106 protein-coding genes, 1 tRNA gene, 1 pseudogene and 1 riboswitch are annotated in these 112,286 nt (G+C 67.1%); of the genes and pseudogenes, 64 read left to right on the forward strand and 44 right to left on the reverse strand.

Going from position 1 to position 112,286, the window contains the following annotated elements; all coding sequences use genetic code 11:
- From DBZ45_RS11520 to DBZ45_RS11540, 5 genes are all read right to left on the reverse strand, one after another.
- Positions 1 to 1,270, reverse strand: a 1,270-nt coding sequence (locus DBZ45_RS11520) for an ABC transporter permease (RefSeq protein ID WP_111904137.1), incomplete at its 3' end; no start/stop codon positions are given.
- Positions 1,271 to 1,581: 311 nt separating this feature from the next.
- Positions 1,582 to 2,682 carry a substrate-binding domain-containing protein gene (locus DBZ45_RS11525; RefSeq protein WP_111904045.1) on the reverse strand — a complete coding sequence of 367 codons (1,101 nt, stop codon included), beginning with the start codon at positions 2,680 to 2,682 and terminating at the stop codon, positions 1,582 to 1,584.
- A 55-nt stretch (positions 2,683 to 2,737) separates the two neighbouring features.
- Positions 2,738 to 4,015: a multiple monosaccharide ABC transporter permease gene (gene mmsB / locus DBZ45_RS11530; RefSeq protein WP_111904046.1), complete on the reverse strand. Its 1,278-nt coding sequence runs from the start codon at positions 4,013 to 4,015 to the stop codon at positions 2,738 to 2,740.
- Positions 4,016 to 4,059: 44 nt separating this feature from the next.
- Complete coding sequence (gene mmsA, locus DBZ45_RS11535) at positions 4,060 to 5,616, reverse strand: multiple monosaccharide ABC transporter ATP-binding protein (protein ID WP_111904047.1); 1,557 nt, start codon at positions 5,614 to 5,616, stop codon at positions 4,060 to 4,062.
- A 129-nt stretch (positions 5,617 to 5,745) separates the two neighbouring features.
- Positions 5,746 to 6,936, reverse strand: coding sequence for an ROK family transcriptional regulator (locus tag DBZ45_RS11540; protein WP_111904048.1), 1,191 nt, complete (start codon positions 6,934 to 6,936; stop codon positions 5,746 to 5,748).
- A 225-nt stretch (positions 6,937 to 7,161) separates the two neighbouring features.
- On the opposite strand from DBZ45_RS11540, the gene DBZ45_RS11545 reads away from it, so the two are divergent.
- Entirely contained in the window at positions 7,162 to 7,953 is a 792-nt protein-coding gene (locus tag DBZ45_RS11545; protein WP_190243104.1) for a nitrilase-related carbon-nitrogen hydrolase, read from the forward strand.
- On the opposite strand, the gene DBZ45_RS11550 is transcribed toward DBZ45_RS11545, so the two are convergent.
- Together DBZ45_RS11550 and alr are read right to left on the reverse strand one after the other, a co-directional pair.
- Entirely contained in the window at positions 7,950 to 9,569 is a 1,620-nt protein-coding gene (locus tag DBZ45_RS11550) for a PucR family transcriptional regulator (RefSeq protein ID WP_111904138.1), read from the reverse strand. The genes DBZ45_RS11545 and DBZ45_RS11550 overlap by 4 nt on opposite strands.
- The gene (gene alr / locus DBZ45_RS11555) at positions 9,559 to 10,791 is read right to left on the reverse strand and encodes an alanine racemase (RefSeq protein WP_111904050.1); all 1,233 of its coding nucleotides are present in this window, start codon (positions 10,789 to 10,791) and stop codon (positions 9,559 to 9,561) included. Before alr ends, DBZ45_RS11550 begins: the two co-directional genes overlap by 11 nt.
- 101 nt (positions 10,792 to 10,892) lie before the next feature.
- Between alr and DBZ45_RS11560 the strand changes: the two genes are divergently transcribed.
- Positions 10,893 to 12,431, forward strand: coding sequence for an amino acid permease (locus tag DBZ45_RS11560; RefSeq protein ID WP_111904139.1), 1,539 nt, complete (start codon positions 10,893 to 10,895; stop codon positions 12,429 to 12,431).
- A gap of 33 nt (positions 12,432 to 12,464) precedes the next feature.
- On the forward strand, positions 12,465 to 14,192 hold the full coding sequence (locus DBZ45_RS11565; protein ID WP_190243100.1) for a flavin monoamine oxidase family protein: 1,728 nt from the start codon (positions 12,465 to 12,467) through the stop codon (positions 14,190 to 14,192).
- Between the two features lie 48 nt (positions 14,193 to 14,240).
- On the opposite strand, the gene DBZ45_RS11570 is transcribed toward DBZ45_RS11565, so the two are convergent.
- Together DBZ45_RS11570 and DBZ45_RS11575 are read right to left on the reverse strand one after the other, a co-directional pair.
- On the reverse strand, positions 14,241 to 14,768 hold the full coding sequence (locus tag DBZ45_RS11570; RefSeq protein WP_111904051.1) for a gamma carbonic anhydrase family protein: 528 nt from the start codon (positions 14,766 to 14,768) through the stop codon (positions 14,241 to 14,243).
- A 51-nt stretch (positions 14,769 to 14,819) separates the two neighbouring features.
- Positions 14,820 to 15,140, reverse strand: coding sequence for a DMT family transporter (locus DBZ45_RS11575; protein WP_111904052.1), 321 nt, complete (start codon positions 15,138 to 15,140; stop codon positions 14,820 to 14,822).
- 89 nt (positions 15,141 to 15,229) lie between these two features.
- On the opposite strand from DBZ45_RS11575, the pseudogene DBZ45_RS11580 reads away from it, so the two are divergent.
- A pseudogene (locus tag DBZ45_RS11580) lies at positions 15,230 to 15,397 on the forward strand (EamA family transporter); the annotation flags it as partial.
- On the opposite strand, the gene DBZ45_RS11585 reads toward DBZ45_RS11580, so the two are convergent.
- Positions 15,394 to 15,753 carry a class I SAM-dependent methyltransferase gene (locus DBZ45_RS11585; protein WP_111904053.1) on the reverse strand — a complete coding sequence of 120 codons (360 nt, stop codon included), beginning with the start codon at positions 15,751 to 15,753 and terminating at the stop codon, positions 15,394 to 15,396. The pseudogene DBZ45_RS11580 and the gene DBZ45_RS11585 sit on opposite strands and share 4 nt — an antisense overlap.
- 66 nt (positions 15,754 to 15,819) lie before the next feature.
- On the reverse strand, positions 15,820 to 16,680 hold the full coding sequence (gene purU / locus DBZ45_RS11590) for a formyltetrahydrofolate deformylase (RefSeq protein ID WP_111904054.1): 861 nt from the start codon (positions 16,678 to 16,680) through the stop codon (positions 15,820 to 15,822).
- A 42-nt stretch (positions 16,681 to 16,722) separates the two neighbouring features.
- Positions 16,723 to 16,809: riboswitch (ZMP/ZTP riboswitch) on the forward strand.
- Positions 16,810 to 16,983: 174 nt separating this feature from the next.
- On the opposite strand from purU, the gene glyA reads away from it, so the two are divergent.
- From glyA to DBZ45_RS11655, 13 genes are all read left to right on the forward strand, one after another.
- Positions 16,984 to 18,288 (forward strand): serine hydroxymethyltransferase, encoded by a 1,305-nt coding sequence (gene glyA, locus DBZ45_RS11595; protein ID WP_111904055.1) that lies wholly within the window; start codon positions 16,984 to 16,986, stop codon positions 18,286 to 18,288.
- Positions 18,289 to 18,291: 3 nt separating this feature from the next.
- Complete coding sequence (locus tag DBZ45_RS11600; RefSeq protein ID WP_111904056.1) at positions 18,292 to 19,191, forward strand: bifunctional methylenetetrahydrofolate dehydrogenase/methenyltetrahydrofolate cyclohydrolase; 900 nt, start codon at positions 18,292 to 18,294, stop codon at positions 19,189 to 19,191.
- Between the two features lie 95 nt (positions 19,192 to 19,286).
- Complete coding sequence (locus DBZ45_RS11605; protein ID WP_111904057.1) at positions 19,287 to 20,480, forward strand: sensor histidine kinase; 1,194 nt, start codon at positions 19,287 to 19,289, stop codon at positions 20,478 to 20,480.
- Entirely contained in the window at positions 20,477 to 21,142 is a 666-nt protein-coding gene (locus DBZ45_RS11610; RefSeq protein ID WP_111904058.1) for a response regulator, read from the forward strand. Before DBZ45_RS11605 ends, DBZ45_RS11610 begins: the two co-directional genes overlap by 4 nt.
- A gap of 446 nt (positions 21,143 to 21,588) precedes the next feature.
- Positions 21,589 to 21,897, forward strand: a complete 309-nt coding sequence (locus DBZ45_RS11615; RefSeq protein ID WP_223257033.1) for an SHOCT domain-containing protein — start codon at positions 21,589 to 21,591, stop codon at positions 21,895 to 21,897.
- A 174-nt stretch (positions 21,898 to 22,071) separates the two neighbouring features.
- Positions 22,072 to 23,043: an ABC transporter ATP-binding protein gene (locus DBZ45_RS11620; protein WP_190243107.1), complete on the forward strand. Its 972-nt coding sequence runs from the start codon at positions 22,072 to 22,074 to the stop codon at positions 23,041 to 23,043.
- The gene (locus DBZ45_RS11625; RefSeq protein WP_223257034.1) at positions 23,036 to 23,902 is read left to right on the forward strand and encodes an ABC transporter permease; all 867 of its coding nucleotides are present in this window, start codon (positions 23,036 to 23,038) and stop codon (positions 23,900 to 23,902) included. Before DBZ45_RS11620 ends, DBZ45_RS11625 begins: the two co-directional genes overlap by 8 nt.
- The gene (locus tag DBZ45_RS11630; RefSeq protein ID WP_111904060.1) at positions 23,899 to 24,732 is read left to right on the forward strand and encodes an ABC transporter permease; all 834 of its coding nucleotides are present in this window, start codon (positions 23,899 to 23,901) and stop codon (positions 24,730 to 24,732) included. Before DBZ45_RS11625 ends, DBZ45_RS11630 begins: the two co-directional genes overlap by 4 nt.
- 87 nt (positions 24,733 to 24,819) lie before the next feature.
- Positions 24,820 to 25,383 (forward strand): hypothetical protein, encoded by a 564-nt coding sequence (locus DBZ45_RS11635; RefSeq protein ID WP_111904061.1) that lies wholly within the window; start codon positions 24,820 to 24,822, stop codon positions 25,381 to 25,383.
- Positions 25,384 to 25,393: 10 nt separating this feature from the next.
- On the forward strand, positions 25,394 to 26,227 hold the full coding sequence (locus DBZ45_RS11640; RefSeq protein WP_111904143.1) for an exodeoxyribonuclease III: 834 nt from the start codon (positions 25,394 to 25,396) through the stop codon (positions 26,225 to 26,227).
- Positions 26,228 to 26,245: 18 nt separating this feature from the next.
- Entirely contained in the window at positions 26,246 to 27,334 is a 1,089-nt protein-coding gene (gene trpS / locus DBZ45_RS11645; protein ID WP_111904062.1) for a tryptophan--tRNA ligase, read from the forward strand.
- Positions 27,335 to 27,350: 16 nt separating this feature from the next.
- Positions 27,351 to 27,947 (forward strand): 2'-5' RNA ligase family protein, encoded by a 597-nt coding sequence (locus DBZ45_RS11650; RefSeq protein WP_223257035.1) that lies wholly within the window; start codon positions 27,351 to 27,353, stop codon positions 27,945 to 27,947.
- Positions 27,948 to 27,984: 37 nt separating this feature from the next.
- Positions 27,985 to 29,049: a YihY/virulence factor BrkB family protein gene (locus DBZ45_RS11655; protein ID WP_190243108.1), complete on the forward strand. Its 1,065-nt coding sequence runs from the start codon at positions 27,985 to 27,987 to the stop codon at positions 29,047 to 29,049.
- Here the strand turns inward: DBZ45_RS11655 and DBZ45_RS11660 are convergent.
- The 5 genes from DBZ45_RS11660 to sdhC form a co-directional block, all read right to left on the reverse strand.
- On the reverse strand, positions 29,006 to 29,776 hold the full coding sequence (locus DBZ45_RS11660; protein WP_111904065.1) for an alpha/beta hydrolase family protein: 771 nt from the start codon (positions 29,774 to 29,776) through the stop codon (positions 29,006 to 29,008). The genes DBZ45_RS11655 and DBZ45_RS11660 overlap by 44 nt on opposite strands.
- A 220-nt stretch (positions 29,777 to 29,996) precedes the next feature.
- Positions 29,997 to 30,779, reverse strand: coding sequence for a succinate dehydrogenase iron-sulfur subunit (locus tag DBZ45_RS11670; protein WP_111904067.1), 783 nt, complete (start codon positions 30,777 to 30,779; stop codon positions 29,997 to 29,999).
- A gap of 1 nt (position 30,780) precedes the next feature.
- Complete coding sequence (gene sdhA, locus DBZ45_RS11675; protein WP_111904068.1) at positions 30,781 to 32,583, reverse strand: succinate dehydrogenase flavoprotein subunit; 1,803 nt, start codon at positions 32,581 to 32,583, stop codon at positions 30,781 to 30,783.
- A 106-nt stretch (positions 32,584 to 32,689) separates the two neighbouring features.
- Positions 32,690 to 33,181, reverse strand: a complete 492-nt coding sequence (locus tag DBZ45_RS11680) for a succinate dehydrogenase hydrophobic membrane anchor subunit (protein ID WP_111904069.1) — start codon at positions 33,179 to 33,181, stop codon at positions 32,690 to 32,692.
- A gap of 3 nt (positions 33,182 to 33,184) precedes the next feature.
- Complete coding sequence (gene sdhC, locus DBZ45_RS11685; RefSeq protein WP_076798412.1) at positions 33,185 to 33,565, reverse strand: succinate dehydrogenase, cytochrome b556 subunit; 381 nt, start codon at positions 33,563 to 33,565, stop codon at positions 33,185 to 33,187.
- Between the two features lie 257 nt (positions 33,566 to 33,822).
- On the opposite strand from sdhC, the gene DBZ45_RS11690 reads away from it, so the two are divergent.
- From DBZ45_RS11690 to DBZ45_RS11785, 20 genes are all read left to right on the forward strand, one after another.
- Positions 33,823 to 34,956, forward strand: coding sequence for a mannose-1-phosphate guanylyltransferase (locus DBZ45_RS11690; RefSeq protein WP_111904070.1), 1,134 nt, complete (start codon positions 33,823 to 33,825; stop codon positions 34,954 to 34,956).
- Between the two features lie 158 nt (positions 34,957 to 35,114).
- A complete protein-coding gene (locus DBZ45_RS11695; RefSeq protein ID WP_111904071.1) occupies positions 35,115 to 36,314 on the forward strand; it encodes an amidohydrolase in 1,200 nt (399 codons plus the stop codon).
- 130 nt (positions 36,315 to 36,444) lie between these two features.
- Positions 36,445 to 36,879, forward strand: a complete 435-nt coding sequence (locus DBZ45_RS11700) for a MarR family winged helix-turn-helix transcriptional regulator (RefSeq protein ID WP_111904072.1) — start codon at positions 36,445 to 36,447, stop codon at positions 36,877 to 36,879.
- A gap of 56 nt (positions 36,880 to 36,935) precedes the next feature.
- On the forward strand, positions 36,936 to 37,367 hold the full coding sequence (locus DBZ45_RS11705; RefSeq protein ID WP_111904073.1) for an organic hydroperoxide resistance protein: 432 nt from the start codon (positions 36,936 to 36,938) through the stop codon (positions 37,365 to 37,367).
- On the forward strand, positions 37,364 to 38,392 hold the full coding sequence (locus DBZ45_RS11710) for an NADP-dependent oxidoreductase (protein WP_111904074.1): 1,029 nt from the start codon (positions 37,364 to 37,366) through the stop codon (positions 38,390 to 38,392). The genes DBZ45_RS11705 and DBZ45_RS11710 overlap by 4 nt, the downstream gene beginning before the upstream one ends.
- Positions 38,393 to 38,592: 200 nt before the next feature.
- Positions 38,593 to 39,024 (forward strand): cytidine deaminase, encoded by a 432-nt coding sequence (locus tag DBZ45_RS11715; protein ID WP_111904075.1) that lies wholly within the window; start codon positions 38,593 to 38,595, stop codon positions 39,022 to 39,024.
- The gene (locus tag DBZ45_RS11720; RefSeq protein ID WP_111904076.1) at positions 39,021 to 40,334 is read left to right on the forward strand and encodes a thymidine phosphorylase; all 1,314 of its coding nucleotides are present in this window, start codon (positions 39,021 to 39,023) and stop codon (positions 40,332 to 40,334) included. Before DBZ45_RS11715 ends, DBZ45_RS11720 begins: the two co-directional genes overlap by 4 nt.
- Before the next feature lie 2 nt (positions 40,335 to 40,336).
- A complete protein-coding gene (locus tag DBZ45_RS11725; RefSeq protein ID WP_111904077.1) occupies positions 40,337 to 40,954 on the forward strand; it encodes a DedA family protein in 618 nt (205 codons plus the stop codon).
- A 102-nt stretch (positions 40,955 to 41,056) separates the two neighbouring features.
- The gene (locus DBZ45_RS11730) at positions 41,057 to 41,743 is read left to right on the forward strand and encodes a DedA family protein (RefSeq protein WP_111904078.1); all 687 of its coding nucleotides are present in this window, start codon (positions 41,057 to 41,059) and stop codon (positions 41,741 to 41,743) included.
- A gap of 117 nt (positions 41,744 to 41,860) precedes the next feature.
- Positions 41,861 to 43,006, forward strand: coding sequence for an adenosine deaminase (locus DBZ45_RS11735; RefSeq protein ID WP_111904079.1), 1,146 nt, complete (start codon positions 41,861 to 41,863; stop codon positions 43,004 to 43,006).
- Positions 43,007 to 43,088: 82 nt separating this feature from the next.
- Positions 43,089 to 43,700: a MazG nucleotide pyrophosphohydrolase domain-containing protein gene (locus tag DBZ45_RS11740; RefSeq protein WP_111904144.1), complete on the forward strand. Its 612-nt coding sequence runs from the start codon at positions 43,089 to 43,091 to the stop codon at positions 43,698 to 43,700.
- A 120-nt stretch (positions 43,701 to 43,820) separates the two neighbouring features.
- Positions 43,821 to 45,101, forward strand: coding sequence for a phosphopyruvate hydratase (gene eno / locus DBZ45_RS11745; RefSeq protein WP_111904080.1), 1,281 nt, complete (start codon positions 43,821 to 43,823; stop codon positions 45,099 to 45,101).
- Positions 45,102 to 45,189: 88 nt separating this feature from the next.
- Positions 45,190 to 46,005, forward strand: a complete 816-nt coding sequence (locus DBZ45_RS11750) for an FtsB family cell division protein (protein WP_111904081.1) — start codon at positions 45,190 to 45,192, stop codon at positions 46,003 to 46,005.
- 75 nt (positions 46,006 to 46,080) lie between these two features.
- Positions 46,081 to 46,788 (forward strand): DUF501 domain-containing protein, encoded by a 708-nt coding sequence (locus DBZ45_RS11755; RefSeq protein WP_190243101.1) that lies wholly within the window; start codon positions 46,081 to 46,083, stop codon positions 46,786 to 46,788.
- Positions 46,785 to 47,741 (forward strand): Ppx/GppA phosphatase family protein, encoded by a 957-nt coding sequence (locus DBZ45_RS11760; protein WP_111904083.1) that lies wholly within the window; start codon positions 46,785 to 46,787, stop codon positions 47,739 to 47,741. The genes DBZ45_RS11755 and DBZ45_RS11760 overlap by 4 nt, the downstream gene beginning before the upstream one ends.
- Before the next feature lie 18 nt (positions 47,742 to 47,759).
- Positions 47,760 to 49,157, forward strand: a complete 1,398-nt coding sequence (locus DBZ45_RS11765; RefSeq protein WP_111904084.1) for a S8 family serine peptidase — start codon at positions 47,760 to 47,762, stop codon at positions 49,155 to 49,157.
- Positions 49,158 to 49,191: 34 nt separating this feature from the next.
- Positions 49,192 to 50,658 (forward strand): NAD(P)/FAD-dependent oxidoreductase, encoded by a 1,467-nt coding sequence (locus DBZ45_RS11770; RefSeq protein WP_111904085.1) that lies wholly within the window; start codon positions 49,192 to 49,194, stop codon positions 50,656 to 50,658.
- Positions 50,659 to 50,787: 129 nt separating this feature from the next.
- Positions 50,788 to 51,738 (forward strand): N-acetyltransferase, encoded by a 951-nt coding sequence (locus tag DBZ45_RS11775; protein ID WP_111904086.1) that lies wholly within the window; start codon positions 50,788 to 50,790, stop codon positions 51,736 to 51,738.
- 20 nt (positions 51,739 to 51,758) lie between these two features.
- A tRNA-Leu gene (locus DBZ45_RS11780) sits at positions 51,759 to 51,832 on the forward strand.
- 173 nt (positions 51,833 to 52,005) lie between these two features.
- The gene (locus DBZ45_RS11785; RefSeq protein WP_111904087.1) at positions 52,006 to 53,352 is read left to right on the forward strand and encodes an ABC transporter substrate-binding protein; all 1,347 of its coding nucleotides are present in this window, start codon (positions 52,006 to 52,008) and stop codon (positions 53,350 to 53,352) included.
- 67 nt (positions 53,353 to 53,419) lie between these two features.
- Here DBZ45_RS11785 and DBZ45_RS11790 read toward each other — a convergent pair whose 3' ends face one another.
- Genes DBZ45_RS11790 through DBZ45_RS11805 form a run of 4 tightly spaced genes read right to left on the reverse strand, consistent with a single transcriptional unit; the run spans position 53,420 to position 57,533 of the window.
- Positions 53,420 to 54,190 (reverse strand): ABC transporter ATP-binding protein, encoded by a 771-nt coding sequence (locus tag DBZ45_RS11790; protein ID WP_111904088.1) that lies wholly within the window; start codon positions 54,188 to 54,190, stop codon positions 53,420 to 53,422.
- On the reverse strand, positions 54,187 to 55,263 hold the full coding sequence (locus tag DBZ45_RS11795; protein ID WP_111904089.1) for an ABC transporter ATP-binding protein: 1,077 nt from the start codon (positions 55,261 to 55,263) through the stop codon (positions 54,187 to 54,189). The genes DBZ45_RS11790 and DBZ45_RS11795 overlap by 4 nt, the downstream gene beginning before the upstream one ends.
- Positions 55,260 to 56,228: a branched-chain amino acid ABC transporter permease gene (locus DBZ45_RS11800; protein WP_111904090.1), complete on the reverse strand. Its 969-nt coding sequence runs from the start codon at positions 56,226 to 56,228 to the stop codon at positions 55,260 to 55,262. Before DBZ45_RS11800 ends, DBZ45_RS11795 begins: the two co-directional genes overlap by 4 nt.
- A 9-nt stretch (positions 56,229 to 56,237) precedes the next feature.
- Positions 56,238 to 57,533, reverse strand: coding sequence for a branched-chain amino acid ABC transporter permease (locus DBZ45_RS11805; protein ID WP_190243109.1), 1,296 nt, complete (start codon positions 57,531 to 57,533; stop codon positions 56,238 to 56,240).
- Positions 57,534 to 57,880: 347 nt separating this feature from the next.
- Here DBZ45_RS11805 and DBZ45_RS11810 point away from each other — a divergent pair, with 347 nt between their 5' ends.
- The gene (locus DBZ45_RS11810) at positions 57,881 to 58,759 is read left to right on the forward strand and encodes a Bax inhibitor-1/YccA family protein (protein WP_111904092.1); all 879 of its coding nucleotides are present in this window, start codon (positions 57,881 to 57,883) and stop codon (positions 58,757 to 58,759) included.
- A gap of 102 nt (positions 58,760 to 58,861) precedes the next feature.
- Here the strand turns inward: DBZ45_RS11810 and DBZ45_RS11815 are convergent, their stop codons facing one another.
- Genes DBZ45_RS11815 through DBZ45_RS11830 form a run of 4 tightly spaced genes read right to left on the reverse strand, consistent with a single transcriptional unit; the run spans position 58,862 to position 63,408 of the window.
- The gene (locus tag DBZ45_RS11815; RefSeq protein WP_111904093.1) at positions 58,862 to 60,100 is read right to left on the reverse strand and encodes an acetyl-CoA C-acetyltransferase; all 1,239 of its coding nucleotides are present in this window, start codon (positions 60,098 to 60,100) and stop codon (positions 58,862 to 58,864) included.
- A gap of 49 nt (positions 60,101 to 60,149) precedes the next feature.
- Positions 60,150 to 61,310, reverse strand: coding sequence for a galactokinase (galK, locus tag DBZ45_RS11820; RefSeq protein ID WP_111904094.1), 1,161 nt, complete (start codon positions 61,308 to 61,310; stop codon positions 60,150 to 60,152).
- Entirely contained in the window at positions 61,307 to 62,515 is a 1,209-nt protein-coding gene (gene galT, locus DBZ45_RS11825) for a galactose-1-phosphate uridylyltransferase (RefSeq protein ID WP_111904095.1), read from the reverse strand. The genes galK and galT overlap by 4 nt, the downstream gene beginning before the upstream one ends.
- Complete coding sequence (locus DBZ45_RS11830; protein ID WP_111904096.1) at positions 62,512 to 63,408, reverse strand: DeoR/GlpR family DNA-binding transcription regulator; 897 nt, start codon at positions 63,406 to 63,408, stop codon at positions 62,512 to 62,514. The genes galT and DBZ45_RS11830 overlap by 4 nt, the downstream gene beginning before the upstream one ends.
- A 171-nt stretch (positions 63,409 to 63,579) precedes the next feature.
- On the opposite strand from DBZ45_RS11830, the gene DBZ45_RS11835 reads away from it, so the two are divergent.
- The 4 genes from DBZ45_RS11835 (at position 63,580) to DBZ45_RS11850 (ending at position 67,925) form a co-directional block, all read left to right on the forward strand.
- A complete protein-coding gene (locus DBZ45_RS11835; protein WP_111904097.1) occupies positions 63,580 to 64,554 on the forward strand; it encodes an aldose 1-epimerase family protein in 975 nt (324 codons plus the stop codon).
- 144 nt (positions 64,555 to 64,698) lie between these two features.
- Entirely contained in the window at positions 64,699 to 66,069 is a 1,371-nt protein-coding gene (locus DBZ45_RS11840; RefSeq protein WP_111904098.1) for an AI-2E family transporter, read from the forward strand.
- Between the two features lie 3 nt (positions 66,070 to 66,072).
- The gene (gene ilvA / locus DBZ45_RS11845; protein WP_111904099.1) at positions 66,073 to 67,311 is read left to right on the forward strand and encodes a threonine ammonia-lyase; all 1,239 of its coding nucleotides are present in this window, start codon (positions 66,073 to 66,075) and stop codon (positions 67,309 to 67,311) included.
- An 8-nt stretch (positions 67,312 to 67,319) separates the two neighbouring features.
- Entirely contained in the window at positions 67,320 to 67,925 is a 606-nt protein-coding gene (locus DBZ45_RS11850; protein WP_111904100.1) for a rhomboid family intramembrane serine protease, read from the forward strand.
- A gap of 96 nt (positions 67,926 to 68,021) precedes the next feature.
- On the opposite strand, the gene greA is transcribed toward DBZ45_RS11850, so the two are convergent.
- Both greA and DBZ45_RS11860 read right to left on the reverse strand, forming a co-directional pair.
- On the reverse strand, positions 68,022 to 68,516 hold the full coding sequence (gene greA / locus DBZ45_RS11855; protein WP_111904101.1) for a transcription elongation factor GreA: 495 nt from the start codon (positions 68,514 to 68,516) through the stop codon (positions 68,022 to 68,024).
- Positions 68,517 to 68,721: 205 nt separating this feature from the next.
- Positions 68,722 to 69,192, reverse strand: coding sequence for a DUF4307 domain-containing protein (locus DBZ45_RS11860; RefSeq protein ID WP_111904102.1), 471 nt, complete (start codon positions 69,190 to 69,192; stop codon positions 68,722 to 68,724).
- 85 nt (positions 69,193 to 69,277) lie between these two features.
- On the opposite strand from DBZ45_RS11860, the gene mca reads away from it, so the two are divergent.
- The 3 genes from mca to DBZ45_RS11875 all read left to right on the forward strand — a co-directional run bounded on the left by mca (position 69,278) and on the right by DBZ45_RS11875 (position 72,825).
- Positions 69,278 to 70,183 carry a mycothiol conjugate amidase Mca gene (gene mca / locus DBZ45_RS11865; RefSeq protein WP_111904103.1) on the forward strand — a complete coding sequence of 302 codons (906 nt, stop codon included), beginning with the start codon at positions 69,278 to 69,280 and terminating at the stop codon, positions 70,181 to 70,183.
- Between the two features lie 172 nt (positions 70,184 to 70,355).
- On the forward strand, positions 70,356 to 70,634 hold the full coding sequence (locus tag DBZ45_RS11870) for a hypothetical protein (RefSeq protein WP_111904104.1): 279 nt from the start codon (positions 70,356 to 70,358) through the stop codon (positions 70,632 to 70,634).
- Positions 70,612 to 72,825 carry a thioredoxin domain-containing protein gene (locus DBZ45_RS11875; protein ID WP_111904105.1) on the forward strand — a complete coding sequence of 738 codons (2,214 nt, stop codon included), beginning with the start codon at positions 70,612 to 70,614 and terminating at the stop codon, positions 72,823 to 72,825. The genes DBZ45_RS11870 and DBZ45_RS11875 overlap by 23 nt, the downstream gene beginning before the upstream one ends.
- Here the strand turns inward: DBZ45_RS11875 and trhA are convergent.
- Complete coding sequence (gene trhA, locus DBZ45_RS11880) at positions 72,806 to 73,525, reverse strand: PAQR family membrane homeostasis protein TrhA (RefSeq protein ID WP_223257036.1); 720 nt, start codon at positions 73,523 to 73,525, stop codon at positions 72,806 to 72,808. The genes DBZ45_RS11875 and trhA overlap by 20 nt on opposite strands.
- Positions 73,526 to 73,699: 174 nt before the next feature.
- On the opposite strand from trhA, the gene DBZ45_RS11885 reads away from it, so the two are divergent.
- Both DBZ45_RS11885 and DBZ45_RS11890 read left to right on the forward strand, forming a co-directional pair.
- Positions 73,700 to 74,461, forward strand: coding sequence for an isoprenyl transferase (locus DBZ45_RS11885; protein ID WP_111904106.1), 762 nt, complete (start codon positions 73,700 to 73,702; stop codon positions 74,459 to 74,461).
- Positions 74,462 to 74,765: 304 nt separating this feature from the next.
- Positions 74,766 to 76,202, forward strand: a complete 1,437-nt coding sequence (locus tag DBZ45_RS11890; RefSeq protein ID WP_111904107.1) for a PhoH family protein — start codon at positions 74,766 to 74,768, stop codon at positions 76,200 to 76,202.
- A gap of 360 nt (positions 76,203 to 76,562) precedes the next feature.
- Here the strand turns inward: DBZ45_RS11890 and DBZ45_RS11900 are convergent, their stop codons facing one another.
- Together DBZ45_RS11900 and DBZ45_RS11905 are read right to left on the reverse strand one after the other, a co-directional pair.
- On the reverse strand, positions 76,563 to 77,117 hold the full coding sequence (locus DBZ45_RS11900) for a hypothetical protein (protein WP_223257037.1): 555 nt from the start codon (positions 77,115 to 77,117) through the stop codon (positions 76,563 to 76,565).
- 93 nt (positions 77,118 to 77,210) lie between these two features.
- A complete protein-coding gene (locus DBZ45_RS11905) occupies positions 77,211 to 77,993 on the reverse strand; it encodes a hypothetical protein (RefSeq protein ID WP_111904108.1) in 783 nt (260 codons plus the stop codon).
- A 58-nt stretch (positions 77,994 to 78,051) separates the two neighbouring features.
- On the opposite strand from DBZ45_RS11905, the gene DBZ45_RS11910 reads away from it, so the two are divergent.
- Both DBZ45_RS11910 and DBZ45_RS11915 read left to right on the forward strand, forming a co-directional pair.
- Positions 78,052 to 78,606: a prepilin peptidase gene (locus tag DBZ45_RS11910; protein WP_111904109.1), complete on the forward strand. Its 555-nt coding sequence runs from the start codon at positions 78,052 to 78,054 to the stop codon at positions 78,604 to 78,606.
- A 59-nt stretch (positions 78,607 to 78,665) separates the two neighbouring features.
- The gene (locus DBZ45_RS11915; protein WP_111904110.1) at positions 78,666 to 79,136 is read left to right on the forward strand and encodes an NUDIX hydrolase; all 471 of its coding nucleotides are present in this window, start codon (positions 78,666 to 78,668) and stop codon (positions 79,134 to 79,136) included.
- Positions 79,137 to 79,152: 16 nt separating this feature from the next.
- On the opposite strand, the gene DBZ45_RS11920 is transcribed toward DBZ45_RS11915, so the two are convergent.
- The 5 genes from DBZ45_RS11920 to DBZ45_RS11940 all read right to left on the reverse strand — a co-directional run bounded on the left by DBZ45_RS11920 (position 79,153) and on the right by DBZ45_RS11940 (position 84,478).
- A complete protein-coding gene (locus tag DBZ45_RS11920; protein ID WP_111904111.1) occupies positions 79,153 to 80,769 on the reverse strand; it encodes an MDR family MFS transporter in 1,617 nt (538 codons plus the stop codon).
- Positions 80,766 to 81,449 (reverse strand): TetR/AcrR family transcriptional regulator, encoded by a 684-nt coding sequence (locus DBZ45_RS11925; protein WP_111904112.1) that lies wholly within the window; start codon positions 81,447 to 81,449, stop codon positions 80,766 to 80,768. The genes DBZ45_RS11920 and DBZ45_RS11925 overlap by 4 nt, the downstream gene beginning before the upstream one ends.
- Before the next feature lie 221 nt (positions 81,450 to 81,670).
- Positions 81,671 to 83,098: a class II fumarate hydratase gene (locus tag DBZ45_RS11930; RefSeq protein ID WP_111904113.1), complete on the reverse strand. Its 1,428-nt coding sequence runs from the start codon at positions 83,096 to 83,098 to the stop codon at positions 81,671 to 81,673.
- Between the two features lie 87 nt (positions 83,099 to 83,185).
- Positions 83,186 to 83,800 carry a carbonic anhydrase gene (locus DBZ45_RS11935; protein ID WP_111904114.1) on the reverse strand — a complete coding sequence of 205 codons (615 nt, stop codon included), beginning with the start codon at positions 83,798 to 83,800 and terminating at the stop codon, positions 83,186 to 83,188.
- A gap of 9 nt (positions 83,801 to 83,809) precedes the next feature.
- The gene (locus tag DBZ45_RS11940; protein WP_223257038.1) at positions 83,810 to 84,478 is read right to left on the reverse strand and encodes a DUF4245 domain-containing protein; all 669 of its coding nucleotides are present in this window, start codon (positions 84,476 to 84,478) and stop codon (positions 83,810 to 83,812) included.
- A gap of 219 nt (positions 84,479 to 84,697) precedes the next feature.
- On the opposite strand from DBZ45_RS11940, the gene glpX reads away from it, so the two are divergent.
- The 3 genes from glpX to DBZ45_RS11955 all read left to right on the forward strand — a co-directional run bounded on the left by glpX (position 84,698) and on the right by DBZ45_RS11955 (position 86,818).
- Positions 84,698 to 85,720 carry a class II fructose-bisphosphatase gene (gene glpX / locus DBZ45_RS11945; RefSeq protein WP_190243102.1) on the forward strand — a complete coding sequence of 341 codons (1,023 nt, stop codon included), beginning with the start codon at positions 84,698 to 84,700 and terminating at the stop codon, positions 85,718 to 85,720.
- Positions 85,721 to 85,874: 154 nt separating this feature from the next.
- Positions 85,875 to 86,456, forward strand: coding sequence for a hypothetical protein (locus tag DBZ45_RS11950; RefSeq protein ID WP_146617509.1), 582 nt, complete (start codon positions 85,875 to 85,877; stop codon positions 86,454 to 86,456).
- Positions 86,417 to 86,818 carry an endonuclease domain-containing protein gene (locus DBZ45_RS11955; protein WP_111904118.1) on the forward strand — a complete coding sequence of 134 codons (402 nt, stop codon included), beginning with the start codon at positions 86,417 to 86,419 and terminating at the stop codon, positions 86,816 to 86,818. Before DBZ45_RS11950 ends, DBZ45_RS11955 begins: the two co-directional genes overlap by 40 nt.
- A 45-nt stretch (positions 86,819 to 86,863) precedes the next feature.
- On the opposite strand, the gene DBZ45_RS11960 is transcribed toward DBZ45_RS11955, so the two are convergent.
- The 5 genes from DBZ45_RS11960 to DBZ45_RS11980 are packed head-to-tail and all read right to left on the reverse strand — an operon-like array spanning position 86,864 to position 92,573.
- Entirely contained in the window at positions 86,864 to 87,823 is a 960-nt protein-coding gene (locus tag DBZ45_RS11960; protein ID WP_111904119.1) for a lipid II:glycine glycyltransferase FemX, read from the reverse strand.
- A 5-nt stretch (positions 87,824 to 87,828) separates the two neighbouring features.
- A complete protein-coding gene (gene manA, locus DBZ45_RS11965) occupies positions 87,829 to 89,079 on the reverse strand; it encodes a mannose-6-phosphate isomerase, class I (protein ID WP_111904120.1) in 1,251 nt (416 codons plus the stop codon).
- Positions 89,080 to 89,121: 42 nt separating this feature from the next.
- Positions 89,122 to 90,786: an LCP family protein gene (locus DBZ45_RS11970; protein ID WP_111904121.1), complete on the reverse strand. Its 1,665-nt coding sequence runs from the start codon at positions 90,784 to 90,786 to the stop codon at positions 89,122 to 89,124.
- Positions 90,787 to 90,795: 9 nt separating this feature from the next.
- Positions 90,796 to 91,383 (reverse strand): 5-(carboxyamino)imidazole ribonucleotide mutase, encoded by a 588-nt coding sequence (gene purE / locus DBZ45_RS11975; RefSeq protein WP_111904122.1) that lies wholly within the window; start codon positions 91,381 to 91,383, stop codon positions 90,796 to 90,798.
- A complete protein-coding gene (locus DBZ45_RS11980) occupies positions 91,380 to 92,573 on the reverse strand; it encodes a 5-(carboxyamino)imidazole ribonucleotide synthase (protein WP_111904123.1) in 1,194 nt (397 codons plus the stop codon). Before DBZ45_RS11980 ends, purE begins: the two co-directional genes overlap by 4 nt.
- A 195-nt stretch (positions 92,574 to 92,768) precedes the next feature.
- Between DBZ45_RS11980 and DBZ45_RS11985 the strand changes: the two genes are divergently transcribed.
- Entirely contained in the window at positions 92,769 to 93,335 is a 567-nt protein-coding gene (locus DBZ45_RS11985; RefSeq protein ID WP_111904124.1) for a GtrA family protein, read from the forward strand.
- A gap of 52 nt (positions 93,336 to 93,387) precedes the next feature.
- Here the strand turns inward: DBZ45_RS11985 and DBZ45_RS11990 are convergent, their stop codons facing one another.
- Both DBZ45_RS11990 and DBZ45_RS22705 read right to left on the reverse strand, forming a co-directional pair.
- Positions 93,388 to 94,086 carry a TIGR03089 family protein gene (locus DBZ45_RS11990; RefSeq protein ID WP_111904125.1) on the reverse strand — a complete coding sequence of 233 codons (699 nt, stop codon included), beginning with the start codon at positions 94,084 to 94,086 and terminating at the stop codon, positions 93,388 to 93,390.
- Positions 94,087 to 94,090: 4 nt separating this feature from the next.
- Positions 94,091 to 94,294 carry a hypothetical protein gene (locus DBZ45_RS22705; protein ID WP_146617510.1) on the reverse strand — a complete coding sequence of 68 codons (204 nt, stop codon included), beginning with the start codon at positions 94,292 to 94,294 and terminating at the stop codon, positions 94,091 to 94,093.
- A 142-nt stretch (positions 94,295 to 94,436) separates the two neighbouring features.
- Between DBZ45_RS22705 and DBZ45_RS23390 the strand changes: the two genes are divergently transcribed.
- From DBZ45_RS23390 to DBZ45_RS12005, 3 genes are read left to right on the forward strand one after another with little or no spacing between them, the layout of a single operon-like run.
- Positions 94,437 to 94,997 carry a WhiB family transcriptional regulator gene (locus tag DBZ45_RS23390; RefSeq protein WP_111904126.1) on the forward strand — a complete coding sequence of 187 codons (561 nt, stop codon included), beginning with the start codon at positions 94,437 to 94,439 and terminating at the stop codon, positions 94,995 to 94,997.
- 29 nt (positions 94,998 to 95,026) lie between these two features.
- On the forward strand, positions 95,027 to 98,374 hold the full coding sequence (locus DBZ45_RS12000) for a glycosyltransferase family 2 protein (RefSeq protein ID WP_111904127.1): 3,348 nt from the start codon (positions 95,027 to 95,029) through the stop codon (positions 98,372 to 98,374).
- Positions 98,367 to 100,109 (forward strand): DUF5719 family protein, encoded by a 1,743-nt coding sequence (locus tag DBZ45_RS12005; protein ID WP_111904128.1) that lies wholly within the window; start codon positions 98,367 to 98,369, stop codon positions 100,107 to 100,109. The genes DBZ45_RS12000 and DBZ45_RS12005 overlap by 8 nt, the downstream gene beginning before the upstream one ends.
- Positions 100,110 to 100,169: 60 nt before the next feature.
- Here DBZ45_RS12005 and DBZ45_RS12010 read toward each other — a convergent pair whose 3' ends face one another.
- Positions 100,170 to 100,682, reverse strand: a complete 513-nt coding sequence (locus tag DBZ45_RS12010; protein WP_111904129.1) for a metallopeptidase family protein — start codon at positions 100,680 to 100,682, stop codon at positions 100,170 to 100,172.
- A gap of 121 nt (positions 100,683 to 100,803) precedes the next feature.
- Here DBZ45_RS12010 and DBZ45_RS12015 point away from each other — a divergent pair, with 121 nt between their 5' ends.
- From DBZ45_RS12015 to DBZ45_RS12030, 4 genes are all read left to right on the forward strand, one after another.
- Positions 100,804 to 101,187: a DUF3499 domain-containing protein gene (locus tag DBZ45_RS12015; protein WP_102970687.1), complete on the forward strand. Its 384-nt coding sequence runs from the start codon at positions 100,804 to 100,806 to the stop codon at positions 101,185 to 101,187.
- Positions 101,188 to 101,279: 92 nt separating this feature from the next.
- On the forward strand, positions 101,280 to 101,519 hold the full coding sequence (locus DBZ45_RS12020; protein WP_111904130.1) for a Trm112 family protein: 240 nt from the start codon (positions 101,280 to 101,282) through the stop codon (positions 101,517 to 101,519).
- Positions 101,520 to 101,571: 52 nt separating this feature from the next.
- Positions 101,572 to 103,053, forward strand: coding sequence for an adenosylhomocysteinase (gene ahcY / locus DBZ45_RS12025; RefSeq protein ID WP_111904131.1), 1,482 nt, complete (start codon positions 101,572 to 101,574; stop codon positions 103,051 to 103,053).
- Between the two features lie 187 nt (positions 103,054 to 103,240).
- The gene (locus DBZ45_RS12030) at positions 103,241 to 104,473 is read left to right on the forward strand and encodes a L,D-transpeptidase (protein WP_111904132.1); all 1,233 of its coding nucleotides are present in this window, start codon (positions 103,241 to 103,243) and stop codon (positions 104,471 to 104,473) included.
- 15 nt (positions 104,474 to 104,488) lie between these two features.
- Here the strand turns inward: DBZ45_RS12030 and DBZ45_RS12035 are convergent, their stop codons facing one another.
- On the reverse strand, positions 104,489 to 105,301 hold the full coding sequence (locus DBZ45_RS12035; protein ID WP_111904133.1) for an RDD family protein: 813 nt from the start codon (positions 105,299 to 105,301) through the stop codon (positions 104,489 to 104,491).
- Positions 105,302 to 105,372: 71 nt separating this feature from the next.
- On the opposite strand from DBZ45_RS12035, the gene DBZ45_RS12040 reads away from it, so the two are divergent.
- Both DBZ45_RS12040 and DBZ45_RS12045 read left to right on the forward strand, forming a co-directional pair.
- Complete coding sequence (locus DBZ45_RS12040) at positions 105,373 to 106,365, forward strand: stage II sporulation protein M (protein ID WP_190243103.1); 993 nt, start codon at positions 105,373 to 105,375, stop codon at positions 106,363 to 106,365.
- Positions 106,366 to 106,520: 155 nt separating this feature from the next.
- Positions 106,521 to 107,759 (forward strand): TIGR01906 family membrane protein, encoded by a 1,239-nt coding sequence (locus tag DBZ45_RS12045; RefSeq protein ID WP_111904135.1) that lies wholly within the window; start codon positions 106,521 to 106,523, stop codon positions 107,757 to 107,759.
- Positions 107,760 to 107,920: 161 nt separating this feature from the next.
- Here the strand turns inward: DBZ45_RS12045 and DBZ45_RS12050 are convergent, their stop codons facing one another.
- The gene (locus DBZ45_RS12050; RefSeq protein ID WP_111904136.1) at positions 107,921 to 109,627 is read right to left on the reverse strand and encodes a dolichyl-phosphate-mannose--protein mannosyltransferase; all 1,707 of its coding nucleotides are present in this window, start codon (positions 109,625 to 109,627) and stop codon (positions 107,921 to 107,923) included.
- A gap of 194 nt (positions 109,628 to 109,821) precedes the next feature.
- Between DBZ45_RS12050 and rsmI the strand changes: the two genes are divergently transcribed.
- A complete protein-coding gene (rsmI, locus tag DBZ45_RS12055) occupies positions 109,822 to 110,643 on the forward strand; it encodes a 16S rRNA (cytidine(1402)-2'-O)-methyltransferase (RefSeq protein WP_111904147.1) in 822 nt (273 codons plus the stop codon).
- 210 nt (positions 110,644 to 110,853) lie between these two features.
- Positions 110,854 to 112,286: NAD-dependent succinate-semialdehyde dehydrogenase (locus DBZ45_RS12060; protein ID WP_111904148.1), on the forward strand; the 1,433-nt coding region annotated here is incomplete at its 3' end.

The following is a 112,286-nucleotide window of genomic DNA, read 5'->3' on the forward strand; positions in this document are numbered from 1 at the left end:
CGGCCGCCCCGGCGAACCCGCCGCCGCGCTGGCCGGCGGGGGCCGCCGTCGTGCTGGTGCTGGAGCTGACCAGCGCGGAGGCGATGCCGCCGCTGGCGAAGGAGGCGATGACGGCGCCCGCCACGCTCCCGAGGGCCACCAGGACCAGGGCCTCCAGCACGAACTGCAGCCCGATGGTGCGGTGCGGTGCGCCGATGGCCTTGAGGACACCGATCTCGCGGCGGCGCTCACGGACCAGCATGACCATGATCAGCAGGATGATCAGCCCCGCGGTACCGAGTGCGGCGATGAACGCCACCATAGAAATGTTCTTGACGCTGTCCAGGGAGGTGACGGCGGTTTCGAGGTTGCGCTGGCCCTGCGTGACGTCGGCCTTGTCGGTGCCGAGCGCGTCCTGCAGTGCGGTCTTGGCGGCGTCGACGTTCTCCATGCTGTCTACCGTGACGATCATCGTAGATAGTTCGCCGGGCAGCTCGGCCAGGTTCTGGGCAGTGGGCAGCGTGACGTAGAGGGCGTTGTTGCCGAACGCGGTGCCGGCGTCGAACAGGCCGGCGACGGTGAAGGTCTTGCTGTTGATGGTGAAGGTGGAGCCCACCTTGAGGTTGTTCTTTTCGGCGAGGGTGGTGCCCAGCAGCGCCTTGCTGGACGTGGCTGTGTAGTCACCCAGACCGGTACCCGAGGTCAGTTCCAGCGCCTTGCCGGTGCTGTCCACCTCTGCGCCGGTGCCGGTGGCCGTAATGGGAAGGGACCGCGCCGGCTGGGTGGTCGCGGTGCTGCCGGTGGTTCCCGTGGTTGCGGTAGTTCCGGTCGTTCCGGAGCTGTCCTGGTTGCGGGCGCCGAGCGTTCCGGCGTCGACTGCGGCGGTGAGGCTGGTGGTCAGCGTGGTGGGCTGGCCGCCGGGGCCGCCCTGTCCGCCGCCCGGGCCGGCCTGGGTGCCGGCTGCAGTCTGGGCTGCGGCCTCCGTTGCGTTGCGCAGCCTGAGCGCTTTGGTTCCGACGACGGCGGTCACGTTCGGGACGTCCGACGCCGTCGCCGCCTGCTCGGCGGTGAGTGGCTCGCCGCCGCCTTCGAAGCCCTGGCCGCCAGCCGGGTTCACCGTCAGCGCGGTCCCCACCGAAGCATTCAGCTCCTGGACCTTGGCTCCGACGGCCTGGTTGGCCACCAGCATGGCCAAAGCCAGGCCTATGGCCACCGCCAGCACGGCCACAACCGCCGTTGTTCGGACCTTGTTTCTAAACGCATTGCCTACACTTCGGGCGAGGACGCTCACTGCACTCCTTGGGATCAGATGCCGGGGGATTGGCCGGCTTCGGATCCCACACTGGTGCCCGCTGCTGTGCGCGAAACGGGCCGAACCTATGTTTGCGCTGTGAAGCCGGGACAAGCGAAAAGTGAGAGAGCGTCGGGTGAGGGGTTGCGGGAAGTGAGAGAGCGTCGGGTGAGGGGTTGCGGGAAGTGAGAGAGCGTCGGGTGAGGGGTTGCGGGAAGTGAGAGAGCGTTGCGTGGCAAGGCAAGAGCCCCGGCCCTCCCTGGTGAACTGGTCACGTGCGGGGGAGCCGGGGCTCTGCGGTGTCTGTGGTGTTACTTGGTGATCGGGCCGAGAACCGGATCGTCCACGTAGGCCGTCTTGACGTTTTCCTTGGTCACGATGACCGGCTCCAGGAGGTAGGCCGGAACAGTCTTGACCTTGTTGTTGTAGGACTTGTCATCGTTGATCTCAGGCTTCTTGCCGGCCTGGATGTCCTTGACCATGACGATCGAGTGCTCAACGAGCTTGCGGGTGTCCTTGTTGATGGTGGAGTACTGCTCGCCGGCCATGATGGACTTGACGGACTCCTTTTCGGAGTCCTGGCCGGTGACCACCGGAAGCGGCTTGCCGGCAGCCTTGACGGCGGTCAGCACGGCGCGGGCGAGGGTGTCGTTCGGGGACAGGACGCCGTCCAGCGACGCGGAAGTGTAGCTGCCGGTCAGGAGCGTGTCCGCACGGCGCTGGGCGTTTTCTGCCTTCCAGCCCTGGGTCACTGCCTGCTCGAAGGACTTCTGCCCGGAAAGCACCTTCAGCGTGCCGTCGTCGATCTTCGGCTGCAGGACGCTCATGGCGCCGTCGAAGAAGACCTTGGCGTTGGCATCGTCAGGGGAACCGGCGAAGAGCTCGACGTTGTACGGGCCGTCGGGCTTCTTGGCCTTCATGCCGTCCAGCAGCGCCTTGCCCTGCAGCTCGCCCACCTTGAAGTTGTCGTAGGCCACGTAGTAGTCCACGTTCTCGGTGTTCAGCAGCAGACGGTCGTAGGCGATGATGGTGGCGCCGGCGTCCTTGGCCTGCTTCAGCTGGGTGCCCAGCTGGGCGCCGTCGATTGCGCCGACGATGATGACCTTGGCGCCCTTGGTGATCATGGCGCTGATCTGGTTCTGCTGCTCCGAGACACCGCCGTTGGCGAACTGTACGTCCGGCTTGAAGCCTGCCTGGCTGAGGCCGTCGTTGAACAGCTTCTCCGCCAGGACCCAGTTCTCACTGGTCTTCTGGGGGAGCGCGACGCCGATCGAGGAGTCCTTGGGGAACGCCTCGCCACCGGCGGTGCCGCCGCCCGTCGTGCCTGTGTCGGAACGGCCGCAGGCTGTCAGCGCCAGTGCCGCGATGGCAGCGATTGCTGCCGCCTTTCCTGCCTTACCAATCATTCGCATTTGCTCGATTCACTTTCTATAGGGGTGGGAAATGCATCCGGGGAGCGGGCGGTGCTCAGGCTTCCCGGGAGATGGTTTCCTTGGTGGAAGTCACTTCGTCGGGCTGGAGCGCGGTGCCGCCGCTGGGGCGGTTGAAGCCCTGGGTCAGCATGCCGATGATGGAGCGCTTGCCCTGGCTCTTGTTGTAGACGTCGAACGCAACGGCGATCAGCAGGACCAGGCCCTTGATGATCTGGGTCAGGTCGGCGCCGACGCCGAGGAGCTGCAGGCCGTTGTTCAGCACGGCCATGACCAGGCCACCGACGATCGAGCCGATCACGGTGCCGACGCCGCCGGTGACCGCTGCGCCGCCGATGAACACAGCGGCGATGGCATCAAGTTCCCAGCCGACGCCGTCGAACGGGCCGGATGCGGTGGAGCGGCCGACGAAGATCATGCCGGCGAGGCCGGCCAGGATGGCCATGTTCATCATGACCAGGAAGTTGACCTTCTTGGACTGGACACCGGAGAGTTCGGCGGCGTGGCGGTTGCCACCCACCGCGTAGATGTGGCGCCCGACGACGGTCTTGGAGGCGATGAAGCCGTAGATCAAGACCAGGACGGCGAGGATGAGGCCGGGGATGGGGAAGGATGTGCCCGGGCGGCCGGTGGCGAACAGGTAGGTGGCGTAGAGGATCGCGCCGCAGACCAGGATGAGCTTGGTGGCCACCACCCAGCCCTCGGGGACTTCAGCGCCGAGGGCCTTCGCGGTGCGGCGGCTGCGGAGTTCGCTGAAGACCACGAACGCAACGGCGAGCAGGCCCAGCAGCAGGGTCAGGTTGTTGAAGCCGGTGTTCGGGCCGACCTCCGGGAGGTAGCCGGAGCCGATGTACTGGAAGTCGGAAGGGACGGGGATGGTGTTGGACTTGCCGACGAACTGGTTGAAGCCGCGGAAGAGGAGCATGCCGGCCAGCGTGACGATGAAGGCGGGGATGCCCACGTAAGCGGTCCAGAACCCTTGCCACGCCCCGATCAGGGCACCGAGGGCGAGGCCCAGCAGAACGCCGGCGTACCAGGGGATGCCCCAGTCCCGGATGGCCAGCGCCACCGTGACGCCGACGAAGGCCGCCACGGATCCGACTGACAGGTCGATGTGGCCGGCGATGATCACCAGCACCATGCCGATGGCGAGGATCAGGATGTAGGAGTTGCCATTGAAGAGGTTGATCACGTTGCCCGGCGTCAGCGTGCGGCCCTGGGTAGCGAATTGGAAGAAAACGATCAGTGCCACCAAGGCGAAGATCATGCCGAATTGGCGGGTGTTGCCGCCAAAGAGCTTCTTGAGCGCGTTCATTTTGTCAGTCCTTGTTCTGGAAGGTTCTGGAGGGTTCCAGAGGGTCAGGCGGTTTTTCGGGCGGAGGTCATGAGTTTCATGAGGCTTTCCTGGCTGGCGTCGTCCTTGTTCAGGACGCCGGTGATGGAACCTTCGAAGATGGTGTAGATGCGGTCGGAGAGTCCCAGCAGTTCGGGGAGTTCGGAGGAGATCACGATGACGCCCTTGCCCTGGTTGGCCAGTTGCTGGATGATCCCGTAGATCTCGTACTTGGCCCCGACGTCGATGCCGCGGGTGGGCTCATCCAGGATCAGCAGGTCCGGGTCCGTGAACATCCACTTCGCCAGGACCACCTTCTGCTGGTTCCCGCCGGACAGTTTGGCGACGCCCTCCTCCACGGACGGCGTCTTGGTGCGCAGGGACTTGCGGTACTGCTCGGCCACCGTGAATTCCTTGTTCGCATCGACCACCAGGCCCTTGGTGATCTTCTTCAGCGCCGCCGAGACGGTGGTGGTCTTGATGTCGTCCAGCAGGTTCAGGCCCAGCGACTTCCGGTCCTCCGTGACGTAGCCCAGTCCGGCGTCGATGGCCTGCTTGACGTTCTTCAGGTGGAGTTCCTTGCCGTTCTTGTAGATCTGGCCGCTGATGTAGCGGCCGTAGGAACGGCCGAACACCGACCGTGCCAGTTCGGTGCGGCCGGCGCCCATCAGTCCGGCGAAACCGACGATCTCGCCGCGGCGGACGAAGAAGTTCGAACCCTTGCAGACCAGGCGGTCCTGCACCTGCGGGTGCCCGACCGTCCAGCCCTTGACCTCGAACAGGACCTCCCCGATCTTGGGTTCGTGGTCCGGGAACCGTGATTCCAGGGTGCGCCCCACCATGCCTTTGATGATGCGGTCCTCGTCGACGCCGTCGGCCTTCACGTTGAGCGTCTCGATGGACTTGCCGTCACGGATGATGGTGATGGAGTCGGCGATCTGTTCGATCTCGTTGAGCTTGTGGGAAATGATGATGGACGTGATGCCGCGGCCCTTCAGGCCGAGGATCAGGTCCAGCAGGTGCTGGGAGTCGGATTCGTTCAGTGCGGCAGTCGGCTCGTCCAGGATGAGGAGCTTCACGGACTTGTTCAGCGCCTTGGCGATCTCCACCAGCTGCTGCTTGCCGACGCCGATTTCCTTGATCGGGGTGTCCGGGTCCTCGCGCAGGCCCACCCGGGCGAGCAGCTCACGGGAGCGGGTGCGGGCCTCGGCCCAGTCGATCACGCCGCGCTTGACCGGTTCGTTGCCCAGGAAGATGTTCTCGGTGATGGACAGCTCCGGGATGAGCGCCAGTTCCTGGTGGATGATCACGATGCCGGCGTGTTCGCTGGCCCGGATGTCCTTGAACTGCTGGACCTCGTTCTGGTACACGATGTCGCCGTTGTAGCTGCCGTAGGGATACACGCCGGAGAGGACCTTCATAAGGGTGGACTTTCCGGCGCCGTTTTCCCCGCAGATCGCGTGGATCTCCCCGGCCTTCACCACCAGGTTCACATCGGACAAGGCTTTAACGCCCGGGAATTCCTTGGTGATGGAGCGCATCTCCAGAAGAACCGGCTCGCTCTGCGTGTTGAGGGACGTCATGTGCCCTTACGCCTCCAATGCATTGACTTCGTTGTCTTCCCTGCAATCTGCAGGGCCGTCTGATGAAAAAAGTAGATGGAGCATGCCCTTGTCGTCAAGTCTTTAACGCAACGGCGGCATAACGAAACGCTACGTGCGCCGGATTCCGGCGTGCTGGAAGACCAAGGATGCGGCGCCCAGGGCCTCCGCGCGGTCGTTCAGGGACGACATGGTCAGGATGGTGGTTTCGCCAATCACCGGGACGGCGTGCCGCACCAAACCTCGCCGGATGGGATCCAGCAGGATGTCGCCCAAGCCCGCCAGAGGGCCGCCCACCACGATCACCTCGGGGTTGATCAGGTTGGCCACGTTCCCCAGCGCCCTGCCCACCGCAAGACCCGCGTCGTCCACCACGCGCAGGGTGGCTGCATCCCTCGCCAGCGCCTTGCGAACGATGTCCTCGGGTGTCAGCGGACGCTCCTCGCCCCGGCTCAGCAGTTCGATCATGGTGGTGGTGGATGCGATGGTCTCCAGGCACCCCCTGTTGCCGCAGCGGCAGATCAGCCCGTGTTCGTGGATGGTCGCGTGGCCGATTTCGCCGGTGATCCCGACGTTGCCGTAGTACGGGTTGCCGTTGAGGATCAGGCCCGCGCCGATGCCTGACCCGATCTTCATGAACAACAGGTTGCTGATGCCGCTGTGCGGCCCCCACGTGACCTCGGACAGAGCACCGAGATTCGAGTCATTGTCTACGAATATGGGGAACTGGAACGCCTCTTCGAGGCGTTCCAGGATATCGATGCCCACCCATTCGGGCAGGATCGCCCCCTGCGCGACGGTGCTGGTGCGGCGGTCAATCGGGCCGGGAATTCCGACGCCGGCACCCACCACGGCGCTGCGCTCCACGCCGCTGTCCGCCAGCAATTTTTCGAGCAGGGCGACGGCGGCCTGGATGCCCTGCTCCGCCTGGTGTCCGAGGGGCAGTAGTACCGATTCCTCGGCGATGATGTGGTAACTGAGCGAGGCCAGAACCACCCGCAGGTGCCGCCGGCCAAAGTCGATGCCCACCGCCACGGCACCGTTGCTGTTGAGTCGGACGTTAAGTGCGCGCCGGCCGGAACTGGTGGTCGGCTCGGTGGACGCCAGCCCGGAGTCCTGCATGATCTTGACGATGTTGGACACTGTCGCGGTGGACAGTCCCGTCTGCCGCGCCAGTTCCGCCTGGGTGGAAGGGCCATTGAGCAGGCATTCAATGATCCGCTGCTGGTTCAGGTGCCTGAGGGCGGATTGCGACCCGGGGTTTTTGGTTCGGCTCCTCGTTGAGCGCGCTGGTGAGGGCATGAAATGAACATTGCACCATCGGCGGCCTTGTAGTCAAGAAGTTAACGCAAGGACACGGCATCTGGAATAGTGAAAGTGCCGGGCAATCTGTCCCATGGGCGGTGCGGTGCGGTGCAAATGGGCCCTGATGGGATGCCTCCGCCGCGGATACGCTGAGTGAAACGGCGTCCGGTGTTGGGCGGGCGTCCACGAAGACTTGAGGTGATCACGGTGAAGCTGGCGCTGATGCAGGCGAACTCCAGTGTTTTGGACATCGAACGGAACTGCGCAGCCATCGACCGCGCGGCTCAGACGGCCGCGGAGGCAGGCGCCGCGGTGCTCCTGACCCCCGAGCTTTTCCCGGTGGGCTACGCCCCGCTGCGGGTCAGGGCGGAGCTGGACCCCCGGACGCTGCCCGACATCCGGCGCACCCTTGCCGGCATCGCTGCCACCCACCGGATCGCCCTGGTCTACAGCCTGCCTGCCGTCACGGCCGATGGGCAGTGGCAGATCACCGCGACGCTCCTGGACTGTGCCGGAGAAGAGCTCCTGACGTACGCCAAGGTCCACCTCTTTGGCCCGGAGGAGCGCAAGGCGTTCAGCCCCGCGGAAGCAGCCCCCGCCGTCGTCGATCTGGGTGGCGTCAAAACCTCGTTGGCCATCTGCTACGACGTGGAGTTTCCCGAAACCGTGCGCGCCGCTGCAACGGAGGGGGCCGACCTGCTCCTGGTTCCCACGGCGCTGGCGCACGGCTTCGAATCGGTGCCGCAGGTGCTGCTGCGGGCCCGCGCGCTGGAGAGCCAGCTGACCGTGGCTTATGCCAATCACTCCGGGGACGAGGACGGCTGCACTTTCCTGGGCGGAAGCGTCATTGCCGGCCCGGACGGCGAACTGCTCGCCGCCGCCGGTCCGGGCCCGGAACTGCTGTTCGCCGAGGTTAGCGCCGAGGCGGCCCGGCTGGCGCGGGATGCTGTGCCCTATCTGCGCGAACGGCGGCCGGATGTTTACCGCACCTGGGACGGGACCGGACGGCCTTAGTCGGGGCCGGCCGGCAGTTCGTCCACGTACTGCAGTGCAATCCAGAGTTCGGCCCGGACCTGCGCCTGGTTCAGGTCGGTGTCCAGCAGTTCGGCCACAGCATTGACCTGCCGCCGGACGCTGTTGCGGTGCAGTCCCAGCGTTTTGGCGGTGGCATCCCAGTTCCCGTTCTCGCCGAGCCATGCCCTCAGTACGGACAAATGCGCGGTGCGGCGTTCGCTGTCCTGGCTGAGCAGGGGCTCCAACAACCGGCCGGCCAGCATGGTTCCGGCCTCCTGGCCCAGCAGACCAGCGACTGTCCACGTCACTTCACCCACCCGGGCGCTCTTGCCCGTGCTCTGGACTCTTTGCCGCAGAGCGGTCACCCGCTGGTAGGCGCTGCTCAGGTCCGTGAGCTCGGTGGCATCGCCGATGACCAGCCGCCAGCCGAGCTTCTCCACTTCAGCCAGCAGCGCGTCGTCCACTTTGAGCCGGGTGATGGCGGCGAAACCGTAGTCCGTGAGCTCCACGAGCTTGGTGTCGAACAGGCGGCGCCACTGCAGCAGCTCCCGTACCGGGCTTTCCGCGGTCCGTCCGGCGGCCGGCCCCACCCTGTTTCCCTGCACGACGCGCAAGGGGCCGGAGCGCGTGGAGGAAGTGCTCTGGGCCAGCAGGTCCCGGAGGCCGTTGATGTGCCGAGCTCCGCCGGAAGCGAGGCTGTCCGGGTGAAGCAGGAGGGACGTGGCCAGCTGGCTCGGTGCCAGGGAACCGCTGGTCCGTTGCCGGACCAGCAGCTCAAGGAGTCCGACGGCGGAGGAGACAACGCTGTTCTGCGCCGGAGTCAGGGGCGCATCAGTGCCCAGCACCAGCGCGCCAAGGTTGGCGTCGCGGGTGCTGCGCAGCGGGTGCCCGAAGACGAGCGCTGAGCCAGGGACATTGAAGGTATCCATCTCCACCCGCGGCCCGCTGCCACCCAGCAGCCTGTCGAGCAGCGGCTGCAGGGTGGCGGCATCGACGCCCGAGCCAGCCCGGGCGCGCACCCGCCCGTCCGCGCCGACCAGCATTGCCCAGACCGGGACCCGCTGGACCAGGGCGGCCAGGAGCTCATGTTCGGGCCGGGCGGACAGGACTGCGCGCATCAGCTGCCGGTTCGTATCCGCGAGGTGGCGGAACACCTTCGCGTTCTCCGACTCCAGCAGCTGTGAGAACTCGAGCCCAATGGCAGCGAACGGGACCGTGCTGGGCACTCTCACCAGGGTCAGGTTGTGCCGGACACAGGCGTCCACCACAGTGTCCGGCACGGCGCTGAAGTACGGTTCCAGGCCAAAGCCCAGGGCCCCCACCCTGGCCTTCACCAGGCGCCCAACGTAGGCGTCAACCCGGGCGGCGTCACCCGCGTCGCCAACGAAGGGCAAACCTGCCGTGAGGAGGAATTCTCCGTCGAGCAGGTAGGGCGTGGGGTCCTCCAGCTCACTCGGCTCAACCCACCGCAGCAGTCCCGGACCGTTGCCGCCGTCGTGAAGAACGGTGAGCTCCGGCGGCAGCTTCGCCAGGAACTGTTCCAGGGTGACGACGCTCAGCCGCTCCGCCGCCGCCCTGGCTGCCGGCGCCGTCCGCGTCCCCGCCTCAGGCGACATCCGGTGCACCGTCCCCTGGCTCCTCGTAATCCGGGCACTCGTGTGCCTGCGGGAGGCGGTAAGCGCGGGGTAGACGCGGTGCGATCCTGTTGATGATCTCGTCGCCGTGGCTTCCGATCGCGGCACCCCACTCGTCGGCGCTCGCGGCCCCGTTCCGGGGATCGCCGAACAGGACGGCCGTGTCACCAACGCTGACACCGCCGGGCTCAGGACCCAGATCCACCATGAACTGGTCCATGCACACCTTGCCGATCACGGAAACCCGCCTGCCGCCCAACTGCACCACACTCCGGCCGGAAATGCCCTTCGGGATACCGTCGGCGTAACCCAGCGGTATCAATGCCAGGGACCTCGGCTCGTGGGTGATGGCCTGGTGCTCGTAGCTCACGCCGGTGCCGGCCGGAACCTTCTTGACTAGCACCACGGGGGCGGTCACTGACAGGGCCGGGCGGAGACCATAGTCGGCCGGGTTAAGGTGGTCCGCCGGGGCAAGTCCATAGATGGCCAGCCCCGCGCGCACCATGTCGAAGGCGAATTCCGGCCGGTCCAGGATATTTGCCGAACTCGAGACGTGACGCAGTTCCGGATCCAGTCCTGCCTCACGGGCCTGCCGGACGGCCGTCTCAAAGGCATCTACCGCATCGGCATTTCCAGGGTGGGCGGGAACGTCCGCCCACGCCAGATGGGTCCAGATGCCCCTCACCGTAAGATGCCCGGCGAGTTCCGCTTTCCGTGCTGCCGCCACCAGATCAGCCCAGTCCTCCGCGCGGGCGCCGCCACGGCTTAGGCCGGTGTCCAACTCGAGATGGACGGCGGCTGGCTGTCCAAGGGAGCGGGCTATGCCCGCAACGATGTCCAGTTGGGTGACACCTCCCAGGGAGATGTCGACATCGTGGCTGATTGCCTCACGGATCGTTTCGCTCGACGCGGAGGCGAGGTACAGCCACGACAGCACAGGTGCCGTGATGCCCGCCTCGCGCAGGGCCAGGGCCTCGGTGAGCTGCGCGGTACCCAGCCAGTCGGCGCCGGCGGCGAGGGCTGCGCGGGCCACGTCGATTAGGCCGTGGCCATAGCCGTTTCCCTTCACTACGGCCATGAAATGGGAGGCCGGGGTGAGCGCCCGGAGGGCCCGGACATTGTCTGAAATGGCGGAAAGATCAACGCTGACCTGCCCGGAAAGCACCGCCTCTGGCGTGCTTGTCTGTTGTGCATTACGTCTCATGCCAAAACACTATAGGTCATTTTGCACAACGGTGAGACGCGGCTCACACGCCTAGGCTGGAGGGACGGAAAGCCCCAACTACCAATGAACGGACGTCAATGATGACTGTGCCCACCCAAGCAGGACAGCGGCCTCCCGTGCAGGCCGGCCGCCCCGGACTGGCAGCCCAGCTGCTCCGCCGCAAGCCGATCTGGCAAATGGTCCAGGAAGCCGAGACAGGCCACGGCGGAACCCGTCTGGTCCGCAGCTTCGGGGTCCTGCAGCTGACGATGATCAGCGTGGGGGCCACCCTCGGCACCGGCATCCTCGTGATCCTGGGCGAATCCGTGCCGCTGGCGGGACCGGCCATCTGGATCTCGTTCGCCATCGCCGGCCTGGCCGCGCTGCTGTCCGCCGTGTCCTACGCCGAAATGGCTGGCCTGGTGCCGGCGGCGGGCTCCAGCTACTCGTACACGTACGCCACCATGGGCGAGGGCATGGCCTGGATCTGCGGCTGGTGCCTAGTGCTCGAGTATGCGGTTTCCGTGGCAGCGGTGGCAGTGGGCGCAGGCCAGTACGTCAACGAGACGCTGGCAGTCTTCGGACAGGTCCTGCCCGATGCGGTCTCGCAGCCGCCGGGCGACGGCGGTCTGGTCAATATCCCGGCCATGCTGATCGTGGTGCTGGCCATGATCCTGCTGGTGCGCGGCGCCAAGGAGAGCGCGTGGATCAACACGGTGATCGTGCTGGTCAAGGTGGGCATCCTGGTCTTCTTCTGCGCGGTGGCCTTCACCGCTTTCAACGGCGGCCACTTCGAGCCGCTCCTGCCCATGGGCGCCGCCGGCGTTTCGGCTGCCGCCTCCCGGGTGTTCTTCTCCTACATCGGCTTTGACGCCGCCTCCACCGCCGGCGAGGAAGCCCGCAATCCCAAGCGCGACCTGCCCCGGGCCATCATGCTCTCCATGCTGATCGTCACCACTATCTACGTGCTGGTTGCCGTTGCCGCCATCGGTGCCCGCCCGTGGGGCTGGTTCGACGGCACCGAAGCCGCACTGGTGAAGATCCTGGAGGAAACCACCGGCCAGCCGTGGATCGCACTGGTGTTCGCCGTCGGCGCTGTGCTCGCCATCGCCAGCATTGTACTGACCGTCCTCTACGGACAGACCCGCATCCTTCTTTCCATGTCCCGCGACGGACTGGTTCCCCGCGTCTTTGGCCGCGTTTCCCACCGCACCGGCACGCCCGTTGCCGGAACGCTGATCGTGGGAACCGCCGTCGCCCTCACCGCCGGGCTGGTCCCGCTCGGGGCGCTCGCAGACGCCACCAGCATCGGTACCCTGTTCGCCTTCGCCCTGGTGAACGTGGCCGTCATTTACCTTCGCCGCAGCCGGCCGGAACTCACCCGGACCTTCCGGGTTCCCCTGTTCCCACTGACACCGATCCTGGGCGCGCTGATGTGCGTCTACCTGATGGCCAACCTGGGTGCAGAAACGTGGGTGACCTTCGGGATCTGGATGCTCGTGGGACTGGCCGCCTACTTCGGCTACGGCAGGCGGCACTCGCGGGTGGCCGCGCTGGGGCAGGAGGAATACCGTGAACTATCCGGCCGTGATTCTTCCCCAGCTCCCGTATCCGCTGCACAGACAACTTCCCACCAGTAAGACAAAACACGAGACCACGGAGACAGACCTTCCATGACAACCGCTACCGAACTGCCGGCCTCCGACCCGTCCAGCGCCACCACCACTGTTCCCGGCCTGCCGGGGGAACCGGGCCAGGCTCCGGTGACCATGCTGAACCCGGACTTCCCGTTCAGCTACGACCACTACCTGTCCCACCCGGACGGACTGGGTTCGGTCCCGCCGGAACTGCACGGCACCGAAGTCGCCGTGGTGGGTGCCGGGCTGTCCGGGCTGGTGACCGCATATGAGCTCATGAAGCTTGGGCTGCGTCCGGTGCTCTACGAAGCGGACCAGCTCGGCGGGCGGCTGCGTACCGCCAGCTTCCCGGCGGCCCCCGATGTGGTGGCAGACCTTGGTGGCATGCGGTTCCCGGTTTCCGGCAAGGCGTTCTACCACTACGTGGACCTGCTGGGACTGGAGACGCAGGACTTTCCCAACCCGCTGGCCCCGGCCACCTCCAGCACCGTGATTGAGCTGGCGGGGCAGAAGCACTACGCCACAACCTCGGCGGACTTACCGCCGTTCTTCCGCGAAGTGGCCGACGCCTGGAAGGCCGCCGTGAACGACGGCGCGCAGTTCACCCAGATGCAGGAAGCCATCCGGGCGCGGGACACAGCCAGGATCAAGGAACTGTGGAACGAGCTTCTTCCGGAGCTCGACGAGGAGACCTTTTACGGCTTCATCGCCGGCAGCCAGGCGTTCCGGAAGGCGGGCTTCGCACACCGCGAGGCGTTCGGCCAAGTCGGCTTCGGCACCGGCGGCTGGGACACCGACTTCCCCAACTCCATCCTCGAAATCCTCCGCGTCGTCTACACCGACGCCGACGACCAGCACCGCCTCATCGCCGGGGGAGCGCAAAGGCTCCCCGAGGCACTCTGGCGCCACGCGCCGTCGGGCATGGTGCACTGGCCGGAAGGGACGTCCCTGGCATCCCTGCACTCCGGCTCCCCGCGCGGAGCAGTGGAGCGGATCAGCCGTGACGCCGACGGCAACCTCCGCATCCGGGAGCGCTGGGGGAGGGAAGCCTCCTACCCTGCGGTGGTCACCACCTGCCAGTCGTGGCTGCTGTCCACCAGGATCCACACCGAGGAGGCCCTGTTCCCGGCTGCGCTGTGGACGGCGATAGAGCGCTCGCACTACATGCAGTCGTCCAAGACCTTCGTGATGGTGGACCGGCCATTCTGGAAGGACATCGATCCGAAAACCGGCAGGGAAGTGCTGTCCATGACGCTCACGGACCGGCTCAACCGGGCCACCTACCTGCTTGACAACGGCCCGGACCAGCCTGCCGTGATCCTGCTGTCCTACACCTGGAACGACGACGCGCTGAAGTGGCTGGCGCTCGACGCCGACGAACGCGTGGAGCTGATGCTGCACTCGCTCGAGCAGATCTACCCCGGCGTGGACATTGCCAGCCACATCGTGGGCCAGCCCATCACCGTCTCCTGGGAGGCCGACCCCAACTTCATGGGCGCGTTCAAGGCCAACCTGCCCGGCCACTACCGCTACCAGCAGCGGCTCTTCACGCACTTCAAGCAGGACCAGCTGCCGGAAAGCCAGCGCGGCATCTTCCTCGCCGGCGACGACGTTTCCTTCACCGCCGGCTGGGCAGAGGGCGCCGTGACCACCGGCCTGAACGCGGTGTGGGGCGTGGTGAACCACCTCGGCGGCTCATCTGCACTCGGCAATCCCGGCCCCGGCGACCTGCTGGACGAACTGGGCCCGATCAGCCTGGACTGAGGCGCGGCCCGCTGGTTGAGTTAGGGGGCGGTTGGGGAGCGAAACCGGTCAGCGGCCGCTTGCGTGGAGTTCGCGGTGCGCCTGGGCGAGCTCGCGGTAGTGCGCTGCGTTGCGCTTCACGCCGTCGAACTCCTCATCGGTGAGTTCGCGGCGGACCTTGGCCGGGACCCCGGCCACCAGCGAGCGGGGCGGGACTACCGTCCCTTCCAGCACGACGGCGCCGGCCGCCACGAGCGAGCCGGCGCCGATCACCGCCCCGTTGAGGATGGTGGCGCTCATTCCGATGAGGCAGTCGTCTTCCACGGTGCAGCCATGGACGACGGCGCTGTGCCCGATGCTGACCCGCGCCCCCACGCTGCAGGGGAAGCCCGGGTCGGCATGCAGCACCACGTTGTCCTGCAGGTTGCTGCCGGTGCCCACGGTGATGGCGGCGGTGTCCGCGCGCACCGAAACGCCGTAGAACGCGCTGGCGTCCTCGGCGAGCGTGGCGCGGCCGATGACCGATGCCGTCGGCGCAACGAAAACGGAGGGGTGGATGTCCGGCGTGTCACCGGCGAAGGGATAAATGGGAGCCATGCCCCCAGCCTAGGACACGGCGACCTGATGACCCCTCCTGCCGGGAGGCCGTCAGTGGGCTCCGCCGACGTTTAGGACGACGACGCCGGCCACCACCAGTGCGATCCCGAGGACCTTCATCAGGTTCAGTTCCTCGCCGAGGAAGACGGCACCGATCGCCACGATGGCAACCGTTCCGAGGCCTGACCACAGGGCATAGGCGACTCCGACCGGCACGCTCTTGACCACCTGCGACAGCAGGGCGAAGGCAACCCCGTAGGCCCCCAGGCACCAGACGCTGGGCCAGAGCCGGCTAAATCCTTCTGTCGACTTCAGGAGGCTGGTGCCCAGGACCTCCGCGGCGATCGCCAGTGCCAGATACACGTAGCCCAAGACGTATTGTCCTCTCTCATTGCTGGGGCCCGACCGGCGTGCTGCCGGCGTTGCGCACCCAAGGTCCCATCCTAGGTGCGCACAGGGCGGCGGAGGTGAGCCAGGTCCAGCTCGCCCAGCGGGTGATGAGCATCTGCTGGGCTGCGCTTCTGCTCGGCGAGCAGCTGGCGCGGGCCACTATTGTCGGCGGAGTCGCGGTCGTACTCTGCGCCGGCGCCGCCGTCCGCGTACGGCTCAACCGACCGCCAGCGCCCTAGGGAAGGACGACGGCGATCGGCGCACCCGGTTCTGCCACCCGCTCAAGCTCCCGCACGACGTCGTCCGCCTGATCCGCCGTGAGCCCTTCCAGCGACTGGACAGCCCAGACCGCCGGGAAAGTATTCGCGGCGAACGGCAGGCGCGCGGGCTCCGCCACGGAGACGCTCAGCCGGCGGGCCATTGCGTATCTCACGTTGCCGTCGAAGGGGTCAACGCCGGTGTAGTGGATGCCGGCCTCGACGAACCGGAGGCCGTCGTCGCCCGGGCCGCAGCACACGTCCAGCACGGCGTGCCTGCCCTGTGCCTTGAGGAGGGCGATGAAGGGTTCCAGTGAAGTTTCCGTCAGCAGAGTCATCGTGTTAACCAGTCTTGGTTAAAGCCCGCCGGGTGTGAACCGCTGGCCAGCCCCGCAGGCGGAGTGTCAGTTAAAAACGACCGTCCGGTTGCCGTCCAAGAGCACGCGGTGTTCGGCGTGCCATTGCACGGCCTGGGCCAGGGTGCGGCCTTCCACGTCCCGGCCCATCTGCACGAACTGCTCCGGCGTGCGCGCGTGGTCCACCCGGATGACTTCCTGCTCGATGATCGGGCCCTCGTCCAGCGCGGCGGTGACGTAGTGCGCCGTGGCACCGATCAGCTTCACGCCGCGGGCATGGGCCTGGTGGTACGGCTTGGCGCCTTTAAAGGACGGCAGGAACGAGTGGTGGATGTTGATGGCCTTGCCGGTCAGCTCGGTGCACAGGTCATCGGAGATGATCTGCATGTAACGGGCCAGGACGGTCAGTTCCACGCCCTCTTCGGCGATGATCTTGCGCAGCTGGTCCTCGGCCTGATCCTTCGTGTCGGCAGTCACCGGGATGTAGTGGAACGGAATGCCGTAGAACTCGGCCAGTCCCGCCAGGTCGCGGTGGTTGGAGACGATCGCGGGGATCTCGATAGGGAGCGTGCCGGAACGCTGCAGGAACAGGAGGTCGTTCAGGCAGTGGGCGGACTTGCTTGCCATCAGCAGGGTGCGGACCTTCCGGCCCACGGGGTTCAGGTTCCACTGCATGCCGAAGGCGTCGGCCACCGGCTCCAAGGCAGCAACCACTTCGCCCTGGGAAGCGGTGGTGGTGGCTTCCACGCGCATGAAGAAGGTCCCGGTGGACTCGCTGCCGTACTGCTGGGAGTCCGTAATATTGCAGCCCGCTACGAGCAGGGCGCCGGCCACGGCGTGGACGATTCCCGGGCGGTCCGGGCAGGACAGGGTTACGACGTACGATTTGGCGAGCTGGTCTTCATTCACGAAGAACAGCCTACCCGCGCGTCGGCCCCGCTTTTGATAGTGTGGTGGCGTCGCAACTGGCGTTTGGGTGGCTAACCACCAGGGAGCGGCATTCACGAAGACCACGGATCGTACGCCTGGGCCGAGGGTCATGTTTTGCCGGTAGCGCTGCGCTTCTCGAAGAGCGGCCACCCGATTGCGCTGCGGCGCCCTGAATAGACCTGCGCCCGGTACGTTTCCGGATGGTGGTCACTGACGGGCGGAGCAACGTTCCAGCCGGTAGCCTGACCTTTAGTAGTGCCCATCCCTAGCCAGGAGTTCTTCGTGACCACCTCACCGACTTCCGTTAGCACCTCCGCCGTCAGCGACCAGCCGCTGGCTGAGCTCGATCCCGAGATCGCCGCAGTACTGGACCAGGAACTCGGCCGCCAGCGCGGCACCCTGGAAATGATTGCCTCCGAAAACTTCGCCCCCCGCGCCGTCATGGAAGCCCAGGGCTCCGTTCTGACCAACAAGTACGCCGAAGGCTACCCGGGCCGCCGCTACTACGGCGGCTGCGAGTACGTCGACGTCGCCGAGCAGTTGGCGATTGACCGGGTCAAGGACCTGTTCGGTGCCGAATACGCCAACGTCCAGCCACACTCCGGCGCGCAGGCGAACGCCGCCGCGCTCTCCGCCATGATCACCCCCGGTGACAAGATCCTGGGCCTGTCCCTGGCCCACGGCGGACACCTCACGCACGGCATGAAGCTGAACTTCTCCGGCAAGCTCTACAACGTGGCCGCCTACCAGGTGGAGCAGGACACCTTCCGCGTTGACATGGACAAGCTCCGCGAGCAGGCCATCGCCGAGAAGCCGCAGGTGATCATCGCCGGCTGGTCCGCCTACCCGCGCCACCTCGACTTCGCCGCGTTCCGCTCCATCGCCGATGAAGTGGGTGCCCTGCTCTGGACGGACATGGCACACTTCGCCGGCCTTGTGGCAGCAGGCCTGCACCCGAGCCCGGTGCCGCACTCCGACGTCGTCACCTCCACCGTGCACAAGACCCTCGCCGGTCCCCGCTCGGGTGTGATCCTGGCCAAGCAGGAGTGGGCCAAAAAGCTCAACTCCAACGTCTTCCCTGGCCAGCAGGGCGGACCGCTCATGCACGTCATCGCCGCCAAGGCCGTGGCCTTCAAGATCGCCGGCACCGCCGAATTCAAGGAGCGCCAGGAGCGCGTCCTGGAAGGCGCCAAGATCATCGCCGACCGCCTCAACCAGTCCGACGTTGCCGAGGCAGGCGTCTCCGTCCTCACCGGCGGCACCGACGTTCACCTGGTCCTGGTCGACCTGCGCAACTCGCAGCTGGACGGCCAGCAGGCCGAGGACCTCCTGCACTCCGTGGGCATCACCGTCAACCGCAACGCCGTGCCGTTTGACCCGCGCCCGCCGATGGTCACCTCCGGCCTGCGGATCGGCACCCCGGCCCTGGCCACCCGCGGCTTCGGCGCCACGGAATTCACCGAGGTTGCCGAGATCATCGCCACGGCACTGAAGGCCGGCTCCGCCACAGACGTCGAGGCCCTGCAGGCCCGCGTGGACAAGCTCGCCGCCGACTTCCCGCTGTACCCGCAGCACGAGCAGTGGTAATCCATGACTGAAACCGCAAAAACCGCGCAGATCCTTGACGGCAAGGCTACCGCCGCAGCCATCAAGGCCGAGCTGACCGAACGCGTGGCCGCACTCAAGGCCAAGGGCGTCACTCCGGGACTGGGCACCATCCTGGTGGGGTCTGACCCCGGCAGCACCTGGTACGTGGGCGGCAAGCACAAGGACTGCGCCGAGGTGGGCATCAACTCCATCCGCCGCGACCTGCCCGAGGAAACCACCCAGGACGAGCTCCTGGCAGTGGTCCGCGAGCTGAACGACAACCCGGAGTGCACGGGCTACATCGTCCAGCTGCCGCTGCCCAAGCACATCGACCAGGACGTCATCCTGGAGGCCATGGATCCGGACAAGGACGCCGACGGCCTGCACCCGATGAACCTGGGCCGGCTCGTGGCCAACATCAGCGGCCCCATGAAGTCCCCGCTGCCCTGCACCCCCAAGGGCTGCGTGGAACTTCTCACCCGGCACGGCATCGACCTGAAGGGCAAGCGCGTCCTCGTGGTGGGCCGCGGCGTGACCATCGGCCGCCCGGTTGGCCTGCTGCTGACCCGCAAGGATGTCAACGCCACCGTGGTGCTGGCCCACACCGGCACCGCGGACCTGCCGGCCGAACTCCGGCAGGCCGACGTCGTGATCGCCGCGGCCGGCGTGCCGCACCTGGTCAAGGCGGAGGACCTGAAGCCCGGCGCTATCGTGCTCGACGTCGGCGTGAGCCGTGTGGACGACGGCACCGGTAAGGCCGTGGTCACCGGAGACGTGCACCCGGACGTTGCCGACGTCGCCGCCTGGCTGTCCCCGAACCCGGGCGGCGTGGGTCCGATGACACGCGCCATGCTCCTGGCCAACGTGGTGGAAACCGCGGAACGCCAAGCGGGCATCGCGTAACCCCGATCCTGGTAGGGCGTCTACTCCTTCAGGAGTAGGCGCCCTACGCCGTTAAGCCGACGACGGTCGGGGCCTTCCCGGCTAGGCTCGGACATATGCAGCGCCGTTTCCGGGGACCGCCCACAGCAGCCATCGTGGTTGCCGTGGCCGTCTTCGAGGTGGTGGGCACCGTCTTCGCATCCGCCCGGCAGCCGGACCACCGGCCGCTGGATGCACTCGCGTTCGTCCTGCTGCTGGCGGGACCGGCCTCCCTGTCGCTGCGGCGCCGTGCCCCGCTGGTGATGCTTCCGGCCGCGGCGGCGTCCGTCGCGGCTTATCTGGCACTCGGCTACGCGTGGGGGCCGGTGTTCCTGTCCCTGGCGCTGGCGATCATGTTTTCCGCCGCTGCCGGGAAGCGTTGGCAGACCTGGACCGTGGCCGGGTCATGCGCAGCCGTCCTGGTAGCCGCGGCGGCCGGCGGCGACGAGTTCGCCCTGATCAGGGCGTTTGCCGGCACCTCGTGGCTGGCCATTCTTGTACTGCTGGGGGAGGGTGTGCGGCTGCGCACCGACCGGGTGGCCGAACGACGCCGCCAGCACGAGGCCCGGGAGCAGGCCGCCCGCGACGAGTACCGGCTGACGCTCGCCCGGGACATCCACGACGTCGTTGCGCATTCCCTGTCGCTCATCAACGTCCGTGCCTCCGTGGCGCTGCACCTGGGGGAGAAGGACCCCGCTCAGTTCCGCCCCGCGCTGGAAGCCATCAAGACCGCGAGCAAGGATTCGCTGGCCGAGGTCCGCCAGCTCCTGGGCGTGCTCCGCGAGGACGCCCCGCTGACTCCCGCGCCGCCGCCGCGGCTGGACCGTATTCCAGGGCTCGCCGACGACGCCCGCCGCGCGGGGCTGGAAGTCAGCCTGACCCAGCCGGAGGCCGCTGCTGTGCGGCAGCTTCCGAACCCCGTCCAGGAAGCGGCATACCGGATCGTCCAGGAGGCGCTGACCAACGTGGTGCGGCATTCCGGCGCCCGGAAGGCCGCCGTCGTCCTTGCCCTGGAGGGCACGACGCCGGGGGGAAACCCGGGAGGGCAGCTCACCGTGACCGTTGACGACGACGGCGCGGGGGCCACCGGAGTGCCGGAAGGCAACGGGGTGACGGGGATGCGGGAGAGGGCGGCCGCCGTGGGCGGTTCGCTGCAGGTGGCGCCGCTAAACCTTGCGCCGCTGCATCCGGGCTGGCGGGTCCGCGCGGTGCTACCGGTCACCCGGCCGCTGGCCGGCCCCTTGCCGGGACCCGAACGGGAGACGCGGTGATCCGCATCCTGCTGGCCGATGACCAGACCCTCATCCGCGCGGGCTTCCGCGCCCTCCTGAACGCCGAACCGGACATGGACGTGGTGGCCGAGTGCGGCACCGGCCGCGACGCCGTCCGCCTGGCCGCCCGGGAGCGTCCCGACGTCGTGCTCATGGACATCCGCATGCCCGAGATGGACGGGCTGGAGGCCACCCGGAAGATCATGGCGGACCTGGGCCTTGCCGGCACTCGCATCATCATCCTCACCACGTTCGAACTGGACGAATACATCGCGGAGGCGGTGCGGGCCGGCGCGGCAGGGTTCCTGGTGAAGGACACCGAACCCGAGGAACTGCTCCGAGCCGTGCGAGTGGTCCACGACGGAGACGCCCTGCTCTCGCCGTCGGTCACCCGGCGCATCATGGCCCAGCTGGCGCTGCACTCCCGGGTGACGGCGGCTCCGGCGTCGCTGGCGAACATCACCGAGCGCGAGCGTGAGGTCCTCCGGCTCGTGGGGGAAGGCCTGAACAATGCGGAGATCGCAGAGCGGCTGGTGATCACGCCGCTCACCGCCAAGACGCACGTGTCGCGCATCATGACCAAGCTGCTGATCCGGGACCGGGCGCAGCTGGTGGTACTGGCGTACGAATCGGGGCTCGTCCGGCCCGGCTGGGCCGGCTGAGGCAGCAGGCACCTTTCGCCGACGCTCTCCCACCTCCTGCACCAAAACAACCGACCCTCTCTCACTCCCTGCGGGTCTCCTGGCGACGCTCTATCACTATCTGTAGCCTTCCTGACGGCGCTCTCTCACTCGGCCAAAGGTGTGCGGCCAGGAGGTGAGAGAGGGTCCTTTTGGAAGCCGCAGGAGGTGAGAGAGGGTCCTTTTGGAAGCCGCAGGAGGTGAGAGAGGGTCCTTTTGGAAGCCGCAGGAGGTGAGAGAGGGTCCTTTTGGAAGCCGCAGGAGGTGAGAGAGGGTCTTGGCCGGCTGAGGCAGCAGGCACCGGACTCCCGCCGGAGTACGCGGGGCACCCAAGGTGACTCCCGGCGTCGGACGACCCGCCGCCGTCGGACGGCCAGACTCGAACCAAAGCCGAAAGCCGGCCCGTACCGAGATTTTGGGAGCACGACATGACTTCATCCCTAACCACCACGTTCGCGGTCCAGTCCGCGCAGCTGCTGGCCGATCCCGCCACCCACGGCCCGTGGGGCACAGGATTCTCGCCATGGTTCCTGCTGTTCCCGCTGTTCTGGATCCTGGTGATCGGACTGTTCATCTTCTTCGCCCGGCGCACCTGGCGCAGGAACCACGAGTGGGCCACCGCCCGCGGCGGCGAAAGCGTCCTGCGCGAACGCTACGCACGCGGCGAAATTGACGAGACCGAATACCGCCAGCGGCTGGAGGTCCTGCAGGAGGACTCACGGGGGAACCGCAGGTAAAGCCTGCCGCAACGCGAGGTCAGGTATCGCCCAATAAAGGGTCCGGATTGGGCGACATCTGACCACGCGTTGCTGTCCGGTTCTTGAGATTTAGCTATTCCTTTGGCCCTCGCCGCGTACTAGCGTGATGGGGTGCCCGAACTCCATTCCGCCGAAGGAACGTCCAAGAAGCCTGTGTCCGCCCACGAGACAGGGCCCGAGAAACATAAAGAGCCCGCCGCGCCGCAGTACGTGATTACCGCAGAGAACCTGACCAAGACCTACGGCGACGTCATCGCCGTCGACGGCATATCCTTCAGCGTTCCCGCTGGCGAGTCCTTCGGACTGCTCGGGCCGAACGGCGCGGGCAAGTCCACCACCATGAAAATGATCGGCGGAGTGTCCCAGCGGACGTCCGGGAACCTGACCATCATGGGGCTGGATCCCGAGCAGAACGGTCCCGAGGTGCGCGCGCACCTGGGCGTGGTGCCGCAGCAGGACAACCTGGACGAGGAACTCAAGGTCCGGGACAACCTGCTGGTCTACGGCCGCTACTTCGGCCTGCCCATGAGCTACCTCAAGCCCAAGGCCGACGAACTGCTCGAGTTCGCGCAGTTGACGGACAAGGCCAAGGCCAAGGTGGACGCCCTGTCCGGCGGCATGAAGCGCCGCCTCACCATTGCGCGCTCGCTCATCAACGAACCCCGCATCCTGCTGCTCGACGAGCCCACCACCGGCCTGGATCCGCAGGCGCGGCACATCCTATGGGACCGGCTGTTCCGCCTGAAGGAGCAGGGCGTCACGCTGATCCTTACCACGCACTACATGGACGAAGCCGAGCAGCTGTGCGACCGGCTGATCGTGGTGGACAAGGGCCGGATCATGGCGGAGGGATCGCCGGCCGCGCTCATCCGGGACTACTCCACCCGCGAGGTCCTGGAGCTGAGGTTCGGGTCGGAGCGCAACGCCAGCATCGGGGCCGAGCTCGAGGGCATCGGTGAACGCCTGGAAACGCTCCCGGACCGGGTGCTCATCTACACGCACGACGGCGAGGCAGCGCTGGAGGAAGTCAGCGCTCGCGGGCTGCGGCCGCTGACGTCGCTGGTGCGCAGGTCCTCGCTGGAGGATGTATTCCTCCGGCTCACCGGCAGGAGCCTCGTTGACTGAGGCGTCGCCTGCTGTGGAAAGCCCGACGGCGGGACGCGCCTTGCGCGCGCACCCTCCCGAGGTGTCGGCCGCCAGGGCGCGGCGCTGGGGCGCCTTTTACTACGCGGAGCAGGTGCTCCGCGTCATGAAGGGGTACGGCTGGTCCATCTTCCTGTACAGCGTGGGCCAGCCCGCCGCGTACCTGTTCGCGATGGGCGTCGGCCTGGCCACGTTGGTAGACACCAACGCTGTCTCCGCGTTCGGCGGCGTCAGCTACATCGCCTTCATCGCGCCGGCCCTGCTCGTCTCTGCGGCGGTCATGACCGCCGCCACCGAATTCACGTTCCCCGTGATGGACGGCTTCAAATGGCGGCGCGTTTACTACGGGCCGCACGCCTCCCCGCTGACGCCGGAGCAGATCGCGGCGGGGCAGATCATCGCGGTGACCCTGCGGTTCCTGCTGCAGTCCGTCATCTACTTCGTGATCGTGGCCCTGTTCGGCGCATCACCGAGCGGCTGGGGCTGGGGTTCCGTGCTGGCGGCAACCCTGGCCGGGCTCTCGTTCGGCCTGCCGCTCATGGCGTACGCCGCATCCATCAAGGAGGACAAGGGCCAGTTCGCCATGGTGATGCGGTTCATCGTCATGCCGCTGTTCCTGTTCTCCGGCACGTTCTTCCCGCTGGACACCCTGCCCGTGCTGGTCCGCTGGATCGGCTGGATTTCGCCCATCTGGCACGGCACGGAGCTGGGCCGGGTGATGACCTTCGGCTACGAGGAATCCCCGGTGCTGACCATCATCCATGTCGTGTTCCTGCTGGCCCTCGCCTGGTTCGGCTGGGTGCTCACCAAACGCCAATTCGTCAGGAGGATGGGGCAGTGACAGTCCTGACCCACGGCCACGCCGTCACGGACGAAGCCCGGAACCGGCGCTTCGGCCCGCTGTACTCGCGCAACGCCCGCGCGGTGATCGGGCGCGGGCTCATGGCCACCAAGAGCAGCAACTGGATGGTCATGCTGTCCGGGTTCTTCGAGCCGGTGCTGTTCCTGATTTCCATGGGCGTCGGGATGGGTGCGGTGGTGGGGTCCGTCGCCGGGCCGGGCGGCCAGGAGATCAGCTACGCGGCGTACATCGCCCCGGCGCTCCTTGCGGTCTCGGCCATGAACGGGGCGGTGTACGACTCCACCTGGAATGTCTTCTTCAAGATGAACTTTGCCAAGCTCTACCAGGGGATGCTGTACACCTCGCTCGGGCCCATGGACGTGGCCATCGGCGAGATCTTCCTGGCCCTGCTGCGCGGCCTGCTGTACGCCACCGGATTCACGGCGGTCATGGGGCTGATGGGCCTGATCACCACCCCGTGGGCGCTGCTGATGATTCCGGCCTCGGTGCTGATCGCGTTCGGGTTCGCCAGCTTCGGCATGGGCATCACGAGCTTCATGAAGACCTTCCAGCAGATGGACTGGGTCAACTTCATCATGCTGCCGATGTTCCTGTTCAGCGCCACCTTCTATCCGCTGAGCGTCTACCCCGAATACATTCAGTGGCTGATCCAGGCCATGCCGCTGTGGCACGGCGTGGAGCTGCTGCGGCAGATCAGCGCGGCCTCCTTCACCCCGGCGACGGCCATCCACGTGGGCTACTACCTGGTGATGATCGTGCTGGGCCTGATGCTCACCACCGGCAGGCTACGGAGCCTGTTCCTGAAGTAGGCAGGTGTTCGCGGCCGGCGATCCTGCACGTGTTCGCCGCCGGTGGAAGCGTCCTGGGGTGGTCTGGGGATTTGAGAGAATAGCTTCATGCAATCTCTGGGCAGCTCCAAGTCGTCATCCACCCCGGGCCGGGGCGGATTTTCCATGTTCCGCATCAGCGGTCCGGGCCTGCTGGTCCTGATCACCGCCTTCCTCGTGGCCGTGATCTTCGCAGCCAACCAGAACGACGTCGTCGGCTGGGTTGTTGCGGTCATCGCGCTGTTCTGGCTGGCGCTGGCGTCCTTCGTGGTCTTCAGCATCCAGCGGGCGGCAAAGAAGGCCGGGGCAAAGATCAACGAGGCGCACAACGCGTTCAACGCCGCCACGGGCCGCGCACCCTCGACCGTTTTGGCCGACCACGGCGGAACCCGCTTGGTCCGTGAACGCGGCGAGGCTGAGGAGATCCGGGACATGAAGCTCGACCACTCCTTCAAGATCGTGCAGGTGCAGGTGCGCGTGGTGGAGCAGGAGCGGGCCAAGGGCGCAGCTGCGGACCAGGACACCATCCGCCGCGCCCTGGAGACCATCGAAATCACCGCTACCAACGCACGTGACATGATCAAGTCGTCCGGCGGCTCCGGCGAGCCCGTGACCGGAACCATCATCGACTAGAGTGGAACGGGTGAGCTCGGCATTGAAGAAGGACCACCTTCGCATCGCAACAGTCAACGTCAACGGCCTCCGTGCTGCCTACAAAAAGGGCATGTCGGAATGGCTTGCGACCCGCGAAGTGGACATCCTGACGCTGCAGGAAGTCCGGGCCCCTGACGCCATCGTCCGCCAGCTCATCGGCGAAGGGTGGCACATTCTGCACGCCGAAGCCGAGGCCAAGGGCCGCGCCGGCGTCGCCATCGCCTCCCGCGAGGAGCCTCTCGTCACCCGCGACCACATCGGCGATGACTACTTCGCCACGGCCGGCCGCTGGGTGGAGGCTGACTTCCGGGTCCGCGACGCCGAGGGCAACGCGTCCCAGCTGACCGTCGTGAGCGCCTACGTGCACTCAGGCGAGGCCGGCACCCCCAAGCAGGAGGACAAGTACCGCTTCCTGGATCTCATGAGCGTGCGTCTGCCCGAGCTCAGCAAGCACAGCGACCACGCCCTGGTCACCGGTGACCTGAACGTCGGCCACACCGAGCTGGACATCAAGAACTGGAAGGGCAACGTCAAGCGTGCCGGCTTCCTGCCGGAGGAGCGCGCCTACTTTGACCGCTTCTTCGGTGAGGAGATCGGCTGGAAGGATGTTCACAGGGGCCTGGCGGGCAACGTCAACGGCCCCTACACCTGGTGGTCGCAGCGCGGCCAGGCCTTCGACAACGACACCGGCTGGCGCATCGACTACCACCTGGCCACCCCCGCCCTCGCGGCCGCAGCAGTTTCGGCCGTCGTGGACCGGGCGCCCTCGTGGGACACCCGCTTCTCTGACCATGCCCCGCTGGTAGTGGACTACCGGCTCTAGTTCCAAAGGCCCCGACGAATGACCTCCACTTCCACCGTGACAGACGCCGCAGCTGCGCAGCCCGAAGCAGCAAACGGAACCCAGCCTGCTGCCGGGATCCGGCACCGCATCCTGTCCGGCATGCAGCCCTCCGCCGACTCGCTGCACCTTGGCAACTACCTCGGCGCCCTCGTGAACTGGGTGCGGATGCAGGATGAGTACGACGCCATCTTCTTCATCCCCGACCTGCACGCGATCACAGTTCCCCAGGACCCCGCCGAGCTGGCGCGCCGGACGCGGGTCACGGCGGCGCAGTACATCGCCGGCGGCGTGGACGTGGACAAGTGCACCCTGTTCGTCCAGTCCCAGGTTCCCGAACACGCCCAGCTGGCCTGGGTCCTGAACTGCATCACCGGCTTCGGCGAGGCGTCCCGCATGACGCAGTTCAAGGACAAGGCGCAGAAGCAGGGCTCGGACCAGGCCAGCGTGGGCCTGTTCACCTACCCGATCCTCCAGGCCGCGGACATCCTGCTGTACCAGCCCCACGGCGTTCCGGTGGGCGAGGACCAGCGCCAGCACGTCGAGCTCAGCCGCGACCTCGCCACCCGGTTCAACTCCCGCTTCGGCGAGACCTTCACCGTGCCCAAGCCATTCATTCAGCTGGAATCCGCGAAGATCTACGATCTGCAGAACCCCACGGCCAAGATGTCCAAGTCGGCAGAATCCCCGGCCGGGCTGATCAACCTGCTGGATGATCCGAAGGTCATCGCCAAGCGGATCAAGTCGGCCGTCACGGACACAGAGACTGAAATCCGGTTCGAGCGGGAAACCAAGCCCGGGGTCTCGAACCTGCTGACCATTTACTCGGCCATCACGGGCCGGTCTGTGGATGCACTCGTTGGCGACTACCAGGGCAAGATGTACGGCCACCTCAAGGTGGACCTTGCCGAGGTGGTGACGGAGCGCCTGACCCCGATCCGCGACCGCGCGAACGAACTGCTGGCCGACCCTGCCGAGCTGGACCGCCTGCTGGCCCACGGCGCCGACAAGGCCCGCGCAATTGCCTCAGCCACCCTCGCGGACGTTTATGCCAAGACCGGCTTCCTGCCATATGCCGGAGCCCGCTAGCGAGATGCCGGCCACCATGCCCGCCAACAGCGGAGTCAGCAACGGAATGAGCCTCGGGGTCATTCTGGGCTTCCCGCCTGAAATCGCCGAGGAGCTGCAGCGGTGGCGGGCGTCCTTCGGGGACCCCATGGCCACCGTTATTCCGGCGCACATCACGCTGGTCACCACCACGCCCACCCATGACTGGGAAGCGGCCCGTGACCACGTGCGGCAGGTGGCCCGGACGCAGGCGCCGTTCATGGTGACCATCTGCGGCACGGGGTCCTTCCGGCCCGTCTCCCCAGTGGTCTTCATCAACGTGGAGGACGGCTTCCAGGAATGCGTCGACCTGCACGAAAAACTCCAGACCGGACCGCTCGCACGTGAGCTGCCTTTTGCCTACCATCCCCATGTGACCATTGCCCACGACGTCGCACCCGAGAGCCTCGATGAGGCCGAAACGGTGCTGAAAGACTACAGGGCCACCTTCCCGGTGGTTAGCATGGGACTTTACGAGCACGACACCGACGGTATTTGGCAGCTACGGGAAGAGCTTGACTTTGGTACCGAACCAGACGACGAACGGGACGCACTCCGGGCACCAAACGCCGACGGAGCCACCGCTCCCCACTGAGCGAGCGCAGTTGTTGCTGGAGGTCATCCGCAAGCAGGTGGAGTGGGGCAAAGCCCGCAGGTCCGGCCAGGGAACGTTTCCCCAGCTCATGGCCCTGGTCCAGTGGCTGCAGGCCCGACTGAACGCCTTCCGCCCGATGCGGGCTTGGCAGCACTACACCCGGCAGCACGGTCCGCTGATGAGCGCGGGCATCGGCTTCAACATGTTCTTCTCCATCACCGGCCTGCTGGCCACCGGGTTCTCCATCGCTGGGCTGGCGCTGCGCGGCCAGCCGGCACTCCTGGACCGGATCACCGCCAGCGTGGCCGCAAGCGCCCCGGGGCTGCTGAAGGTCGACGGCGGCGATGGGCTTGTCGATCCGAAGGACCTCCTGAACCCCGACGGTCTTGGCTGGACTGCATTGATCGCCGCCGTCGTTACCGTCATCACGTCCCTGGGCTGGATCGCCGGCCTCCGGGAGGGGTTCCGCGGAGTGATGATGCTGGGTCCGCTCAAGCTCAATCCTGTGGTTCTCAAACTGCACGACGCCGGTACCTTGCTGCTGCTCGGCGTCGCCTTGGTCATCAGTTCGGGCGCGTCCCTCGTGTTCGGCACGGCGGCGGGCTGGGCGATGGAGCAGCTACGCCTGGACCCGGCCGTGGCCGGCCCAATGGCGGCCCTGATCAAGATCGCCGTGCCACTGGTCCTGAACTGGATCACGGCGCTCATCATGTTCCGTCTGGCAGGAGGCCTGAAGCTGTCCCGGCGGGCGCTGCTGGAAGGAACCATCCTCGCGGGCGTGGGCACCACCGCGCTGCAGGTCTTCAGCACCGAGCTGCTGGCCGGTGCCGGACGCAACCCCATCCTGGCGCCGTTCGCGATCATCATCGGGCTGCTGATCTGGTTCAACCTGGTCAGCCAGGTCTACCTAGTGGCGGCGGCCTGGTCCGCGATCCGTGAGGAGGACCTGAAGGCCTCTCCTGCAGCCAAGACCACCGGCTGGGGGCCACGGCAGGTGCAGCCCGGAAAGACGCCGGTGGAAGGTTACCACCCGGCCGGACATCCGCGCCCCATGGGCGTCAGTGTCCGGCGTCGAGGTACTGGTCGGCCCACGCCGCGATGATCTTCGCGGCCCGCGCCGCCTGCCCCTTGCCGGTCAGCAGATGGTCGCTGCCCTCCAGCGAGACGAAGTTCCGCGGATGGCGGGCGGTCTGGAAGATCGTGCTGGCGTTCTCGATGCCCACGGTGTTGTCCGTGGGGGAGTGCAGGACCATCAGGGGCTTGTGCAGCCGCCTGATGCAGTCCGTGAGGTCGGCGTTCTCGAGGTCCTCCACGAAGTGCCGGCGGATTTCCACGCGCTTGCCGCCCAGGTCCACCTCGGCGCTGCCTTCGCTGAGGATCCTGTCGAGCGCCGCATCGAAGACGTGGGCTACGTGCTTGGGGGAGAAGGGCGCCCCAACTGTGGCGACCGCATCGAGTTCCGGGATCTCGGACGCGGCCGCGAGCACGGCGGCGCCGCCGAAGGAATGCCCCACCAGCAGGGAGATGGCCCGGCCCTCGGCCCGCATGTACTCCGCGGCCCGGACCGTGTCCGCCACCTTGTGGCTGAAAGACCCGGCGGACCACTGGCCCGCCGAGCCGCCGAGGCCCACGTTGTCGAACCGGAGCATGCCGATCCCGTTGTCCGCCAGCGCCTTGCACATCCGGGATGCCGCGGGGCTGTCCTTGCCCAGCGTGAAGCCGTGCGAAAAGACGCCCCAGCCCTTCACCGGGCCGTCCGGCACATCGAGGATGCCGGAGAGCAGTTCTCCGGTGGTGCCTTCGAACGAGATTTTTTCGGAGCGGTGCATCTGTTCCTCCGCTTGGTTGAGTTGGGCCCACGCCCGCTGGTTGAGCCTGTCGAAACCCGGGATTTCGCTCCCCACCAGCCCCCTAAGCTCGCAAGCTCGCTCAGGGAATCCGGCCGGCGTGGCCCCAGGCTCAACCACCGGAGCCGGATAAACGACGACGGCGCCGCTCACCGTACGTTTACCGTACGTGTTGAGCGACGCCGTCGTCCGCGTTTAATCCTTAGATCTTGCGGGCCAGGATGGCCTGCTTGACCTCTGCGATGGCCTGCGTGACCTGGATGCCGCGGGGGCAAGCCTCCGAGCAGTTGAAGGTGGTGCGGCAGCGCCACACGCCTTCCTTGTCGTTGAGGATCTCCAGGCGCATGTCGCCGGCGTCGTCACGGGAGTCGAAGATGAACCGGTGGGCGTTCACGATCGCTGCCGGGCCGAAGTACTGGCCGTCGGTCCAGAACACCGGGCAGGAGGACGTGCACGCGGCGCAGAGGATGCACTTGGTGGTGTCGTCGAAGCGCTCACGGTCTTCGGCGGACTGCAGGCGTTCCTTCGTGGGCGCGTGGCCCTTGTTGATGAGAAACGGCATGACCTCGCGGAAGGACTGGAAGAACGGCTCCATGTCCACGATCAGGTCCTTCTCCACCGGCAGGCCCTTGATGGGCTCAACGGTGATGGGCTTGGACGTGTCCAGGTCCTTCAGCAGGGTCTTGCAGGCGAGGCGGTTGCGGCCGTTGATGCGCATGGCATCGGAACCGCAGACGCCGTGGGCGCAGGAGCGGCGGAAGGAGACGCTGCCGTCGATTTCCCACTTGATCTTGTGCAGGGCGTCCAGCACGCGGTCCGTGCCGTACATGGTCAGCTTGTAGTCGTCCCAGCGGGCTTCGGCAGAAACCTCGGGGTCGTAGCGGCGCACGCGCAGGGTGATGTCGAACGTCGGGATTTCCCCGCCGCCGCCAACACCGGCGGGAAGTTCGATCTTGGAGGCTGGCTCAGCAAGTTCAGCGGACATATTAGTACTTCCTCACCATCGGCTCGTAGCGCGTAAAGACAACCGGCTTGGTGGCAAGCCGGACACCGGCGATTGCCTCCTCCGCGGAACCGTCGGCCGGTGCGTGGTCTTCTTTGTACGCCATGGAGTGCTTCATGAATTTTTCGTCGTCGCGTTCCGGGAAGTCCTCCCGGAAGTGGCCGCCGCGGGATTCCTCACGGTGCAGGGCAGCAACCGTCATGACCCTGGCCAGTTCCAGCAGGAACCCGAGCTCAACGGCCTCCAGCAGGTCAAGGTTGAAGCGCTTGCCCTTGTCCTGGACGTTGATGCGCTGGTAGCGCTCCTCGAAGGACTCGATGTCCCTGAGGACCTGGTTGAGCGTGTCAGCGGTGCGGAACACCTGCATGTTGGCATCCATGGTGTCCTGCAGTTCCTTGCGGATTGCAGCGACCTTCTCGGTGCCGTTGGCGTTGCGGGCCACGTCCAGCAGCCCGATGGTGAAGGCTTCCGGGTTCTCCGGCAGCTCCACGAAGTCGGCCGTCTTGGCGTATTCGGCGGCGGCGATGCCGGCGCGCTTGCCGAACACGTTGATGTCCAGCAGCGAGTTGGTGCCCAGGCGGTTGGAGCCGTGGACGGACACACAGGCCACCTCGCCGGCGGCGTAGAGGCCCGGAACAACAGTGTCGTTGTCCTGCAGGACCTCGGTGGTGATGTTCGTCGGGATGCCGCCCATGGCATAGTGGGCCGTCGGGAAGACGGGGACCGGCTCCGTGTAGGGCTCCACGCCGAGGTAGGTGCGGGCGAACTCGGTGATGTCCGGCAGCTTGGCGTCGATGTGGGCGGGCTCAAGGTGCGTCAGGTCAAGGAGCACATAGTCCTTGTTCGGACCGCAGCCGCGGCCTTCGCGGACTTCGTTGGCCATGGAGCGGGCCACGATGTCACGCGGGGCGAGGTCCTTGATGGTGGGGGCGTAGCGCTCCATGAAGCGCTCGCCCTCGGAGTTGCGCAGGATGGCACCTTCACCGCGGGCGGCCTCGGACAGGAGGATGCCCAGGCCGGCGAGGCCGGTCGGGTGGAACTGGAAGAACTCCATGTCCTCCAGGGGGATGCCGCGGCGGAACGCGATGCCCATGCCGTCGCCGGTCAGGGTGTGGGCGTTCGAGGTGGTCTTGAAGACCTTGCCGGCGCCGCCGGAGGCGAACACCACGGACTTGGCCTGGAAGACGTGCAGCTCGCCGGAGGCGAGGTCGTAGGACACGACGCCGGCCACGCGCTTCTGCTTGAACGGCGTGCCGTCCTCGCGGACGGCGTCCTCCTCGACGGTCAGGAGGTCCAGGACGTAGTACTCGTTGTAGAACTCAACGTTGTGCTTGACGCAGTTTTGGTACAGGGTCTGCAGGATCATGTGGCCCGTGCGGTCGGCGGCGTAGCATGCGCGGCGCACCGGAGCCTTGCCGTGGTCGCGGGTGTGGCCGCCGAAGCGGCGCTGGTCGATGCGGCCCTCGGGCGTGCGGTTGAACGGCAGGCCCATCTTCTCGAGGTCCAGCACCGCGTCGATGGCTTCCTTGGCCATGACTTCGGCGGCGTCCTGGTCAACCAGGTAGTCGCCGCCCTTGATGGTGTCGAAGGTGTGCCATTCCCAGTTGTCTTCCTCGACATTGGCCAGGGCTGCACACATGCCGCCCTGCGCCGCACCCGTGTGGGAGCGGGTGGGGTACAGCTTGGTCAGTACTGCTGTTCGCGCACGCTGACCGGACTCGATCGCGGCGCGCATCCCGGCGCCACCTGCACCGACGATGACGACGTCGTACTTATGGACCTGCATACCAGACGCTCTTTCTCTCAAAATTCGCAATAAAACAGCGGGCGGCCCGAGGCCGTCTCCGCACAAAACTGCGGCCCGCCAATGGATGGCGGGCCGCCACGGGATGCTACGCGGGGCAGAAGCCGCCGGGCAGCTGGACGCCGTCCACCACGGGGCACGGGTTGAAGGTGAAGATCACCAGGGTGCCGAGGATGATGATGACGGCGGAGGCTGCGTAGAGGACCATCTTGAGCCAGAAGCGGGTGGAGTCCTTCTCGGCGTAGTCGTTGATGATGGTGCGCACGCCGTTGGTGCCGTGCAGCATGGCGAGCCACAGCATGGCCAGGTCCCAGAACTGCCAGAACGGATCTGCCCACTTGCCGGCGACGAAGCCGAAGTCGATGGCGTGGATGCCTTCGCCCACCAGGAGGTTGACGATGAGGTGGCCGAAGATCAGCACCACCAGGACAACGCCGGAGAGGCGCATGAACAGCCAGGCCAGCATTTCGAAGTTGCCGCGCGAGCTGCCGTTGCGGCGGTATTTCGGGTCGATCTTGCCGGACTCGGGCTTGCCGGCGATCTGTCCGCTGCGCGGTGACTGGATCTCAGTTGCAGACATGGCTTAGTGACCTCCGAGCGCGAGGGACAGGTGGCGGATGGCGAAGGCGACCATGGTGACGACCCACAGGCCCAGCACCACCCAAAGCATCTGGCGCTGGTACTTGGCGCCCTTCTTCCAGAAGTCGACGGCGATGATCCGCAGGCCGTTGAAGGCGTGGAACACGATCGCTGCGACCAGGCCCGTTTCACCCAGGGCCATCAGCGGGTTCTTGTAGGCACCGATTACTGCGGTGTAGGCCTCAGGCGACACCCTCACCAGGGAGGTGTCGAGCACATGGACCAACAAGAAGAAAAAGATCACTACACCAGTAATGCGGTGTCCAACCCAGGACCACATGCCTTCACGGCCGCGGTACAAGGTGCCAGCTGGTTTCGTCGGCACTGAATAAACCTCCCTGAACACAGCGGCGCTGGCGCGGGATCCACGCCGGGGGAAACGCCTGCTGCGAGAGCACTCGTAGCTCAGGCCTAAATCTAGGCTTCGCTTACAGCTTATTCAATTCAGGCGTTCCTTGCCCGCCACGTACTGTACGGATTTTCGACTATTTTGAGACGAAGACCACATCTGTTGCCACTGCATCCACATGCTGGCGGGCCGCGAAAGGGCGTCCTGAGGTGCGTCGGCTAAAGTAGGGCTTGATGAGTAACGACAAAGTGACAAGCCAGGATTCACCTCTCAGCCGTTTTATCGCTGTGATTCCTGCAGGTGGTGTGGGGACCCGCCTCTGGCCTCTGTCACGTGCAGCAGCTCCCAAATTCCTTCATGACCTCACCGGTTCCGGCAGCACGCTCCTGCGTGCCACCTACGACCGCCTTGAGCCGCTGGCCGGCAACCGCGTCCTCGTGGTCACCGGCGTGGCGCACCGGAACGCCGTGTGCACCCAGCTGCCCGAGGTCCAGGACGGCGACCTCGTGCTCGAGAGCGAACCCAAGGACTCCGGGGCCGCCATCGGCCTGGCCGCAGCCATCCTGCACCAGCGGGATCCGGACGTCATCATGGGTTCCTTCGCCGCGGACCATGTGATCAGCCCGGACGAGCTCTTCCAGGACGCAGTGCGCGAGGCCATCCACACTGCCGCCGCCGGCAAGATCGTGACCATCGGCATCAAGCCGACGCACCCGTCCACGGGCTTCGGCTACATCCGGTCCGGAAACTCGCTGCACATCCCCGGCGCGCCCAGCGCCCAGGCGGTGGTGGAGTTCGTGGAGAAGCCGGACGAGGACGTCGCCCAGCAGTACGTGGACAGCGGCGAGTACGTCTGGAACGCCGGCATGTTCGTGGCGCCCGTTTCCCTCATGCTCAAGCACCTGGAAGCGAACCAGCCCGAACTGTTCACCGGTCTCCAGGAAATCGCCCAGGCCTGGGACACCCCGCAGCGGGACGAGGTCACGGCCCGGATCTGGCCCACGCTGCCCAAGATCGCCATTGACTACGCGGTCGCCGAGCCCGCCGCGGCGGCCGGGGACGTCGCCGTCGTACCCGGATCCTTCCGCTGGGACGACGTCGGTGACTTCGCCTCCGTGGGCCGGCTGAACAGCGCCAAGGAAGTGGACGAGGTGACCGTCCTCGGCGAGGGCGCCCGCGTCTTCACCGAGAACGCCAGTGGTGTGGTGGTTTCAGACACCAAACGCGTCATCGCACTAATCGGCATCAAGGACGTCGTCATTGTGGACACCCCTGATGCGCTGCTGGTCACCACCAAGCAGCACTCCCAGCGGGTGAAGCAGGCGGTGGACGCGCTGAAGGCCAGCGGCGACACCGACGTTCTCTAGCAAACCGACCTCATGTTGGAGGGCGTCGCCGATAATCCGGCGGTGCCCTCCAACGATGCGTTAAGGCGCCCTCAACTAATGCGTTAAGCGGAGATGGCGGACACGTAACGCGGAGAAGGCGATGCCGCTAATCTTTCCGGCCTCGCTACAGTTGAGGTGTGCGCAATTACACTACTGAAGCTGAGCCCACCGCCCTGGTGGGGCCGTGGCTCGAGCCCCTGCTGCCGGAACTGATCGATTTTCGCCGTGACCTGCATGCGCACCCCGAACTGTCCTTCAGGGAATTTCGGACCACCGACAAGCTGGCCGAGCGGCTGGAGGCTGCCGGCCTCCAGCCCCGCCGGCTCGAGGGTACCGGCCTGACTGTTGACATCGGCGAGGGCCCGATCGCCACGGCGCTGCGCGGCGACATCGACGCGCTCCCGATCATCGAGGAAACGGGACTGCCCTTCGCCTCAAAGAACCACGGTGTCACCCACGCCTGCGGCCACGACGTGCACACCACCACCATGCTGGGCATCGCCCTGGTGCTGCACCGCATGCACCAGGAGTCCCCGCTGGGCGGAACGGTGCGCATCATCTTCCAGCCGGCCGAGGAAACCATGCCCGGCGGCGCACACTCCTGCATCGAGCAGGGCGTCCTCGAAGGCGTGCCCCGCATCCTCGCCCTGCACTGCGACCCGCGCATCGAAGTGGGCAAGATCGGTACCCGCATCGGCGCGATCACGTCGGCGTCGGACACGATTCGCATTGAACTGTCCGGCCGCGGCGGGCACACCTCGCGCCCGCACCTGACGGAGGACCTCGTTTTCGCACTGGCGCAGATTGCCGTGAACGTGCCAGCCGTCCTGTCCCGCCGGGTGGATGTCCGCAGCGGCGTCTCGGTGGTGTGGGGACACATCTCCGCAGGCTCGGCGCCCAACGCGATCCCCGGCACCGGGTACATGGCCGGGACCATGCGTTGCCTGGACCGCGACGCGTGGCACAGCGCGGGCGAACTGCTGGATGAAGTGGTGCACCAGGTGGCCGCTCCCTACGGCGTCGACGTCCGGCTGGAGCATACCCGCGGCGTTCCTCCGGTGGTCAACTCCGAGCACGAGACGGCGCTGATCGAGGCTGCGGCCCGCGCCGAGATCGGCGAGAGTTCGGTGGTGTTGACGCCGCAGTCAATGGGCGGGGAGGACTTCGCCTGGTTCCTCGCCGAGCTGCCGGGAGCCATGATGCGCCTCGGCACCAAGACCCCCGGCGGCGAGGAGTACGACCTGCACCGCGGCGACTACATCCTGGACGAGCGTGCCCTCGGCTTCGGCATCCAGGTCCTCACCGCCGCAGCGCTCCGCACCATCCGCGACCTCTAACCCCGGCTTCGAGCGCGAACTGGCAGGTAACGCCCTCAACCTCCACTTTTGAGGGCACTAGCTGCCAGTTTGCGCTCTCGTTTGCGCTGATAAGTTGTGCACAATTGAATTGCCCGCTACCGTTATGGGTATGCCCGATGCTCCCCGTCTCGACCGCCAAGTGTGCTTTGCCCTCTACTCCGCGTCGCGGGCTGCCACCGCCGTGTACCGCCCGCTCCTGGAGGAGCTGGGCCTGACGTACCCGCAGTACCTTGTCATGCTGGTGCTCTGGGAAAACGAGCCGCGCGGCGTACGGGAACTGGGGGAGGAGCTTGGGCTCGACTCCGGAACCCTCTCGCCCCTTCTCAAGCGGCTCGAAGCGCTGGCCCTCGTGGAGCGGCGGCGCTCGGCAGAGGATGAACGCCGCGTCGCCGTGCATCTGACCGACGCCGGCAGGGCCCTGAGCAGCAAGGCCTCCGGCGTGCCCCAGCACCTCGCTGCCGCGGCAGGCCTGAGCGCCCACGAGCTTGACCAGCTGCGCGAAACCCTCGGCAAGCTCAGCGCAGCCCTGCACGGTTCGCTCTAGGCAGCCCCCAAACCACCAGCCCCCAAAACCAGACCTCCCCACCAGAAGGAAACACAGTGAAAACTCTCTACACAGCCGAGGCCCTGGCGTCCGGCGAAGGCCGCGACGGTTCCGCGCGAACCAAGGACGGCAAACTCGAGGTCAACCTCGCCAGCCCGGTGGAGCTGGGCGGCAGCGGCCAGGGCACCAATCCGGAGCAGCTGTTCGCCGCCGGCTATGCGGCATGCTTCCACTCCGCCCTTCGCGTGGTCGGCCGGGAAGTGCGGGCAGACCTCACGGACTCCGCTGTCGCCGCCAAGATCCACTTCGGCGCCCTCGAAGACCGCGACGGCTACGGCCTGGCCGCCGAGCTGGAAATCGCCCTCCCCGCCCTGGACCGCGGCACCGCCGAGAGCCTCATGGCCAAGGCGCACAGCATTTGCCCGTACTCCAACGTAACGCGCGGCAACATGGACGTCGCACTGACGCTCGTGGAGTTTGCAGCGTGAGCGCCGGCGCAGCAACGGAACTGCCGGTAATCACGCGCGAGATCCAGCTGGCATCCCGGCCGGAAGGGCGGCCCGTCCCGGAAAACTTCCGGCTCGCCGAGACGGCGCTTCCGGCCCTCAAGGACGGCGAGGTCCTGGTCCGGAACCTGTTCATCTCGGTGGACCCCTACATGCGCGGCCGCATGAACGACGCCAAATCCTATTCAGCGCCGTTTGCGCTGGACAAAGCGCTCGACGGCGGTGCGGTGGGTGAGGTGATCGCGTCCCGGTCCGATGCGCGCAAGGTGGGGGACGTCGTCGTACACCAGCTCGGCTGGCGGGAGCATGCGGTGGTGGGCGCGGAGCGGACAACTCGCGCGGACACGGACCTCGCCCCGGCCTCAGCCTTCCTGGGTGCGCTCGGCATGACCGGACTCACCGCGTACGCAGGCCTGCTGAAGGTTGCGGAGTTCCAGCCCGGGGATGCCGTGTTCGTCTCGGGCGCCGCCGGTGCGGTGGGCTCGCTCGTGGGGCAGATCGCCAAGGCGATGGGGGCCTCAAAGGTGATTGGCAGCGCGGGCACGCCGGAGAAAGTTGCCCGGCTGCTGGACCTGGGCTTCGATGCTGCGTTCAACTACCGCGATGCCCCGGTCCTGGACCAGCTGGAGGCCGCCGCCGGCAGCGATGGCATCGACGTGTACTTCGACAATGTTGGCGGTGAGCACCTCGAAGCGGCACTGTCCGTCCTGAACGTGGGCGGCCGAGTGGCCATGTGCGGCGCCATCGCCCAGTACAACGCGACGGAACCGCCGGCGGCGCCGCGCAATCTGGCCGTGGCGATCGGGAAACAGCTCACGCTGCGCGGGTTCCTGGTGGGCGGCCAGCGCCAGCATGCCGCCGAGTTCGCCGGGCGAATGGCCGGCTGGCTCGCAGACGGCACCGTCCGGTACGACGAGACCGTGGTTGACGGCCTGGAGAACGCGCCGCAGGCCTTCATGGACATGCTCGACGGCGGGAACACCGGGAAGATGCTCGTCCGGCTTTAGCCCGCACAACAGTCGCCCGTAGCGCGAACGGACACTTGTGGCCCTTGGGAAACGCTTCCCAGGGGCCACAAGTGTCCGTTCGCGCTGGGCGTGTTGCCCGGACCGGGTTACCCGGGACATGGAGCAGGACACTAAAGTGGGCTCATGAGTGCGCTGCTGCGCACCCGGGTGCCGGCCAGCGGCATCCCGTACGCCAAGGGGTGACGGCCGTGCAGAACGACGCCAACGAAGAGGGCGCCAGTATCGACTGGGCGGCCCTGGAGGCCGCCGCGCTTGACGCCATGAAGAACGCCTACGCGCCCTATTCGAACTTTCCGGTGGGTGCCGCGGCCTTCACGGCGGACGGCAGGATCGTGACCGGCTGCAACGTGGAAAACGCCAGCTATGGCCTGACGCTGTGCGCCGAGTGCGTCCTCGTGGGCAACCTGCAGATGACCGGCGGCGGCCTGCTCCGCGCCTTCTGCTGCGTGGACGGCGGCGGCAACGTCCTGATGCCGTGCGGGCGCTGCCGGCAGCTGCTGTACGAGTTCCGGGCACCCGGCATGGAGTTGATGACCACGCAAGGGATCAGGACCATGGACCAGGTGCTGCCCGACGCCTTTGGCCCCGAACACCTGGAGGGAACCCGGTGACCCAGAAGAACGAGGCGTTCGACGCCGTCGACATCATCCGGACCAAACGCGACAAGGGCGCGCTCAGCCCTGAGCAGATCGACTGGACCGTCGATGCGTATACCCGTGGCGTCATCGCGGAGGAGCAGATGGCCGCGCTGAACATGGCCATCCTGCTCAACGGCATGGACCGTGCCGAGATCTCGCAGTGGACCGCGGCGATGATCGCCTCGGGGGAGCGGATGGACTTTTCCGGCCTCCGGCGGGCCGACGGCGGCGTGAAGGTAACCACTGACAAGCACTCCACGGGCGGGGTGGGGGACAAGATCACCCTGCCGCTGGCGCCCCTGGTCGCTGTCTTCGGAGTGGCGGTGCCGCAGCTGTCCGGGCGCGGGCTGGGCCACACCGGCGGCACGCTGGACAAACTCGAGTCCATTCCCGGCTGGCGCGCTGCCTTGAGCAACGCCGAAATGTTGGCCCAGCTCCAGGAGGTGGGCGCGGTGATCTGCGCCGCAGGACCGGGGCTCGCCCCTGCGGACAAGAAGCTCTACGCACTGCGCGACGTCACGGGCACCGTCGAGTCCATCCCGCTGCTTGCCTCGTCGATCATGAGCAAGAAGATTGCCGAGGGCACGGGCTCGCTGGTGCTGGACGTCAAGGTGGGCAGCGGGGCATTCATGAAGGACGAGGCCGGGGCACGCGAACTTGCGGAGACCATGGTGGCTCTGGGCAAGGACGCAGGGGTGGAAACCGTGGCCCTGCTGACCAACATGGGCACCCCGCTCGGGCTGACCGCGGGCAACGCTATCGAGGTGGAGGAATCCGTTGAGGTCCTCGCCGGCGGCGGCCCGGCCGACGTCGTCGAACTGACGGTGCGGCTCGCGGAGGAGATGCTGCGGTGCGCCGGTGTTTCCGACGCCGATCCGGCCGCGGCGCTCAAGGATGGCAGGGCGATGGACGTCTGGAACCGGATGATCGCGGCGCAGGGCGGCGACCCGCGGGCGAAGCTGCCGGTGGCCCGGGAATCTGAAACCATCTATGCGCCCGCCGACGGGGTCCTCATGGAGCTCGACGCGTTCGCCGTGGGTGTGGCGGCCTGGCGGCTCGGCGCCGGCCGGGCCCGGAAGGAAGACGCAGTGCAGGCAGCTGCGGGCGTCCGCATGCACGCCAAGCCCGGCGCAACTGTGCGTGCCGGCGAACCCCTGCTGACCCTGCTGACGGACACGCCGGAGAAGTTTGCCCGGGCCAAGGAGGCGCTTGAACACGCCGCCACCATCGCACCGGCTGGCTCCAGGCCGGCCCAGCAGCTCATCATCGACCGCATCGCCTGACCGTGCAGGCCATCAACGACTTCATCCTGGCTGCCGCCGGGCAGCCCTGGGTGCTTTTCATAGTCCTCGCCTGCTGCGTCATCGACGGCTTCTTCCCGCCCATTCCCAGTGAATCGGTGGTGGTGGGGCTGGCCGCCGTCGCCGCGACGGCGGACGTTCCCAACCCGTGGCTGCTCGCGGCCGTGGCCGGGCTGGGCGCCTTCACCGGCGACAACGCCGCCTACCTCATCGGCCGGGGTGTGGGCACACAGCGCTGGGCCTGGATGCGCGGGCCGCGCATGCAGCGTGCCTTCCGCTGGGCCGGGCGTGAGCTGCGCAAACGCCCGGCGTCGCTGATCCTCGTGGCGCGGTTCGTCCCCATCGGCCGGGTGGCAGTGAACCTGACCGCGGGTGCCACCCACTATTCGCATCTGCGCTTCGTCGGGCTGACTGTGCTTTCCGCCACCCTTTGGGCCTCGTATTCCGTGGCCATCGGACTGTTCTTCGGCCAGTGGTTCGAGGAGAACCACCTGCTGGGGGCCGTGATCGCCATTGTTTGCGCCATTGTGCTGGGGATCCTGGTGGACCTCGTCATCAACCGGCTGCGGGGCCGCATCCAGGATCCGCTGCAGGAAAGCTGACTTTCCAATCAAGGCGTAGCGGACTATCCTCCGGCCGTGCGACACTAAAGAGCGATTTGCGTCACTTCCTGTCTTGTTATATTGCCGAGGAGCAACACCCGCGTGGAGTTTATTAATGAGGCCGTGCTCCATGCAGCGGGTCAGTGGTGGATTTATCCCGTTCTGCTCATGTTCTTCTTCGTTGACGGGTTCGCGATGGTGGTCCCCAGCGAGACGCTCATCGTGGCGCTGGCGGCCTTTTCCCGGCACAGCGGCGAGCCCAATCTGTGGATCCTCGGCCTGACTGCGCTGACCGGCGCGATGGCCGGTGACAACATGGCGTACATGCTGGGCCGGAAGATCGGCCTGGAGCGCTGGAAATGGATGCGCCGGCCCAGGGTGCAGAAAGTCTTCAGCTGGGCGCGCTACGAACTCGAGAAGCGCGGCGCCGTGCTGATCTTCACGGCGCGCTACATCCCGTGGGGTCGCGTGGCGGTGAACTACGTCGCCGGAACCACCGGATACCCGCACCGCAGGTTCTTCCTGCTGGACGCCCTTGCCTGCTTCACCTGGGTCGGTTACTCGATCGGGATCGGCCTCGTCGCCAGTTCCTTCCCGTGGCTCCACAGCAACCCGCTGCTGGGCGCCGGCATCGCCGTCGTGTTCGCCATCATTCTGGGCATCATCATCGACCACGCCCTCCGGTGGTGGCACAAGCGGCTCGGCCGCAATGATGCCCACGCTGCGCCTGAAGAGAGCCCGGCACCGGAACAGGGCAGCGTCCCGGAACAGACCAGCCCCGTGGCTTAGCCCTCAGCCCCTAGCGGGGCGGGTGGTTTGGCAGGCAGTTCAGCGGCCCTTTGGGGTTCCCGTCGCCATGCAGCGCGCCCGTTGGCATTGCCGCCGGTGCAACCCTAGAGTTGGTACGTGACTGAGCCAATCGTTGACGCCGCCCCTGCCCTTGACTTCGACCTGAAGAGCCTGCCCAAGGTATCCCTTCACGACCACCTGGACGGCGGCCTGCGCCCTGCCACCATCATTGAGCTGGCGGAGGCGGTGGGGCACACCCTCCCGTCGACAGACCCGACCGCCCTGGGCGAATGGTTCCGCGAATCCGCCGACTCCGGCTCGCTGGTCCGCTACCTGGAGACATTCGATCACACGGTCGCCGTCATGCAGACCAAGGAAGGTCTGGTCCGCGTCGCCAAGGAGTTCGTGGAGGATCTGGCGGACGACGGCGTGGTGTACGGCGAAGTGCGCTGGGCACCTGAGCAGCACCTCCAGAACGGCCTGACCCTGGACGAGGTTGTCGAGGCGGTCCAGGAAGGACTCGAAGCCGGCGTGGAGGCCGTGGCCGAGACCGGCCGCGAGATCCAGGTGGGGCAGCTGATCACGGCCATGCGGCACGCCGACCGCGGCCAGGAGATCGCTGAACTCGCCGTCCGGCACCGCGACAAGGGCGCCGTCGGGTTCGACATCGCCGGGGCCGAGGACGGCTTCCTGCCCTCGCGCTTCCGCGACGCCTTCACCTACCTGGCCGAGAACAACTTTCCCGCCACCGTGCACGCCGGTGAAGCCGCCGGGCTGGACAGCATCCAGTCCGCCCTCGTTGATGGCCGCGCGCTGCGCCTGGGCCACGGTGTCCGCATCGCCGAGGACATCATGGTGGAGTTTGACGAGGACGACGCCGACGACGAGGACAGCGACAACATCGGCCTGGTCACCCTCGGTAACCTGTCCAGCTGGATCCGGGACCGCGGCATCGCCCTGGAAATCTGCCCGTCCTCCAACCTGCAGACCGGTGCCATTGCCGCCTTCGGTGAGGGCATCGAAAGCCACCCGCTGGACATGCTCTACCAGCTGGGCTTCAACGTAACCATCAACACGGACAACCGCCTCATGAGCGGCGTGACACTCACCGACGAGTTCGAGCTCCTGGTGGAGACTTTCGACTATGACCTCGATGACCTGCTGGAGCTCACACTCAACGCGGCCGAGGCGTCCTTCCTGCCCCTGGAGGAAAAGGAAGCCCTCGTGGAGTACATCAACGGCGCGTACGGCGACCTTGGCTGAAACCGTCCGGCAGCCCGAACCGGCCGATGAGGTGGGGGAGCTGCTGGGGATGATCGCTGCCCTCCGCGAGCACTGCCCTTGGATGGGCGCCCTCACCCACGAGTCGCTCGTGGAGTATCTGCTGGAGGAGGCCTATGAAGTGGCCGAGACCATCGAGACCGGTGCGGACGAGGCTGAACTGAAAGGCGAGCTGGGCGATGTGCTGCTCCAGGTGGTGCTGCACGCCCGGCTCGCCGAGGAGCGCGGCGTGTTTGGATTCGGCGACGTCGCGCGCGGCCTTACCCAGAAGATGATCCGCCGCAACCCCCACGTGTTCCGTCCGGACGGTTCCCTCCAGGACACCTTTCCCGCCACGGTGGAGGAGATCGTGCGCAAGTGGGACGCCGTGAAAAGGGCCGAAAGCCCGCAGCGCCGCACGCCCTTCGAGGGCATCCCGGTGGCTCTGCCCGCACTGGCCCAGGCCCAGAAAACCCTTGACCGGGCCGAGCGGGCCGGGCTGCAAGCCCCGGCAGCTGAACGAACCCCGCTGGTTGAGCTGGCCGAAACAATACAAACCGAAGCCGAACTCGGCGAGCTGCTGCTCGCCGTCGTCCGTTCAGCCCGGGACAGGGGGTTCGACGCCGAACGCGCCCTCCGCGGGGCCGTCCGGCGGTACCAGAACCGCCACCCGGAAACATCCGCGCCCGGATCATGACGTCCGGGTTCTGGATAGGTTTCCGTAACGTGCACCACTCTCGACTACGCTAGTCCCTGACGAGGACGTCGAGATTTTTTCCCTAAAGTCCCCAGTAAATCGCCCACAAGGAGCACATCCATGGCGCTTATCGATGCCATCCACGCCCGCGAGATCCTCGATTCCCGTGGCAACCCCACCGTCGAAGTTGAAGTTCTCCTCTCCGACGGCCAGATCGGCCGCGCTGCCGTTCCGTCCGGTGCGTCCACCGGCGAGCACGAAGCCGTTGAACTGCGCGACGGCGACAAGGGCCGCTACCTCGGCAAGGGTGTCCAGAAGGCCGTTGACGCCGTCATCGACCAGATCGCACCGGCCCTGACCGGCTTTGACGCCACCGACCAGCGCAGCATCGACCAGGCCATGATCGACCTGGACGGCACCGCCAACAAGGGCAAGCTCGGCGCCAACGCCATCCTCGGTGTCTCCCTGGCAGTTGCCAACGCCGCGGCCGCCTCCGCCGACCTGCCGCTGTACAAGTACCTGGGCGGCCCGAACGCCCACGTCCTTCCCGTCCCGCTGATGAACATCCTCAACGGCGGTTCGCACGCGGATTCCGACGTCGACATCCAGGAATTCATGATCGCCCCGATCGGCGCCGAGACCTTCTCCGAGGGCCTGCGCTGGGGCGTTGAGGTTTACCACAACCTCAAGTCAGTGCTGCAGCAGAAGGGCCTCTCCACCGGCCTCGGCGACGAGGGCGGCTTCGCCCCGAACCTGCCTTCCAACCGCGCTGCCCTGGACCTGATCCAGGAAGCCATCCGGAACGCCGGCTACACCCCGGGCACCGACATCGCCCTGGCCCTGGACGTCGCCTCCTCCGAGTTCTTCAAGGACGGTGCCTACCAGTTCGAGGGCAAGGCCCTGAGCGCCGCCGAGATGAGCGCCTACTACGCCGAACTCGTTGCCGACTACCCGCTGGTTTCCATCGAGGACCCGCTGGACGAGAACGACTGGGAAGGCTGGAAGATCCTCACCGACACCATCGGTGACAAGGTCCAGCTGGTGGGCGACGACCTGTTCGTCACCAACCCCGAGCGCCTGCAGCAGGGCATCGACGCCGCCACGGCCAACTCCCTGCTGGTCAAGGTCAACCAGATCGGCTCCCTGACCGAAACCCTGGACGCCGTTTCCCTGGCCCAGCGCTCCGGTTACACCACCATCACCTCGCACCGCTCCGGCGAAACCGAAGACACCACGATCGCCGACATCGCGGTTGCCACCAACGCCGGACAGATCAAGACCGGTGCCCCGGCCCGCTCCGAGCGCGTTGCAAAGTACAACCAGCTGCTGCGTATCGAAGAGGAACTCGACGACGCCGCACGCTACGCCGGCCGCAGCGCGTTCCCGCGTTTCAAGGCCTAGTAGCCCAAGAAACAGCTGACCGGTGGCTATGGTGGGAAGACCATAGCCACCGGTTTTGTTTTAGGCGCCCACACGTTACAGGAGTGTCATGGCTACCCGCCGTCCCAAAGTTCCCAGGGTGACCCCACCAGCACAGCAGTCGTCCGACGGATCGGCCGGGGGAGACGTCATCCAGGCGGACTTCGGCAGCCCGCGTTCGGCGCACGCCACCCATGAAGCGGGAACGGGACACGAGGCCAAGGCAGCGGGCAGGGCCGACGGCTCTGGTGCCAAATCCGGCGCTGGTAGCAGGACTGGCGCGGGTCGCACCGGTTCCACGAGCCCCTCGGGCGCGGCTACTACAGGTGCCGGCGCGAAGAGCGCAGGTACCACGGGCTCAGGTACCAAGGGCCCCGGTTCAGCAGCTGGCGCTGCTGCAAAAGCCGGCACCAAAGCCAGCACCGGGAAGACGGGCAGCAGCCGCGGGAAATCCGGATCGACAGCCGTGACCGCCGGGGAAGACAACCTTGACCCCGTTCCTGCAAAGGCGTTCTCCGGCCGCATGCTGGCGCTGGCCGTGGTGATGGTTGCCATCACCATCATGCTGGCCCCCACCGTGAAGATCTTCATCGACAAACGGGCCGAAATTGCGGCCCTGGAATCGGACATTTCGGCCAGCAAGGCGGACCAGGACAACCTCAAACGGCAGGTCTCCCGCTGGCAGGATCCCAACTACGTCAAGCAGCAGGCACGGGACCGCATTAACATGGTTATGCCGGGTGAGACCGGCTACTGGGTTTTCGGCAGCGACCTGCCGGCCGGCGCCTCAGGCAGCCAGCCCAGTGCAGCAGAAACACAAGACCCCGCCGACGTGCCCTGGGTGGATTCCCTCTGGGAGTCCATCAGGCGCTCGGCAACAGACTAGGAGCGGCGCCCGCCGCGGGACTGCCTACCGGAATTTCGGTGCAGCCAGATCCGGGCAGGAAGGACGGCCACGCCAGTGGACGACAACACGGCAACCGCCCCCGGAGAAAACAGGCAGCCATCGGCACAGGACCTCGATGTGCTCAGCCGCCAGCTGGGGAGGCCGGTGCGCGACGTTGTGGAAATCCCGGCGCGCTGCGTCTGCGGGAACCCGCTTGTGGCCGCGACATCCCCGCGCCTCAGCAACGGAACTCCCTTCCCCACCACGTTCTACCTGACCCACCCGGTCATCACGTCGGCGGTCTCCCGGCTTGAGGCGGCCGGCCTCATGAACGACATGAACGACCGGCTTGCCGCGGACGAGCCACTGGCTGCCTCCTACCGGGCGGCCCACGAGGCCTACCTTGCTGCCCGTGCCGACATCGGGGCACGGTCGGGGATCGGTGACGTCCCGGAGATCGACGGCGTCTCCGCCGGCGGTATGCCCACCCGCGTCAAGTGCCTGCACGTCCTGGTGGGACACTCGCTGGCCGCCGGGCCGGGCGTGAATCCGCTGGGCGACGAAGCCATCGCGGCCATCAGCGAATGGTGGACCGCCGATCGCTGCTACTGCGAGGGTGCCTGGGACACGGCCGGCGAAGCGCCGTCCCGGGACCTCAGCCGGCACGGCCCGCAGGGCTTGCCGGACATCGTCGGCCGGCCTGCGCCCGTCCGCAAATCCAGGACTGACGAAGCCGCGGCAGCTGGATCCACGACGGACGCAACAACGGAGGCAGGCGCATGACCCGGGTGGCCGCCATCGACTGCGGAACCAACTCCATCCGCCTGCTCATCGCCGACATTGACCGCAGCAACGGGACCACGAAGCTCACCGACGTCGTGCGAGAAATGCGCGTAGTGCGGCTCGGCCAGGGCGTTGACGCCACCGGCGAGCTGGCCCCCGAAGCACTGGAGCGCACCTTTGCGGCGACGGCCGACTACGCGGCGCTCATCCGGGAGTACCGGGCCAAGAAGGTCCGGTTCGTGGCCACCTCGGCCAGCCGGGACGCCCGGAACCGCCAGGTCTTCGTGGACGGCATCCAGAACCTCATTGGGGTGGAACCCGAGGTGATCACCGGTCACGAGGAAGCCGCGCTTTCCTTCGCCGGCGCCAGCAGCGTGCTGCCCATTGCGGCAGAGGACAAGGTGCTGGTGGTGGACCTGGGCGGCGGCAGCACGGAGTTTGTGCTCGGCGACGCCAGCGGCGTGATCGCCGCACGGTCCGTGGACATCGGCTGCGTCAGGCTCACCGAACGCCACCTCACTTCGGACCCGCCCACGGCCGGGCAGATTGCCGCCGCGGAGGCCGACGTCGACGCCGCCATCGCCGAAGCGCGACTGGACGTTCCGCTGGAACGCAGCACCGCCGTCGTCGGGGTTGCCGGCTCAATCACCACCATCACCGCGCACGCGCTCAGGCTGCCCGAATACCTGCCGGCGGCCATCCATGGCGCCGAACTGTCGATCTCCGCTGTCCAGGCCGCGGCCACCGATCTGCTGCAGATGACGCGGGCGCAGCGGGCGGAACTGCCGTACATGCACCCCGGCCGGGTGGACGTCATCGGTGCCGGCGCGCTGGTCTGGCGGCGCATCCTCACGCGCATGGGCGAGCTCAGCGGCGGCCGCATAATTACGGCCACCGCCAGTGAGCACGATATTCTTGACGGAATTGCCCTGAGTGCCGAGGCACCGAGTTAATCGAGTATTGGATCCTGAATGACCAGAGCAAGAGCCCGGCTTCGCCGGACGGTCTCGGCCCTTCTGTCCGCGGTGCTTGCCGGTGGCATCGCCGCGTCCGCTGTCGCCACCGCACCCGCCGCGCAGGCCGATTCCTGGCGGGACAAGGAGTACTGGCTCAAGGAAGCCGGCATCACCAAGGCCTGGGAAGTCTCCAAAGGCGCCAACGTGAAGGTCGCTGTGATCGACAGCGGCGTGGACGGAAGCCATCCTGACCTCAAGGGCGTGCTGGCCGGCGGCCATGACGTCTCCGGTGCCGGCGCCCCTGACGGCGAGAAGAGCATCGGTGCCAAGCCCGAGCACGGCACCCTCGTGGCCACCATGCTTGCGGGCCGCGGGCACCAGGCGGCGAAGAAGACATCGGCCAGTGCCAAGCCGTCCCAGAACGCCACCGCGGCGGCATCCAAAGCCCTGCCGGACGGCATCATGGGCGTGGCGCCCGAGGCGCAGATCCTCTCCGTCTCCACCTGGCTGGGGTCGGAGAATCCCGGCGGCAAAAGCGACCAGGACCAGATCCCGGAGGCTGTGCGTTGGGCGGTGGACAATGGCGCAAAGGTCATCAACATTTCGCTGGGCAGCACGTCGCCGGAGTGGCCGCAAAGCTGGGACGCCGCCTTTCTGTACGCCGAGCAGAAGGACGTGGTCATCGTCGCCGCGGCCGGTAACCGCGTCGGCGGCAACGTGCAGGTGGGGGCCCCGGCCACCATCCCCGGCGTACTGACCGTCGCGGGCCTGGACCGGAACGGACAGGCGAGCACGGATTCCTCCTCCCAGGGCATCAGCATTGGCGTGGCCGCGCCGGCGGAGAAGCTCGCCGGTGGACTGCCCGGCGGCAGCTACGCGGAATGGGCCGGCACGTCCGGTGCCACCCCCATCGTCTCCGGCGTTGCGGCGCTGATCCGCTCCAAGTGGCCGGAGATGAGTGCCAAGCAGGTCATCAACAGGATCGTCTCCACCGCCAAGGACGAGGGCACGCCGGGCAAGGACCCGCTGTACGGCTTCGGGGTCCTCAATGCGGAGGCGGCTCTCAAGGACAATGTGGCCGAAACGAAGGCCAACCCGCTGGGTTCCATCGGCGAGTGGATCCGCGTCCACCGGCGCGGGAACTTTGCCACTCCCGCTCCCGAGCCGACGACCGCAGCACCGGCCCCGCAGGCCACGCTGCCCAAGGCGACGGTGCCTGTCGCCGTGCCGCCGTCACAGCTGGACAGTGCGCTGCCGGCGGCAGTGGTCATCGGGTTCGGCGCGCTCTTCATTGCCATCATTGCTGCGGGCGCGGTCCAGTTGCGGCGGGCGTACCGGGCGTCCGGCGGGGGAGTGGACGAACCGGAAACCGGCGCGGTGACGAGGGTGGATCCGGCAGACCGGCCGAGCTAGTGAAGATTTTCACAAAGTACTGTATTCTGGAGTTATGGCAACCACCCCACAGCTCCAGGATCGTCCGCGTGTGCTCGTCGTCGGCGGCGGGTACGTCGGCCTCTACGTAGCCCTCAAACTGCAGAAGAAGATCGCGAACGCAGGCGGCATCGTCACCGTCGTCGATCCGCTGCCCTACATGACCTACCAGCCCTTCCTGCCGGAAGTTGCGGGCGGAAACATCGAGGCCCGCCACGCAGTGGTCTCTCACCGCCAGCACCTCAAGCAGAGCGAGCTCATCCAAGGCCGCGTTGTCTCCATTGACCACGCCAACCGCACGGCCGTGGTTGCCCCGGCTGACGGCGGCGACAACTTCGAGGTGCCGTACTTCGACGTAGTGCTTTCCGCCGGCGCCATCACCCGCACGTTCCCCATCAAGGGCCTGGCGGACAAGGGCATCGGCCTGAAGACCATCGAGGAAGCCGTTGCGCTGCGCAACAAGGTCCTTGACCGCATCGAGGTCGGCTCCACCATGACCGACCCCGCCGAACGCGCCCGCGCCCTGACCTTCGTGGTGGTGGGCGGCGGCTTCGCCGGCATCGAGTGCATCACCGAGATGGAAGACCTCGCCCGCGCTGCGGTCCGGAACAACCCGCGCATCAAGCAGGAGGAAGTCCGCTTCGTCCTGGTCGAGGCCATGGGCCGCATCATGCCCGAGGTTACCGCCGCGCAGGCCGAATGGGTTGTGGAGCACCTCCGCAGCCGCGGCATCGAGGTCCTGCTGAACACGTCGCTGGACAACGCCGAGGGCGCCCTGAAGCTCATCAACCTGCCGGACAAGACGCTGGCCCAGGAGTTCGAGTCCGACACCCTCGTGTGGACCGCCGGTGTCCAGGCCAACCCGATGGTCCGCTCCACCGACTTCCCGCTGGAACCCCGCGGCCGCGTCCGCGTCCTGCCGGACCTGCGCATCTCGGGCGACGAAGGCATCATCGACAACGCCTGGGCTGCCGGCGACATCGCCGCGGTTCCCGACCTGACGGGCTCTGGCCTGCCGGACGGCACCTGTGTTCCCAACGCCCAGCACGCGCTGCGCCAGGCCAAGCGCCTGGCCAAGAACCTGTGGGCTTCCCGCTGGGACAAGCCGCTCGTCGACTACAAGCACAAGAACCTCGGTGCTGTGGCCGGCTTCGGCGAGTGGAAGGGTGTTGCCAACATCAACCTGCTCGGCCGCATCGGGCTCAAGGGCCCCCTCGCCTGGCTGGCACACCGCGGCTACCACGGCATGGCCATGCCGACGTTCGAGCGCAAGTTCCGCGTGATCCTCAACTGGATCCTGAGTTTCTTCGCCGGCCGCGACACCACGCAGCTGCTGGACCTGGACAACCCGCGCGGCGCCTTCGTGGCCGCCGCCACCCCGGCTCCGAAGCCCGCTGCTGCGGCTCCCGCTGCACCTGCCGCGCCGGCTCCGGCTGCTGCGCAGGGCGGCGCCAAGGATCCTGTCAAGGCTGAAGCCAAGTAACAGCATTCAGGCAAGAATAACGACGGCGGCCGTTCCCTTCCGGGGGACGGCCGCTTTCGCGTTTCCCCGGACGGTTTCCCCGGTGGGGGAGCTCCCCGGCACGGCAGGGTGCACACATAGACTGGCCCCATGACGGGTGAAAAGAACCTCCAAACGCTCCTTGCCTCGATGCGTCCGGTAGTCCGGGAAGGGGAGTACGTCTACGCTCTCTGGCCGCACGGCAAACCGCTGGCGGGGCATATCGAAGCCGCCGTCCGGGAAGCCGAGGGGCTCACGGTGGTCCTGCCCCGGGCCGAAGCGGATGCGCTGGAGCTGCCCTACGATTTTGTTGCCGCCTGGATCACCCTGGAGGTCCATTCGGCACTGGAAGCGGTGGGCCTGACCGCGGCGGTCAGCAGGGCGCTGACCCAGGCCCGGATCAGCTGCAACGTGCTCGCAGGCTTCCACCACGACCATCTGCTGGTGCCCGTGGGTGACTCGGCCCGGGCGCTGGAGGTCCTGTCCGAGCTTTCGGCCGCCAGCGCCCCCGAGCCCGAACCGGTGCGGGAAGTGGTGCTCCGCAGCGAGCAGCCCGGTGACCGTGACGCCGTCCTTGCGCTGACCGCCGAAGCTTTTGCCGTCTCTCCGGTCACCGGACTGCCCGTGGAGGGGGAGCCTGTTGAAGTGAGGGTGCTCCGCGAGCTGTTCGTCGCCGACGAGTACCTGCCGGAGCTCAGCATCGTCGCCGAACTCGACGGCGAGATCGTCGGGCATGTGATCAGCACCCGCGCGTGGGTGGAGGACCTCCAGCTGCTGGGGCTCGGGCCCATCGGCGTGACGCCCCGGCTGCAGCGGCACGGCATCGGCTCGGCGCTGATGCGCGAAACTGTCGTCCGTGCCAACGCCGCGGGGGAGAAGGGCATCGCGCTGCTCGGAAGCACCGACTATTACTCCCGGTTCGGCTTCGTCCCGGCGTCGACCCTGGGCATCGAGGCGCCGGACAGGAAGTGGGGCGACCACTTCCAGCTGCTGCCCCTGGCCCTATGGCCCGGCGGGGTCCACGGCACGTTCCGGTACGCGGGGCCCCTGGCCGCCGCCTGAGGCGATACGATTGACCGGGCGCCCCAGTAGCCCAATTGGCAGAGGCAGCGGACTTAAAATCCGCGTGTTGTGGGTTCGAGTCCCACCTGGGGTACTACATTTCTCCTTCGCGTCACGGGTGTTCCAATATGCAACGAGTGTTATGAGGATGTGACCTTAGTCACTTATTTTCACGCTCGAATTGGATTAGCTTGAACTTAGCTCAGGAACCCCTGACCAAAAATCGCATCAAAGGCCGTACGCGCCTTTCGATCGAGGAGACTCTAAATGATTTCACTCCCCCAGGCGGCGCCCCGGGTTGCTAAGCTCACAGCGCTTAGTATCGGCGTCGCCCTTCTGGCCACGGCTTGTGGTGGCGGTTCCACCCCGAGTGCGACAGAATCCTCCGCAGCAGCCGGCGGCATCGCGTGCCCTGCACCCAGCGATACTGCCGGGGCATCCAGCACCGCCACCGAGACCGGCGCCGTACCGGCAGCAACCACAACCACCCCTACACCGCTGAAAATTGGATCGCTTCTGCCGACGACGGGGTCGCTGGCGTTCCTCGGCCCGCCCGAAATTGCGGGCGTTAACCTGAGCGTCAAGGAAATCAATGCCGTTGGCGGCGTGCTCGGCAAACCCGTCCAGGTGGTGCACCGCGACTCGGGCGACACCAAGACCGACATCGCCACCCAGTCGACCACTGCCCTGCTGGGCCAGGGCGTCAGTGCCATCATCGGGGCGGCGTCTTCGGGTGTGTCGAAGACGGTCATCAACCAGATCACCGGAGCGGGTGTCCTGCAGTTTTCGCCGGCCAACACTTCTCCGGACTTCACCACCTGGGACGACAAGGGCCTGTACTGGCGTACGGCTCCTTCCGACGTCCTGCAGGGTCAGGTCCTGGGCAACTACATGGCCACCTGCGGCGCCCAGACACTTGGCATGATGGTCCTGAACGATGCCTACGGCACCGGCCTGCAGAAGAACGTGAAGGCAGCCTTCACGTCCGCCGGTGGCCAGGTAGTGGCTGAGCAGCTCTACAACACCGGTGATTCGCAGTTCAGCAGCCAGGTTGATGCGCTCGTCGCCGCCAAGCCCGACGCCATCGCACTCATCACGTTCGATGAAGCCAAGAGCATCATTCCGTTGCTCACCGGCAAGGGCATCAAGCCGGAACAGCTGTTCCTGGTTGACGGCAACCTTTTCGACTACAGCAAGGACTTCAAGGCTGGCACGCTCAAGGGTGCCCGCGGTACGCAGCCCGGGACCTTTGCCAAGGAAGATTTCAAGAAGTCACTCCTTGCGATTGATCCCGCCCTCCGCACGTTCAACTATGCAGGGGAGGCGTATGACGCCGTCAACATGACCGCGCTTGCGTCCGAAGCGGCAAAGAGCACGAAGGGAGCGGACATCGCCAAGCAGCTCAAGGCGGTCTCCGAAGGCGGCGAGAAGTGCAACACCTTCCCGTCCTGCGTCACGCTGCTCCGAAACGGCAAGGACATCGACTACGACGGACAGTCCGGTCCGGTCACGTTCTCTGATGCCGGCGACCCCACGGAGGCCTACGTCGGCATCTACGAGTATGACGACAGCAACAAGCCCCAGCCCGCAAAGGAAGAGTTCGGCAAGCTGTAAAGCCGCTTCCCGAAGCACACACGGAAGCCCCCGTCCAGCCGGACGGGGGCTTCCGTGTGTGCGGTACCTAGTTCTCGTCGGCCAGCGTGCCGAGGTACAACTGGATGACTTTCGGGTCCTTCATGAGCTCACGGCCCGTGCCGGTGTACGCGTCCCTGCCCTGGTCCAGGACGTAGCCGCGGTCGCAGATCTGCAGGCAGCGGCGGGCGTTCTGTTCCACCATGATGACGGACACGCCGGCGCGGTTGATCTCATGCACCCGCAGGAAGGTCTCGTCCTGTTTGACGGGGGAGAGGCCTGCCGAGGGTTCGTCCAGCAGCAGGACTGCCGGCTCCATCATCAGGGCCCGTCCCATCGCCACCATCTGCCGCTCCCCGCCGGACAGGGAGCCCGCACGCTGCGCCCTGCGTTTACCCAGCTCGGGGAAAAGGCTGGTGACGAACTCGAACCGCTTGGCAAAGTCCTTGGGCCGCTGGAACATGCCCATCTGCATGTTCTCCTCGATGGTGAGCGTGGCGAAGACGTTGTTGGTTTGCGGCACGAAGCCGACGCCCTGGGTCACCAGCTTGTTGGCCTTGAGCCCTGTCAGCTCCCGGCCCCTAACCACCACGGATCCGGAGTGCACCTTCACCAGACCGAACATGGCCTTGAGCAGTGTGGACTTGCCGGCCCCGTTCGGGCCGATGATGCCGATCAGTTCGCCCTTCCGGGCCTCGATGCTGCACCCGTTGAGGATGTTGACGCCGGGGAGGTAGCCGGCCACCAGGTCGGTGACTTTGACGACGACGCCGTCCTCGGCTGCGCTGCTTGCGGCCGGGGCCGCGCTCGTGGCACTCATGCGTTGTCCTTGTCTGTGCGGCCGGCGTCTGTGCCGCTCGCATCTGTGCGGCTGGCACCCGTCCGTCCGGTGTCCGGGCCGGCCTCGGTGATCGTGGGTGTGGCGGCGTCCGCGGCGATCATGCCCGCGTTCTCGGTGCCGACGATTGACTCCTCGTCCGCCGCCAGTTCCTGCTCCAGTTCCTTGATGCCCTCGGTGTCGCCGAGGTCGACGTCGTGGTGGGCGCCCAGGTAGGCGTCGATGACGGCGGGGTCCTTCATTACCTCGCCCGGGGGTCCCTCGGCCACGATCTTCCCTTCGGCCATGACCACCACCCAGTCCGCGATGTGCCGGACCATGTGCATGTCGTGTTCCACGAAGAGGACTGTCATGCCCTCGGACTTAAGGTTCTTGATGTGGTCCAGCAGCGACTGCGTCAGCGCCGGATTGACCCCTGCCATTGGTTCGTCCAGCATCACCAGTTTGGGCCGGACCATCAGGGAGCGGGCCATTTCCAGCAGCTTGCGCTGGCCGCCGGAAAGCGACGCCGCGTAGTCGTCCTTCTTGGTGTCGAGTTTGAATTTCTCCAGCAGGACGTTGGCGTGCTCGGTGATTTCCTTCTCGCGGCCGCCCCAGATGTTCTTGAACAGCGCCTTGGAGAGCCTCTCGCCCGGCTGGTTGGACGCGCCGAGCCGCATGTTTTCCATGACGGTGAGCTTGCCCATGACCTTGGTGAGCTGGAACGTGCGCACCATTCCCATTCTGGCCACCTTGTAGGAGGACACCCCGGCGATGCTGTGGCCCTCGAACTGCCACTTGCCCGAGTTCGGCGTGTCGAAGCCGGTGAGCAGGTTGAACAGTGTGGTCTTGCCGGCTCCGTTGGGGCCGATGAGTGCCGTGATCTTGTGCCGCGGGATCTCCAGATACTCAACGTCGACGGCGTTGATGCCGCCGAAGCTGCGGGTGACGTTTTCGGCGACGACGATGGCGTCCCGCTTCTTGCAGCCGGGGGTGTTGTCCCCGACGGCAATCGGCCGGGCATCAGTCATGTAGTCGATGCCGGCTTCCATTGATTCCTCGCTGTGCTTGCTCATGCGAACGCCAGCTCCTTCTTGTTGCCAAAGACACCCTGCGGCCTGAAGATCATCAGCAGCATCAGGGCGATGCCCACAAGGATGTAGCGCAGCTGGCCGGCCTGGACCGTGGTCAGCCAGGTCACCGCACCGGATTCGATCAGTCCGTACAGGACGCCCTGGGTGAGGGACAGGACCACCCAGAAGATCATGGCGCCGATCACCGGCCCCAGGACCGTGGCCATGCCGCCCAGCAGCAGGCAGGTCCACAGGAAGAACGTCAGTTCGGTGCCGTAGTTGGCGGGCTGGACGGCGCCGCGGGGGAGCGTGAAGATCATCCCGGCCAGAGCGCCGAAGATACCGCCGATCACCAGTGCCTGCATCTTGTGGGCGTACACGTTCTTGCCGAGTGAACGCACTGCGTTCTCGTCCTCGCGGATGCCCTTCAGCACGCGGCCCCAGGGGCTGCGCATCAGGAGCCAGACGAGGACGCAGCCGATGACCACGAGCCCCCAGCCCACCACCCTGATGAAGAAGTCACGGTTGTTCATGCCGAAGTAGGAGCCCTCAGGGAACGGGTTCATGGAATAGAACCCGCCCTCGAAGGCGGCGAGCCCGTTGGCGGAGCCGGTCACGGACGTGAGCTGGTTGGTGGTGACGACGTAGCGGACGATTTCCGCTGCCGCGATGGTGACGATGGCCAGGTAGTCCGCGCGCAGGCGGAGGGTGGGTATGCCCAGCACCAGCGCAAAGAGCACCGAGCAGATGACGGCGATCAGGAGGCCCACGAAGAAGGGTGCCCGGAAGCTGAGCGTCGAGATCGCGAAGCCGTACGCACCCACCGCCATGAAGCCGGCCTGGCCGAAGTTCAGCAGGCCCGAGTAGCCGAAGTGCACGGCGAGGCCGAGCGCCGCGAGGGCGTAGGCCGCCGTCGTCGGGCTGAAAAGTTCGCCCGCCGCGCTGGAAAGGATTAGTCCGAAGTCCATGGCTGTCTCCTAACCCACGCGCTCGCGGCGGCCCAGGATGCCCTGGGGACGGAACAAGAGGACAACGATCATGATGAAGAGTGCTCCCACATATTTGAGGTCGGCCGCGAGGCCGAACACGGTGGTCAGTTCGACGAAGATGCCGACAATGACAGATCCGATCAGGGCGCCGAAAACGGTGCCCAGGCCGCCGAGGGTCACGCCGGCGAAGATGAGCAGCAGGATCTGCGAGCCCATGTCGAAGGTGACGCCCGGGCGGTAGTAGGCCCAGAGGATGCCGCCCAGCGAGGCCAGGACACCGCCGACGATCCAGACCAGGCGGATGACGCCGTCGACGTCGATTCCGGAGGCGGCGGCCAGGGCCGGGTTGTCGGCTACCGCGCGGGTCGCCTTGCCGAGCCTGGTTTTCAGGAGGACGATGCCGATGATGCCGATCACGACGGCGCTGATGACCAGGGACCACAGGTTGTTGGGCGAGATGGAGACCGGGCCCAGCTGGATTTCCGCGCTCTGCGCAAACGGCAGCTGCTGGGTGGCCCCGCCGAAGTAGAACTGAATGACGTATCGGACCGCCAGGGCCAGGCCGATGCTGACGATCATCATGGGCACCAGGCCGGTACCGCGGCGGCGCAGCGGACGCCAGAGCCCGGCGTCCTGCACATAGCCAAGGAGTCCGCCGCCGAGCAAGGCAAGGATGACGGCCAGCCAGAAGGGCAGGTTCATGGCGCTGAATCCAAATACCAGCACGGCGCCGAGGGTCACCATCTCACCGTGCGCGAAGTTGGTGAGCCCGGTGGTGCCGAAGATCAGGGACAGACCCACCGATGCCAGTGCCAGCAGAAGGCCGAAGCTCAGGCCGGCCACGAGCCTGTTGAGCAGGTTCTGGCCAAAGTCCTGCTGGTGCACCACAATGCCCTTGCCGAAGGCGAAGATGACTGAGAGGTTTGACGTCTGGCTGAACGTGACACTGCGGGGATTCGACTGCCCCTCGGCGAGCTTGATCCCTTCGGGAAGTGTGGATTCGTCCAGCTGGATTTCATAGGTGCCCTGGCTGGGAACGCCTATCCGCCAGGACCCGTTGGCGGCCGATGTTGCCTCTCCGGTGAAGTCGCCATTCTTGGCGGTGATCTTGACGCCTTCGAGCGGGCGCCGTGCGTCGTCGCGGAGGAATCCGCTGATGCTGTTCTGAAACTGCTGGTTCGACGGGGGTGGCGTCGGAGCTGGAGTGCCGGCCTGCGCTGCCGGCGCTGCGGCCAGCAGAAGTGCCACGACGGCGGAGGCAATGGCCCCCCATACCTTCAGCAGCCCGGCCGGCCGCCGGATAGGCAGACCTCTCGGTGTGCGTCTCAAATTGAAAACCTCCACGTGGGGGTGGTTGCGGCTGCTTCGTTGCAGCCGCTGCGAACGGAGGATGGCGGATATCGTTGCTGGTGGAGCGGGTCTTGACTTGCTGTGATATTCGTCACCCTGACCCGCTTATCGTACAGCGCAAGCAGTACAAACCGTGTGGGCGGAGCTGACCATCAGATAGCGATCCGGTAACAACTCAAAAGCCCGCTCCCCGGGCGGAACTTTCCCTGCCGCTGGTGCGTAGGAATTGGTAGCGTGAGCTTTAGGACCATCACTCAACCCCTAGACGGAGGACACCCGCAATGGCACTTGGCGGAAACCCGATCTTCAACGGAAAGAATTTCCGTGGAGCCACCCAGGCACCGCCTGTCCCGCAGGCGTACGGCCACAACAACTACGGCCAGAACCAGTTCGGCCAGCAGGGTTATGCCCAGCCCGGCTACGGCCAGCAGAGCATGTCAAATGACCAGCTGCAGCAGATGTACAACCGGCCGGCCGCCGGCCCGGCCGAAACCGGGAGGATGACCTTCGACGACGTCATCGTCAAGACGGCGGTCTGCCTCGGCGCCGTGGTCGTCGGTGCCGCTGTCACCCTGTCGGTGGCCCTGGGCCTGGCATCCATGCTCATGATCGTCGGCGCCCTCGGCGGATTTGTGCTGGCTCTTGTCAACACCTTCAAGAAGCAGCCGTCTCCGGCACTGATCCTGGCCTACGCCGCGTTGGAGGGCCTGTTCCTCGGCGGCCTGACCCGTGTCCTCGACACCATGTACCCCGGAGTCGGCCTGCAGGCCGTGGTCGGCACGCTGTCCGTCTTTGCTGTGACGCTGCTGCTGTTCAAGAGCGGCAAGGTCAGGGCCACGCCCAAGGCCATGAAGTTCTTTATGATCGCCATCGTCGGGTACGCGCTGTTCTCCTTGGTGAACATGGTCATGATGCTGACAGGGCTGACAACTGAGCCGTTCGGGCTGCGCAGCGGAATCATCGGCGTCGTTATCGGCATTCTGGCCATCGGCCTTGCCGCGTTCTCACTGGTCATGGACTTCACCAACATCGAAGAAGGCGTCCGCAACGGGGCCCCGGAGCGGTTCTCCTGGACCGCCGCCTTCGGCCTCACCGTCACCCTCGTGTGGCTGTACGTGGAGATCATCCGCCTGCTGGCCATCCTTCGCGGCGACGACTAAAGCGACAAAACTAAGGCGGCACCCCGCCGTCGTAATTCAATAGCACCAAGAGGAGTGGGCTCCGCCAACCGGCGGGGCCCACTCACGCGTTAAGGCTCCAGGCTAGGTGAGGCGCTCCAGCACCACGGCCATGCCCTGCCCGCCGCCGACGCAGAGCGTGGCCAGACCAAGTGTCCCGTCCTTCTCGCGCAGCCCGTTGAGCAGCGTGGTGGTCATCCGGGCGCCGGTCATGCCGAACGGATGGCCCAGTGCGATGGCGCCGCCGTGCACGTTGAGTTTTGCCGGGTCGATCTTGAGTTCACGGGCGCTGGCCACCACCTGGACGGCGAAGGCCTCGTTGAGCTCCACGAGGTCGATGTCGTTCATGTCCAGGCGGGCGCGGGCGAGCGCCTGCCTGGACGCTTCCACCGGCCCCATCCCCATCAGCTCGGGGGACAGTGCGGTGGCGCCGGTGGAGACGATCTTGGCCAGCGGCTCCAGCCCCAGGTCCCTGGCCAGCTCGTAGCTCATGACGACGAGGGCGGCGGCGCCGTCATTGAGCGGGCAGGCGTTGCCGGCGGTGACGGTGCCCTCCCGGCGGAAAACCGGCTGCAGGGCACTGACGGCTTCGACGGTCACCGCGGGCCGCGGCGAATCGTCCCGGTCCACCACCGTTCCGTCCCGACGCTCGTACGGCGTGATTTCTCGGGCGTAGAAACCGGAGGCGATCGCGGCTTCGGCCCGGTTCTGGCTCAACACGGCCCACTCGTCCTGGTCCGCGCGGCTGATCCCGTAGGAGGTGGCCACGTTCTCGGCCGTCTGGCCCATGGCGATGTAGATGTCCGGCATGCGGCCGCCCAGCCGGGGATCCGTCCAGGGCGTGTTGGACTCGGCGCGTGCGGCCGTCCGGTGGCGGGCCGGTTCGAACAGCGGGTTGTGGTTCCCGGCTCCGGTTTCGCCCGCCCCGGCCCATTCCTGGTAGCGCGACACGGCTTCGACGCCGGCCGCCACGAACGCCTGGCCCTCGCCCGCCCGGATGGCATGGAAAGCCATCCGGAGCGTCTGCAGGCTGGAGGCGCAGAACCTGTTGACCGTGGCGGCGGGCACGTTGTCCAGGCCGGCGAGGATGGTGACGACGCGGGCCATGTTGGAGCCTGCCTCGCCGCTCGGTTCGGCGCAGCCGAGGTACAGGTCGTCCAGGCCGGGCCCGCTGTCCCCGGTGGGGTCGAATGCCGGCAGTTTGGCCAGCGCCGCGCTGACCATGGCCGCGGCCATATCGTCCGGCCGCTCGCCCTTCAGTGAGCCCTTGAAGGCACGGCCGATCGGGCTCCGGGCGGTTGAAACAATGACTGCTTCAGGCATGCGACCAGCCTACGCCCGGATCCGCGCTAGCGCGGTCGGGAGTTCACAGCTACGCCAGCCGCATGGCCCCGGCCGCCGGGGTGACCGTAAAGATGTCCGGAGGGGTGTACCCCGCCTCGGCAAAGGCCCGTACGACGGCGGTACGCACCTGCTGCTCCTCGCTCACCGGAGTCAGGGCGATGGCGGCGCCGCCGAAACCTCCGCCGGTCATCCGGGCGCCGATGGCGCCGTTTGTGCGGGAGGCCTCGACGGCGAGATCCAGTTCGGCGCAGGAGATCTCGAAGTCGTCGCGCATGGATGCATGGCTGGCGTCCAGCAGGGCACCGATTGCCGACGGGCCCTGCTGCCCCAGGAGTTCCACGGTCTGCAGCACGCGGTCGTTCTCGGTGACGATGTGCCGGACGCGGCGGAAGGTAACCTCGTCCAGAAGCCCGCTGGCCTCTTCCAGATCGCCCGGCGTGACGTCCCGGAGGGCCTTGACGCCCAGCACCTCGGCGCCCAGTTCGCAGGACGCACGGCGGGAGGCGTAGCCGCCGTCGGCATGGGAATGGGAAACCTTGGTGTCGATGACCAGCAGGACGAGGCCGGCAGCCTCGGCCTCGAAGGGGACCAGCTGGACGCTCTGGTCACGGCAGTCCAGGAACACAGCGTGGCCCTTCGAGCCGCGCAGCGAGGCGGACTGGTCCATGATGCCCGTGGGTGCACCGACGAAGTCGTTCTCCGCGCGCTGGGTGGCCAGCACCATGTCCTCCGGTCCCAGGCCAGCGCCGGTGAGGTCATTGAGTGCCGAAATCACCGCGCATTCAATGGCGTGCGAGGAGGACAGCCCGGCGCCGAGGGGGACGTCGGAATCCAGGAGCAGGTCCAGGCCAGGGACGTCGATGCCGCGCTGCTGCAGGGACCAGATGACGCCCAGCGGGTACTTGGTCCAGCCCTTGGCCGCCGCGCCCTCCAGCGAAGCCGTGTCCGCCGTCGTGATGCCCTGGTCGCCGTAGGTCGAGAGCAGCCGGATGGTGGAGTCCGGGCGGACCCCGACGGCTATCCGGGCGGTCCGGTCGATGGCGAACGGCAGCACGAAGCCCTCATTGTAGTCCGTGTGTTCGCCGATCAGATTGACTCGGCCGGGGGCCTGCCACACGCCGTCGGGCCCGCGGCCGAACGCGGCGGAGAACCGGGTCTCGAGGTCGGTGGTGGTGGCGGGGGCGGTCATGCGCGGGCTCCTTCGATGAGGTCTGGTTCGGTGAGGCCGGGCTCGGCGAGGCCGGGTTCGGTGAGCCCGGGTGCGGCCGGAGCGAGCGCCTCGGCCGGGGATGCCGGAACGGTCACCGAGCGCAGCCGCTCCGCCACCTCTTCCGGGGTGGTGTCGTTGATGAAGGCGCCCATCGCAGCCTCTGAGCCGGCCAGGAACTTGAGCTTGTCTGCCGCTCGGCGCGGGGAGGTCAGCTGCAGGTGCAGGTAGCTGGCCGGGCGCAGCAGGTCATCCACGGGGGCTTGGTGCCAGGCCGAAATGTAGGGTGTCGGGGTGGGGTAGAGGGCGTCGAGGCGCTTGAGCAGGTCCAGGTAGACGTGGGCCAGCTCGTCCTTCTCCTCCCCGGTCAGCCCGGCCAGGTCGGGGACCTGGCGGTGCGGAACGAGGTGGATCTCCAGCGGCCACCGGGCCGCGAACGGAACGTACGCGCTGAAGCTGTCGCTTTCCAGCACCATCCGGCTGCCGTCCTCCCGTTCGGAGCGCAGCAGCGAGCCGGTCAGCGTCTGCCGCCCGCCGGCGTCGTCATAAAACCTGCGCGCGGCGGCGCCCATGACGGCTGCGCGGGGCGTGACATAGGGGTAGGCGTAGATCTGGCCGTGCGGGTGGTGCAGGGTGACCCCGATGTCCGCGCCGCGGTTCTCGAACGGAAAAACCTGCTTGATCCCGGGCAGGGCGCTGAGGGCTGCCGTCCGGTGCGCCCACGCCTCCACCACGGTGCGGGCGCGGGTTTCGCTCAGGCCGCTGAAGGATCCCGTGTGCTCCGGGGTGAAGGTGACAACCTCGCACCGTCCGAAGGCGGGGCCCGTGGTGCCCCAGCCCGGGTTGGCGGGGACCGGGCCCAGGGCCGGGCCGAGGGAGGGGAAACGGTTCTCGAACACCACGACGTCGTAGTCCGGGGCAGGGATCTCCGACGGGTTGGCGTCCGTGGTGGGGCAGATGGGGCACTGGTCGGCGGGCGGCAGGTGCGTGCGCGTCTGCCGGTGCGCGGCCACGGCCACCCATTCGCCGGTCAGTGCGTCGTACCTGACTTCGCCGGGGTCCCCGCGCGGCGGGAGGTCCCTGTGGTCCTGGCTCGCCTCGACGGAGCGCCGGCGGGTTGAGCCGGCGTCGTCGAAATAGAGCAATTCGCGGCCGTCGGAGAGCTGGGTGCTGGTGATGTGGGTCATGCGTCATGTCCTTTGAGCGCGGTGGCCGACGGCGTCTGGCCGTCCGGGAGGCTGGTGGGGCGGGGAGTGCGGGGGTCGTTGGGAGGCCGGAGGTGCCAATGCTGAGGTAAGGGCGCCAGCCGCAGCTCCCCGACGGACTGCCGAAGCAAGCCCTCGGCGTCAGGACCGGCGGAGCCCGTGCTGATCCGGTCGTCGGTGATGAGGGTGCCGACGGCTGACAGCGGGGCGATCCCGGCGAGCCCCACGCTCCCGTACTTCGTGGCGTCCGCGAGCACTGCCAACTGGTCCGACGCTGCGATCATGGCGGCGTTGACCTCGGACTCGAGGAGGTTCGGTGAGGTAATGCCGGCCTTCGGGTCGAAGCCGTGCACGCCCATGAAGCACAGGTCGGCACGCAGGGTGTGCAGGGCGTGCACCGTCACCGGGCCCACAAGGGCCTCGGAGGGGGTGCGCTGGCCGCCCAGGACCACGGTGCGGATGCCGCCGTCGCCTGCCGGCTCCAGGGCGCTGGCCACCATGAGGGAATTGGTGGCCACTGTGAGCGCGAGGTCCCGGGGGAGCAGCCCCGCGAGCTCATGGGTGGTGGTGCCGCCGGAAATCAGCAGTGTCATGCCGGGGCGGAGCAGCGTGAGTGCCTCCGCGGCGATGGCCCGTTTCGCTTCCGTTTCCCGGGCGGACTTGGCGCCGAATCCCGGTTCGAGTGCGCTGAACGCCGCAGCGCGTGTGGCACCGCCGTGAACCCGGAGCAACTGGCCTTCGGCGTCAAGTGCGTCGATGTCGCGCCGGACGGTCATTTCAGACACGCGGAGCAAGTCCGCCAGTGCTGCCACGCGAACGGTGCCTTCGGCGTCGAGCTCCTGGAGGATGCGGTGTTGCCGCTGCGTAGCAAGCATGTTGCTCCTCCTTTAGTGTCGGCTCGGAAGCCTGTGGGCCCGGTCACTATTTGTGCTGTTCCCATTGTGGCACAAAGCGATCAAAAACAAATACTTTCTAACAAAAGATAACAGAAAGCGCTTCGTGGGGGCGGTGCATGCGTTGTGGGGCGTGCGTTGTACGGTAGGTCCATGACTTCCGGTGCGACTCCAGAAACCAACGCTTTCTCAACGGCCAGCGCTCCCCACACTGCCCAGCGCTACGCCACGGGCAGGCAGTACGAGCTCAGGCGGGGCGATGCGCTCGCCGTGGTCACGGAGCTGGCTGCCGGGCTGCGGTGGTACAGCCGCGGAGGCGTCCAGCTGACGGAGTCCTACGGGGACTCCGACATTCCGCCCGGCGCCACGGGCATCACCCTGGCGCCCTGGGCCAACCGGATAGAGGGCGGCGTCTGGCACCTGAACGGCAAGAAGCAGCAGCTGGACATCACCGAGGTTTCCAAGAACAACGCCAGCCACGGGCTCCTGCGCAATGCTTCGTACTCTCTGGTTGCGGAATCCGAGTTTGCCGTAACCCTGGAGGCGACCATCTTTCCCCAGCACGGCTACCCCTTCCTGCTGCGGCACCGCGTGGAGCACTCCCTGGCCGAGGACCTTGGCCTGGAGGTGCGGCAAACGCTGGTCAACGACTCCGAGGCCGAGGCGCCGTTCGTGCTGGGCGCGCACCCTTATCTCCGGATCGGCGACATTCCCTCCGAGGACCTCACGCTGAGAGTGGATGCCGCAACCCGGCTGGTGGCGGATGAGCGGCTCATCCCGCGCAGCTCCGAACCCGTGTCCGCGGACAGCGACCTACGGCAGGGGAGAACGGTGGGCGACCTGGATCTGGACGCCGCCCTGACGGATCTGGCGTTCGACGGCGGGATTGCCCGCCACACGCTGACCGCACCGGACGGCCGCAGCGTCAGTCTGTGGCAGGACGAAACCTGCCCGTTCGTCCACGTGTTTGTCAGCCGTATCTACCCGGGCCGGCCCGCGGCCGTGGCAGTGGAGCCGATGACGGGCCCGGCCAATGCTTTCAACTCCGGGGACAGCCTCCGCTGGCTGCCCCCCGGGGACTCGTTCACCATCACCTGGGGTATCCGCGCTGACCTGGCTGGTGCCTAAGCCGGGGAGTGCCTGACCCGCGCGTGCCTGACCCGCGCGGTGAGTGACCTGCGTAGGCCGGCTTGGGCAGTGCACAGTCAGGGCAGTGCATAGCCTGTCCGTGGCGCGTTTCCCATAGCCGGGCGGCTAGGGAAGTATTGGGCTATGACGCCAGCAAAGGACGCCACACCAGACGACGCAGCCAACACGACGGGCAGTGGCAGTGCCACGGGCGGGGCGAGCAGACCAGTCGCTGCCCGGCCCTTCGGACGCCTGGAGCCGCGGCGCATCCGGACCGACCGTGACCTTGAACAGGACATTCCCTACGGCGTGCGCATTGCGGCGGCATGGGCCTGGCGGCTGGGGCTGATCCTGCTGGTCACCGGTGCCTTGGTCTGGCTGCTCGCCAAGGTCAGCTTCCTCATCATTCCCGTCATGGTGGCGGCACTGCTGGCCGGCCTGTTGAGCCCCGTGGTGCGGAGGCTGCGGGAGTCGCGTGTCCCCAACGGGGCCGCCGTCGCCATCACGGTCCTGGCCTTCATCGGGCTCATCGCCGGTTCCCTTGCCCTCGTGGGCCGGCAGCTGGCCCTTGGTTTCCAGGAGCTGTGGAGCCAGGCGCTGACCGGGGTCAAGCAGATTCAGGACTGGCTGTCGCAGGGGCCGCTGCACCTGAGCGCGGCGCAGATCGACCAGTACATCCAGGAGGCCACCGCCGCCCTGCAGAACAACAGCAGCAGCATCCTCAGCGGGGCACTCTCCTTCGGCAGCACGGCCGGGCATTTTGCGGCCGGGATGGTGCTGGCCCTGTTCATCCTGATCTTCTTCCTCCTCGAAGGCGGCCGCATCTGGGCGTTCCTGGTCCGGCTCCTTCCTCGGCAGGCGCGGATCCCCGCCGACGGCGCCGGGCGGCGCGGCTGGGCGTCAATGGTCAGCTATGCGCGGATCCAGATGTTCGTGGCCTTCGTGGATGCCGTGGGCATCGGCGTCGGCGCGGCGATCATCAGCGTCCCGCTTGCCCTGCCACTGGGCGTGCTGGTCTTCATCGGCTCGTTCATCCCCGTGGTGGGTGCCCTGGTGACGGGTGCCATCGCGGTGCTGCTCGCCCTGGTGGCCAACGGCCCGGTCAACGCCCTGATCATGCTGGGCATCGTGCTGCTGGTGCAGCAGCTGGAAAGCCACATCCTACAGCCGCTGGTCATGGGCAAGGCTGTCGCCCTGCACCCGGTGGCCGTGATCCTGTCCGTTGCTGCCGGTTCCTACCTCGCCGGCATCCCCGGGGCGCTGTTCTCCGTCCCGATCCTTGCCGTAGCAAATTCGGCGATTCGGTATATTGCTGGCCGAACGTGGGAACATGAACTTGTGCCGGCTGCCGCGGGTACCGCAGACCTGGCCTCTGCCGAAGAGGACAACACCTTCAAGGAAGCCCGGCTGCCGGGCTCGCATTCCGGCCACGGCAACGCTGCCGGCACTGCACACGGCACCCTGGGCGGCAAGGCCGCTCCCGGTGCCGACGTCGAATCACCCAAAGGAGAATAGTTCGTGAACACCCCCGAAAGCCTTCCCGTCACGCTGGACGATGTCCTTGAGGCGCAGAAGCTGCTGGACGGGATTATTGCGCGGACCCCGGTGGAGTCTTCCCGCGCCTTGGGCCGCATGGTGGGCGGCGAGGTCTACTTCAAGTGTGAAAACCTGCAGCGCGCCGGCTCCTTCAAGGTGCGCGGCGCCTACGTGCGGATGGCGCGGCTCTCCGAATCTGACAAGAAGCGCGGCGTGGTGGCGGCTTCCGCCGGCAACCACGCCCAGGGCGTGGCCGTCGCCGCCAAGAGCCTGGGCATCAAGGCCCGCATCTACATGCCGCTGGGCGTGGCACTGCCCAAACTCGCCGCGACGCGCAGCCACGGCGCCGAGGTGGTCCTGCACGGACACAACGTGGACGAGGCACTGGCAGAGGCCCAGCGCTATGCCGACGATACCGGCGCGGTCTTCGTCCACCCCTTCGACAACGTGGACGTCGTGGCCGGCCAGGGCACCCTGGGGCTGGAGATCCTGGAGCAGGTGCCCAACGTCGACACCATCCTGATGGGCGTCGGCGGCGGAGGCCTGCTGGCTGGCGTCGCGGTGGCCGTCAAGGCCCGCGCCAAGGAACTCGGCCGCGACATCCGCATCATCGGCGTGCAGGCAGAAAACGCGGCCGCCTACCCGCCGTCGCTGGCAGCGGACGCCCTGGTGCCGCTCAAGAAGGTTTCCACCATGGCCGACGGCATCGCCGTGGGCCGGCCCGGGCAACTGCCGTTCAGCATCATCCGCGAACTGGTGGACGATGTGGTCACCGTCAGCGAAGACTCCTTGGCGCGGGCCCTGATCTTCCTGCTGGAACGCGCCAAGATGGTCGTTGAGCCCGCCGGCGCGGTGGGCGTGGCAGCCCTCATGGACGGCAAGATCGAGAACCCCGGAACAACCGCCGTCGTGCTGTCCGGCGGCAACATCGACCCCATGCTGATGCTCAAGGTGATCCAGCGCGGCCTCTCCGCCGCCGGCCGGTACATGACCGTGCGGATGATGCTTGATGACCGCCCGGGCTCGCTGGCCACCATTGCCCGCATCATCGCCGAGAACGACGCCAACGTGACGGGCCTGGACCACACCCGCGTGGGCGGCTCCATCAGCATGGGCGACGTGTCCATCACCGTGAACCTCGAGACCAAGGGCCACGAGCACGGCGAACAGGTTCTCGGCGCCCTGCGTGCCGAGGGCTTCCAGCCAATCGTGGTGCACTAGGAGACGCCATGCTGGACAGCCCGGGACAGGCACCCGCCACGAGGGAAACGGCCGCCGCCCGTGCCAAGGGCGGGCTGCTGGTGGTGGGATCGTTCGTGGCGCTCCTGTTCGCGATCGAACTGCTCAACACGGTGCTGCTGCACTCGCTGAACGGCGTCTTCGGGCTCAGGCCCAGAAGCGCTGACGGCATTCTGGACGTATTCACCTTCCCGCTGCTGCACGCCAACCTGAACCACGTGCTCTCCAATGCGCTGCCGCTGATCATCTTCGGGTTCCTGGTGTTTCTGTCCGGGCTCCGGGTTTTCCTCACGGCCGTTGCCTGCAGCTGGCTCGGCTCCGGGCTGGCCGTCTGGCTGATTGGCGCCGGCGGGGTCACCGTGGGCTCGTCCGGACTGGTCTTCGGCCTGTTCGCGTTTCTCCTGGTACGCGGATTCTTCAACCGCAGCTGGTGGCAGATCATTCTCTCGGTGGTGCTGTTCCTGACCTACGGCAGCATCCTTATCGGGATCATTCCGAACATTGCCGGATACGTGTCCTGGCAGGCCCACCTCGGCGGCGCCGCAGGCGGCGTTCTGGCCGCCGTCGTGCTGCGGGCGCGGGCATCCCGGCGCTGACATTCATCGCACGCGCCTTAAAGCACGACGCCGGCCGTCCCCGAAAGTGGGGAGGCCGGCGTCGTGCGTTTGCTGCGACCGCGGACGGATACGGTGTTAGCCCGAGTAGGGCTTGGCGGAAATGATCTCCACCGAGATGTCCTTGCCGTTGGGGGCGGTGTAGCTGAGCTTGTCGCCCTCCTTGTGACCCATGATCGCGGCACCGAGAGGGGACTTGTCGCTGAAGACGTCCAGATCCGAGTCGCCGGCGATTTCACGGGAACCGAGCAGGAAGGTCTCCTCGTCACCGGCGATCCGGGCGACGACGATCATGCCGGGCTCAACGATTCCGTCGTCGGCCGGTGACTCGCCAACGTGGGCGTCGCGGAGCAGGACGGTCAGCTGGCGGATGCGGGCCTCGATCTTGCCCTGCTCTTCCTTCGCAGCGTGGTAGCCGCCGTTCTCCTTGAGGTCACCCTCCTGGCGCGCAGCGTCGATCTTCTGGACGATTTCCGCACGGCCGGGGCCGGAAAGGTGGTCCAGCTCTGCCTTCAGGCGGTCAAAAGCTTCCTGGGTAAGCCAAGCTGCAGGCGCGCTGTTAGTGGTAGACACGGACTTCTCCTCTAGTGGATGTACAAGCGGTCATACAAAACAAACACCCCGCCACGGTGGCCACCTGTGGAACTCAGTAACCATCTCAGCGGGGTAAAGGTATTGATCCATTGTAGTCAATCCCGTGGAGTAAACCCAACAACCAAGCGGCGTGGGTCACACGCCTTCTTCTGCTGTCCGATTTCCTGCGGGCTCTTGGCTGGCTCTAGGAGGCCGCGGGCTTCGGGATCCAGCAGCTGTCCACGACGCCCGAGACGGCCTGCGATTCGGTGCGCAGGACAACCCGCTGGGCGAGGGTGCGCCCGCCGTCGGCACTCTGGCCCTGCGCGTCCTGCTCAACCGGCGGAATGTCGACCACTTTCCAGCCGACCACGGCGAACTTGGAATCGAGCGCCTTGATGGCGCACTTGACTGCCGTGCCGGGTTCCCTCGTCACCTCGAAGTCCACCTCGGCCTGGGTGGCATCCGTGGTCCGGTAGCCGATGTCCTTGAACGTCACCGACGCTGTCGCGTTGGACGTGGAGACCCAGGCGAGGAAGCCCATTCCGATTGCCAGGGCAACGATAACCGCCCAGCGCCTGGCCTTCCGGGACATCCTGCGCTTTGGACGGCCATAGCGATTGGCTAGGCTAATGTCTGCAGGCTGGGAAGTGCCCGACTTGTCCTCGGTAGTCACCCTTCCAGTTTAGTGGCGATTCCCCCGGGCAATTATCCGGCGTCAGCATTGCAGTCAGTCCCAGGAGAAAGAGGAGCAGTCCCAGATGACAGCGTCCACCAGCCAGTCGTCCACGCTTCGCCTGCTGGCCGTCCACGCCCACCCGGATGACGAATCCAGCAAAGGCGCAGCCACCATGGCCATGTACGCCGCGGCCGGTGTGGACGTTATGGTCGCCACCTGCACGGACGGCTCACGCGGTGACATCCAGAACCCGGCCATGGAGGGCGAGCCCCATCCGAAGCGCGACATGGCCGGTGCCCGCCGCCTCGAAATGAACGAGGCCGCCCGGATCCTGGGCATCCGGCAGCGCTGGCTGGGCTTTGTGGACTCGGGGCTGCCCGAAGGCGATCCGCTCCCGCCCTTGCCGGCCGGCTGCTTCGCGCTGCAGTCCCTGGAACGGGCCGCGGGCCCCCTCGTCAGGCTGGTCCGGGACTTCAAGCCGCACGTCATTGTCAGCTATGACGAAAATGGCGGTTATCCGCATCCGGACCACATCATGGCGCATCGGGTTGCGGTGGAGGCCTTCGAGGCCGCAGGGGACCCCGCCAAGTATCCCGGGACCGGTGATGCGTGGGAGCCGAAAAAGCTCTACTACGACCGCGCCTTCAGCCCGGAACGTTTCCGTGCCCTGCACTTTGCCCTGGAGGAGGCAGGGCTCCAGTCGCCCTATGCCCAGCGCCTTGCGGCCTGGCTGGAGGCCGACGCTGAAGGGCACACGCCGCCTCCGCCCGCGCACGAAACAACCACCCAGGTGGACTGCGGCGACTTCTTCGCAACACGCGACGACGCCCTCCGGGCCCACCGGACCCAGGTGGACCCGCTGGGCTTCTTCTTCGCCGTGTCAGCGGAGATGCAGGCGCGTACCTGGCCCTGGGAGGACTACACGCTGATCCAATCGAAGGTGGCCACGGAGCTGCCGGAGAAGGACCTCTTCGCGGGGCTAAGATAGAGACAAGAGACATTTTCTATCCCCCGTAGAACAACGCCGTAGAAGACCGCGTAAACGAACCCGCGTAGAACACCGTGTGGCGGCCAAATCGGCCGCGGCTGCGCGCGTACCATCGGGCCAGGCGTCAGCCCACGCGGCGGACGGCGGCCCCAGCCTTGAGAAGGTTTGAACAGTGCACCATTTGCTCATCGCCCTGGCATCGTCCCCGGCACCCTCGCCGTCGCTGCGCCCCGGCCTGTCCCAGGACCAGGTCACGCCCGGCCTGCTGGGATTCCTGCTGACCGCCTTCATTGTGGTGCTCTCCGCGCTGCTGATCGTGGACATGGTGCGCCGCATCCGCCGGGTGCGGTACCGCGCCCAGGTGGAGGAGGAACGGATGGCGGCAGCCGAGGCCGCGGACATCTCCCGCGACGACGCCGCCAACGGCAATGCAGGCCGCGCCGACACCTGATCCACCATCAGGGCAGCCCGCAGCATGGCGGCCAGAGCCGGGGGAGCGCAACGCCCTCGGCGCGGAGCCCTCTGCCTACCTGCGCCAGCACGCCGGCAACCCCGTGCACTGGCAGCCCTTCGGGGACGCCGCCTTTGCCAGTGCCGCGTCCCGGGACGTCCCCGTCTTCCTGTCCATCGGCTACGCCGCCTGCCACTGGTGCCACGTCATGGCCCGGGAATCGTTTGAGGACCAGGCCACCGCTGACTACCTGAACGGCCATTTCGTGGCGGTGAAGGTGGACCGGGAGGAGCGTCCGGACGTCGACGCCGTCTACATGGCCGCCACGCAGGCCATCAGCGGTGAGGGCGGCTGGCCGATGTCCGTCTTCCTGACCCCGGAGGGCCGGGCGTTCCATGCCGGCACCTACTTCCCGCCGCGGCCCATGCCCGGGCGGCCCTCCTTCCGCCAGGTCCTCGAGGCCGTGCATGAGGCGTGGACGGAGCGCCGCGGCGCCGTGGAGGAGAACGCCAGCTCCCTCGCACAGAACATGGGCCAGGTGCAGCTCGCGGCGGCCGTAGACGTCTCCCGGCCGCCGGATCCGCTTGACGCCGGACTGCTGCCCGCCGCCGTGCGCTCGCTGGCCGGGTCTGAAGACCCCGACGACGGCGGGTTCGGCGCCGCCCCCAAGTTCCCGCCGTCGGCCGTTCTGGAGTTCCTGGTCCGGCACGCAGCGGTGCCATCGGATACCGCCGAAGAGGCCAGGGAGATGGCCGGGCGCACCCTCGCGGCCATGGCCCGCTCGGCGCTCTTCGACCAGCTCGACGGCGGTTTCGCGCGTTATTCGGTGACGCGGGACTGGTCCGTTCCGCACTTCGAGAAGATGCTGTACGACAATGCCCAGCTGCTGCGCGTCTACGTGCACTGGATCAGGCTCGGCGGCACGGCAGGGTTCCCGGCCACCGAGGCCGCCGACGTTGCGGCGCGCACCGCCGACTGGATGCTCACGGCCCTGGGACTGCCCGACGGCGGACTCGCGTCCTCGCTGGATGCGGACACCCTGGTGGACGGCGAGCACCACGAAGGGGCCAGCTACCTGTGGACCCCCGGTGAGCTGGAGCGGGTGCTTGGCGCGGAGAATGCCGCGGCCGTCGCCTGGATGATGAACGTCGGCGCGCGCGGCACCGTCTCGGAGCTAGGCTCGCCGCTGCACCCGGGCCGGGCGCTGGACGGCGACGAGGCGCGGCTTTGGCTGGACGTAGGGCCCAGGCTCCGGGAGGCCCGGGCGCGCCGTCCGCAGCCCGCGCGCGACGAGAAGGTGGTGGCGGGCTGGAACGGACTGGCGGTGGCCGCGCTCGCAGAGGCCGGGGCAGTCCTGGACCGGCCGGATCTCGTGGCGGCGGCCGGCCGGATCGCCGGATATCTGGAACGGGTCCACTGGCGGGCGGACGCAGTGCAGTCCGCGCCGGGGGAGCCGGCGGCAGGTGTGCCGGCAGCAGGGAAGCTGGTCCGGGTTTCGCATGGCGGCGCGGCCCGGGGGATCGGCGGCCTGCTCGAGGACTATGCGTTCTGCGCGGACGGCTTCTTTGCCTTGTATTCGGCCACGGGTTTGCCGCGCTGGTACACGCTGGCCGAGGCCGTGATCCAGGCGGCGTGCGCCCGGTTCGTGGACGGCGGGCGGCTCGCCGACTCGGCCGGGGAATCGGAGCAGGTGGTCAGCGCCCAGGGTGGGAAGCCCGGCCTGGACTTCTTTGACGACGCCACGCCCAGCGGGGCTGCGGCCTTTGCCGGCGCCCTGCTGACCTACGCCGCCCTGTCCGGTTCCGTGGAACACCGGATCATGGCAGGGAGCATCCTCGTCCTGGTGCCCCCGCTCGCAACGCGGGCGCCCCGGGTGGCGGGCTGGCTGCTGGCCACAGCACAGGCCGCGCTGGCGGGGCCGCTGGAGGCCGCCGTCATCGGACCTGCCGGTCCTGAGCGGGACGCCCTCCGCCGCGCGCTGCTGCTGTCCCCGAGTCCGGGGCTGGTGGTGGCGGTTGGCGAGGCTGAGGCGGACGACGGCGGAAAGCGGGCCGAGGTGCCGCTGCTGCGGCAGCGGCCGGCCGGGCCCGGCGGTGCGCCGCTTGTGTACGTCTGCCGCGGCATGGTCTGCGACCGGCCCGTGGGGACCGTTGAGGCGGCGTTGGAACGGGTCAGCTCAGCACTGCGATGAGGATGGCCGCGAAGTGCGCGGCGAAGGCCAGCACCGTGAAGGCGTGGAACAGTTCGTGGAAGCCGAAGTGCCGGTAGCTGAAGTTGGGCTTCTTGAGGGCGTAGAACACTGCCCCGGCGATGTACAGGGCTCCGCCAACGCAGATGAGCAGCGCCGCAGGGACGCTCGCCGCGAAAAAGGCAGGCAGATAGAAGAGGGACCCGCAGCCGAGGCCGATGTAGATGGGCACATACAGCCAGCGGGGTGCGTCGGTCCAGAGCAGCCGGAACAGCACGCCCAGGATCGCGGCGGACCAGATCAGCCACAGCAGGAACTCCGCCGTCGGCCTGTCCAGGAGGCTCCACGCGAGCGGCGTGTAGCTGCCGGCGATCACCAGCATGATGTTGGTGTGGTCCAGCCGTTTGAGCACGCGTTTGACGCCGGGGGACCAGTTGCCGCGGTGGTACACAGCGCTGATGCCGAACAGCAGGACACCGGTGAACGCGTAAATGGCGGACGTGACCTTGCGGTCCGCGGTCGGCGCCACGGCAATCAGGACGATCCCGGCGGCCAGGGCAAACGGCGCGGTGACCGTGTGGATCCATCCCCGCCACTTGGGCTTGATCGTCAGCAGTTCCGCGATGCGTGCCGCGGCGTCGTCCACGGCGGTGGGTTCTGCCTTTGACGGCTCCGGTCCGCCGTCCGGGGCGTTGCTTTTCATGTCATCCAGAATAACCTACGGTTCAGTAAGTTACCCACCGGTAACATCTGGTTCTGTGGGTCTTTGCGTCTCGTTCGGTGGGGCGTCGGGCGGCCACCTGCGCGCGGCTGAAGCCTTCGGGCGGTAGCCTAGGACTTGCAAAAGTCGTACAGAGGAAGTCAGGTGAGTCTCCGGATGGAATGGCCCGGGTTCCTCTATGGCTTCTACGAGCGCAAGCTTCTCCGCTCCCTGGAGCCGGAGCGGATCCCACGGCACATCGGTGTCATGGTGGACGGCAACCGGCGCTGGGCCCGGCAGTTCAATGCCCCCACCAGCCAGGGCCACCAGGCCGGCGCGGACAAGATCCATGAGTTCCTCGGCTGGTGCCAGGAGCTGGGCGTCAGGGTGGTCACCCTGTACATGCTCTCCACGGACAACATGAACCGCTCCGGCGAAGAGCTTGACCTGCTAATGGGCATCATCGCCAACACGCTCGACCGCCTCGACGAAGACGCCAACATTTCGGTCCACGCCATGGGCGCCCCGGAGCTGCTCCCCGACTACCTGGCGGAGCGCCTGACCACACTCACGGCCCGGACGCCGGTGCGGGAGAAGCTGCACGTGAATGTGGCCGTCGGCTACGGCGGCCGGCGCGAGATCGTGGACGCGGTGCGCGAGCTGCTGCACGATGCCGTGGCGCACAAGGCGGACATCAGTGAACTGGCCGACTCCCTGAGCGTGGAGGACATCTCGCGCTTCCTCTACACCCGCGGCCAGCCTGATCCGGACCTGGTCATCCGGACTTCCGGCGAGCAGCGGCTCTCAGGTTTTCTGATGTGGCAGAGCGCCTACAGCGAGTTCTACTTCTGCGAGGCCCTGTGGCCGGCCTTCCGGAAGGTGGATTTCCTTCGCGCCCTGCGCGACTACGCCGGCAGGCAGCGGCGCTTCGGTTCCTAACCGTTGCCGGCATCCGTTGGCGGCCCTAGGGGCCGCCCCTTTGGCCCGCCGTCGTGCACCCTTTGGCCGCCCCCGTTCACGCCAAATTCACACGCCGGCAACAGGAATCGCCGGAAGAAGACGTTGGAAATTAGTTCGGGGCGAATTACGTTGAATCCATCAGCAGGCAAACCGCCGGCTGATCGGGGAGGCCAGTACATGGAGCGATTCTTCGCACCGGTTGTATGGGAGGCCGGATCCGGCCTCGTGGCCGAGCCGCCTCACCAATAACAATTCCGGGCAGCGCCCCGGGGCTGGAGTCGATGTGGCTATTTCTGAACAACTGCCCGACGTCATCACGGACAAGGGTGAGAAGGCTACCTCTCGCGCCAAGCGAGCCAATTCAAAGACCGGTGCGGACACGAAAGACGCCGCAGCCGGTCTTGCTGTTTCCGGCCCACAGACTGAATCCCAGCCATCAGTCTCCACTTTCGTCATCGACACCTCGGTGCTCCTCTCCGACCCCCGCGCCCTGCTGCGTTTCGCGGAGCATGAAGTCATTGTGCCGATCGTGGTGATCACCGAACTTGAAGGGAAGCGGCATGACCCCGAACTCGGCTACTTCGCACGGAAGGCGCTCCGGCTCCTTGATGACCTCCGCATCCAGCACGGCGGGCTGAACCGGCCCATCCCGCTGGGTGATGCCGGCGGTACGCTCATGATCGAGATGAACCACATCTCGGCCGAAGTCCTGCCGGCAGGGTTCCGCGGCGGGGACAATGACAGCCGCATCCTCGCCGTCGCAAAAAACCTCTCCAACGAGGGGCGCAACGTCACCGTGGTGTCCAAGGACCTCCCCATGCGGGTCAAGGCCTCGGCCATGGGCCTGCTGGCCGACGAATACCGCAACGAACTCGTTAAGGATTCCGGCTGGACCGGCGTTGCCGAGATCGATGCAAGCGACGAGGAGATCTCCACGCTCTACGGGCACGAACCGGTCTTCATCCCGGCGGCTGCAGAGATGCCGGTCAACACCGGCCTTGTGGTGCTCTCCAGCCGGGGCTCGGCGCTCGGCCGTGTCGGTGCCGACAAGCAGGTCCGCCTGGTCAAGGGGGACCGCGACGTTTTCGGCCTCCACGGGCGCTCCGCGGAGCAGCGGCTCGCCATCGACCTGCTGATGGACCCCGCGGTGGGCATCGTGTCCCTGGGCGGGCGCGCGGGCACCGGCAAGTCGGCCCTTGCCCTGTGTGCCGGCCTCGAGGCGGTGCTGGAACGCCGTGAACACCGCAAGGTGATCGTCTTCCGCCCGCTCTTCGCCGTAGGCGGCCAGGAGCTCGGCTACCTGCCGGGCTCGGAGCAGGAGAAAATGAACCCCTGGGCGCAGGCGGTTTTCGACACCCTGGGCGCGCTGGTGAGCCAGGAGGTCGTGGAGGAGGTCATGGACCGCGGCATGCTCGAGGTCATGCCGCTGACCCATATCCGCGGACGCTCCCTGCACGACGCCTTCGTGATCGTGGACGAGGCCCAGTCGCTCGAAAAGAACGTCCTGCTGACCGTCATGAGCCGGATCGGGCAGAACTCGAAGATCGTCCTCACCCACGACGTTGCCCAGCGCGACAACCTCCGGGTCGGACGGCACGACGGCATCGCAGCCGTCGTCGAAACCCTGAAGGGCCACCCGCTTTTCGGCCACATCACCCTCACCCGGTCCGAGCGCTCGCCCATCGCGGCACTCGTCACGGACCTGCTCGAAGGGGCATAGCTATCGCTGGTTGGGCTTGCCGAAACCGAGCCTGGTTTCGACAAGCTCAACCGAGCCTCAGCCAGCAGCGACGCCCAGGAGGAACTTCGCCGTGGGTTCGTGGCCCTCTACCCTCAATTGCCCGTCGGGGCGGCGGAGGCTCTCCGGGGTGGGGTGGACCCGTTGTTCTGTACCCTGCTTGCCGCCCCAGGAAATGCGGGTGACGCCATTCAGTTCGTAGCCGAGCGACCGGGAGACGCCCAGGGAGGCTGCGTTCCAGTCTGCCGCCTCAGATGGACAGCGGTCCAGGGTGTGCTGAACGGGTTGCGGCCCTGTTCGTGGATGCCGCTGGCTGCTGCCTAGGCCGCTGCGGCGCCGCCGTCAGCTGGTGTGGTGCGACAGGCCGAGGGACAGCCGGGTGTTGCCGGGCCCCTCCAGCACCAGGGCGATCGCCTGGTTGGGCAGCTCAAAGACCATGGTGGCGTCCGCTGTATCTCCCTGCCGGAGCTGCGCCGTCGCCGGTGACGTCCACAGCGGATGGATGCTGTTGGCGCCCAGGCCCGTCACCGAGAACTGCGACGTGTCCAGCGTGATGCCTTCACCTTCGAGAGCGGTGAACTGCACCAGAATCCTGACCCGGTGGGTCCCCGCGGACGGGCCCTCGTCCAAAACCTGGACGCGTTCCGGTGGAAGCCAGCCGTCCTTTTCCAGCGGGATGATGCCATTGACCCGCGCCGTTCCGCCGGGGATCACCGCGCTCGCGCCCAGCTGGGTGCTGGCCTCCGGCTTGGCCGTAAGGAAGAGATATCCCAGCACGAGCCCCAGGGCGCAAAGCAGGGAGAGCGGGACCAGCAGCAGCTTCCGACGGCGCCGGGGGTCCTTCCCGCCGGTGGCGGCCGTGTCAGGTGTCGAGAGGTCTGGAGCCATGGTTGACATGGCACGAGTTTGGGGCCGGCAGGTTGGAAAAAACCTGCGCGGCACCCCACATTCCGGGTGGCCCGTCAGGCGGGGTTGGTCAGGCGGGGTTGGTCAGGCGGGGTTGGGACGCAGCGGCCACTGGATGTGCTCGCGCACATCAGTGAGGTTCATCGGTTCCGCCACGAAAAGATCGTCCAGCATGTACTCATCGACGGCCAGGATCCGGATGCTGTGCCCGGGAAGCTGCCCTCCGCCGTCCAGCGGTTCGGCGGAGACACACACTCCGGTCGCGGCATCGATGCGGATCCTGGTCCGGCCCGGTCCGCACAGGGGTGCTGCCGGATCCAGCGGACGGTACCCGGCATTCGGTGAGACCACGGTTTCCAGCGCCGCGCGGCCTTCGTGCGCTAGCTGTTGAACCGGCTCCAACAGTTCGACGGCATTGGCGTTGGGGAACTCCAGCGGCACCGGGGCATTTCCCGCCAGCTCCACCGGATCCAGTGCAGCAGCGAACCGGCCGTTTCCGAACGAGGGTTCGCCGTACGCGGCCTCCGGCCGGCGCCGCACCAGCCCGCCGTCGTCGTACACCGGCGTCACCAGATGCGCGGGAAGGAGCCACGACTTCCGCGTGGCGCTGATGTACAGGCCGTCACGGGAATCATTGATGCCCGTGGTGTTGCCCAGCAGCGTGCCGTCGTCGGCCTCCAGGCGCAGCGCGCCGGGGCGGCGCAGCCAGGCGCGGACGGTGCCGGTGCCGGGAGTTTCGGCGTATTCGAAGCGCAGGGACTGCCATTTCCACGGGGACGAGCGGCAAAGGTTGCGAAAGGAAACGGCCGAGGTGGGCGTGGCACCGCCGCCGTGTTCCTGCCGGTGTTTGGCGTCCCAGGTCCCCATATCCACAGTTTACGCGCGGCCCCGAGCGGCAGGCGGGCCAATCCAGTAGCATCCGAGAGTGATCCAACGACTTGGCGGACTATGGGAAGCGGCTCCACTCGCGTTCTGGCTGCTGCTGGCCGCGTGCGCCTACTTCGCCGTGATGGCGGTGCGGCTCACGGTCATCGACGTCCGGCACCACCTCCTGCCGAACCGGATTGTCTTTCCCTCCTATGGCATCGCCGGTGTGCTGCTGCTGGGGGCGGTGCTCACCCTCGCGGCGGGGGAACCGCCCGGACCGCCCGACGGCGCGGCCCGCCTTTTCGGGGTGCCGGCGCTGAGGATTGCGGCCGGGGGAGCGGTGCTGTGGCTCTTCTACTTTGTGCTGCGGCTGGTGTATCCGCCCGGCATGGGCTTTGGGGACGTGAAACTAGCCGGCGTTCTGGGCCTTTACCTGGGCTACCTCGGCTGGCCGCATGTCTTCGCCGGGACGTTCGCCGCGTTCCTGCTTGGCGGCTTTTGGAGCATCGGCCTGCTGGCGCTGCGGCGCGGGACGCTCAAATCGGCCATCCCATTCGGGCCGTTCATGCTGGCCGGGGCAGCCGCGGCGATGGTCCTGCTGCCCGCGGGCTAGCTGCGGACAGGGCATTGTCCCGGTGCGGCCCGGGCATCGGTTCCGGTTAGGCTGAACCCATGCCGGCACCTGAATTTGTCCTGAAGCTCCGCGAAAAAATCGGCCACGACCCGCTGTGGGTTCCTGCTGTGCGGGGTGTGGTGTTCAACGACGACGGCCACGTCCTGCTGGGCCAGAGGTCCGACAACGGCAGGTGGACCCTGATCACGGGGATGCTGGAGCCCGGCGAGCATCCCGCACCCGGACTGCTGCGGGAGATCTTCGAAGAGACCGCCGTCGTGGCCGAAACGGAGCGGATGCTGTCGGTCGGCGTCGTAGGGCCGGTGACGTTTCCCAACGGCGACGTCTGCGATTTCCTGGACATCGTGTTCCGCTGCCGCCACGTCTCCGGTGAGGCGCGGGTGAACGACGACGAGTCCCTGGCCGTGGGCTGGTTCGCGTTGGACGGGTTGCCGGATCTGCAGCCTGGAGACCGGGAATGCATCCGCCGCGCACTGCTGCCGGGGGACTCAGTCCACTACGTCTCATGAGTCCCCGGCAGCTCGTCTAGACCGCGGCGGCTTGCCGCTCTGCCTCGAGAAGCTCGGCCTCCTCACCGCCCACGGCCTCGCCGCGAGCCACCATGCCGGCGGTGTCCGAGAGCGGGATCTGCTTCAGCGTGATGGCCAGAAGCAGTGCAACGGCGATGAACGGGACGAGGTACCAGAACACCGGTGCCAGGGAATCGGCATAGGCGTTGACAATCGCGTCGCGGAGCTGCCCGGGAAGCTGGCTCAGGGTCTGCGGATCCAGCGTCCTGGTCGATTGGGAGGCCTGGCTGGCCGACGCTCCGGCGCCCGTGAAGGCGTTCGTCAGGGACTCCGCGAGCCGGTTGGTGAAGATCGATCCGAAGACCGCCACGCCCAGGGCAGCCCCCACTTCGCGGAAGTAGTTATTGGTACTGGTGGCCGTGCCGATCTGGTCTGCCGGAACGGAGTTCTGCACCACGAGGACGATGACCTGCATGATCAGGCCGAGGCCGGAGCCGAACAGGAACAGCTGGACGCAGATGATCCAGATGGGCGTTTCGGCAGACAGCGTGGTGAACCACAGCATGGCGGCGATGGTCAGGCTGGCGCCGAGAATCGGGAACATCTTGTACTTGCCGGTCTTGGAAATGCGGATACCGGAATAGATGGACGTACCCATCAGGCCGGCCATCATCGGGAGCATGAGGAGGCCCGACTCGGCGGCGGAGGTGCCCGAGGACATCTGCAGGAACGTGGGCACAAAGGCGATGGCGGCGAACATGCCCAGGCCCAGGGTGAAGCCGATGGCGGTGGAGTTCACGAAGATCCGGTTCCGGAACAGGGTCAGCGGGATAATCGGATCTTCCGCGCGGCGTTCGACGGCGACGAAGGCCGCTGCGGCGAGGACCAGGCCCGCGCCGAAGGCCCAGGTCAGGGGCGAATCCCAGCCCTCGTCCTTCTTGCCCCCGAAGTCCGTGAAGAAGATCAGGCAGGTGGTGGCCACGGACAGGAACAGGACACCCAGGAAGTCGATCCGCTTTTCGGCCTTCTTGTTGGGAAGCGTCAGGGTAAACCAGGCGATGGTGAAGGCGGCGATGCCGATGGGAATGTTGATGTAGAAGGCCCACTCCCAGGTGAGGTGGTCAACGAAAAAGCCGCCCAGCAGCGGCCCGGCCACGGCCGAGAGGCCGAAGATGGCGCCCAGCGGGCCCATGTATTTGCCGCGTTCCTTGGCGGGAACGATGTCCGCGATGATGGCCTGCGAGAGGATCATCAGGCCGCCGCCGCCCAGACCCTGGACGGCGCGGAAGATGACGAAGCCCCAGAAGTCCGTGGCGAAGGCGCAGCCCACCGAGGCCAGCGTGAACAGTGCGATGGCCACGAGGAAGAGGTTCCGGCGGCCGAGGATGTCGCCGAACTTGCCGTAGACCGGCATGACGATGGTGGTGGCGAGGAGGTACGCGGTGGTGATCCAGGCCTGGTGCTCAACGCCGCCGAGCTTGCCGACGATGGTGGGCATGGCAGTGGAGACGATGGTCTGGTCGAGGCTGGAGAGCAGCATGCCGGCGATCAGCGCGGAAAAGATGATCCAGATGCGTTTCTGGGTCAGCAGCAGCGGTCCGGCTGCGGCTTTGGAACTGACGGCGGTGCTCATGGCTGTCCTTCTGCGGAGGGGGCGACGGGGTGGCCGGTGGGGCGGGAATACGGCTGGGAGAGCAGCAGCCTGGCGGCCTCGAGGTTTTCGAGCAGCAGGTCACGGTACGCGCGGGTGTTGCCTTCGGAGAAGTAGGCGAGGCTGGTGTGCCGGGCGATGTTTCCCATGACCACCACAGCCATCCGCACCACGGGGTGGCTGGCCGGAACGCCTTCGCGCTCGGCGAGGAGCCGGGCAAAGTGGGCTTCCCGCTCCTCGGTGGCGCCGATGATCTTGAGCATCAGCTGAGGTTCCTTCTTGATGACGCCGATCAGCTGCCGGGTTTCCTCCTCGGAGCTGCTCATCCGCTCGGACAGGGTGAGGGAGAGCTGGAGGAGGTCCTGAAGCAGGCTCGCGGAGAGCTGGCCCTTCGGGGAACCCTGCCCACCGCGGAGGAACTCGTCGAAAACGTCTTCGGGCAGCTCGTCGTCCACGTGTCCCAGGATGGCGTCTTCCTTTGTGGGGAAGTAGTTGAAGAAGGTCCGCCGGGAGATGCCCGCCTGTTCGCAGACATCCTCCACGGTGTAGCCGCTGAGGCCCCGCTCGGACGTCAGGGAACGGGCGACGGCGGTAATCGCCGCCCGCGTCGCGGCCCGCTTGCGCTCGCGGAGGCCGACGCCCATAGTTGCACTCTCATTCACAAAGTACAGTTTTGCACTGAAACCGAAAAGAGTGCAAGTTTTCCGATGGGATCGGGGGAGGTTTTGTCCAGGTATCGCGGCTTCAAGGCCCTCGAAGCCGCAACGATATCTGGACAAAAAAACTCCAAGGACAGCGGCGAGGGAATTAAAAAAGTACGACGACGGCCGCCCGCCTTCGCTGGGAAGGTGGGCAGCCGCCGTCGTACCTAAGTGGTGGGCAGTTAGGCCTTGTGGGCCGGAGCCGTCATGGTGGTGACGTCCAGTGCTTTGTCCAGATCGGCCTCGGAAACCTTGCCTTCGCCTTCACCGACGAAGCCGAGCTTCTCGGTGGCCTGGCGGACGGTCAGGCCCTCCTTGACGGCGGTCTTGGCGATCTTGGCGGCGTTTTCGTAGCCGATGTACTTGTTCAGCGGGGTAACGATCGACGGCGAAGCCTCGGCGAGGAAGCGGGCACGCTCGACGTTGGCGGTGATGCCGTCGATCATCTTGTCCGCCATGACGCGGCTGGTGTTGGCCAGCAGGCGGACGGACTCGAGCAGGTTGGCAGCCATGACCGGGATGCCGACGTTCAGTTCGAAGGCGCCGTTGGTGCCGGACCAGGCGATGGCGGTGTCGTTGCCGATGACCTGGGCGCAGACCATGATGGAGGCTTCGCAGATGACGGGGTTGACCTTGCCCGGCATGATCGAGGAGCCCGGCTGCAGGTCCGGGATGGCGATTTCGCCGAGGCCGGTGTTGGGGCCGGAGCCCATCCAGCGCAGGTCATTGTTGATCTTCATGAAGGAGATGGCAATGTTGCGCAGCTGGCTGGAGGCTTCGATGAGGCCGTCGCGGTTGGCCTGGGCCTCAAAGTGGTCGCGGGCCTCGGTCAGCGGCAGGCCGGTGTCCGTGGCGAGCAGCTCAATGACGCGCTCCGGGAAGCCGGCCGGGGTGTTGATGCCGGTGCCCACGGCGGTGCCGCCGAGGGGAACTTCGGCAACGCGGGGGAGCGCGGCGTTGATGCGCTCGATGCCGTAGCGGACCTGCGCGGCGTAGCCGCCGAATTCCTGGCCCAGGGTGACCGGGGTGGCGTCCATGAGGTGGGTGCGGCCGGACTTGACGACGTCCTTGAACTCGACGGCCTTGCGCTCCAGCGATTCGGCGAGGTAGCCGAGGGCCGGGATGAGGTCGTTGATCAGTGCCGAGGTGGCTGCAACGTGGACGGAGGTGGGGAACACGTCGTTGGAGGACTGCGAGGCGTTGACGTGGTCGTTGGGGTGGACCACCTTGTCGCTGCCGGCAGCCTTCAGGGCGCGAGTAGCCAGTTCGGCGAGGACCTCGTTGGTGTTCATGTTCGAGGACGTGCCGGAGCCGGTCTGGAAAACGTCGATGGGAAAGTCGCCGTCGTACTTGCCCGTAGCCACCTCGTCGGCCGCTTCCGCGATCGCCTTGGCCAGCTCGCCGTCGAGCACACCCAGTTCAGCGTTGGCCTGGGCAGCGGCCTTCTTGACCCGGGCCAGCGCCTCAATGTGCGCACGTTCCAGGGTTTTTCCGGAGATCGGGAAGTTCTCGACTGCACGTTGCGTCTGCGCGCGGTACAGGGCGTTCACGGGGACGCGGACTTCGCCCATCGTGTCATGTTCAATGCGGAACTCTTCAGTGGAAGTCATGGGGCTAGCTTAGGACGCCCGGGCGCCGCACCGAAAACCGTGAACGGCTTGCTACCGGCGGTCCGCCCGGGCGTCATCTGGTTGCTTCTAGAGCTCGCCGATTCCGGAAACAAGCTCCGCGTGGCCGTCCGCGAGGCTGTAGGAGAGCCCGATCACGGCGGCCCGGCCCGTCTCGATTGCGTCGGAAATCACACGCGAGCTGTCCACGAGGCGGTGCGAGGTCTGCTTGACGTGCTCCACCACCATGTCGTTGACCTCCGTCTGGTCGTTGCGGAGCGAGGTCAGGACCGACGGCGTAATGCGCTCCACGAGGTCGCGGATGAAGCCCGCCGGCATCTGGCCCGTTTCGACGGCGGACTTCGTGGCCATGACCGCGCCGCAGCTGTCATGGCCGAGCACCACGATCAGCGGCACGCCCAGCACGCCGATGCTGTACTCCAGGGAGCCGAGGACGGCGTCGTCAATGACTTGGCCCGCGGTCCGGACGACGAAGACGTCGCCGAGTCCGACGTCGAAAATGATCTCGGCGGCGAGCCGGGAGTCGGAGCAGCCGAAGATCACCGCAAACGGATGCTGGGTCTCCACCAGGGATGAGCGCCTGGAGGCGTCCTGGTTCGGGTGGGAGGATTCACTGTTAACGAAGCGTTCGTTGCCTTCGCGCAGACGGCGCCAGGCCAGGGCAGGGGTCAGGTTAGTGGTCACCTGCCCACCTTACGGCGCGGGGGTCACTGAGGGGGAAACAATGACAGCAGGGTTACTTTCCAGGGATTTGACGACGGCGGCAGCCAGGACGGCGAACTCCTCCAGGTTGGCGTCGCCGGCCAGGACCACGGTGGTTCCGCGGTACGCGAGCACCATGCTCTTCTCGCCCTTGCCCGTGTCATGGAGTTCCCACTCCTTGCCGCCGGCGTTGCGCGTGCCGGTGACGGGGGCGTTCTTGGTCTGCTGCACGAGCCAGCTCGGGTTGGCCTTGCCGGTCTGCGTCAGACCGATGAATTTTTCCTTCGGGGTGATGTAGCCGACCTCCCAGGCCGCGACGCCGGTGCCGCTGGCCGCCGCCCAGCGGGCGTAGTTCGGGTGGAATGTGTCGCCCGCCGCGGGGGACACCGGTGTGAATCCCGCCACACCCGCAGCGTTCGAGGCTACGGCGCTGACGTCGATGTCGGGGCGGAAGCCGTCCGACTTCGGGGACGGGTTCATCAGGACGATCGGCAGGAACGCCGCGACGCTCACCAGCAGGGCGATGATCATTCCGATCACCGAGGCGTTGGCCCGTTTCGCGGCGGCCGCGGGAATTACGGGCTTGACGGGCTGGCCGGCCGACGAGGGGGAGGGGGCGGGAGCCTGCGCACGGCTCGAGGGGGCGGACTGGTCCTGCATATCACTCACCCTTCTATAGTCGCCCATGCGGGGTCCGAACTCACATTCGATGCCGACGGCGGTGAAACCGCCCTCCGTTACGCGGCGTGGTCATCCCACGCCCGGGGCCCGCGGTGGCGACTATGATCAGTTACAGAGGAATCACCGCGATGGTCCACTCAGGCCTGGCGGGTCCAATGATCGCCACTCGAAGAAGAGGTTCACGTGTCACCAGCGTCCATGACCCAGAAGTATTCAACGCTTTCCCCGTCGCTCGCGGTGGGGATCGACGAGCCGGACCGCAACCTCGCACTTGAGCTTGTCCGCGTCACCGAGGCCGCGGCGATCGCCGGCGGCCACTGGGTTGGCTTCGGCGACAAGAACAAGGCCGACGGTGCAGCCGTCGACGCCATGCGCTCCTTCCTCCAGACTGTCCACTTCAACGGCGTTGTGGTCATCGGTGAAGGCGAAAAGGACGAGGCTCCGATGCTGTTCAATGGCGAACAGGTTGGTGACGGCACCGGTCCTGAGTGCGACGTCGCCGTCGACCCCATCGACGGAACCCGCCTGACTGCACTGGGCATCAACAACGCCCTGGCCGTCCTGGCCGTCGCCGAGCGCGGCTCCATGTTCGACCCCTCCGCCGTGTTCTACATGGAGAAGCTGGTCACCGGACCCGAAGCCGCCGACATGGTGGACCTGCGTCTACCCGTCAAGCAGAACCTGCACCTGATCGCCAAGGCCAAGGGCGTGAAGGTCAATCAGCTCAACGTCATGATCCTGGACCGTGACCGCCACCGCCCGCTGGTCGAGGAGATCCGCGACGCCGGCGCGCGCACCAAGTTCATCATGGACGGCGACGTTGCAGGTGCCATTGCGGCTGCCCGCTCCGGCACCGGCGTCGACGCCCTCATGGGCATCGGCGGAACCCCGGAAGGCATCGTGGCGGCGTGCGCCATCAAGTCCCTGGGCGGCGTGATCCAGGGCCGGCTGTGGCCCACCAGCGACGACGAGAAGCAGAAGGCGATCGACGCCGGCCACGACCTCGAGCGGGTCCTGTCCACCAACGATCTCGTCACCAGCGACAACTGCTACTTCGCCGCCACCGGCATCACCGACGGCGACCTCCTCAAGGGCGTGCGCTACTCCAAGGACAAGGTCCTGACGCAGTCGATCGTCATGCGCTCCAAGTCCGGCACCATCCGCTTCGTGGACGGCGAGCACCAGGCCAGCAAGTGGGAAGGCTACGCCCGCAAGAACTAGCCCCCCGCTTCCAGCGCGAACTGGCAGCTAATGACCCCAAATCTCGATTTTGCGGGCGTTAGCTGCCAGTTCGCGCTTAAGGGGTAGGTGGAGCTGTGGATAACTGCTTCAGAGTGTTGCATAGGGACCACAATGAAGCATGTCCCGGATCCCCATGCCTCCGCAGTTACCGAACGGATCATTTCTTGTCGACGACGCGGCCCGGCTGGGCCTGAGCGTTAAACAGCTCACCCGGGACGGGATTTTTGCGCCGTCCCGCGGCATCAGGGTTCCGCTGCATAGCACCGGAAGCGTGGCGGACAACGTGCGCGCTTACTCGCGGCTTGATCCGACCTGTGTGCTCACACATTCGACCAGCGCCAGGATCTTCTGCATCTGCCTCCCGGGCTGGATGGACCGGGACTGGCGCATCCATATGGCCCGTCCTGCGGACGGGTGCAAGCCCCGCCGCCGCAACGTTGTCGGACACCAGTTGTCGTTCAAACCCGGCGAAGTGGTGATGTTCGACGGCGTTCGCCTCACGTCGCCGGCACGAACCTGGCTCGATCTCGCAGCGCTGTTGAGCATCGATGAACTCGTGGCCGCCGGTGACTCGATCGTCGTCGAACACGGGGAGGACTTCCCCGTACCGCGGCAGGCGCTGGCAGCCATTGCGGATCTGAAGGGCATCGTTGGCCGGCATCCCGGCATCCCGGCATGCGCGGGATCCGGAAGGCGAGGTTCGCCCTGGACATGATCCGGGTGGGGGCGGATTCTGCGCCGGAAACAATGATGCGGTTGGCGCTGGTGCGGGCCGGGCTCCCTGAGCCCACCCTCAACGTCGTCTTGCGCAACCGGATGGGGCATCCGGTGGTCTGGCCGGACGCTGCCTACCCCGAGCTAAGGATCGCCCTTCAGTACGACGGCGCGCATCACGGTGGCCTAGAGCAGTATCGCCGGGACATCAAACGCCAGGGCCTCACTGAAAGCCTTGGCTGGCACGAGCTTCGGGTGCAGAGCAGCGACCTCGAGGGAGACCGCCCTTTCATCGTGGAAAAGGTCAGGGCCGTTCTGCGGGGACCGAACGCGGCCGCCATAAACGAACGAACCGGCAGCTAATGCCCGCAAACTGCGCTTTTGGGGTCATTAGCTGCCAGTTCGCGCTCAGCGGGTGGGGCGCTTGATGAGGGTTTTGATGCCGTCGCGGAGTTTGCGCGCCACCTGGTAGGCCGCGTACCGCGGCCGGTTGACGGGCAGGTCCCAGGTACCGGGGTAGGCGATCTCGCGCCCGCCGAACGACTTCTTGAACGCGGTGAACCCTGCCCACTTGTGGTCGGGCTCCCCGGCCGGGGCGACGCCCCACAGGTCCACGTGCTTCAGGCCCTTCTCCTGGGCATCTGCCATGAGCGTCACCAGGAGGGGGATGCCGGCGCTGAGCTTGCGGTGGGTGTCATCCATGGCCGCGTGGGCGTACGTCCGGGTGTCCGCCGAATCGTAGGCCAGCGCTGCCGCCACCGGGCCGCCGTGCAGGTCGGCGATGAACAGTGTCGCCGCGCCCGCGGGCATGAGGGACTCGGCCACCTGCGTCAGGTACTCGTCGCTTTGCGGTTTGAAGCCGTTCCGCCGCGCCGTCATATGGAGGAAGTTCAGCAGCACGCGGATGTCTTCGGGGTCCTGCGTGGAGCGGAACGTCACGCCCTTCTTGTGGATGTTCCGGTACAGGTTGCGGTTGACCGGCTTCATCTCGGCCAGGACCTCCTTGAAGTCCCGGTCCAGGTCCACGATCCAGCTAAGTTCGGGCTGCTGGTTGACCGGGGCAGGCTGCAGGCCCCGGCTCCGCAGAGCATCCGGCGCACTCGAAGGATCCAGGCCGGCAGTGACCGGCTCGATCCGGATGAAGACGGCGCCGCAGGACGCGGCCAGCCGCCGGAGGGCGGCCAGCGCGGCGTCGAACGCCTCGACTGATTCGGCCACCGGGCCGTAAGGCGCATACAGGACCTTGCCCGCGGGATTCTTTTCCTCGATGGCCAGGAAGCTCCAGCCGGGACCGGACTGCCGGTGCACGCGGCGTCCCAGTGACTTCTGGAAATCCTCCCAGGCCTTCGTTTGCAGGAAGTACTCCACGGCGTTCAGGCCTTCATCGAGGTGGTCACGGCAAAGGCCACGGCGTTCTCCAGGGCCCCGGACACGGGATGGACGTTGACGGGCGCGTCGGCGGCCGGCAGGAAGGCGCTCGCGCCGCGGTCCAGCTGCAGGTCGCCCTTCGGCGAGTCGAGGATCACGGACCCGGCCACGACAATGATTACCGCGGCGCCCGACTGTGCCAGCGGAACGGGTTCGCCATCCGGCAGCAGTTCGATCCGCTGGAGCTGGAACTCGCGGAACGGCGGGCAGTACAGTTCCTGCCCGAGCTCGGAGGTTTCCGGCCGCAGCATGGGGACGCCCACCGATTCGAAGGCGATGGTGTTCAGCAGCTCGGGAATGTCGATGAACTTGGGCGTCAGTCCGCCGCGGAGCACATTGTCCGAGGATGCCATCACCTCGACGCCGAGTCCGTACAGGTAGGCGTGCACGTTTCCGGCCGGCAGATACACCGCTTCGCCCGGCTCCAGCGACAGCCGGTTGAGCAGCAGGGAGATCAGGACGCCGGGGTCGCCGGGGTACTCGCCGTGAAGGCTCAGCACCGTGGAAAGCTCCTGCTGGTAGGGCGCCATGGGTGCACCCGAGGCCAGCACGTCCACCACCCTGGACGTGGCTTCCTGGATTGCCCCGCCCCCGGCGATCAGCCGTTCGAACGCGGACCTCAGCGCCGTGGCCTCGTCGGGCTGCGAGAGGTCCTCGATGACGTCCTTCAAGAGCTGCGGCACACCGTTGCCGGGGAGTTCCAGGCAGCCTGCCAGGTGGAGGAAGATGTCGCGGGACTTCTCCGGTGCACGGAAACCGCACAGCGCATCGAACGGGGTCAGCGCGAAGATCATTTCCGGTTTGTGGTTGTCGTCCCGGTAATTGCGGTGCGCGGCACCGGCCGGCACGCCGTCGGCATTCTCGCGGGCGAAGCCGGCTTGAGCCTGGTCGAGGCTCGGGTGCACCTGAAGCGACAGCGGCTTGGCAGCGGCGAGGATCTTGGCCAGGAACGGCAGGCGCGGCCCGAATTCGGCCACCGACTCAGATCCCAGAAAATGTTCCGGGTCCTCGCCGATGAGCGCGTTCAGCGGTGCCGTCGTGCCGTCCGGCCGCTTCGCCACCGACGGCGAGTCAGGGTGCGCGCCGATCCACAGCTCAGCTTCCGGTCCGCCCGACGCCGGCCGGCCGAGCAGGCCGGCGATCGCCGTCGTCGACCCCCAGGCATACGGCCGGAGGACGTTGTCGATTTCGTACAAAGCCAAGTGTCCTTCTCTCTTGCAGCAGGTGAAGCTAAAGGCTTAGAGGGCAGCGCACTGGCCGTTGGTGGCCACGAGGTCGCGGATGGCCTGCTCGTTTCCCTCGCGCTTGAACTGGTTCAGCATCTGCTCCGTGATCGGTTCCCCCTCGGGGGTGGTGGTCACCGGGGTGAAGTCCGACGACGACGATGGTGACGGTGAGGGGGTTGTGGCCGGAAGACCCGCCAAGGGAGCTGCCGCCGGACCCGCCGCGGAGAGCCCGCTGCCTGGCACGGAACTTGGCTGCAGCATGGCGTCCTGCAGCCCGGCGTCGGCCGCAGCGGCGGCTGGCGACGATTCGGAGCTGGCGGACGCGAGCAGCTTCTTGACACGGTCATGGATCTGGTCGAAGTCGGGCACCGTGGAGAAGGACGCGTCGAAGTCCGGCGGCCCGATGGTGAGCCGCTTGACGTCCGTGCCCTTGGCCTTCATGGCCAAATCCACGAAGCTGCCGAGCTGGCTGGAGGAGATGTTGGAATCCACCACCTTGGTGCCGGCGTTGGCGATGTCCTCGAACTTTGCCAGCAGGGTTGCGGGGTCCAGCTGTTTCAGCATGGCCTGCTGCACGCACTGCTGCCGCGCGATCCGGGCGTAATCGTCCACGAACTCGCGGGACCTGCCGTACCAGAGGGCCTGGAAGCCGTTGAGCTTCTGGTCGCCGGCCGGGATCCAGCCGTCGGGCATGCCGTGGATGCCGTTGGCCTCATCGACCATCGGCCCGCTGATGGGCACCCAGCCGCCGGCCTTGATCCGGATGCCGCCCATCGCGTCGATCAGCTTCGCGAAGCCGTCCATGTCCACCAGCACGTAGGCCTGCACGGTAATCCCGAGCGTGCCGGACACCGCTTCCAGGGTTGCCTGCGCTCCGGGGTCGGCGACGCCGGGGTAGAGGTCCTTGTGTTCGTTGGTGACCTCGGTGTTGATGGCGTTGATGAGGCATTCGTCGCCGCAGTTGTAGCCCTCGGGATAGATCTGCCGCATGGGCGAACCCTCGCTGAACTGGGCGTTCTGCAGGTTCCGCGGCACCGAGATGATGGCGGTCTGGCCGGACTTGGCATCGACGCTGAGCACGGACAGGCTGTCCGGGCGGCGTCCGGTGCGGTCGGCACCCGCATCGCCGCCCATCATGAGGAAGTTGTAGCGGCCGTCGACGGGGTCAATGGCCGGTCCGGCGTTGAAGATGCTGCCGATCGCATTCCGGCTGACATTGAGCAGGTAGGCGGCGTAGCCCAGCGATCCGCTGCTCACCACCATGGCCAGAACAAGCGCAATCACGACGGCGGGCCTCATCCGGGCGGGCAGCAGCACCGGCCGGATAAGGCGCAGGGTGTTCACGAACAGCAGCAGCCAGCCCACCGCCAGCGCGGCAAGGACCAGGACGATGAGCAGCGAGGCCACCGGATTGGTGATGATGTTGATCAGCAGGGTCCGGTTGGTGAACAGCAGTACCAGGGCAAGGACCGCGAGCAGCCAGGCGCCCAGCGTCACGCGCAGGGCGATCCGGCCGATCTTGCGGTCCCCGGCCACGATCTGCGCGCTGCCGGGCACCAGCAGCGTGAGTAGGATCAGCAGGAACGCGCGCTTGGTGCGCACAGGTTCGGCGGCACTCGACGGGTTACGGACGGGATCCGTCAGGAGCCCCTGGGACGGCAGTTCGTTATTGGACATGGCAGATCCCTATCGGCTGCTCCGCAGAGCCACGTTTGCGTCGGAGAAGACTTCGTTGACTTTCTGGCGGAGGTTGGCGCCTTTTCGGCTGGCCACGTCGTTGAGTTCCTGGGCGAAGTCCAGGAGCTCCGTGCGGAGGCGGGCGGAGAGGTCGTCGGTGCCGGAAGCCAGCATGCGGACGGCGAGCAGGCCAGCGTTCCGGGCTCCGGCAATGGAGACCGTGGCCACCGGAACCCCGGCGGGCATCTGCACGATGGAGAGCAGGGAATCCATGCCGTCCAGCGTCTTCAGCGGAACCGGAACGCCGATCACGGGCAGGGGAGTGACGGAAGCGAGCATGCCCGGAAGGTGTGCGGCACCGCCGGCGCCGGCAATGATCACACGGAGGCCGCGCTCGTGGGCCGTCTGCCCGTAGCGGATCATCTCCGTGGGCATGCGGTGGGCGGAGACAACATCCGCCTCGAACGGAATGCCGAACTCGGCCAGGGCGTCAGCCGCCGCCTCCATGACGGGCCAGTCCGAATCCGAGCCCATGACGAGGCCTACGAGGGGAGCGGGGGCGCCGGTTTCCGGTGCTGCATCGGATACGGGGCTCATGGGGTCTCCTCGGTGGTGCCTGTTGCCGCGGACGGCAGTCTGCCGTCACGGATGATGTTAGCCACGGTGGTGGCGCGCTGCCGGAGGGAGTCGACGTCCGCGGCGGACGCGCCCACCATGTTCACGTGGCCGATTTTCCGGCCCGGCCGCACGGACTTGCCGTAGCAGTGGACCTTTGCGGCCGGTTCCGCCGCCAGCGCAGTGGGGAACGCGGAGAAAAGGTCCTGGTTGTCGCCGCCCAGGAAGTTCTTCATCACCGCAACCTGGCCCAGGACGTCGGTCGCGCCGAGCGGCAGGTTCAGGACAGCCCGCAGGTGCTGTTCGAACTGGCTGGTGACGGAGCCGTCCTGAGTCCAGTGTCCCGTGTTGTGGGGGCGCATCGCCAATTCGTTGATCAGGAATCCGGCGCCGGTGCCGGGCGTCTCGAACATTTCCACGGCCATGACGCCGGTGACGCCGAGTTCATTGGCGATCCGGAGGGCAGCCTCTTCGGCGGCTGCAGCCACCTCAACGGAAATGTTCTGTGCCGGTGCGATCACTTCGTCGCAGACGCCGTCCACCTGGATGGTGTGGACCACGGGCCAGGCACGGGACGCCCCGTCCGGGGTGCGGGCCACGAGCGCGGAGAGCTCACGGCTGAACTCCACCTTGGCCTCGGCGAGGAGCGGGCTCATGGCCTCGAACCAGTCGGCGGTTTCCGCGGCTTCCTCCGGGGAGCGCACGATGCGTACGCCCTTTCCGTCGTAGCCGCCGCGCGGGGTCTTGAGCACCACGGGCCAGCCGATCCGGTCCCCGAAGCGAACCAGGCCGGCGACGTCGTCCACTTCGGCCCACTCGGGGTTGGGCAGTTCGAGCCGGTCGATGGCCGCGCGCATAACCAGCTTGTCCTGGGCGTTGATCAGCGCGTCCGGCCCGGGCTGGACGTTCACCCCGGCTTCGATCAGGGCATAGAGGTGATCCCCCGGGACGTGCTCGTGGTCAAAGGTCATCACATCCAGGCCCTTGGAGAATTCCATCAGGGCCGCGAGATCCTTGTAGTCGCCCACGGGGGCATTGGGGACAGCGGAGACCGCGGATACGTCTTCGCCCTCAGCCAAAACACGGAGTTCAAAGCCCAGGGCAGTGGCGGCAGGGGCCATCATGCGCGCAAGCTGGCCGCCGCCAACCACGCCGATTACTGGAAAAGTCACATCTTCCAGCCTACAGAAAAGGAGCGCGGTTGCCGTCTTTCATGGCTGTGAAGGTCCCGAAGTCGCCCGATTTTGGTGGCACGGCTGCTGATGGGACCGTCCAGCGCGGGGCGCTTTGAGGTTACTCCCGGCAAACGGCGCTAAAATGGGAGCTTGGCCCATCGGCCCCCACTATTCAGACGGCCACGGAGGGTCATGATTAACACACTTGCAGAGCGCATCCGGGGACTCGCCTCGCTTTTCTGGCGCGAGGTGGCAAAGTTCGGTGCCGTGGGCGGTGTGGCGTTTGTCATTGACAACGGGCTGACTTACTACCTGATGCACGGACCCATGACGGACAGCGAGGCCAAGGCCCGCTTTGTGGGTGCCACCGTGGCCACCGTGTTTTCCTGGATCGCCAACCGTCTCTGGACCTTCCGGCACCGCCGCCAGGCCAACGTCCTGCGTGAATTCCTGATGTTCATCCTGATCAACGGCATCGGCATCGGCATCTCCACCGGATTCACGGCCCTGGCGAAGTATTCGCTGGGCGTGACGGACAAGAACATGCTTTTCGCCGCGGGCGTGGTGGGCATTCTGGTCGCCACGGTGGTGCGCTTCTTTGCCTACCGGTTCCTCGTGTTCAACCAGGAACTGGACCAGGAGCCGGAGTTCTCGCACGACCACGAGATCATCGAGGTCCACCAGCACTCAGCCAAACCGGCTCAGCGCGTTCTGGAACCGGACGTGGACGAACCCGAGCGGCCGGTCCGGCCGAGCTAGTTCAGGCAGCCCGGCTCCGTCCGGCGAAGGCAGTACCGGAACGGCAGCCAGCTCACTCGCCGTGGATCCGCTCGGCAGTCAGAAGCTTGTCCGTCAACTCGACGTCGCCGTGGACCAGGACCACCGAGCCGTCACTCTTCCACGCGCCCAGCGCGTTGGCCAGCGCCGCCTCGAGGCCGTCGGCGGCGCGCACCAGGAGCCGCGCGCTCGGCTCGTGTCCCGCGGCAAACTCCGCCAGGAGGGCCTCGTGCCGGACGGCTGCACCTTCCGAGTTCCGGACGGCGGGCGATACCGGGTCGGGGTCGTTGTGGGCCATGAACACGTCACCGTGGGACCGGACCTCCGCGGCGTAGTCGAGAACTCCGGCAGGCAAGTCGCCGGGCCACCGCATCGCCAGAGCGGGTAGCGGAACGGCGACGACGGCGTCGAATCCGTTTCCGGCTGCGTCCGGTTCGGACGTGGCGAGCAAGTCGGCATCGCCGGATCCGAGGACCACCTCCATGCCCAGTTGCCAGGCGGCGAGGGCCCAGATAATTGACTTCCAGTGCGCGGGAAGGTCCAGGCGGAGCCGCATTCCGGGCTCGGCGTCGAGTTCGTCCTGGAGCAGGTTGCTGGTCTTTGCGACCCAGTTGTCCAGCACGCGCCCGGAGAGTTCCACGCGCTCGGCATCGGGCCCGTACCAGGTCAGGCGCGGGGAAGTGGAGTGGCCCGAGCGCAGGGCCGTCATCAGATCAGTGGCCGGGATGTTCATGGCTTCATCTTGCCACGCCTTCTTGCGTGATCTCCGGCACAACAGTTTGTAACATCGTTTGCCTTACCGGTGCAGCTGACGGCAGAATTGCCGGAATTGTGCGTGCGCCGAGCAGCATAGTAAGGTTGCTGTCAAATTTTCCGTGGCCGTCGAGCGGGGCAAGCAAAAAATTCCCGGGCGTGGCGCGCCTGCTGATTGGCGTGGACATTGATTATTATTCCGTCGCGGCTTGACTCCCCCTACTTACACGCGTGTAATTAGATATCGAAAAGCCGCGGCGAACTCTAAGGGACACCACGTAGTGTCCCTGAACGTCGGGCCGGGGGCCGCACTACTCAGGAGGGGACGCCATGGGGCAAGCGGAGCGCATGCATGATGATGCTGTTATGGCCGGCCAGGCCACAGCAAAGTACAGGTCGCGGGGGGTACCCAGCGACTGGTACGTAGATCCGGCTGATCCGGACGCCGCAGAGCGGTACAACCAGGACACGTCTGCCTCGTTGCAGGACCAGGCCACAGCCTTCCTGGCCCAGCACGACGCCCTCCAGAACGAATCCCTGCTGGCCGGACAGCCGGAGCGGGACGACGACGATCTCGATCCCCCCATGGAGATCCGAAACCCGGCATCCTCCACGCTGGCCCAGCCGGTGTGGATCGGCTTGCCGCTGGGGCAGGATTTCGACGACGAAGGCGAGCTCGGGTGGCAGACTGACGCTCTGTGCGCCCAGACTGATCCGGAGGCTTTCTTCCCGGAAAAGGGCGGTTCCACACGGGACGCCAAGAAAGTCTGCGGAGCCTGCAGCGTGCGGTCGCAGTGCTTGGAGTACGCCCTGGCCAATGATGAACGGTTCGGGATTTGGGGTGGCCTCTCCGAGCGTGAGCGCCGACGGCTGAGGAAGCGAGCAGTCTAATTCTTCAGGAAGTACACGTCACTGCCGTTGTGGTTGCCCACAACGGCAGTGATTATTTGCCCAGGACACTTTCAGCGCTGGCCGCACAGACCCGGCCTGCGGACACCGTGATCGGGGTTGATACCGGCTCACAGGACAATTCAGCTGCCCTCCTTCAGCGCGCCGTCGGCGATGCCAATGTCATCACGGTCGATGGCGGCAAAGCAGGAATGGGTGCAGCAGTGCGGGCCGGCCTCGCCGCCTTGGCTCCATGGAGCCGGCAGGGCACGCGGGACCGGTCCGAATGGATCTGGCTGCTGCACGACGATGCGGCACCTGCCCCCGAAGCGCTGGCCGAACTGCTGCACGCAGTGGAGCGCGCCCCGTCCGTTACTGTCGCGGGCTGCAAGCAGCTGGACTGGAACGCCAGGCGGCGCCTGATCGACGTCGGGCTTTCCACCAGCCGCTGGGCCGAGCGGCTCACGCTCATAGAAGCGGACGAACTCGACCAGGGCCAATACGACGGCCGTTCCGACACCTTCGCGGTCAACTCTGCCGGCATGCTGGTCCGGCGCGACATCTGGGAGCACCTCAAAGGGTTTGACCCGGCTCTCCCCGGCACGGGCGACGACGTGGACTTTTGCTGGCGGAACCGGCTGGCCGGACACCGGGTGGTGGTGGTTCCCAGCGCGAGGATGTTCCACGTGTCCCACCGGCCGCATGCCCTTGGCACGGCCCCGGCTGCGCGCCGGGCGCAGGTGCACCTGCGGCTCAAGCACGCACCGCTGTGGGCGCTGCCGCTGCACGCTGTCGGCGCCCTCTTCGGGAGCCTCCTCCGCCTGATCTTCAGCATCGCCGTGAAGGATCCCGGATACGGTTTCTCGCAGCTCCTGGCAACAGCCGCAGCCCTCGCCAGGCCTGCCGCCCTCGCCCGCGGGCGGCGCAACGCCGCGCGCACCCGCCGAGTCCGCCGCTCCGTGGTCAAAGCGCTGCAGACCGAACGGCGCGAAGTGTGGGGCCACCGGCGCTCTCTGATGGAGGCCCTGGGTGCAGACGACGCCCGGGCCTCCGAGGACAGCAATGATCCGCTGGAGGAACAGCCCAGCGGCGACTCGACGGACGACTTCGCAGCCCTGTCGACCAACGAGCGGGGCTGGGTGGGCAACGGTGCCGTCGCCGCGGTGATTCTCGCCACCGTGGCGTCCTTCGCCGGCCTTGCCGCGCTTTTCCAGGCCGACGCTGCCGCCGGAGGCGCGCTCCTGCCCGTCTCAGCCCGGCTGGAGGACATCTGGCACCACGCCTCCAGCTGGTGGATCGGACTGGGCGCCGGACTTCCGGGGCACGGCGACCCCTTCGGCTATGTCCTCTGGATCCTCGGCCTGCTGGGCGGAGGCAACGCGAACGGCGCCGTTATCTGGCTGCTGCTGCTGGCCATGCCGCTCTCCGCCCTGGCTGCCTGGTTCGCCTCCGGCGCCCTGACCTCCTACCGCCGGTTCCGGCTGGCGGCGGCGCTGGTCTGGGCAGCGGCGCCCGCCCTGCAGGTGGCTGTCAACCAGGGGCGTCTCGGAGCCCTGCTGGCACACGTCTTGATGCCGCTGCTGGTCCTGGCGCTGCTGCGGGCCACCGGCTCCGCTCTCGGACGCGGCCGGTTCGCCCCCGTTCCGGCCGGCAGCCTCGCGGACCAGCCGCCGGCCAAGCCCGGAGTCAATGGCACGCCGTCGTGGACGGCAGCCGCAGCTGCCGGGCTGGCACTGGCGGTCATCACCGCTGCAGCCCCGTCGCTCCTGCTGCCGGCCGCCGTCGTGATCATTGTTCTGAGCCTGGTCCTGGGCAAGCGCGGGCGAACGCTCTGGTGGGCACTGCTGCCGAGCGCTGCGCTGTTTGTGCCGTTTGCCCTGTCCACCCTCGACCGCCCCCGGGCCCTGCTTGCCGACCCCGGACTGCCGCTGCCTTTCGAGGCTGCTGCGGTGTGGCAGCAGATCCTGGGCCAGCCGCTCGGCTTCGGCCCGGCCGGCGGTCTTTCCGGGCTGGCGCTCTTTTCCGGCGGCTCCGTCCCCTGGGCGCTGCTGCTGGCCCTCCTGATCGGAGCCCCGCTCCTGGCGCTGGCTGTTGCCGCCCTCTTTGTTCCGCTCCGGATCCACCCGGACCGCCGCGGCCGTGTCGCCCGCGTCCTCTGGGCCGCGGCGCTGGTGGTGCTGGCCGGGGGATGGCTGGCAGGACACGTCGCCACCGGGGCCGGCCCGCAGGCCCTCGTGGCGCCGTTCACCGGTCCGGCAGTCTCCGCCGCCGTGTTCGGGCTGCTTGGAGCGGCCATCATCGGCGGCGACGGCCTCCTGGCGCTTGCCGGGTCCGGATCAGACAACTCGTCCCGCGGTGGGGGAGTGCGGTCCGCCGCCGTGGCCCGCGGTGCCGCGGCGCTGGCGCTGGTGCTCCTGCTCGCCGGACCGCTGGCCGGGCTGGCGGCCTGGACAGTGCAGAATGTTGTGCAGCCGGCCGACGCCGGGGCGCACGCTGGCACTGGGGACCTCGGGGTGCCCAGGCTCGTGGGCCCCACCGACCCGCGGATGCTGCCCGCCACCGCTGTGGACCGCGGCGAGGGACCGGAGCAGACCCGGACGCTGCTGATCAGCACGGGCGAGGACGGCACGTACAGCGCCACCCTCATGCGCGGAGGCGGCACCACGCTGGACAGCCTCTCAACCATCGCGGCTGCCCGGGACATCCTGGGCAGCCCCGGGCAGGAATCGGTCCGCGACGACGACGAGGTCACCGCGGCGCTGCGCACCAGCGTGGCCACGCTGGTGGCTGCCCGCGGTGTCGACCCGCGGCCCGAACTGGAGCGGCTCGGCGTCGGATTCGTCGTCCTGCGCGCCGCTGACACTGCGGCGCAGCTCACTGCCAGCCGGATGGACGCGGTCCCCGGGCTGACAGCCGTGGGTCCCACCGATTCGGGCTGGCTCTGGCGCGTGACACCGCTGAACGACGCCGTCCTGCAGCCCGCCGACGTCGCCCACCGTGTGCGCATTGTGGACGGCAAGGGTGCCACGATCGGGCTCGTCCGCTCGGACCTGACCGGAGCCCAGGCCTCCGTGCCCAAGGGGCCTGAGGGCCGGCTGCTGGTGCTCGCTGAGCGGGCAGATCCCGGCTGGACCGCCTGGCTCGACGGCCGCAAACTGACCTCCACCACCTCCGGCTGGTCCCAGGCCTTCACCCTGCCTCCGCAGGCCGGCCATCTGACGGTCCGGTATGAGAGCCCCTGGGCGCTCTGGTCCGGCATCCTCCAGGCCGCCGTCATCGGCCTGACGGTCCTGCTGGCGCTCCCGATGCCGGCGCGTCGCCCCAACACCGGCCTGTCCAGGGACGAAGGCTCCCTGCGTAAGGAATACCAGAATGCATGAGGAAGAAAACGACGGCGGGACGCCGGCGAAGCGGGGCAGCGGACCGGTAGCCCGGGCTGCTGGAAGCGACGCTTCCAGAACCAGCGCTTCCAGAACCAGCGCTTCGGGAACCAGCGCTGCGGGAACGCGCGCTTCCGGAACCCGGTCCAGCGGTGCCAGCCGCATCGCCGGCCGCCGCGGCATCGTGGCCCGAGTGCTCTCCGGTGTGGCCATCCTCGCCGCTGGCGGAGGCCTTGTTGCGGGAACCGCCCTGGCGCCGCAGCCGTCGGCAGCCAGGCCGCTCGACGCTGCAGAAGCGGCTGTGCCGGCTGGAAGCGTCCAGGACGTCTGCCCTGCTCCGGCGCGGCTTCTCGAAGGAACGCCGGTCGGGACCGACCCGCAGTTCAGCCCCGAATCCGCCACAGCCAGGAGCACCGTGTCGGCAGCGGTGGTGAGTTCGGCGGGCGGCAGTCTTCCCGGCAGCGCGCTCTCCGCCCTGAAGGGGTCCGAGCTGAGGCGGATCGCCAAGGCGCCCGGCTCGGCGACGGCACCCGCGGGCTCCTCCGGAGTACTTGCCGGGGTTGTAGAAGGGCAAGCCGTGGACGACGTCAGCGTGCTGTCCGCGGACGCCCTGGCCAACCGGCAGCCTGCGGCGGGAGCCCTCATGGCCTACACGGCAACCGACGGGGACCTGCAGGGTTCGGCCGCAGCCGCCTGCCAGACGCCCTCGAACGACCTCTGGCTCGGCGGCGCCAACACCGCGGTGGGCCGCAGCAGCGTCCTCAACCTCACCAATGCCTCCACCACCCCTGCAACCGTGAACCTCGAGCTTTACGGGAAGGCTGGCCAGGTCAAGGCCTCCGGCAGCCGCGGCCTTCTGGTGGGGCCGAAGTCGACGCGCTCCATCATCCTGGCCGGTCTCGCTCCCGGGGAAGAACGGCTGAGTGTGCACGTTCGGAGTACGGGCGGGCCGGTCAGCGCCTTCATCCAGCAGAGCGTGCTGCGCGGGCTGACCTCCGGCGGCGTGGATTTCATCGCGCCGGGGACTTCCGCGGCTCCGTCCCAGGTGATGACAGGCATCGACATCCAGGACGCCGGGGACGTGAAGTCACTGACCGGCGAATCCGGTTTTGACGACGCTGGACCGTCGCTGCAGATCACTGTTCCCGGCCCGTCGGACGCCGTGGTGGAGGTGAAGCTGTTTGGGCGCGCCGGCCAGCAGGCCCTCCCGGGAGGAGGGGTTGTCACAGCCAAGGCAGGCACCGTTACCGAGGTTCCCCTGTCCGGCGCTCCGGCCGGCCAATACACGGTTTCGGCCACGTCGGACGTCAGCATCGTGGCCGCCGCGCGCGTGAGCCGGGGGCTCAAGGCCAGCCAAAGCCTGGACTTCGCGTGGTCGCCCGCCACGGCCCAACTGGGCAGCCAGCACGTGGTCCCTCTACCGCAGGGCGGGGAGCGGCTGCTGGTCTTCGGAGCCTTGGATGGCAGGGCCACCATTTCCTACACCCCGATCACAGCCGACGGGAAAATCCGTACGGCAGCTACCGCGGACATTGCCGCCGGGACCACCACCACCCTTAAGGCAGCAGACCGGATCGGAGACTCCGCCGTCGTCGGCTATCTGGTGTCCGCCTCGGGCGGCGCCGCCTACGGCACGGTGCTGCTGGAACGGGAAGGCCGGAACGATGTCTCCACCGTGGCCATCGCACCGGGCGCAGAAGGACAGGAAAAAGTGCCGGTGACGCTGGGCTACTAGCCCCGGATTCCGCCGCCGCGGGCTGGGACCGGCCGTGGGCCGGAACTGATGGTGCCAGGCTTAGTAACGGCGGCGGTAGACCGGATCCAGTGTTTCCGGGGCGACGCCCAGCATTTCGGCGGTGTGCTCCACCACCACATCATGCACCAGGTCCTGGAGTTCCTCCTTGACGGGGCAGGCCTGCTCAACCACGCGGCGGTACAGCGTGATGATGGGGCCCTCGTCGTCGGTGGCGGGGGTGTAGCAGCCCAGGGGAGCGGGTGAGCCGTCGGCCAGCAGCTGTTCCAGGTTGGGCGGGATCTCGTCGACGGCGAACCGGACGCCGTCGAGCGGCTTGCCCCAGATGTCATGGAGCCGCTGGGCGGAGTCCATGACGAGTTCATCAAACCGCTCCGAGCGGCTCCGATAGCCAGGGAGCGTGGGCAGCAGCAGTTCGCCCCGGAGGCCGCGGCCGTGCCGGTTGCGCCGGCGTTGTGTGAAGCTCCGGCCAGCGGGAGCCCCGGCAGCGTCCCGGGGCGTTTCCGGGTCAGCCAACCGGACCGTGAAACCAGAAGAATGGTGCGATGACTGCATATACAGACTTTAGACCCGCCGAATGATTTGTGCGACATAACCGGACCGTAGCCGCGCTGCCGTGCGGGGGCCGTACGTCAATGTCGGGGAATCTGCCTCAGGCGGAGTATTCTGTGTTTTCGTGGGTGCAATACGTCAGTGTTCCAGGTCAGCCTGCCGCCAGTCCGCGGTGGCAACTTTGACGTACGTCTACGCGGACTCCACCGCGGTCCTCGGCCCGCTGGCAACCTATGCGGAGCCGCACTGCTACGACCTTTGCGAGCAGCACGCCAATTCGCTCACCGTCCCGCGCGGCTGGGAAGTACTCCGCCTCGCCATGCCCTCGCAGCCGCCCCAGCCCGGTCCGGACGACCTCCTCGCCCTGGCGGACGCCGTCCGTGAGGCCGCGTCCCGCCCCGCATCCCCGGCCCCGGGGCAGCGTGCCGCCCACTCGGCGCTGGAAGCGCCGGCCGCAACCGAAGGCACCCGCCGCGGCCACCTGCGTGTCCTCCGCGAACCGTCCTAGGCTGCGCGGACCCTCCTCATTCCGAACTGGCGGTAGGCTGGAAGCTGAAATCCGTCAGCCACAGCGCTTGTGCCCAGCAGGGAGCATCCACCATGCCAAAGATCAGTCCTGAACTGTTGTCCGTTCTGCGGTGCCCGGTCACCGGATCGGCTCTGACCCAGGAGGGCGAGGAACTCGTCTCAACGTCGGCGGCGGAGAGCGGCGAACGGCTGCGGTACGCCATCGAAGACGGCATTCCGCTGCTGCTTCCCCCGGAGCTCCGCGCCGCAGCCACCGCCGCCCGGTCAGACCAGCACGACGCCGGCCCGGCAGCGGCCGCCCCCACCGCCTAACACCCAGCCAGCACCGCAGAAGGCTAGACGCCGGACGCAGCAAAGGATTCCCATGACGTTCGATTACAAGGTTGCCGACATCTCCCTGGCCGAGGCCGGGCGCCACCAGATCCGCCTCGCCGAGCACGAGATGCCGGGGCTCATGTCGCTGCGCCGGGAATTCGGACCCACCCAGCCCCTCAAGGGCGCCCGGATCGCCGGGTCGCTGCACATGACCGTGCAGACTGCAGTGCTCATCGAAACCCTCACGGCACTCGGCGCCGAGGTCCGCTGGGCCTCCTGCAACATCTTCTCCACCCAGGATGAGGCCGCGGCCGCCGTCGTTGTGGGCACCGGCACCGTGGAGGACCCGCAGGGCGTTCCTGTGTTTGCCTGGAAGGGCGAAACGCTGGAGGAATACTGGTGGACCGCTGAGCAGATCCTCACCTGGCCCGGTGCTGACGCGAACCCTGAGCTTGGCCCGAACATGATTCTCGACGACGGGGGCGACGCCACGCTGCTGCTGCACCGCGGCGTGGAGTTTGAGGCAGCCGGCGCCGTTCCGGCCGCCGCCGCGAACGACCCCGAGGAATACGGGATTGTCCTTGACGTCCTGCGCCGGACGCTGGCTGAGGACCCGAAGAAGTGGACCCGGCTCGCCGCCGGCATCCACGGTGTCAGCGAGGAAACCACCACTGGCGTGCACCGCCTCTACCAGCTCGCCGAACAGGGCAAGCTGCTCTTCCCGGCCATCAACGTCAACGACTCCGTGACGAAGAGCAAGTTCGACAACAAGTACGGCATCCGGCACTCCCTGCCGGACGGCCTCAACCGGGCCACCGATGTCCTCATTGGCGGCAAGGTCGCCGTCGTCTGTGGTTACGGCGACGTCGGCAAGGGTGCCGCCGAGGCGCTCCGCGGCCAGGGCGCCCGCGTCATCGTCACCGAAATCGATCCCATCTGCGCACTGCAGGCCGCCATGGACGGCTACCAGGTGGCCAAGCTGGAGAGCGTGCTGGACCAGGGCGACATCTTCATCACCACCACGGGCAACAAGGACGTCATCATGGCCGAGCACATGGCTGGCATGAAGAACAAGGCCATCGTGGGCAACATCGGGCACTTCGATAACGAAATCGACATGGCGGGCCTCGCCCGGATCCCCGGCATCCGGAAAATCGAGATCAAGCCCCAGGTCCACGAATGGGTGTTCGGCGGCGACGCGGCGGACGACACCCGGTCCATCATTGTCCTATCCGAAGGGCGCCTGCTGAACCTGGGCAACGCCACCGGCCACCCGTCGTTCGTCATGAGCAACTCCTTTGCCAACCAGACCATCGCCCAGATCGAGCTGTTCACCAAGAAGGACCAGCCCGAAGGCGAGCGGGAATACGAAAACCAGGTCTACGTGCTGCCCAAGATCCTGGACGAGAAGGTGGCGCGGCTGCACCTCGGTGCCCTGGGTGTTGAGCTGACCGAACTGTCCAAGGACCAGGCCGAGTACCTCGACGTGGATGTGGCCGGTCCGTTCAAGCCGGAGCACTACCGCTACTAAAAGTGGCCGGCCACGGCGCACCGCAGTGCGCCGTGGCCGCCGCTGCGCGTCATGGCTAACCGGCGCGCCGTGGGTCTCCGCGTCAGGGGCAGCGCCGCCGTGCGATAAAATCGACTGGTCAGCGTTGCCGCTGGGCACCCGGACGGATGCCGATCGGCAGCCCGGTGGGACACGGAGAAAACCAGTCATGACGGAAAAGAACGACCGCAAAACCGGCAAGATCATCGCCGTCGTCGCTATTTGCGCTGCGGTTGCCGCCGGCGGAATCGGCGTCGCCACCGCTCCTGGCTGGGCCAACCCCGCGCCCCAATCCGAGGCCTCCAACCCCGTGCGCAACGAGCCGGGTCTGGCCACCCCCGTGATTAAGGCCGTGGAACTGGGTGTGACACCGCTCGATGGCGCCAAAGGCGTGAATCCCGCCGTGGCGCCCTCCGTGAAGGCGGTTAATGGGCGCGTCCAGGACGTTGTGCTGGTGCCGGCCGCCGGGGGAGAGGCCGTCAAGGGCACCGTCAGCGCCGACGGCAGCACCTGGACAGCCGTGGACCCGCTGCTCTTCAACACACCCTACAACTACAGCTACACGATCGTGGATGAGGCGGGCCGCGAAACCAAGAAGGCCCAGACTTTCACCACCGTGGAGCCCGCCAATGAGGCGGACGCCGCCGTGTACCCGGAGAACGGCTCAACGGTCGGCGCAGGGCAGCCCATTGACATCGTGTTCAGCGAACCCGTCACCAACAAGGTGGCGGTTGAAAAGGCCGTCAAGATCACCGTCTCCTCCAAGCAGCCCGTGGCCTGGCACTGGTACTCGGACCAGAAGGTGCGCATCCGCCCGGAAAAGTTCTGGGCATCCAACAGCCAGGTCACCGTGGACATGAAGCTGTTCGGAGTGGACTTCGGCAACGGCATGATCGGCAACTTCGACGCGAAGGTGCAGTTCAAGGTGGGCCAGCAGCGCCTGGCAGTGGTGGACGACAACACCAAAACCATGAAGGTCTACTTCGACGGCAAGCTGGTCAGGACCGCACCGGTCACCTTGGGCGGTTCCGACTGGCTTTCCCCGTCCGGCTACGCAGTGATCATGGAGCAGGAGCGGAATTCCAAGTTCAACGCCGGGAGCATCGGCCTGAAGCCCGGCGACAAAGGGTATTACCCGCCGCTGACCGTGGAGTACGCCAACAGGCTCACGTCCTCCGGCGTCTATGTCCATCAGGCGCTCGAATCGGCGTGGGGCTACGTGGGCGTATCCAACGTCTCCCACGGCTGCGTCGGGCTGCTGCCCGTGGACGCTGCCTGGTTCTTCAACAACATGAAGTCCGGCGACGTCGTCCAGGTCCTGAACACAGGCGCCGCGCCGGTGGAGCCGCTCGAGGGCTACGGCGACTGGAACATTCCCTGGGCCCAGTACGCCAAACGCTAGGCGCAGTACGCCAATCTAACTGTCCCGCGACGCCGTGAACGGCAGCCGGTGCAGCCGTTCCCCGATCCCGTTGCTTTCCTTGCGTGCCGCGCCCAATCGGCGCAGTTCGCGGATGCGGCGTTCGGCCAGGACCGCCGCGAGGTAGTCGTCGGGAGTGGTCCCCGGCGGCGGTGACGGCGCCACGTATCCGGAGATCTCGGTGGCGAGAGCTGCGGCCATGCCGCTGCGCGACAGCGGCGACATCCGCGGCGCCTGGCGCACGAATTGCGCGGCACGCCGTCCCAGGGCGTCCGGAATCCGGCCGATGTCCGCGGCTTCAGCCCAGGCGGCCAGGTGCCGCGGAGCGACGGGGACGATTGAGGGTTCCACCGGTACCCGGCGCCGCAGCGAGTAGGTGCCCGCCACAATGTCGCCAAGCCGGCGGGACCTGCCGTCGAAGAGGGCGACGGCGATGGCAACACCGCCGAAGGTCAGGTAGATCTCCGGGAAGCCGATCAGCGCCCTGATGACCGCGTGGCGGAAACGTATGGCCCCGCCGTCGTCACGCACTATCCTCAGCCCGGCTGCCAGTTTTCCGAGCGACAGGCCCCGGGTCAGGGTCTCCACCGTTGCCGGGAGAATGACGAAGCACAGCACCACGCTGACCAGGGTGAGCGCCCCAGCTGCCGCCTCGTCCAGTTCATCCCGGGCGGCGCCCATTGCCATGAGTATTGCTATCAGCAGGGCAGTATGCACCACGACGTCGAGCAGCAGGCCGAGGGAGCGGGCAGCGAAGGACGCCGGACGGAGTTCAAGGACGACCGCCTCGCCTGTGATGAGTGGACTCAATTCCCTGCCCCCTACGTCGTTCCGGCCACCGGTCGCCTAAAGTCTAGTTCGCCGCAGGCTAGGGTAGGAGCGTGGACATGGACGCCTTCTCCGCCGTCAACTCTGACACGTGGTCGCGGCTGCATCACCTTGCGCACCAGCGGCGCCTGAGCGGTGCCGACGCCGATGAACTGCTGCGCCTGTACCAGGTGACCTCCGCCCACCTCTCCCTGCTGCGTTCCACCGGACCGGAAAGCGGCCTGTCCGCCTCCCTGTCCGCCACTTTGGCGCAGGCGCGCACCCGCTTCACCGGGGCACGGTCGAACTTCATGGAGGACCTGGCGCAGTTCTTTGTGCTGGCCCTCCCGGCCGCGCTGTACCGGATCCGCTGGCTGACCGTGGCCTGCGGCGCCGCGTTCTGCCTGGTTGGCTGCGCCTTCGCCCTGTGGATTGGCACTTCCCCCGAAGCCCTGCGTGCCGTTGCCACGGAAAGGGAAGTGCAGCGGTACGTGGAGCAGGACTTTATTGACTACTACTCGGAGAACCCGGCGGCGTCGTTTGCCGGGGCCGTGTGGACCAACAATGCCTGGATCAGTGCCCAGGCCGTTGCCCTGGGCATCACGGGTTTCTGGGTGCCCATGATCCTGTTCGCCAACGCCCAGGGAGCGGGGGTGGCTGCCGGGATGTTCGCCGCAGTGGGAAAGACGGAGGTGTTCTTCAGTTACATCCTGCCGCACGGGCTCATGGAGCTGACGGCAGTGTTCGTTGCCTGCGCGGCAGGGCTGAGAATCTTTTGGGCGATGGTGTCGCCGGGCACCCGGACCCGGTCCCGCGCCGTCGCAGTGGAGGGCCGGTCCATGATCACGGTCGCGCTTGGCCTCGTCCTGGTGCTGTTTGTCTCAGGGCTCGTGGAGGGTTTCGTTACGCCCAGCACTTTGCCGGTGTGGGCGAAGATCAGTATCGGCGCGGCGGTGCTGGCGGCATACTGGTGGTATGTGCTGGTCTGCGGGGGACGGGCTTACCGCGCCGGCGCGCGCGGCGACTTGGGCAGCCAGGACGCTGGCTATACAGAACTTGCAGCCTGATTATTACCGCCGGCTGATTATTCCTGCCGTGGCGGGGTGGCACATCGCGGTGCCGGAGCGGCTGACGGTAGGCTCTTGGGGAGATACAAAGCGCTGCCCGGCCCCGGCATTCCCGGTGGCCTCGGAGCGTGGACGCCTACGGAAGTGAAGCTGCAGTGAAAGACAATACTCCGACCCCGTCCGGACGCCTTGATCCGCGGCTGGATCCGGCGGCAAACCCTGCGCTGGATCCCGCGGAGGACACCGACGAGCCGGCGTTTGACTGGATGAAGCCCGCGCCTGCAGCACGCGCCGCCGAGGAGGAGGGCGCTACCGGTCCTGCCGCGGCGCAGCCGGAAAGCCGTGCCGACCGCAAGGCGGCGGAGGCGGCTGCCGCCGGGGGAGCCGGGACCGACCCGAACAAGGAGGCGGGCCGGGACGCTGCGGCAAGCCAGGACGCTGAGACAGATCGGCAGACGGAGTTTCGCCAGCCGTCTGCGGCTGGTTCCTCCTCCATGGGCACCCACTACAGGGAGCCCCTCCCCACCTCCGCCCTGCAGGTACGCCCTCCGCAGGAGGAAGTGGAGCGCCGCAACGCCGAGCGGGAGCAGGCAGCCAGGGCCAAGCCGGTGCTGCCCCGGTTCCTCCAGGTATTGCTGGCCATCTTCTACCCCGTCATCCTCCTGGTCCTGGCCGTGCGCGCCGTGACCAGCCCGCTCTTCCTCTGGGTGGAGTACCACCGGCCCGGGTTCCCCGGGGACGGCTACGGCTTCAACGCGGACGACCGCATGACCTACGGCTCCTACGCCGTGGACTACCTGAGCAACTGGTCCGGTCCGCGCTACCTGGGCGAACTGGTTAACCGCAGCGGTGAAAAGCTGTTCAAGGACGGCGAGGTCAGCCACATGGCCGACGTGAAGCTCGTCTTCCTGTCCGCGTTCGGAGCAGGGGCCCTGATGATCCTGATCAGCATCATCGCCATCATCTACCTGCGGCGGCGCACGCCCGGCGGAGTGCGCCGGGGGCTGTTCGCCGGCTCCATTGTGACGCTGGTGCTCATCATCGGCCTTGGCACCCTCGCCGCCCTCGGGTGGCAGCAGTTCTTCACCGAGTTCCACCGCATCTTCTTCGCCGCCGGCTCCTGGACGTTTGCGCTTGAGGATACGCTGATCCGGCTCTTCCCCGGGCAGTTCTGGATCGACGCGGGCCTGGTCATCGCCGCGCTTGTCCTCATCACAGCGGTGCTGACGCTGATCCTGACCTGGCCCACCCGCAGGCGCCGCGGACTGGCCCCGGCCAAGAAGGGCCGTAAGGGCAACGATGCTGAGGGCGATGCAGAGGGCAGGGACGTGAAGGACGACGCCGGCGCCGATGAGGCTCCACGGACAGGCAACGTCCGTCCCGTGAACCTGTAGCGGCGTTTCCGCAGGGACGGCTGCTCGGCCGTACAGCTCCTCGATTTCCGCCTCATAGTCTTTGACGACGGCGGCCCTCTTGAGTTTGAGGGACGGTGTCAGGATGCCCGGCGTCTTGATTCGGTTGATGATCACGTCCGGACTCCGCCTGCAATCGTGCCTCAGATCCAGGAAGGCATCCACATCCTGAGCCGCCAGTCCTGGTACGTGATCATTTCGGCGGTCCAGACCGGGTAGAAGAAGGAGGAGATCAGGACCGCAGCCACGAGGAACAGGGCGACGCCGTACAGCCCCGAGCGCCGGCGCCACGGCGGGTCGGTGGTTTTTCCCAGTACCAGGCCGAGGCAGTACACGAGCGCCAGGACCAGGAAGGGTTCAAAGGACACCGCGTAGAAGAAGAACATGGTCCGTTCCGGGTACATGAACCACGGCAGGTAGCCGGAGCCGACGGCGGCCAGCACGGCCCCGGCCCGCCAGTCGCGCCTGCCCGCCCACCAGAACAGCAGGATGACGAGTGCTATGGCGGCGCTCCACCAGATCAGTGGGTTGCCGACGGACAGGATGGCCGAGGTGCAGTTGGCGAAATCGCAGCCGGGGGTGCCCTGCTTGGGGGACTCGTAGAAGAACGAGGTGGGCCTGCCCATCACCAGCCAGCTCCAGGCGCTCGCCTCATAGGGGTGCTCCGAGCTGAGCCCCTGGTGGAACTTGTAGGCCTCAAGGTGGTAGTGCGCCAGGGACCGCACGGAGTCCGGCAGCCAGCCCCATTCCGTGCTGGGGTTCGCCTCCGCCCAGCGCCGGTAGTAGGCATCCGTGGACCGGAACCATCCCGTCCAGCTGGCGGCGTAGGTCACGGCGGCCACGGGCACGATGCTGACGAAGGCCAGGAGCCCGTCCTTGATGATTCCGGCGCTGATCCAGCCGCGGACGCCGGCGGTCCGTCGGGCGCTCAGGTCCCAGAACACCGTCAGCAGCCCGAAGCCGGCCACGAAGAACAGCGCCGACCACTTGGTGCCGACTGCCAGCCCCAGGCAGATGCCGGCCGCGACCCGCCACCAGCGGACGCCCAGCCAGGGGCCGGACAGCAGCTGGAGCGTGGACGGCCTGCCGGTGGGGGAGGCGGCCGCCTGCCTGGCGAGCCGGGCCGCCAGCCGCCGCCGGCCGTCGTCGCGGTCCAGCAGCAGCGCTCCGAACGCCGCCAGGACCCAGAACATCAGGAAGATGTCCAGTAGCGACGTGCGTGACATGACCAGGTGGTGCCCGTCGACGGCGAGCAGCAGGCCGGCTGCGCCGCCGAGGACCAGGGAGCCGAAAAGCTTCTGGGCTATCAGCGCGAGAAGGGCCACGGACAGGGTCCCGGTCAGCGCCGCGGCGAACCGCCAGCCGAAGGGGTTATCGGCCCCGAAGAGCCACATGCCTGCGGCGATCATCCACTTGCCCACGGGCGGGTGCACGACGTATTCGGGCGTGGTCAGCAGCACGTTGGGGTTGCCGGCCACGAACGCGTCGTTGGCTTTGTCCGGCCAGCTCCGCTCGTAGCCGCTCACCAGCAGCGAGTAGCCGTCCTTGACGTAGTACGTCTCGTCAAAAACGAGGCTGCGGGGGGCATCCAGCCGGACGAACCGCAGGACGCCGCCCACGGCGGCCGTCAGGGCGGGGACCAGCCAGAACCAGAGCCGCAGCGACGGCGGGTAGTCCCGCCAGGTGCGGATGCCGCCGATCAGGCGCCGGGTGAGGGCGTCGGCCGTGAAGGCCTCCGAGGGGCGGCTGATCCAGCGCTTCCCGAGCGGGCCACGGTCTTCGGTGGCGGGTGCGGAAGCCGGGGTAATCGGTGGTTCGGCCCCGTCAGGGCGCACGGAGGTCTGCGTCACGAGCCCATGCTACCGTTCGCGGCTTGAAGAACGCCGGACGGCAGTAGGCTGGATCCGTGGACCATGAAGCGAGCACCGCCCCTGACAGCAGTTCCGACCCCGCCAGCAATTCAGAGGCGCCCGCCGGTTCAGAACCGGATGGCGGGAGGGCCGGCAGAAGGGAGCAGGACTCCCGCAGCGGCGGTCCGGGACGGATCGTCCTGGCGGCAACACCCATCGGCAACGTGGGCGACGCTTCCGCCCGGCTCGTGGAGCTGCTGGCGACGGCCGACATCGTGGCTGCCGAGGACACCCGGCGGCTGCACCGCCTGGTGCAGAGCCTGGACGTCGCCGTGAGCGGGCGGATCATCAGCTACCACGAGCACAACGAGGCGACGAAGACCGCGGAACTCCTGGAGCAGGTCCGCTCCGGAAAGACCCTCGTCATGGTCACCGACGCGGGCATGCCTGCAGTCTCCGACCCCGGCTTCCGGCTGGTGGAAGGCGCGGTGGCGGCGGGCCTCACCGTCACGGCCGTCCCCGGGCCGTCGGCCGTCCTCACCGCCCTGGCCCTGTCCGGCCTGCCCACCGACAGGTTCTGTTTCGAAGGGTTCCTGCCGCGGAAGGCCGGCGAACGGTCCGCCCGCCTGGCCGATCTCGACGCCGAACGCCGCACCATGGTTTTCTTCGAGGCGCCGCACCGGCTAGAGGCCATGCTGCGGGCCCTGCACGAGCGCTTCGGCCCGGACCGGCGGGCAGCGGTCTGCCGGGAACTCACCAAGACCTACGAGGAGGTCCTCCGCGGCTCGCTCCGGGAGATGCTGCAGTGGGCGGAGGCCAACGAGGTGCGCGGCGAGATCGCCGTGGTGGTGGCAGGCGCGCCGGAGCGTGCGCCCGGCTCGCCCGAGGACGGTGTCGCCGCCGTCAATGAACTCGTGGCCAAGGGTGTCCGGCTCAAGGAAGCCGTCGCAGCCGTCGCCGAGGAAACCCGCGTGAGCAAGCGGGAACTGTACTCCGCCGTCCTCGCGGCGCGGTGACATCCTCGCTCTGCTGAGCCTGCCGGGCCCGCTGTGCAGCTGCACAACGGATGGCGGGACTGGCAGTGCGCAGATGCGTAGACACTGCCGAGACGCGGGCAGTACCGTGGCTTTTAATCCAGCCAAGCATGCAGCGGGCGGCAGGCGGCGGCACGCCGTGTGCAGGAGCTGCACACAACCGGCAATCCGATTGCTGACGAGGGAGTCACCGTGTCTGTTACTACACAGTCCACTGCCACCGCAGAACGCGAAAGCGAACTGCTCGCGTCTGTTCCCACCGGCCTGCTCATCAATGGCGAGTGGCGGTCCGCGGCGTCGGGCAAGACGTTCGACGTCGAGGATCCCGCCACCGGGAAGGTGCTGCTGAGCATCGCCGACGCCGGTGCCGAGGACGGCGCCGCTGCCCTGGACGCGGCCGCCGCCGCCCAGGAGTCCTGGGCGAAGGTGCCGGCCAGGGAGCGCGGAGAGATCCTGCGCCGGGCCTTTGACCTGGTTACCGAGCGGGCCGAGGACTTTGCCCTGCTCATGACCTTGGAAATGGGCAAGCCGCTGGCCGAAGCACGCGGCGAAGTCACCTATGGCGCCGAGTTTCTGCGCTGGTTCTCCGAGGAAGCCGTCCGCGCCTTCGGCCGCTACTCCGTCTCCCCGGATGGCAAGTCCCGGCTGCTGGTGACCAAGAAGCCGGTGGGCCCGTGCCTGCTGATCACGCCGTGGAACTTCCCGCTGGCCATGGCCACCCGCAAGATTGCCCCCGCCGTCGCCGCCGGCTGCACCATGGTCCTCAAACCCGCGAAGCTCACCCCTTTGACGTCGATGCTGTTCGCCGCCGTGATGCAGGAGGCCGGCCTCCCAGCCGGGGTGCTCAACGTGATTCCGTCCTCCAGCGCAGGGGCCACCACCGGGCCGCTGATCAAGGACTCCCGGCTGCGGAAGCTCTCCTTCACCGGTTCCACCGAGGTGGGCCGCCGGCTGCTGTCCGACGCCTCCGAGACGGTCCTGCGGACCTCGATGGAACTGGGCGGCAACGCCCCGTTCGTGGTGTTTGAAGACGCCGACGTCGATGCCGCCGTCGCCGGCGCCATGCTGGCCAAGCTGCGGAACATGGGCGAGGCCTGCACCGCCGCGAACCGCTTCATCGTGCACGAGTCCGTCGCCGACGAATTCGCCGAGAAGTTCGCCGCGAAGATGAAGGACATGACCACCGCCCGCGGCACCGAGCCCGAGTCCAAGGTGGGCCCGCTGATCGACGCGAAGAGCCGGGACAAGGTCCACGAACTGGTCACCGATGCCGTCTCCGCGGGTGCCACCACCGTGGTGGGCGGCGCGCCCGTGGACGGGCCGGGCTACTTCTACCAGCCCACCATCCTTAAGGGCGTCACCGAGGGAACCCGGATCCTGTCCGAGGAGATCTTCGGCCCGGTCGCCCCGATCATCACGTTCTCCTCCGAGGACGAGGCCGTGCGCCTGGCCAACAACACCGAATACGGGCTGGTGGCCTACGTCTTCACGAAGGACCTCAACCGCGGCATCCGGATGGGCGAGCGGCTCGAGACCGGCATGCTGGGCCTGAACGCCGGCGTCGTCTCCAACGCCGCGGCACCCTTCGGCGGCGTCAAGCAGTCCGGCCTGGGCCGTGAAGGCGG

It is taken from the genome of Arthrobacter globiformis (assembly GCF_003261175.1).
GTDB classification, from domain to species: Bacteria; Actinomycetota; Actinomycetes; order Actinomycetales; family Micrococcaceae; genus Arthrobacter; species Arthrobacter globiformis_A.

Bases quoted from the DNA above. Each gene is read 5' to 3' on its own strand.
- DBZ45_RS11525 (WP_111904045.1), bottom strand. From the start codon at position 2,682: ATGCGAATGATTGGTAAGGCAGGAAAGGCGGCAGCAATCGCTGCCATC.
- mmsB (WP_111904046.1), bottom strand. From the start codon at position 4,015: ATGAACGCGCTCAAGAAGCTCTTTGGCGGCAACACCCGCCAATTCGGC.
- mmsA (WP_111904047.1), bottom strand. From the start codon at position 5,616: ATGACGTCCCTCAACACGCAGAGCGAGCCGGTTCTTCTGGAGATGCGC.
- DBZ45_RS11540 (WP_111904048.1), bottom strand. From the start codon at position 6,936: ATGCCCTCACCAGCGCGCTCAACGAGGAGCCGAACCAAAAACCCCGGG.
- DBZ45_RS11545 (WP_190243104.1), top strand. From the start codon at position 7,162: ATGCAGGCGAACTCCAGTGTTTTGGACATCGAACGGAACTGCGCAGCC.
- DBZ45_RS11550 (WP_111904138.1), bottom strand. From the start codon at position 9,569: ATGTCGCCTGAGGCGGGGACGCGGACGGCGCCGGCAGCCAGGGCGGCG.
- alr (WP_111904050.1), bottom strand. From the start codon at position 10,791: ATGAGACGTAATGCACAACAGACAAGCACGCCAGAGGCGGTGCTTTCC.
- DBZ45_RS11560 (WP_111904139.1), top strand. From the start codon at position 10,893: ATGACTGTGCCCACCCAAGCAGGACAGCGGCCTCCCGTGCAGGCCGGC.
- DBZ45_RS11565 (WP_190243100.1), top strand. From the start codon at position 12,465: ATGACAACCGCTACCGAACTGCCGGCCTCCGACCCGTCCAGCGCCACC.
- DBZ45_RS11570 (WP_111904051.1), bottom strand. From the start codon at position 14,768: ATGGCTCCCATTTATCCCTTCGCCGGTGACACGCCGGACATCCACCCC.
- DBZ45_RS11585 (WP_111904053.1), bottom strand. From the start codon at position 15,753: ATGACTCTGCTGACGGAAACTTCACTGGAACCCTTCATCGCCCTCCTC.
- DBZ45_RS11600 (WP_111904056.1), top strand. From the start codon at position 18,292: ATGACTGAAACCGCAAAAACCGCGCAGATCCTTGACGGCAAGGCTACC.
- DBZ45_RS11605 (WP_111904057.1), top strand. From the start codon at position 19,287: ATGCAGCGCCGTTTCCGGGGACCGCCCACAGCAGCCATCGTGGTTGCC.
- DBZ45_RS11615 (WP_223257033.1), top strand. From the start codon at position 21,589: ATGACTTCATCCCTAACCACCACGTTCGCGGTCCAGTCCGCGCAGCTG.
- DBZ45_RS11635 (WP_111904061.1), top strand. From the start codon at position 24,820: ATGCAATCTCTGGGCAGCTCCAAGTCGTCATCCACCCCGGGCCGGGGC.
- trpS (WP_111904062.1), top strand. From the start codon at position 26,246: ATGACCTCCACTTCCACCGTGACAGACGCCGCAGCTGCGCAGCCCGAA.
- DBZ45_RS11650 (WP_223257035.1), top strand. From the start codon at position 27,351: ATGCCCGCCAACAGCGGAGTCAGCAACGGAATGAGCCTCGGGGTCATT.
- DBZ45_RS11660 (WP_111904065.1), bottom strand. From the start codon at position 29,776: ATGCACCGCTCCGAAAAAATCTCGTTCGAAGGCACCACCGGAGAACTG.
- DBZ45_RS11670 (WP_111904067.1), bottom strand. From the start codon at position 30,779: ATGTCCGCTGAACTTGCTGAGCCAGCCTCCAAGATCGAACTTCCCGCC.
- sdhA (WP_111904068.1), bottom strand. From the start codon at position 32,583: ATGCAGGTCCATAAGTACGACGTCGTCATCGTCGGTGCAGGTGGCGCC.
- DBZ45_RS11680 (WP_111904069.1), bottom strand. From the start codon at position 33,181: ATGTCTGCAACTGAGATCCAGTCACCGCGCAGCGGACAGATCGCCGGC.
- DBZ45_RS11690 (WP_111904070.1), top strand. From the start codon at position 33,823: ATGAGTAACGACAAAGTGACAAGCCAGGATTCACCTCTCAGCCGTTTT.
- DBZ45_RS11700 (WP_111904072.1), top strand. From the start codon at position 36,445: ATGCCCGATGCTCCCCGTCTCGACCGCCAAGTGTGCTTTGCCCTCTAC.
- DBZ45_RS11740 (WP_111904144.1), top strand. From the start codon at position 43,089: ATGGGCGCCCTCACCCACGAGTCGCTCGTGGAGTATCTGCTGGAGGAG.
- eno (WP_111904080.1), top strand. From the start codon at position 43,821: ATGGCGCTTATCGATGCCATCCACGCCCGCGAGATCCTCGATTCCCGT.
- DBZ45_RS11750 (WP_111904081.1), top strand. From the start codon at position 45,190: ATGGCTACCCGCCGTCCCAAAGTTCCCAGGGTGACCCCACCAGCACAG.
- DBZ45_RS11760 (WP_111904083.1), top strand. From the start codon at position 46,785: ATGACCCGGGTGGCCGCCATCGACTGCGGAACCAACTCCATCCGCCTG.
- DBZ45_RS11765 (WP_111904084.1), top strand. From the start codon at position 47,760: ATGACCAGAGCAAGAGCCCGGCTTCGCCGGACGGTCTCGGCCCTTCTG.
- DBZ45_RS11770 (WP_111904085.1), top strand. From the start codon at position 49,192: ATGGCAACCACCCCACAGCTCCAGGATCGTCCGCGTGTGCTCGTCGTC.
- DBZ45_RS11775 (WP_111904086.1), top strand. From the start codon at position 50,788: ATGACGGGTGAAAAGAACCTCCAAACGCTCCTTGCCTCGATGCGTCCG.
- DBZ45_RS11785 (WP_111904087.1), top strand. From the start codon at position 52,006: ATGATTTCACTCCCCCAGGCGGCGCCCCGGGTTGCTAAGCTCACAGCG.
- DBZ45_RS11790 (WP_111904088.1), bottom strand. From the start codon at position 54,190: ATGAGTGCCACGAGCGCGGCCCCGGCCGCAAGCAGCGCAGCCGAGGAC.
- DBZ45_RS11795 (WP_111904089.1), bottom strand. From the start codon at position 55,263: ATGAGCAAGCACAGCGAGGAATCAATGGAAGCCGGCATCGACTACATG.
- DBZ45_RS11800 (WP_111904090.1), bottom strand. From the start codon at position 56,228: ATGGACTTCGGACTAATCCTTTCCAGCGCGGCGGGCGAACTTTTCAGC.
- DBZ45_RS11810 (WP_111904092.1), top strand. From the start codon at position 57,881: ATGGCACTTGGCGGAAACCCGATCTTCAACGGAAAGAATTTCCGTGGA.
- DBZ45_RS11815 (WP_111904093.1), bottom strand. From the start codon at position 60,100: ATGCCTGAAGCAGTCATTGTTTCAACCGCCCGGAGCCCGATCGGCCGT.
- galK (WP_111904094.1), bottom strand. From the start codon at position 61,310: ATGACCGCCCCCGCCACCACCACCGACCTCGAGACCCGGTTCTCCGCC.
- galT (WP_111904095.1), bottom strand. From the start codon at position 62,515: ATGACCCACATCACCAGCACCCAGCTCTCCGACGGCCGCGAATTGCTC.
- DBZ45_RS11830 (WP_111904096.1), bottom strand. From the start codon at position 63,408: ATGCTTGCTACGCAGCGGCAACACCGCATCCTCCAGGAGCTCGACGCC.
- DBZ45_RS11835 (WP_111904097.1), top strand. From the start codon at position 63,580: ATGACTTCCGGTGCGACTCCAGAAACCAACGCTTTCTCAACGGCCAGC.
- DBZ45_RS11840 (WP_111904098.1), top strand. From the start codon at position 64,699: ATGACGCCAGCAAAGGACGCCACACCAGACGACGCAGCCAACACGACG.
- DBZ45_RS11850 (WP_111904100.1), top strand. From the start codon at position 67,320: ATGCTGGACAGCCCGGGACAGGCACCCGCCACGAGGGAAACGGCCGCC.
- mca (WP_111904103.1), top strand. From the start codon at position 69,278: ATGACAGCGTCCACCAGCCAGTCGTCCACGCTTCGCCTGCTGGCCGTC.
- DBZ45_RS11875 (WP_111904105.1), top strand. From the start codon at position 70,612: ATGCAGGCCGCGCCGACACCTGATCCACCATCAGGGCAGCCCGCAGCA.
- trhA (WP_223257036.1), bottom strand. From the start codon at position 73,525: ATGAAAAGCAACGCCCCGGACGGCGGACCGGAGCCGTCAAAGGCAGAA.
- DBZ45_RS11885 (WP_111904106.1), top strand. From the start codon at position 73,700: ATGGAATGGCCCGGGTTCCTCTATGGCTTCTACGAGCGCAAGCTTCTC.
- DBZ45_RS11900 (WP_223257037.1), bottom strand. From the start codon at position 77,117: ATGTCAACCATGGCTCCAGACCTCTCGACACCTGACACGGCCGCCACC.
- DBZ45_RS11905 (WP_111904108.1), bottom strand. From the start codon at position 77,993: ATGGGGACCTGGGACGCCAAACACCGGCAGGAACACGGCGGCGGTGCC.
- DBZ45_RS11915 (WP_111904110.1), top strand. From the start codon at position 78,666: ATGCCGGCACCTGAATTTGTCCTGAAGCTCCGCGAAAAAATCGGCCAC.
- DBZ45_RS11920 (WP_111904111.1), bottom strand. From the start codon at position 80,769: ATGAGCACCGCCGTCAGTTCCAAAGCCGCAGCCGGACCGCTGCTGCTG.
- DBZ45_RS11930 (WP_111904113.1), bottom strand. From the start codon at position 83,098: ATGACTTCCACTGAAGAGTTCCGCATTGAACATGACACGATGGGCGAA.
- DBZ45_RS11940 (WP_223257038.1), bottom strand. From the start codon at position 84,478: ATGCAGGACCAGTCCGCCCCCTCGAGCCGTGCGCAGGCTCCCGCCCCC.
- glpX (WP_190243102.1), top strand. From the start codon at position 84,698: ATGACCCAGAAGTATTCAACGCTTTCCCCGTCGCTCGCGGTGGGGATC.
- DBZ45_RS11950 (WP_146617509.1), top strand. From the start codon at position 85,875: ATGCCTCCGCAGTTACCGAACGGATCATTTCTTGTCGACGACGCGGCC.
- DBZ45_RS11955 (WP_111904118.1), top strand. From the start codon at position 86,417: ATGCGCGGGATCCGGAAGGCGAGGTTCGCCCTGGACATGATCCGGGTG.
- DBZ45_RS11970 (WP_111904121.1), bottom strand. From the start codon at position 90,786: ATGTCCAATAACGAACTGCCGTCCCAGGGGCTCCTGACGGATCCCGTC.
- purE (WP_111904122.1), bottom strand. From the start codon at position 91,383: ATGAGCCCCGTATCCGATGCAGCACCGGAAACCGGCGCCCCCGCTCCC.
- DBZ45_RS11985 (WP_111904124.1), top strand. From the start codon at position 92,769: ATGATTAACACACTTGCAGAGCGCATCCGGGGACTCGCCTCGCTTTTC.
- DBZ45_RS11990 (WP_111904125.1), bottom strand. From the start codon at position 94,086: ATGAACATCCCGGCCACTGATCTGATGACGGCCCTGCGCTCGGGCCAC.
- DBZ45_RS22705 (WP_146617510.1), bottom strand. From the start codon at position 94,294: ATGTCCACGCCAATCAGCAGGCGCGCCACGCCCGGGAATTTTTTGCTT.
- DBZ45_RS23390 (WP_111904126.1), top strand. From the start codon at position 94,437: ATGGGGCAAGCGGAGCGCATGCATGATGATGCTGTTATGGCCGGCCAG.
- DBZ45_RS12005 (WP_111904128.1), top strand. From the start codon at position 98,367: ATGCATGAGGAAGAAAACGACGGCGGGACGCCGGCGAAGCGGGGCAGC.
- DBZ45_RS12010 (WP_111904129.1), bottom strand. From the start codon at position 100,682: ATGCAGTCATCGCACCATTCTTCTGGTTTCACGGTCCGGTTGGCTGAC.
- DBZ45_RS12020 (WP_111904130.1), top strand. From the start codon at position 101,280: ATGCCAAAGATCAGTCCTGAACTGTTGTCCGTTCTGCGGTGCCCGGTC.
- ahcY (WP_111904131.1), top strand. From the start codon at position 101,572: ATGACGTTCGATTACAAGGTTGCCGACATCTCCCTGGCCGAGGCCGGG.
- DBZ45_RS12030 (WP_111904132.1), top strand. From the start codon at position 103,241: ATGACGGAAAAGAACGACCGCAAAACCGGCAAGATCATCGCCGTCGTC.